The following is a 111667-nucleotide window of genomic DNA, read 5'->3' as shown; positions in this document are numbered from 1 at the left end:
GTGCTCGTGGCAGCGCGTGCACTCCATCGACTCGAAGAGCGCACGGCCCCGCGCGGCATCTCCTCGGATCGCCCAGCGCGAGGCGATCGCGACCGGGGCCGGGGCCGGCTCGGCGGTGCAGCCCGCTGCGAGGACGAGCGCGCACGCGAGCGCGCGCCTCATCGCACCGCGACGAGCCGCGGACAGATCGCGTCGGCGAGCGCGCCCGCCCGCGCGTGACACGTCGTGATCGAGCGATCGCGCCGCGGGTGATCGCCGATGCGGTCGCTCAGCTCGGCGAGCACGCGGTAGCCCCATGCGTCGGGCATCAGATCGCGATCGGCGAGCTCGATCAGGATGCGGCGCGCCTCCTCGCGGTGCGCGTCGAAGCGCGCGAGCGCCTCGGCATGGCTCGCTCGGGCGCGCGGCTCGTCGCCTCGATCCTGATCCGCCAAGACCTCGAGCGCCCAGGTCAGGTTCTCGCGGCGCGCCTCCTCCGAGACGCGCGAGGTCGGGACCCACCGACGTCGGTCGACGCGGCCCTCGCGCCGCACGACCGCGAGCGCGAGCACGCGGGTGGCGCGCGCGCGCAGCGTGCGGGCGCGTCGCTCGGCCGTCGGTCCGTCGAGGACGAGCTCGTACTCCGGGTCGCTCCCCCGCAGGACGCGCAGGGACCACGCTGCACCACGCATCGACTCGCGCGTCGTGCCCGCGAGGAGCGTCTGCTCGGCCTCGTCGACGCGGCGCGCGACGCGGTCCACCTCGATCACGGTGACGTTGTGGCAGGCGACCGCGTCCGCCGGAGCGAGCACGAGCGCAGCGAGGACGACGATCGAGGTACGCACGGTCGGCATCGACAACCGCGCGCGCTCGGAGTTCCCGCACGCTCCGCCGACCGGCATGCCGTGCCAGGTGCGTGCGATGCCGACTTCGCGTGGTTCGAGGCTGCGGCCACCCGCGACAACGAGGAGCACGGCCGCGTGACTCGCTGCTTCCCGAAGGACGGTCGTCCCCCGATGAGATGCGGGACGAGCTCGGACCGCGTTCGCGATCCGAGCTCGTTCGGTCGACGCGAGGTCTCTCCGATCAGCGCCGCCGCCTCGACCAGAGCGCCCCGAGGACCAGGCCGACGAGGAGCACCTCGAGGCCGCCGCGCGCGGTGCCGGCTACGCCGCAGCCGCAGCCGCTGCTCGGCGCCCGCGCGCTCCGCACCGTCACGTCGAACGTGCAGGTCGCGGTGTTCCCCGCGGCGTCGGTCGCGGTGGCCTCGACGGTCGTCGTGCCGAGCGGGAACGTGCTCCCCGACTCCGCGGAGTACGTGAGCGTCGCGCCGTCGGCGGTCGCGGGCGGCCACGTGACCGCCGCGCCGGTCGAGCCCGTCGCCTCGGCGTCGACGTCCGCGGGACACGTCACGGCCGGCGCGGTGTCGTCGCGCACCGTCACGTCGAACGTACAGGTCGCGGTGTTCCCCGCGCCGTCGCTCGCGGTGACGGTCACGGTCGTCGTGCCGAGCGGGAACGTGCTTCCCGGCTCCGCGGAGGAGACGATCGCCGGCGACGTCGTGACGTCGTCGCTCGCGGTCGGCGCGGGCCAGGTCGCGGAGGCGCTCGCGCCGTCGGTCACGACCGCGACGTCGGCGGGGCAGGTGACGCTCGGCGCCGTGGCATCGACCACCGCGATCTCGATCGTCGCCTCGTTGCCGTCGAGGCCGCAGTCGCGCGCGCGGAACACGAAGGTGTCGGCGCCGACGAAGCCCGGCTCGGGCGAGTAGGTCACGCGGCCGGACTCGATGGTGCCGAGCGTCCCGTGCTCCGGCGGGGTGACGATCGTGAGGGTCAGCTCGTCCCCCTCGACGTCGGTCGCACCGAGCGTGATCTCGACGGGCACGCCGTACGGGGTGGTGACCGCGCCGTCGTCGGCGGCCGGCGGCGTGTTGTCGACGACGGTCGCCATCGCGCCGCCGGGGATCGCGTTGGCGTAGACCGTGAGCACGTAGGGGCCGGGCGGGACGTCGGGCGGCACGTCGATCGTCACGCCGGTGTCCGACCCGTCGCGGCTCGCGAGGGGCCACGTCCGGCCGCCCTCCGCGGCGGTCAGACGCACCACCGGGTAGTTGGTCGGCGAGCTCATGGTGCTGCCGTAGCTCGCCTGGGAGATCCCGCGGAGCCCGGTGCCGCGGATCGCGCTCGGGCAGCCGCGGGTCAGCGTCGTGGACGTCACGACCGGACGCCACGCCGGCTGCGCGCCCGTCGGCTCGAAGAGCTCGGCGCTCGCCAACCAAGCGCCGCCGGCGCCCTGGCCGCCGACGGCGAGCACCTCGCCCGACGGCAGCACCTCGAGGCCCAGGCGCAGGCGCTGCGCCGCGAGGCCGCTGACCGGCTCCCAGCGACGGGTGGCGGGATCGAAGATCTCGGCGGTCGCGAGCACGGCGCCGCCGGGACCCTGGCCGCCCGCGACGAGGACGATGCCCGACGGCAGGGTCACGGCCGCGTGCCTGGCGCGCGGCCCGGTGAGCGTGCCCGCCGGCGACCACACGTTCGCGACGGCATCGTAGAGCTCTGCCGAGGCGAGCTCGGTGGCCAGGGTCGTCCCGCCGGCGGCGAGCACGCCGCCCGAGGGGAGCAGGACGAGCGTGAACGACGCGCGCGCCTGGCTCAGCGACGCGGCGGGCGACCACGCATTCGTCACCGGGTCGTAGAGCTCGGCGGACGCCAGGGGCACGCCACCTTGCTCGCCACCGACGACCAGCACGCGACCGTCGGGGAGCCGCACGCTCGCGTGGTTCGTGCGGTCGGTCGCCATCCGCGCGCCGTTGGACCAGGTGCCGGTGGCGGGATCGTAGAGCTCGGCGGTGGCGTCCCCGCCACCTGCGATGAGCACGCTGCCCGACGCGAGGAGCGTCGCGGTGTGACCGTCGCGCGGAGACGTCATCGCGCCGGCCGGTTGCCAGACGTCGGCAGCGTGATCGAAGCGCTCGGCCGTCGCCAACGGCCCGGCCCCGTTGGAGCCGCCGACGATGAGCGCCTCGCCCGACCGGAGCACGGTGAGGGTCGCCCGCTCGCGCGCCGCGGCGAGCGGTGCCGCGGGTGCCCAGGTGTTCGAGCTGCGCGTGTAGATCTCGGTGGTGGACGAGACGCCAGCCACCCCGCGGCCGCCGGCGAGGAGCACGCGGCCGGTGGGCAGGAGCGCGGTCGCCGGCGCGCGCCCCTGGGCGAGGTTCCCGGCGGGCACCCAGCGCTCGTCGCCCGGATCGTAGAGATCCGCGCGCTCGTAGAAGGTCGTCGCGGGGGAGAGCGAGAAGCCGCCGGCGACGAGCACGCGGCCGGTCGGCAGGAGCGTGGCGGTGTGGTTCTCGCTCGGGATCGCCAGGTTGGTCGTCGCAGTCCAGGTGCCGGTCGCCGGGTCGTAGCGCTCGGAGAGCGCGACGGGGTTTCGCGCGCCGTCGGCGCCGGCGAGGGCGAGCACCTCGCCCGAGGGCAGCAGCGTCGCGCTGTGGCCGTTGCGCGCGCGGGAGAGCGCTCCGGTCGCGGTCCAAGTGTTGGCGACGGGGTCGTAGAGCTCGGCGTGGTTGGTCACGCCGGCGGAGCTGAAACCGCCCGCGAGCAGCACGCGCCCGTCGGGGAGGAGCGTCGCGGTGGCGTAGTGGCGCGGGACGAGCGGCGGGGCCGCAGCCGTCCACGTGCCGGCCGCAGGGTCGTAGAGCGCCGCGCTCGGGACCTCGCTCCCGGAGGAGTTGAACCCGCTGACCACGAGCACCCGGCCGTCGCGGAGGAGCGCGGCGGTCGCGGCCCGTCGCGCGATCTCCATCGAGCCCGTCGGGGTGACCGCGTCCGTCGCGGGGTCGTAGAGGACGGCCGACGCCTCGTTGCTGCCGCCGGCGATCAGGACCTGGCCGCTTCGCAGCAGGGTGAACGTCGCCAAGGTGCGCCCGGGGATCGCAGGGCCGGCGGACCACGCGCCGGTCGCCGGCTCGTAGAGGGCCGTGTCGCCGCTGTCGGCGTGGAAGAAGACCTCGCCGCTCGGCAGGACCAGCCCCGCCGTGACGTTTCCCTGGATTCCCGGGCTCCCGGCGCTCGACCAAGTGCCGGCGGCGGGATCGAAGACCTCGGCGGCCGTGACGAAGCCGAGGCGGTTGACGCCGCCGACGACGAGCACGCGGCCGTCGCGGAGCAGCGCCGCGGCGTGCTGTCCTCGCGGCGCCGCGAGCTGTGGGAGCGGGCTCCACCCGACGAGCTCTCCAGCGACGACGCCAGCAGCCGGCGGCGCGCTCGGCTCGCACGCGGCGAGCATCATCAAGAGGCTCGTCCAGACACCGACGCGGAGGGAGGTCCGAGGTTCGCTCATGCCGGCGCTAGGGTGACCGCTAGTCCCGGTTTGGTCACGGTGCGGCCGCGGCGTGATGGAGCGCGTCACGCTGCTGACAGAACGGTGGCAGCAGGCCTCCGCTATCTCCACCTCGTCGGGCGCGAGGGCCCGACCGAAGAAGGAGGAGCGTCATGATCGTCGCGCTGTCGCAGGTGAATTGGCTCGCAGTGGTGCTCGCGAGCGTCGCGCACTTCGTGCTGGGCGGAGTGTGGTTCATGGGCCTCTTCGGCAAGCAGTACGCGGTGGCGCTCGGCATCGCCGACCGTCCGCCCGAGAAGCCGAGCGCGATCTTCCTCGTGGGTCCGTTCGTCTGCAGCGCGGCCACGATCGTCACGAGCGCGGTGCTCATGCGAGCGCTCGGGATCACCACGTTCGCCGACGCGCTCGGGCTCGGGCTCGTGGTGGGCGTCGGGTACCTCGTCGCGATGACGGTGAACATCGCGATCAACCCGCTCTTCCCGCGGCCGCTCCACTACGCCGCGATCAACGCGCCGATGTTCGTGCTCGGGAGCCTGATGTCGTGCGTTATCCTCGTCGGCCTGGGGTAGTCCTCCCATGCGTCGGGCCGACCGACTGTTCGAGATCATCCAGGTGCTGAGGCGCGCGACGCGCCCGATGACCGCAGACGCGATCGCCGCCGAGCTCGAGACCAGCAAGCGGACGATCTACCGCGACGTCGGCGCGCTCGTCGCACAGCGAGTGCCCATCCGAGGCGAGGCGGGCGTCGGCTACGTGCTCGATCGCGGGTTCGACCTGCCGCCGCTGATGCTGACGGCCGACGAGATCGAAGCGGTCGCGCTCGGCTGTCAGTGGGTTGTCGCGCATGCGGACGAAGACCTCGTGCGCGCGGCGCTCGACGTGCGCGCGAAGGTGGCCGCGATCGTCCCGGAGAGCCTTCGCCCGTTGATCGACGATCCGGTGGTCGGCACGCCGCCGCGCCGGCGAGCGAGCCCGAGCGAGCCCGACGTGCCGCGTCTGCGCGAGTGGTGTCGCGCGGGCCGCAAGCTCGCGATCCAGTACGCCGACGCCGACGAAGCGACGAGCGAGCGCGTGATCCACCCGTTCCTCGTCGGCTACGTGACGAGGGTGCGGGTGGTGATCGCGTGGTGCGAGCTGCGCGACGACTTCCGCATCTTCCGCGTCGATCGCATCCGCCGCATCGAGTTCCTCCGCACGCGCTACGCCGAGGGGCCCGCCGCGCTCCGGCGGCGCTGGCGTGCATCGTCGGGGTAGGAACCCGACGAGCTCGCGCACGGGCAGGTCACGCGCATCAACGTGCACGGCCTCTCGTTCCTCCCGGGGCGTGGGCGAGCGCGTGTGTGAAGCACGTCAACTCGCGCGGCATCACGTGCGGCCCGGATGCCGTGCTCGCGAGCGCCGATCAGGGCGCGTACTGGTGCCGTTCGAGGGCGTTGGAGTGCTAGCGTGGGCGTTCTTTTCGAGCCGCGGCGATCGCGGCCCCGGAGCCTCGACATGCGCACCATCCACGCCCTCGCGGCCGCTCTCTTCGCGATCTCGTTCGGTGCCGCTGCGACCGCGCGCGCTCAACGGGTGGCGATCGTGACCATCGAGGACGGCGCCGTCACCTACGGGCCCGAGGTCGCGCGGATCGGGACGACGCTCACCGCTGCGGGCGCGACGGTGAGCACGTTCCACGTGACGACGACGAGCGCGCCGCTGCCCTCGCTCGACACGTTCCAGCAGATCTGGTGGATCGACCTCACGGCCGGGGCCGACACCGCCACGCCGATCGTCGCCGCGGCGACGCGCGTCGGGCAGTGGTACGTCGACCGCGGACGACCCCACGCGATCCTCGACGCGCGCATCCTGTCGTCGGTGTGGACCACCGGGACGCCTCCCGCAGGCGAGCTGGCGCTCCTCCGGAACTACCTCCGCGCGCTGCAGGAGCGTGGCGGCGGACTGCTCGTCGGGACCGCCTGGTCCATGTTCGCGAACGCGGCGAACCGCCTCCTCGCGCAGATCGGGATGAACCCGATCGGAGGGAGGTACTACGCGGTTCCGCTACACGCCTCGGTCGATCCCGCGCACGCGCTCTGGTCGTACCCCGAGGTCGCTTGGCGCCCGTGCGACGCGAGCTGCGGAGGGCCGACCGGCGGCGCGTGGATCTACGACAACTCGAGCACGGGGTACCCGCCGACCGGCATCCAGCCGAGCGGCGTCGAGCTCTACCCGGTCGCCTGGCACGGCGGGAACACGTCGGCGACGGCCGTCTCGGTGACGTTCCTCTCGCCGGCGCCGCTCGTCGCGCGGATCACCGCGCCGGCCGACGCGGCCCAGCACGTCGCGTTCAGCGCCGGCCCGATCACGCTCACCGGCACCGCGACCGGCGGCGTCGGGCCGTACACGTACGCGTGGTCGAGCTCGGCTTCGGGATCGCTCGGCACCGGCGCGACGCGACCGCTGCCGAGCACCTCGCCGTCGCCGCAGACGATCACGCTCCGCGTCACCGACGCGGGCGGGCGCACCGCGACCGACACGATCGTGATCTACTCGGGGTTCTGCACGGCCGCCGCGCACTGCCCCGGCGCGCGCACGTGCGTGGACGGCGTGTGCTGCAACGACGCGTGCGGCGGCGGCGCTGTTGACTGCCGGGCGTGCAGCGTGGCGAGCGGAGGCGCGACCGACGGCACGTGCGGACCGCTCCGCGCCGCGGTCGCGAGCACGACCACGTGTCGAGCGTCCGCGGGCGCGTGCGACCCCGTCGAGACCTGCTCTCCGACCAGCACCGCGTGCCCCGCGAACGTGCTCGCGGCGCCGGGCACGACCTGCCGCGTGGCCGCGGGCGGGTGCGACGTCGCGGAGACCTGCACCGGCACGGCAGCCTGTCCTGCCGACGCGCTCGCCGCGCCGGGCACGACGTGCCGCGCGGCCGTGGGCGCGTGCGACGTGGCGGAGACGTGCACCGGCACCGCGAGCTGTCCCGCCGACGCGCTCGTCGCGGCGGGGACGATCTGCCGGAGCGCCGCGGGGATCTGCGACGCGGCGGAGGCGTGCACCGGCGCCGCGACGGCGTGCCCGACCGACGTCTCGGTGGCCGACGGATCTCCGTGCGCGGATGCGATCGCGTGCGACGGCGCCGAGGTCTGCCAGGCGGGCGCGTGCACGAGCGGCGCTCCGATCGACTGCGACGACGGAGACCTCTGCACCTCCGAGGCGTGCACCGAGCCCGGCGGCGCGTGCGAGCACACGCCGATCGCCGGCTGCTGCAACCTCGACTCGGACTGCGATGACGGCGAGGTGTGCACCGCGGACGCGTGCAGCGGCCCGGGCGGGACCTGCAGCCACACCGCGGTGCCCGAGTGCTGCCACGCGAGCTCGGAGTGCGACGACGGAGACCCGTGCACCGACGACGCGTGCGAGGCGGATGCGTGCACTCATACGGACGCGTGCACCGACGCCGGCGTCGATGGGTCGGTGAGCGACGATGCGTCGGTGCGCGACGATGCTTCGGTGCGCGGCGATGCTTCGGCCGGCGGCGACGCCGGGCGTCTCGACGCGGGCGATGCGATGGCCGGGTCGAGCGGCGGGTGCGCGTGCCGCGCGGGCGCCGGATCGCAGCCCGTGGCCGCGGCGTGGCTCGTGCTCGCCGCCTTCGGGCTCGCGATCGCGCGGCGCCGCGCCCGACCCCGAGCGAGACGGGGCGAGCTCGCGCGAGAGCGCTCGCGCGGTGGCTCGTCGACGTTCCGCACGGAGATCGAAGACCTCGCCGGGCAGCTCGCGACGCGGGACTTCGCGGGTCGCTCGGCCGGCGAAGAGCCGCCGCGTGAGCTCCCAGGTGCGCGCGATGCGCGCCTGGATCGACGTGCCCTCGTGCAGCGCGACGTCGGGCGCGCCAGCAGCGATGACGTCGGCAGGTGCCGCGAGCGAGACGGTGACGCGCGGGGCTCGGCCGTACGACGACCGGCCTCCGTTCTGCGCCAGGTCTGGCGCGACCTGGGTGCGGTAGCGCCTCGTCGCACGCGCTCGGCGCGCACGTGACCGCGCACACTGCCGGGGATCGCTCAGCGGAGGCGCACCAGGACACCGCTGCTCGGCTCCTCGCACGCGTCGAGCTCGAGCGGGGTCCACGTCCAGCGCGACGCGAGCTCGACGACCGTGCGTTCGTTCGGCAGCCGCTCCGAGAGCGCGTCCTGCTCGTCGTCCGGCGCGTTCCGCGCGGCGTCGTGGAAGACGAGCCCGAGCTCCTGCTCGTCGCGCGTCGGCGCGCCGACGTCGTACAGCGTCGTTCCATCGGAGTGGCCATAGGCACGCTTCGTCCGGCCATCCTCCACGGCCACCCAGTCGACATAGTCGACGCCGCGATGGGAGCCGAAGTACCAGAGCGGCCGCGCGAGAGAGGTGCTCAGCTGCTCGAGCGCGCGCAGCGCGGCCTGCGCGTCTCCGCGAGTCGAGGTCGCCGGGTGCGCCTGCGGCGTGTAGCCGACGACGAAGACCCATCCGGCGACCGAGGGCGTCACGAACGCATCGCGCGACATCGGCGCACCGAACACGCGCGCGAAGCCGTGCTCCCAGTTGCACGGTGTCGCGTCTCGAAAGCGCGGATCGGTCGCGCGCAGCACCGAAACGACCTCCCGCGGATCGTCCGAGCGCAGCGCGAGCCACGTCGACTTGTAACCGAACGAGCGTGGGCGATCGGGCTCGGCGCGGAGCCCGACGCGCGTGAGCGGACCGCGCAGCCGACGCCACACCGCGAGCGCGAGGATGGCCGTGACCGTCAGGGAGAAGACCAACGCGAGGGCGTCACGCACGGGCGATCCCTCGCATGCGCGTGACGCTGGCGCACCGACCATCGTAAGCCGCGGTGAACGAGCGGTGCGTCGCGACATCGGGGGCGGCGGTCATCGTGGGCCGCGGCGCGGGCGCGCTCGGCGGGACGCAGTCGGCCGGTCGCGGATGCGGAGCCCGCGGAGATCCCGACGTCGTTCGACGGGCTGCGACGAACGATCGACAGGCGGTAGAGTGGGTCCGCGATGGGACCCCGTGCGACCTTCCGACCCGTCCGAGGCCTGGCCGTCGATCTGGTGCTGACGCACGTCGAGAGCGCACCGCGGCGGCGGGACGCGCTCACGCATGGGCTCGCGGTCGGTCCGCTCGGTGACCCGGACCGGCACGTGCCCTGGGACGACTTCGTCGAGCTCGTCGAGCGCATCGAAGCGGACCTCGGCGGGCCCGACGCGCTCGTGGCGTATGCAGAGCGCTTCACGGCGATGTCGCCGCTCGCCCGTGGGCTCGCGAGCGGCGTCGCCAACGAGCGCGAGCGGCTCCGGGTGATGTCCGACGTCGCGATGACGAGCTTCGCGTCGCACGTCTCGTGTCGCCTCGAAGACCGCGGGAGCGAGCTCCTGTTGACCTACGAGCACGCCGACTCGTACCGCTCGAGCGCCGCGTTCTGGCGCATCGTGCTCGGCGGCACGCGCGCCGCGATCCCGCCGCGTTTCCCGCAGGCGATCCGCTGCGAGCACGAGATCGACGGCGCGACGCTGCGCGTGCGGGCGTTTCCGCGCCCCGCGCACCGTCCGCCCACGCCCGAAGTGGCGCTGCGCGCGCTGGTCACCGAGCTCCTCGCGCGCTCGAGGGACGCCGCTCGGCCGGCGGGCGGCGAGGACCACGAGGCGCGGGCCGCGCGCGCCGCGAGCGCCTGGGGTCTGACCCCGAGAGAGAGCGAGGCGCTCGCGCTGATCGCAGCGGGCGCCTCCAACAAGGACATCGCGGCGCGGTGGGGGCGCTCGATCTCGGTGGTCGAGCTCCACGTCTCGTCGGTTCTGCGGAAGGCGGGCGCACCGTCCCGGACCGCGCTGATCGCTCAGCTGCTCCGGATGTGAGCGGGGAGCCGCTCGACGGGCCACCGCGACCCGAGCCTCAGATCGACCAGTGCCGACGCAGCCAGCTCGTCGCCATCCCGAGCTCGGTCGTCGCGTCGTCCGGATCGCCCTCGAGCGCGTGATCGAAGACGACGATCTCGTGCACGTCGCCCTCGAACCGGGTGTCGGCGCTGCCGCCGAAGCCCCGCCCGATCCGGCCGTCGATCGGCCCCTCGTCGAGGAAGGGCGCGAACGAGGTGCCGACCGCGCCCGTTCCGGCGTGGTCCACCAGGAGCGAGCGCTGATGACCCGCCCCCAGGAACCCGGAACGCACGCGGCCGGTGAGGATCTGCGGATCACCCGTCGGCCACGCGACGGCGTGGGTCGCCTCGCACCCGTTCGTGATCGTCGCCCACACGACGTCGGTCCAGCCCATCGCGAACGCCTCGCGGCACTGCGCGGCGCCGGTCCCGCTGCCGAGCACGAGCGTATGCGCGTCGTTCGTGAGGACGTCCGAGCGCGTCGCCACGATCATCACGGTCGTGTCGGCGGACTCGGCGAGCGCCGAGAGATCGACCGCGAGGACGCCGACGTCCTCGGTGGCGGCGGACCACTCGCCCGTCCTCGCGAAGCGGAGCGCATGGCGCGGCGCGAGCCAGCTCGGGGTGATGGCGACGGGCCCGGTACCATCGACGATGACGTCGGCGTGGGAGGCGTTTCCGGACTGGTCCCCCCAGCGCACGACGCGTCCACCCCGCGTCGTCTGCACTCCGCGGTCCGCACGCAGCCAGAGCTCGACGCCGCCGACGAACATCGGCGTCGGCGTGCACCCCCCGGACACCATCTCCATGCGCGGCGGGCACGTGGGCAGCGGCGGCGGCGGCGGCAGCGAAACGAGCGACTCGGCTTCGATCGCCGCGGGCGCGGTGGCACCCACCTCCGCCACGCACGCCTGCAGCAGCAGCGTGCACCCCAGGAGCGTGCTTCCCCAACCGAATCGACTCGACATCGCGCGATCCCTCCTCGTGCCTCGCGCTCGAGAGCGAGGCCGAGGGAACGATGCGCGACGCCCCGCGGCGTCGTGCACTGAGGGGATCCTCAGGCCCGAGCGCGAGCGTCGTTCGCGCGCCGGGGTGCCGAGAGAGCGAGCGCGCGCGGCGCTCCGGCGATCGCGCTGTGGATCAGCGCGACGCCGGCGTCGCTCGCGCAGGAGCCGACGCGCTCGGGGCGGCGATCTCGGGGTAGTACCGGGCGCGCATCCGATCCCCGTACGCGACGAGGTTCTCGAGGCCTCGCGCGTGCGCGCGCAACGGCGTGTCCATGTCGACGTCGAGCACGCTCGCGACGAACGCATGCGCGATCGCGTCGTACGAGCGCGGCTCGTCCCCCAGGAGGAAGGAGCGCTCGCCGAGCGTCGCGGAGAGCGCGTCGAGGTCCGCCCGACCGAGCGCGAACATCTCGTCCTCGTGGTGCCGGCCGATGCCGTGGGCGCGCAGGGTCCGGCGCATCGCGACGCGCGCGACCTCGCCGACGGCGCGAGCGACCGGTCGGGGCAGGTGCCCGAGGAACACCTCGCGCATCCGCGGCCAGTGCGGGCCGTGGAACCACCGCGAGTAGACCACGACCCAGTAGAAGTGCTCCTCGAGCATCCGACGGACCGCGTGGCCGGTCGCGTGCTCCGCGGGGGAGAGCCCCGCGTCGAGCGAGTGACCGCGCGTGCGCGCGAGGTGCTCGAGGATGAGCCCCGAGTCGCCGAGGCGGACGGAGCCGTCCTCGATGTACGGCACCTTCCCCTTGGGGCCGCGCTGCGCGTCGACGACGTGCACGCAGCGGTACGGCGTGCCGGTCATCCGCAGGTAGGTCTCGACCTTCATCGAGAAGGGGCTGAGGCTCGGCGCCCGATCGAGCGGCGGCAGGCAGTAGAGCGTGATCATCGACGGGCGGAGCGTACCCGAGCGCGCCCACGCGACGCGACGGGCGACGCGCCCGTCGCGACTGATCGAGGGCGCGGATCCGCGCCGCCGAGCGTCCTTGCCGGCGTCGAAGACGCGCTGGCACACTCGCGCGCGATGCGCGAGCAGCGCCGGGTGAACGCCCGGTTCACCGTGATCCAGACCGCCGGGCGCGGAGGCTTCGGAACGGTCCATCGGGCGGTGGACACCACGACCGGGCGCGACGTCGCGCTCAAGGTGTTCGAGTCGCTCACGCCCGATCTCGTGCGGTTCGAGCGCGAGGCCGAGGTGCTCGCGATGGTGCGCCACCCGAACGTGGTCTCGTACGTCGCGCACGGGCTGACCGAGGACGGCGCGCCGTACCTCGCGATGGAGTGGCTCGCGGGCGAGGACCTCGCCGACCGCCTCGAGCGCGGCGCGCTGCCGATGCGCGACGCGCTGCACGTCGTGCTGCGCGCGGCCGAGGGCCTCGCCGCGGCGCACGCGCTCGGGATCGTCCATCGGGACGTCAAGCCCAGCAACCTGTTCCTCGTCGGCGGTGCGCCCGAGGACGTGCGCGTGATCGACTTCGGCATCGCGCGCGCGAGCCTCGCTCCCGCCAAGCTGACGGCGACGGGCGCGGTGCTCGGCACGCCGGCGTACATGGCGCCCGAGCAGGCGCGCGGAGTCCGAGGGCTGACGCCACGCGCCGACGTGTTCGGCCTCGGGTGCGCGCTCTACGAGTGCCTCACCGGCGCGCCTGCGTTCGAGGGGCCGAGCGCCCCCGCGATCCTCGCGAAGGTGCTGCAAGGCGAGCTGCCGAAGCTCTCGTCGCGCCGCCCGGATCTGCCGCCGGTCCTCGACGCGCTCCTCGCGCGCATGCTCGCGCACGACCCTGCCGACCGCCTGGCCGACGGCGCCGCCGTCGCGCTCGCGGTCTCGGGCGTGCTCAGCGACACGTCGCACGCACCGCACGCGCTGCTCGAGGGCGCGGCGGTCGGCTCCGGTGTCGCGCAGCGCTGCAGCGTCGTGCTCGTGCGCGGCGCGCGGGACGACGTGCGCGCCGTCCTCCTCGCGGACATCGAGGTCGTGGCGGGGGCGCTCGGGGGCGAGGCCCACGCGCACGAGGGCGGTGCGGTGAGCGTCACGTTCGCGCACGGCCGCGCGGCCGAGGCCGCGCGGCGCGCGGCCCGATGCGCGCTCGCGCTGCGCGAGCGTCACCCCGGCCTCCGCTTCTCGATCACCACGGCGCGCGACGGCGCGACGCCCGCGACGCTCGACGTCGACGCGCGGGACGTCGCGGAGGGCGCGGACCGCGCGCCGCTCGGCTCCGAGCGATACGTCGCGATCGACGCGGCGACCGCGGCCCACCTCGGCTCCGAGTTCGACGTGCAGGCGCGCGACGAGGGCGCGCTGCTGCGCGGCGCTGCACGTGCCGGCGCCGCACCCCACGCGGACCGCACCGTCGGCGAGCTCCCGCTGCTCGGGCGCGCGCGCGAGCTCGCGATGCTCGAGGGCGTCCACGCCGCCGTGGCGGAGGAGCGAGCGCTCCGGGTCGCGCTCGTGCTGGGTGACGCCGGCATGGGCAAGTCGCGCCTGATCGAGACGTTCCTGCGCAAGCTCGTCGCGGCCGAGGACCTGCCGCGCGTCCTGCGTGCGCACGCGGACCGGCCGACGAGCGCGTCGCCCTACGCGCTCGTCGCGCAGCTCGTGCGCGATCGCCTGGGCGCGCCGCCTGGAGCCCCGCGCGAGGAGCTCCGCGGGGGGACGAGCGCAGCGCAAGCGCGCGCCGAGCTCGAGCGCGACGGGCTCCGTGGCGTCGATGCCGAGTTCCTCCTCGAGCTCGCGGGGCTCCGCGGCGCCGACGATTCCGCGCGAGGGCTCTCGCCCCTGCAGCGCGATCCGTTGCTCACCGCCGACGCGTACGCTGCGGCGTGGCTCTCGTTCGTCGAGGTGTCGGCGCGCGCGGGTGGGCGTCTCGTGATCGTCGTCGAGGACCTCCACTTCGCCGATCCCGCGTCGCTGCGGCTGCTCGACGCGGCGGCGAGCCAGCTCACCGAGCTCCCCGTGCTGCTGGTGGCCTCGGCACGGCCCGACGAGGCGAGCGCGGCGCTGGACATGCTCGCGGCGCGAGAGCCCGATCGCGTGGAGCTCCGCGCGCTGCGTCCCTCGATCGCCGCGGAGCTCGCGCGCGCCGTCCTGTCCGATGCGAGCACCGCCGACGTCGATCGGGTGGTGCGTCGCGCGGCGGGCAACCCACTGCGCGTGATCGAGCTCGCGCGCCTCGGACCGGGGCGCCGGACGTCGAAGCCGACGCCTCGCTGCTCGGCGCGGTCGAGGCACGGCTCGCGCGCACCGATGCGTTCGTGCGACGCGCGCTCCGCGCGGCGAGCGTGTTCGGGATGCGCTTCACCGCGGCGGGGGTCGCGGCGCTGCTCGACACCGGCGACGGGTCACGCCTCGAGCAGGTCGCCTTCGCGCTGCGCGCTGCGGAGGACGCCCAGCTGGTCGCGTGCGACGACGACGCGGGCACGCCTGGAGAGCGGAGCTTCGGCTTCGCGCACGCGTGTGTGCAGGAGGCCGCGTACGCCTCGCTCCCCGACGCCGACCGCCGCGCCGCGCATCGCGCTGCGGGACGGTGGCTGGCCGCGCAGGGCGGCACGGACGCGTCCGTGCTCGCTTGGCACTTCGAGCGCGCAGGCGAGTCGCAGGAGGCCGTCGGGTTCTACCGTCGAGCGGCGCGCGCGGCGCTCGCCGGGCGCGACGTGGAGCGGGCCGCGCGTCTGTGCGAGAAGGCGCTCGCGTGCGCGCCGGAGGGCGAGGATGTCGCTGCGCTCTGGCTCTTGCGCGCGGAAGCTGCGTTCATGCGCGGGGAGATCGCGGACGGCAAGGACTCCGCCGTGCGCGCGCTCGAGCTCGCGCAGCCCGGGAGCCTCACGTGGGTCCGAGCCGCGGGCCTGCGGATCACCTCGGCCGGCCAGCGCGGCGACAACGCCGAGGTCGCGGCGGTCGCAGAGCAGGTGCGCGCGCAGGCGGCGGAGCCGGACGCAGCGGGCCCGCGCGCGGCGTCTCTCGCCCGCGCCGCGCTCCAGCTCTGTGCGGCCGGGCAGCGTGATGCCGCGCGGACGCTCGGGGCGGAGGCCGAGCAGGGCGCTGGCGCACAGGAGCCCGACGCGCGCGCGTGGCTCGGCCGACTGCGAGGGCACTTCCACCTGCTGGATCACGACTACGAGCGCGCGATCGACACCTTCGGCGAGGTCATCGCGGACCACACGGCGGCGGGCGACGTGCGCAGCGCGTGTCAGGCGAGGATCCATCGCGCCTCGCTCCGGGTCTTCGCCGCGGACTTCGACGCCGCGCTCGGCGATCTCGACGTGGCGGACGCGATGGCGCGCCGCACGGGCGCGGACTACTTCGTCGCGTGGGCAGGCTACGCGCGCGGCAAGGTGCTGGTGCACACCGCCGACCCCGAGGCCGTGCGCGCGCACTTCGACACGGTGCGCCGCGCGCTCGCGGCCAACCCGCGCATCATCGCCGGCATCCACGTCCACCTCGCGCTGGCGGCGCTGCGCGCCGGCGACGCCGCGCGGGCGGAGAGCGACGCGCTCGCCGCGCTCGCCGCACACGACGTCGCTGGCGTGCGCGCTCCTGCGCTCGGCGCGCTCGCGATCGCGCGGGTGCGCCTGGGCCGCGTCGACGACGCGCGCGAGGCGGCGCGGGACTCCGCCGCGGCGCTGCGCTCGGTCGGGAGCCTCGAGGAGAACGAAGCGGTGGTGCACCTCGCGCAGGTGGAGGCGGCGCTCGCCGCGGGGGACGAGGACGAGGCGCGGGAGGCCGCGAGGGCGGCATCGGCGCGGCTGGTCTCGATCGCTCGACGTCTCGCGACGCCGGTGCGTCGCGAGCGGTTCCTGCACGCCGTCGAGGTCCACGCGCGCACACTTCGTCTCGCGCATCGACTCGAGGTCGCACCGGCGCGCGACGACTGAGTCGAAGGTGGTCGGCTCGCCACGCGCGAGAGGACGCGGCGCGAGCCCGGGTGCCCCGGGCCGCGCGCGCGCGCGCTCAGGGCGCGTACTGGTACGGCGTCGTCGCGAGCTGTGTCGTGCCGGTCAGGTACGCATCGACCGCTCGCGCGGCCTGACGGCCTTCCCAGATCGCCCACACCACCAGCGACTGCCCGCGGCGCGCATCGCCGCACGCGAAGACGCCGGGCACGCTCGTCACGAAGCTCTCGACGTCCGCGCGCACGTTGCCGCGCGGATCCTGCGCGACCGGCATGCCGTGCCAGGTGCGGTCCTCGGGACCGACGAAGCCCATCGCGAGCAGCACGAGATCGCACTCGATCTCGAACGCGCTGCCCTCGACCTCCTTCATCGTGCGGCGATCCGCCGACCACTCGACGCGCACGACCTCGATCGCGCGCACCTTGCCGTCCGCGCCCGCGACGAAGCGCTTCGTCATCACCGCGAACTCGCGCTCGCCGCCCTCTTCCTGGCTGCTCGACGTGCGCATCTTCCACGGCCAGAGCGGCCACGGCTGCTCGTCGGTGCGGCCCTCGGGCGGACGCGGCAGGAGCTCGATCTGCGTGACGCTCTCCGCGCCCTGACGCAGCGAGGTGCCGAGGCAGTCGCTGCCGGTGTCGCCACCGCCCAGCACGACGACCTTCTTGCCCGCCGCGTGGAGCTGGTTCGCGACCGTGTCGCCCGCGACGACGCGGTTCGACTGCTCGAGGAATTCCATCGCGAAGTGCACGCCACCGAGCTCGCGGCCGGGGATCGGCAGGTCACGCGGACGCGTCGCGCCGGTCGCGATCACCACCGCGTCGTGCATCGCGCGAAGGCCCTCGAGCGAGACGTCGGTACCGACGCCGACGCCGGTCCGGAACACCACGCCCTCCGCCTTCATCTGCTCGATGCGCGCGTCGATGTGGTGCTTCTCCATCTTGAAGTCGGGGATGCCGTAGCGGAGCAGACCGCCGAGGCGATCACTTCGCTCGAGCACCGTCACGTCGTGGCCCGCGCGCGCGAGCTGCTGCGCCGCCGCGAGGCCCGCGGGGCCCGAGCCGACCACCGCGACGCGACGCCCGCTGCGCGTCTCCGCGAGCTTCGGCCGCAGCCCGCCGCCCATCTCGATCGCACGATCCGCGATCGAGCGCTCGATCGCTTTGATCGAGACCGGCTCCTCCGGGATGTTCAGCACGCACGCCTCTTCGCAGGGCGCGGGGCAGATCCGGCCGGTGATCTCGGGGAAGTTGTTGGTCGCGTGCAGCGCGATGCTCGCGCGCTCCCAGCGATCCTTGTAGACGTGATCGTTCCAGTCGGGGATGCGGTTCCCCAGCGGACATCCCGTGTGACAGAACGGAATGCCGCAGTTCATGCACCGCGCGCCCTGATCACGCGCCTCGAGCACCGGTAGACGCCGCTCGAATTCGCGCCAGTGACGCACGCGCTCCTGCACCGGCTCCTTCTCCGGCTCGGCGCGCTCCAGCTCGAGGAATCCCGTCGGCTTTCCCATGGTCGTCAGTCCTCCTCGGGCTCAAGCAATCCGAACCGAAGCGCCGCGCTTGGCGTCGAGCACCTTGCGGTACTCGACCGGCATCACCTTCACGAAGCGGCGGCTCCACTGCTTCCAGCCGCTGAGCACCTTCCACGCGTGCGCGCTCATCGTGCGCTGGTAGTGGCGATGCACGAGCGAGCGGATGCGCTGCAGGTCCTCCGCGTCGAGCGTCTCGAGCTCGACCATGCCCTTGTTGACGCGCGTCTCGAAGAGGCCGTCCGCGTCGAGCACGTAGGCGATGCCGCCGCTCATGCCCGCCGCGAAGTTGCGGCCCGTGGGCCCGAGCACGACGACGAGGCCGCCCGTCATGTACTCGCAGCCGTGATCGCCGCAGCCCTCGACGACCGCGGTCGCGCCGCTGTTGCGCACCGCGAAGCGCTCGCCCGCCATGCCGCGCACGAAGAGCTCGCCGCTGGTCGCGCCGTAGAGCGCGACGTTGCCGATGGCGATGTTCTCCTCGGGCACGAAGCCCGCGCCCTCCGGCGGATGCACCACGATGCGCCCGCCGCTGAGGCCCTTGCCGCAGCCGTCGTTCGCGTCGCCCTCGAGCGTCACGTCGATGCCGCGCGCGAGGAACGCGCCGAAGCTCTGGCCCGCCGAGCCCGTGAAGTGGATGCGGATCGTGCCGTCGGGCATGCCCTCGACGCCGTACCGCTTCGCGACCTCGTGGCTGAGCATCGTGCACGCGGTGCGGTGCACGTTGCGGATCGGCATGCGGATCTCGACCGCGTCGCCGCGCTCGAGGGCAGGGCGCGCCTGCTCGAGCAGCACCGTGTCCATCGCGAGCTCGAGCTCGTGATCCTGCTCCGCGACGCGACGGCGCGGACCGGCGATCGGCGGCGCCCAGAGCAAGCGCGACAGATCGAGCTTCTGCGCCTTGCCGTGCTTCACGTCTTCGCGCTGACGAAGGCGATCGACGCGGCCGATCATCTCGTCGAAGGTGCGGAAGCCGAGCTGCGCCATCAGCTCGCGCACTTCCTCCGCGACGAACGAGAAGAAGTTGATCACGTGCTCGGGCTGGCCCGAGAAGCGCGCGCGGAGGCGCGGGTCCTGCGTCGCCACGCCCACCGGACAGGTGTTGAGGTGGCAGACGCGCATCATCACGCAGCCCATCGTGATCAGCGAGATCGTCCCGAAGCCGACCTCTTCCGCGCCGAGCAGCGCGGCGATCACCACGTCGCGCCCGGTCTTCATCTGACCGTCGGTCTCGACCCTGACTCGACCGCGCAGGCCGTTGAGCACGAGCACCTGCTGCGTCTCCGCGAGGCCGATCTCCCACGCGAGGCCCGCGTGCTTGATCGACGTGAGCGGCGAGGCACCGGTGCCGCCCGAGTCACCGCTGATGAGGATGAGGTCCGCCTTCGCCTTCGCGACGCCCGCCGCGACGGTGCCCACGCCCGCCTCGCTCACGAGCTTCACGCTCACGCGCGCGCCGGGGTTCGCGTTCTTCAGGTCGTAGACCAGCTGCGCGAGATCTTCGATCGAGTAGATGTCGTGGTGCGGCGGGGGCGAGATGAGCCCGACGCCTTCCGTCGAGTGGCGCGTCTTCGCGATGTGCGCGTCGACCTTGTGGCCGGGGAGCTGACCGCCCTCGCCGGGCTTCGCGCCCTGCGCGATCTTGATCTGCAGCTCGTCGGCGTTCGTGAGGTACTCGATCGTCACGCCGAAGCGCCCGCTCGCGACCTGCTTGATCGACGAGCGACGCAGATCGCCGTTCTCGTCGGGCGTCCAGCGCTCGGGATCCTCGCCGCCCTCACCGGTGTTCGACTTCGCGCCGATCCGGTTCATCGCGATCGCGAGCGTCTCGTGCGCCTCCTTCGAGATCGATCCGAAGGACATCGCGCCGGTCTTGAAGCGCTTCACGATCTCGTGCGCGGGCTCGACCTCGTCGATCGAGATCGGCTCGGCGGGAACGAAGTCGAGGAGGCCGCGGATCGCGCCTTCCGCGCGCGTCTCGTCGTCGACGCGCTTCGTCCACGCCTTGAACTTGTCGTAGTACCCGCCGCGCACCGCGTGCTGCAGCATCGCGATCGTCCCGGGGTTCCACGCGTGGCGCTCGCCGCCGCGGCGGAACTGATAGCTGCCGCCGGGATCGAGCTCGCTCTCCAGCACGTCGAGCTTCGGCTTCGCCCACGCCGCGGCGTGCCGCGCGAGCGTCTCGCGCTCGATGTCGGCGATGTCGATGCCCTCGACGTGCGTCGGCGTGCCCGGGAAGAAGCGCTCGATCAGCGCCTTCGAGAGCCCGAGCGCCTCGAAGATCTGCGCACCGCGGTACGACTGGATCGTCGAGATGCCCATCTTGCTCATGACCTTGAGCAAGCCCTTCTCGATCGACTTGCGGTACTTCGCGAGCACCTTGTGGAGCGGCAGCTGCTCGCTCGCGCTCGGCGCGCCGAGCAGACCCTCCGCGTGCATCGCCGCGATCGAGTCGTAGGCCATCCACGGGCACACCGCGCCCGCGCCGTAGCCGATCAACAGGCAGACGTGCATGACCTCGCGCGGCTCGCCGCTCTCGACGATCAGGCCGCAGCGCTGGCGAAGGCCCTGCGCGATGAGGTGGCGGCTGATCGCGCAGAGCGCGAGCAGGCTCGGCACCGGCGCGCGATCCTTCGTCGCGCCGCGGTCGCTGAGGATCAGCAGCGTGCTGCCCTGGCGGACCGCTTCCTCGGCCTCGTGGCACATCTCGAGGAGCGCGCGCTCGATGCCCTGCTTGGGATCGAAGAGCGTCCCGATCGTGTGCGCGAGCAGGCCCGGCTGATCGAGCGCGCGGATCTTCTCGAGGTCTTCCTCGCTGAGGATCGGGCTCTCGATCTGGAGCTTGCGCGAGTGCTGCGGGCTCTCGACGAAGAGGTTGCTCTCCGGGCCGAGGCACTGCACGAGCGACATCACGAGCTGCTCGCGGATCGGATCGATCGGCGGGTTGGTGACCTGCGCGAAGAGCTGCCGGAAGTACGAGAAGAGCAGCTGCGGGCGATCGCTCAGCACCGCGGGCGGCGTGTCGTTGCCCATCGAGCCGATCGCTTCTTCGCCGAGCGCGGCCATCGGCGCGAGCACGATGCGCAGCTCTTCCTCGGTGTAGCCCCACGCCTGCTGGAGGCGACGGCGCGTGAGCGCGTCGACCGGCGGCGGGACCGAGCCGCGCTGCTCCGCGAGCTCGCCCAGACGGATCATGTGATCGCCGACCCAGCGCCCGTAAGGACGGCGCGACGCGACCTGCGACTTGATCTCCGCGTCGTCGACGATGCGCCCTTCCTTCGTGTCGACGAGGAGCATGCGCCCGGGCTGCAGGCGGTTCTTCGCGGCGACGTTCTCGGGCTCGACGTCGAGCACGCCGACCTCGGACGCCATCACGATCATCCCGTCCTTCGTCACGACGTAGCGCGCGGGACGAAGGCCGTTGCGATCGAGCGTCGCGCCGATGAAGCGACCGTCGGTGAACGCGATGCAGGCCGGGCCGTCCCACGGCTCCATCACGCACGAGTGGTACTCGTAGAAGGCGCGGCGCACCGGATCCATCGAGGTGTGCTGCTGCCACGCCTCGGGGATCATCATCATCATCGCGTGCGGCAGCGAGCGACCGGTGTGCACGAGCAGCTCGAGCACGTCGTCGAACATCGCCGAGTCGCTGCCGTTCTCGTCGATGATCGGCAGGAGCTTCTGGACGTCCTCGCCGAACACCGGCGCCTGGAGCACCGGCTCGCGCGCCTTCATCCAGTTCACGTTGCCGCGCAGCGTGTTGATCTCGCCGTTGTGCGCGATCCGGCGGTACGGATGCGCGCGCGACCAGCTCGGGAACGTGTTCGTCGAGAAGCGCTGGTGCACCAGCGCGAGCGCGGTCGTGGTGCGCGCGTCCGCGAGGTCGACGTAATAACGCGGCAGCTGCTCGGGCGTGAGCAGGCCCTTGTAGACGACGGTGCGCGTCGAGAGCGACGCGAAGTACGGGTACTCCTCTTCGCGCAGGCCGAGGCGGCGCGACTCGCTCTCCACGCGCTTGCGGATGACGTAGAGCTTGCGGTCGAGCGCGGCGTCGTCGCTCGGGAGCGTGCCCGGGCCGATCAGGATCTGCGCGACGTGCGGCATCGTCTTCTGCGCCGCCGGGCCCGCCTTGTCGGTCTGGACCGGGACCTCGCGCCAGCCGAGGACCACCTGCTCCTCGCCCTCGACGATGCGCTCGATCAGCGCGATCACTTCCGCGCGAAGGGCCTCGTCGCGCGGCAGGAAGAGCATGCCGAGCCCGTACGTGCCGGGCGCGCCGAGCGGGATGTCGAGCTTCGCGCACTCCTGCGCGAGCAGCTCGTGCGGGATCTGGATGAGGATGCCGGCGCCGTCGCCGGTGAGCGGATCGCTCGCGGCCGCGCCGCGGTGCTCGAGGTTCTCGAGGACCGTGAGCGCGTTCGTGACGATCGCGTGGGTGCGATCGCCGCGTAGGGTCGCGACGAAGCCGACGCCGCACGCGTCGGACTCCTTCTCCGGTCGGTAGAGGCCCTCGGCAGCGGCGAGACGACGCACCTCGGGCGATGCGGGCTCGACCCCCTCGTCCTGATGATCCCGGCTCTCGTTCATGGCGACCCTCTCCCCTGCGAACGGTCTCGTCGCGCCCGGCAAGCGACCGGTGCGCGCGAGCGACTCATCACCAAGCGATCGGAACGGAACGGCGCGCGACGCCTGAGCGAGTCAGGCCTCGGGCACTTCACTGCGCGTGTGGCGCGCGCGACGACGCGGCGTTGGCGTGTCCTCCTCGGACACCGCCGGCAGCACGAGGCGCTGGCGCTCGAGCTGCGTCTCCAGCACGACCATCGTCTCGGTCCGCGCCACACCGGGGAGCTCGCGCAGCAGGCTGATCAGCCGGTGCAGCGACTCGGTGTTCTGCGTGCGGACCTTGATCATCAAGGTGTGGCGCCCGGTGACGTGATGGCACTCGAGCACCTCGGGGATCGCCAGCACCGCTTCCTCGAACCCGGGGATCGAGCGCGGATGGTCGATGCCGATGCCGATGAACGCGCCGACGTCGAAGCCCGCGACGCGCGGATCGATCACCGCGTGGTAGCCGGTGATCAGCCCCGATTGCTCGAGCTTGCGCACGCGCTCGAGCACGGAGGGCGCGGACAAGCCGACGCGCTCGCCGAGCTTCGCGAGGGGCTGCTTGCAGTCGTCCTGGAGCGCATCGAGGAGCGCTCGGTCGATCGCGTCGAGCAGGGGCGCCGCGGAGCGTGACATCGAGGCAACGGTGTACGTGCCCTGACGCGGCGTGTCAACAACGTATTTCGGCCGCCATCGGCTTTTTCGTACAGCCATTCCGGCACCGACCAAAACTGCCGAATGGCGTTTGGCTGGATTCGTGATCTCGACGCGACGCGCCAAACATTCTTCGGCTGTGTGACGCTCGTCACGCGATCCCTTTCGGGGACGTGCCAAACGCGATCGCGAGCGGCCGCGCGATTGTCCCGCGCGGAATGCTGGAATGTCACCCGAGGTCGCGTACCGGGACACCGATCGCGGCGGCGATGCGTGACGCGCGATCGCGCGCGACCGCGTGGGGGATCTCGTCGCGGAGCAGGACGACGCCCATCGGGAGCGCGAGCACGCGGAGCACGGTCGTCGACTCGCGATAGGCCTTCTCGCCGCTGTGCTTCCAGACGTACTGCGTGATCACCTGCTGGCGCGCGACGGCGATCGACTCGATGCCGTCGAACGCGAGCTCGAGCGCGGTCGGCGCGCGATAGCCGGGCGCGTCGGGATCGGCGGGGCGCGCGCCCTCGATGCCCGCGGTGCGCAGGATGAGCATCGCGCGGCGCGCGACGTCGAGCTCGACCGCGCCATCGGGCCCGCGCAGCAGACGATCGGCGGCGGCGTACGCGCATCCGATCGCGACCGCGAGCGACGCGAGCGGCAAAAGGATCGCGAACATCGGGACGCGGACGGAGGGGCGCATCAGCCCCTCGACGACATCGACGCCGAGGACCACCGCGAGCGCGAGCGCGCCGATGGCGATCGCGATCGACCACCACGGGCGGCCTTGATCGCCGAACGAGACGAAGCGAAGCGGCGCGCCCTGCGGGCGCCAGTGCGCGGGGGTCCGATGGAGCCTCATGCGCCGAGGCTGATCGCGGCGCGCAACACGGGCCCGCGCATGGAACGGACGGAGGGACGCGCGGCGCGTTCGGTGTCAGCGCGCTCAGCGCGACTCGAGGCGCACCGCGTGCGGCGTCTTCCCGCACCACCTCGTGAACGCGCGCTCGAACGCGGTGCGCGAGCTGTAGCCGAGGCGCTCGGCGATCACGTCGATCGGGATCTGCTCGTCGCGCAGGAGCTGGACCGCACGGCGATGGAGGATCTCGCTGCGCCGCTGCGCGAAGCTCGAGCCCATCGAGGTCAAGCGACGCTGCAGCGTGCGCGCGCCGACGCCCAGCGCTGCGGCGGTGGTCTCGAGGCTCGCCTCGCCGCGCGCGTGCGCGGCCCAGAACGCGCGCTCGAGCTCCTGATCGAACGAGACGCTCTCGCTCTTCGTGAGGAGCCGCGGCGCGTGCTCGGAGAGCAGCGCGGCGAGCTCGGGCGCGGCGCCGCGGAAGGGCAGGGCGAGATCGGCGCGCGCGAAGAGCAGGTAGCTCGTCGGGCGATCCCAGCGCGGTCGCACGCCGAAGAAGCGCTCGTACTCCGCTTCGCCGCAGCGGGGCATCTGGTGCTCGAGCGCGATCGGGACGACGTGCGTCGCGGTGCAGTGGCGCACGAGCGCGGTCGTCGCGGCGAAGATCGTGTCCGCGCCCTGTCGCGTGCGCAGCGTGGGCATGCGGTACTCGATGCCGGCACCGTCGTCGGTGTCCACGCGCGCGATGTGCGCGTTGCGCACGAAGATCTTCATGATGCGCACGAGCGCGTCGATCGCGGCGTCGAGGTGCGTGCAGTGCGCGAGCGCGGGACCGACGACGCCCATCTGATCGAGCGTGAAGCGCGCGCCGGCGTGGAGGCCGACGACGGGATCGTCGGTGAGCGCCTCGAGCGCGCGCCAGAGCGCGAGCGTCTCTTCGTACGAGAGCTCGGCGCCGCTCTCGAGCTGCGCGAGTGGGATGTCCGAGGCGCGCGCGACCTCCTCGAGGGACAGCCCGAGGAGGCGCGGCCAGGTGAGGACGAAGGACGAGACGCGGATCGCGCCTCCGTCGATGCTTGCGTCCGCACGGTTCACGGGCCGCAGCGTACCGAAGACGCCGCCGCGACCACAAATCGCGCCATCCGCGCGCGCCCGGCTCAGTCGACGAAGAGCACGCGGCCGCGGAGGCGCGAGGCCGGCACCGGGCCGAAGAAGCGGCTGTCGTTGCTGCGGTCGCGATGGTCGCCGACGACGAACAGGTGGCCCTCGGGGACGTCGACCGCCGGGAGATCCTCGAGGTCGAACGCCGATCGGCTGATGTGCCAGTGTCGCGGCTCCGCGGTGTCGAGCGTCTCCTCGTAGACGCGGCAGCCGGGATCGGGATCGAGCTGGCGCGCCGGGTCGCACTCCCCGACCTCGCGCTGCGTGATGGCGACGCCGTTGCGGTGGATGACCCCGTCGCGGATCTCGATCACGTCACCCGCGACACCGATCACGCGCTTCACGAGATCGAGCCCGTCGCGCGGGCTCTGCACGATCACGACGTCGCCGGCCTGCGGCGTGCCCCAGCGCACCAGCGCCTCGTCGACGAAGGGCAGCGAGAGCCCGTACGCACAGCGCGCGACGAAGAGCCGCTCGGACTGGAACATCGTCGGCTCCATCGAAGGGCCGTCCACCTCGTACGCCTGCGCGATCCCGATGCGGACACCGAACGCGAGCACGATCGCGAGGAGGATCGTCTTCGCATGACCGCGCCACCCTTCGTTGCGCTCGTGCGCCATCGTGCTGCTTCCTCCCACCCCGTGCGGAGTCGACCCCGGCCGCGGCGAACCGTCGCGCCGCTGGCGTCATTCCTCGAGCCTTGCATGATGGTCTCGTGACGTCGCGTGCGCTCCACGATCCCAACGCCGAGCTCGTGCCCGGCAGCCTCGTCGGCGAGAGGTACGTCGTCGAGTCGGTGATCGGCCACGGCACGACGTCGATCGTCTACCGCGCGCGTGCGCTCGAGGGCGGCGGCGCGGTCGCGCTGAAGGTGCTGCGCGCGTCGCTCGCGCGGGGGACGATCTCCGCGACGCGGCTCGAGCGGGAGGCGGAGATCGTCGCGCGGCTCGATCATCCTTCGATCGTGCGTCTCTTCGCGACCGGGTGGATCGAGACGGGGCAGATCTGGATCGCGCTCGAGCTGCTGGAGGGCGAGACGCTCGAGGCGCTGCTGCAGCGCGAGGCGCCGCTCGGGCTCGAGCGCACGGTGCGGCTCCTCGACGACGTGCTCGCGGGGCTCGGGGCCGCGCACGACGCGCAGATCCTGCATCGTGATCTGAAGCCCGCGAACCTCGTCGTGGTGCGCGATGCGTCGGGCGACGAGCGCGCGAAGCTGCTCGACTTCGGGGTGGGGCGCGACCTGCGCGACACCGGTCCGCGCCTGACCGCGCCGCAGGCGCTGGTGGGCACGCTCGCGTACCTCGCGCCGGAGCAGCTCACGCCGGGCATGGATCCCGATGCGCGCGCGGATCTCTGGGCGCTCGCGGTGGTCGCGTACCGCGCGCTGACCGGGCGCGCGCCGTTCGGGCTGCGCGGCGCGCGCATGGTCGCGACCATCGTGCGGAGCGACCCTTCGTCGCCGAGCGCGCTGGTGCCCGCGCTCGGCGCGAGCGTCGATGCGTTCTTCGCGCGCGCGCTCGCGAAGGACCGCGACGCGCGATGGCAGACCGCGCACGCGATGCGCGACGCGCTGCGCGCGCTCGTGCGGTGATCGCGCCGCGGCTGGACCATCACGCGCGATGGCACTAGTCCTGCGCGCGATGTCGAGCGCCGCTTCTTCCTCGCGCGAGGGCTCGGACCGCGCGTTCTACCTGGCCAACGCCGCGATCTCGCTGGCGGCGGTCGCGCTGCTCGGGTGGATCCTCGTGCTGCGCGAGCCCACGGGCGACACGGGCGCGCTCGCGTTCATGCCCGCCGTGAACGCGACGATGAACGGCATCGCCGCGAGCTGTCTCGCCGCGGGATGGATCGCGATCCAGCGCGGCAAGCGCGACCTCCACCGCGCGCTGATGCTCTCGGCGTTCGGCGCGTCGGCGCTCTTCCTCGTCGGCTATCTCGTCTACCACTGGGTGCACGGCGACACGCGGTATCCCGAGGGCGCACCGCTGCGCGGGCTCTACCTCGTGGTGCTCGCGTCGCACGTGGTGCTGTCGATCGTGGTGTTCCCGATGATCCTCGGGACGTTCTGGTTCGCGCTGCGCAACCGCTTCGCGACGCATCGCAAGCTCGCGCGCTGGACGCTGCCGATCTGGCTCTACGTGTCGGTGACCGGCGTCGCGGTGTTCCTGATGCTGCGGCTCGCGATCGGCTGATGCGATCGCGTGGCGCGATGCCACGCGATCGCTGCGGCACGCGTCACTCCTCGCGCGGCGAGAACGCCCCGAGGCGCAGCAGGAAGTAGAGCAGCGTCAGGATCCCGGTGATCGCGGCGCCGACGTAGGTCATCGCGGCGGCGGTGAGCACCTTCGAGACGCCGGGCTTTTCGCTGGGCGAGACGATCGCGAGTCGATCGAGCTCCAGCTTCGCGCGGCGCGACGCGTCGAGCTCGACGGGCAGCGTCACGACCTGGAACGCGACGGTCGCGGTGAAGAGGATCACGCCCGCCCAGATCATCTGCGCGAACGAGAGCAGGAAGCCGATCATGATCAGGAACCAGCCGAGGTTGGAGCCGAGGCTGGCGACCGGCACCGCGAGGTTGCGCAGCTGCATGGGGAGGTAGCGCTGCTGGTGCTGGATGGCGTGGCCGACCTCGTGCGCCGCGACCGCGAGCGACGAGATCGAGCTGCCGTAGTAGACGTCCTCCGACAGCCGGACGACCCGGTGGATCGGGTCGTAGTGATCGCTGAGCATGCCGCGCGCAGGCTGGATCTGGACGTCGGTCAGCCCGTTGCGATCGAGGATGTAACGCGCCGCCTGTGCGCCGCTCACGTGGCGCCGGTTCGGCACCTGCGACCAGCGCTGGAAGCGCGAGCGCGTGGCGAACGCGGCCCATGCGGAGAGCAGCATGGCGGGGGCGAGCAGGACGAAGTAGAGCGGGTCGAGGATCATCTCGGGTGGCCTCCGGTGGAAGCTGAGGCACGAGTAACCACCGCGAATTCGTCGAGCAAGAAGCACGCCCCTGCGCGGACGGAGAGTGGCGCTTGAGACTGCTGGCCATCGGGGACGTGCACGTGGAGCATCGAGCCAACCGCGATGCGCTCGTCGCGCTTCCGCCGCACCCCGACGACTGGCTCGTGCTCGCGGGCGACGTGAGCGAGTCGATCGCGAGCGTCGAGCACGCGCTCGACGTGCTGCGCCCGAAGTTCGCGCAGGTCGTCTGGGTGCCGGGCAACCACGAGCTCTGGACGGTGCCGCGCAGCGGGGAGCGCGAGCGCGGCGAGGCGCGCTACGACGCGATGGTCGCGGCGTGTCGCGCGCGCGGCGTGCTCACGCCGGAGGACGAGTACGTCGAGTGGCCGGGCGATCGATCGCTGCGCATCGCGCCGCTCTTCGTGCTCTACGACTACTCGTTCGCGCCGGATGGGATCGTGGGCGCGGACGCGGCGCGCGCGTGGGCGGCGGAGGACGGGATCGTCGCGGCCGACGAGGCGCTGCTGCATCCGGATCCGCATCCGTCGATCGACGGGTGGTGCCGCGCGCGCATCGCGCGCACCGTGCCGCGGCTCGAAGAGGCGTCGCGCACGCATAGGCTCGTGCTCGTGAACCACTGGCCGCTGCGGCGCGACCTCGTGCGCATCCCGCGGGTGCCGCGCTACGTTCCGTGGTGCGGGACGCGCGTCACCGAGGACTGGCACGTGCGGTATCGCGCGGAGGTGGTGGTGAGCGGGCACCTGCACGTGCGGGCGACCGATCACCGCGACGGAGTGCGCTTCGAGGAGGTGAGCCTCGGGTATCCGCGCGACTGGGACGCGAAGCTCGGCGCGGGCACGTACCTGAGGCGCATCCTCTGAGGCGAATTCGTGAGCCGTTCGTGCGGGCCGGCGGACCTGTGGCGGCATGAACGAAAGAGCTTGGTCTTCTTGCTTCTTGGTCTCGCTGGCGCTCGTGGGGTGCGCGATCAGCAGGACGCCGCTCGACCCGATCGACGCGTCGAACGACGGCTACGACGCGGGATCCTCGGACTCGGGGCGCGCCGACTCCGGGATGATCTCGAGTGACTCGGGCACGTCGCAGAACGATGCCGGCGGGACGTTCGATCCGCGCGACTGCGCGACGCCGGCGACGATCCTCGAGGTCGCGACGGCGGAGTCCGGCGCCGACGGGCTCACGGTGGCGGCAGACACTGCCGGAAACCTCTACGTCGGCGGTGCGTTCAGCGACCGGCTGACGGTGCGCACGGCGACCACGCTCGACGCGACGGGCGCCAATCGGCGCGACGGATTCCTCGTGTCGCTCACGGCGAGCGGTGCGGTCCGTTGGGCGCGTGTGTTCGGCGACGCGCTCGACGGCGACCACACCGTCTCCGCGGCGCTCGTGGTGGGCGATCTGGTGATCGTCTCCGGCACGTTCGACCGCGAGCTCGATCTGCACGTGCCGGGCACGTCGGGAGATCTCCCGCCGCTCGTCACGTCCTCGTGGCCGATGAGCACCGGGTTCGTGGCGGCGCTGCGCGTCTCGGACGGCGCGCCAGTGTTCGCGCAGGTCTACGACGGCAAGCTCGCCGCGGCGGGCGCGAGCGAGATCCTCGCGGCGGGAGGCCAGTATCCCGGCTGCGGCGCGACGACGGGCGACGTGCAGATCGCGCGTCTCGACGTCGCCGCGCTCATGACCGATCCCGTGACCGGCGCGCGGTCGCCCACGTGTCGACGTGCGGTGGGCTTCTCGGGCGCGACGATCTCGCGCGTGACCATCGCGACCGGTGGCGACGTGCTCGTCGCCGGCGCGTCGGCCGCGGACACCTTCGGCACCGAGTCGATCGTCCGGCCCGCGGCATCGACGGGCTCCATGCCGGCAGGGCTGGTCGCGCGGCTGTCACCCGATCTCGCCGTGCGATGGGCGCGCGGGTACCGGACGCTGCCTCACCCGGTGCACCCGCACCCGTCGCACGTGCACGTGACCGAGGTCCGCGAGCGGGACGGCACGCTCATCATCGCGGGACGCGTGCTCGGCGCGGCGGATCTCGGGAACGGGCCGCTGATCGGCTTCACGAGCGGATCCGACTGGGACCTCGTGATCGCGAGCCTCGACGCCGCGACCGGCGAGACGCAGTGGAGCGAGATCTTCGCCAACGAAGGCGTCGATTCGCTCGCCGGCATCGAGGTCGATCGCGCGAGCCAGATGCACGTCGCCGGGCGCTTCACCGGACCGGCGCTGGACCTGAGCGGCGGCGTCGCACCCTTGGCGGGCCAGGGACAGCTCTTCGCGGCGACGTTCGGCGAGACGGGCGCCCACCAGTGCAGCCGCGCGAGCACCGGCGGCCCGGGCTCGACGAACGCTTCTTCGACGGCGACGAGCCCCGACGGCCACGAATGGTTCGTGACCGGCACCGCCGTCGGGAGCCTCGACTTCGGGTCCGGTGCCATCGGGGACGCGAGCTCGTCTCGCCTGCGCGTGTACGTCCAACGTTTTTCGCTCGTCCAGTGAGCCGTTCCTCCGACTCCGAAGCCCAACTGGTCGAGCCCATGCCCGAGCCGAGCTCCTCTCGCGCGCGACGGATCGCAGCCCCCGACGACGTCGGATCGGTCGCGACACGTCGCGCGCTGTTCGACGGTGGTCACTCCGACGCGGTGCTCGTCGTGCGCGCGCGCGAAGGAGATCGATGGGCGCAAGAGGTGCTCTTCCGGCGCTACATGACGCCGCTCGCGGGGAGGGTCACGCACATCGTCGGGAACGTCGCCGACGCGGACGACGTGCTGCAGGACACGTTCGCCGACGTGCTGCGTGACCTCGCTCGGCTTCGCGAGCCCGAGGCGTTCCGCGGGTGGCTCTACCGCATCGCGATGAACCGGGCGCGCAAGGTGCTGCGCAAGCGGAGGCTATTGCGGTTCCTCGGGATCGATGGCTCGGTCGACGACGCGACGCTCGCGATCGAGGCGACGCCCGCGACGAGCCCCGAGGTGCTCGCGGAGCTGACGATGCTCGACGAAGCGCTGCGGCGGGTGCCCGCCGACGAGCGCATCGCGTGGATGCTTCGTCACGTGCACGGTGAGGCGCTCGAGGAGATCGCGTCGTGGATCGGGTGCTCGCTCGCGACGGCGAAGCGACGCATCGCGGCGGCGCAGGCGCGCATCGACGCGCACGTCGCGGGGAGGGTGCGATGAAGCGCTCGCTGCCGAACCTTCCGGAGCGGATCGCGGACACGCTCGATCTCGCGGTCGAGGAGGCGCGCGTGCAGCGCACGTGGCGTGGTGCTCGGCGACGCGCGGGGACGCCGGCCCGGCGGACGGCCGGAGGGGTCGCGGTGGTCGTGATCGCGGCGGCGGCGGTGGTCGCGCTCGTGGTGCTCGCGCGGCGCGAGGAGCCGGTCGCGCGGGAGCGCGGCGTGCTGCTGCTCGAGGGGGGTGGATCGCCGGTCGTGCGCGAGGTGCGCGAGGGCGCCGCGCCCGAGACGCTGCGCTTCGCGGAGGCGAGCGAGATCACGCTCTGGCCGAGCGCGAGGCTCGTGCCGCTGCACAACGACGGCGCGCGCTTCGAGACCGAGCTCGAGCGTGGGCGCGTGCGCTTCTCGGTGACCCCGGGGCTCGGGCGTGCGTGGCGCGTCGTCGCGGGCGACGTGCAGGTCGAGGTCGTCGGCACGGTGTTCGAGGTGGAGCGCTCGGTCGCGCGCACGAGCGTGTCGGTGGAGCGCGGCGTCGTGCGCGTGTCGGGACCTCGCGTGCCGGGCGGCGCGGTGACGCTGCGCGCCGGCGAGGACGTGATCGTCGAGCGCGACACGCCGATGCCGATCGAGCCCGTCGTGGTGACGAGCGTCGAGCCGCTCGAGGAGGAGGTGCTCGCGCCCGCACCGCGCGCGCCGGTCGTGCGATCGGTCGAGTGGCGCGAGCTCGCGACGCGAGGACGCCACGACGAAGCGTACGAAGCGCTGCGCGGCCGCGGGATCGTGCGCGAGGCCGAGCGCGCGACGCCCGAGCAGCTGCTCTTGCTGGCCGACGTCGCGCGCCTGTCGGGGCATCCCGTGGAGGCCGTCGCGCCGCTCGAGCGCCTGCTCGCCGAGCATCCGCGCGACGAGTCGGCCGCCCTCGCGGCGGTGACGCTCGGGCGGCTCCTCATGGACGCGCTCGATCGCCCCGACGATGCGCGCCGCGCGCTGGAGCGAGCGCGCGAGCTCGGTGTGCCCGCGGCGCTGCGCGCGGACGTCGAGCGCCGGCTGCTCGCGCTCGATGCGAGCGAGGTCGAGTCGACGCCTTGAGGTGGGGCGCGGTCGTGGCGGCTCTCGTCGTCGCGGTGGGCCACACCGCGCAGGCGCAGCCGCGCGCGCTCGGGCTCGAGGTGCCGGCGTGCGAGGTGGAGTGGGCGAGCTTCGAGCAGCTCGCGCCGTTGGTCCGGGTGGAGCTGCGCGCGCTCGGGATCGAGCTCGACGTGGTGCGCGCCACCGACGCGAACGCGAGGCTCGTCGTGCGCGCCGAGTGCGACGAGGGCGTGCCCGACGCGTCGTCGATCGTGCTCGAGGCGCACGACGCGGACGGAGCGCCGCGTGCGCGGGTGATCGACCTGCTCGACGTCAGCGGCTGGAACCGCGCGCGCACTCTCGCGATCGCGCTCGTCGATCTGCATCGCGAGGGCGCGCCGCCCGAGGTCGTCGTGCCCGAGCCCGACGAGCTGATCGCGGAGGGCGAGGTGATCGCGGATCCGGTCGCGCCGTCGGCGCAGCGCGCGGTCGATCCGCGCGCACGCGCGCTCGACGTGCCGGGCGCGCCGGTGATCGAAGGAGGAGACGCGCTGCGCATCGAAGGGCTCGAGCTCGCGCTCGGCGGCGCTCTCGCCATCGAAGCGCGCGCGGCGGACGTGCTCGCGGGAGGGCAGGTCGAGGGCTCGATCGCGCTCGCCTCGAGCGTGCTGCGCGCGCACGCCGGGCTCGCGCTCTCGCTACGTCACGCGGCGCGCGACGTGTCGCACGGCACGCTGCGCCTCTCGCTCGCCGGTGCCGCGCTCTTCGCCGACGTGGCGGTGGTGCTCGGCGCGCTCGATCTCGGGGCGCGGCTGGAGCTCACGCCCGGGCTCGCGGTGAGCAGCGGCAGCGCGACGGAAGACGACGTGGTCGAGCGCGAGGCGATCGACGCGACGTTCGAGGCGTCGCTGCTCCTCCAGGCGCGGTGGACGATCGTCGACCGCTTCTTCGTGCGCGTCGAAGGCGGCGCGACGTTCGTGGGCCGCGGCATCCAGCTCGTGTTCGCGCGCGAGCGCGCGCTCGGCTGGACCGGCTGGGCGTTCCCGATCCGCGTGGTGCTCGGGATCGTGATCTGACCGCGATCAGGTCGTCGCGGGCAGGCGGTGGAACACGAACGCGCCGTCCTTCGCGTCGATCTCGATCGTGTCGCCGGGCTGGTAGCCGCCGCGCAGGATCTCCTCCGCGAGCGGGTCCTGCAGGTTCTTCAGGATCACGCGCTTGAGCGGGCGCGCGCCGAACGCGGGCTCGTGGCCGAGCTCGGTCAGGCGATCCTTCGCGGCGTCGGTCACGTTCAGCGTGAGCCGGCGATCCTGGACGAGCTTCTGCAGTCCGCGCAGCTGGATCTCGACGATGCCGCGCAGCTCGTGCTTGCCGAGCGGATCGAAGATCACGACGTCGTCGATGCGGTTCAGGAACTCGGGGCGGAAGTGCTTGCGCAGCTGCGCGTCGAGCGTCTCGCGGATCGCCTCGCGCGTGACGCCCTCGCCGTGATCGAGGATCGCCTGCGAGCCCACGTTGCTCGTCATGATGATCACGGTGTCCGCGAAGTACGCGAGCCGACCGCGCGAGTCCGTGAGGCGACCGTCGTCGAGCACCTGCAGCAGGATGTTGAAGACGTCGGGGTGCGCCTTCTCCATCTCGTCGAAGAGGATCACGGAGTAGGGCCGCTTGCGCACCGCCTCGGTGAGGAAGCCGCCCTCTTCGCTGTCGACGTAGCCGGGCGGCGAGCCGAGCAGGCGCGCCACCATGTGCTTCTCCATGAACTCGCTCATGTCGAGGCGCGTGAGCGAGAGCTCGTCGTCGAAGAGGAACTCGGCGAGCGCCTTCGCGAGCTCGGTCTTGCCGACGCCGGTCGGACCGAGGAACAAGAAGCTGCCGATCGGGCGCTTGGGATCGCGCAGCCCGACGCGACCACGACGCACCGCCTTCGCGACCGCGGCGACCGCGGGATCCTGGCCGACCACGCGCTCGCGGAGCTTGTCCTCCATGCTGAGCAGCTTGACGGTCTCGGCCTCGAGCATCCGCGACACCGGCACGCCGGTCCACGCCGCGACCACGTCGGCCACGTCCGCCTCGACGACCTGATCGCGCACCCGCGGCTCGTTGTCGCCGCCGCCCGCGATCGCACCGGCGCGTGCGCGCGCGTCCTCGAGCTTCTTCTCGAGCAGCGGGAGCGTGCCGAAGCGCAGCTCGCCCGCCTTCGCGTGATCGCCCGAGCTCTTCGCGTCCTCGTACTGCTTGCGCGTCGCCTCGAGCTCCTGCTCGATGCCGCGCACCTCCTTCGTGCGCGCGAGCGCGGCGGCCCAGCGCGCGCGCCCGTCGCTCGCCTTCGGGCGCAGCTGCGCGATCTCCGCGTCGATGCGCGCCTTGTGGCGCTTGCTCTCGTCGTCGACGTCGTCCTCGAGCGAGTGCGCCTGCATCTCGAGCGCCTCGAGCCGACGCTCGAGCGCGTCGAGCTCCGCAGGCACGCCGTCGATCTCCACGCGCACGCGCGCCGCGGCCTCGTCGATCAGATCGATCGCGGCCTTCGGAAGCTGCGCGCCCGGCACGTAGCGACGCGCGAGGCGCACCGCGGTGAGCAGCGCGGGATCGGCGATGCGCACGCCGTGCGCCTGCTCGTAGCGCGGCACCACGCCGCGAAGGATCGCGATGGTCTCGTCGGCGGTCGGCGGATCGATCGCGATCGCGACGAAGCGTCGCGAGAGCGTGGGGTCCGCCTCGAACGCCTTGCGCATCCCGTCGGTCGTCGCGAGCCCGATCACCTTCAGCTCGCCGCGCCCGAGCGCGGTCGAGAGCAGCTGGCCCGCGCCGCTCGGCGCGCGATCGCCCGCGAGCGCGCCGAGATCCGGGATGAACAGGATGATCTCGCCCGCGCGATCGCGGATCGCGGCGAGCAGCGCCTTCATCCGCTCCTCGGCCTCGCCGCGCAGCTTCGCGCCCGCGAGCAGCGCGCCGGTCTCCAGCGCGATCAGGCGCTTGCCCTGCAGCGTCGCGGGCACGTCTCCGCGCACGATGCGCATCGCGAGCGCGTTCACGATCGCGCTCTTGCCGATGCCCGCCTCGCCGACGAGCAGCGGGTTGTTCTCGTGGCGCCGCGCGAGCACCTGCAGGATGCGTCGCAGCTCTCCGTCGCGGCCGATCACGGGATCGAACTTGCCTTCGCGCGCGAGCCGCGTGAGGTCGCGCCCGTACTGCTCGAGCGGGTCGCCCTTGCCGCCGCTCGACGCGGGTCGCGACGCGCCGCTCTGGCCGTTGGTCGCGGTCGCCGGCTGCAGCGTCTCGCCCGACGCGGTCGCGCGCAGCACCGGCCCCGAGAGCCCGCACGCCTTGAGCACGCCGCTCACCGCCGCGGTGGTGTCCTGCGAGCACGCGATCAGCAGGTGCATCACGTCGACCGGCACGCCGCCGCCGCGCGCCGCTTCGCCCTCGGCGCGCCCGAGCAGCTCGAGCATGCGCGGAGAGAGGTACGCGACCGCGCCCTCGACCTTCGTGAGCCGGCGGAGCTGCGCCTCGCTCTCGACCAGCACGTCGACCGGGTCGACCCCGGCGCGACGAATGGCCTGCTGCACGGGCTCGCTGCGCTCGATCAGCCGATAGAGCAGGTGGAGCGGCTCCACCTCGGGGTTCTTGCGCTCGTCGGCGAGGCCTTGCGCGGCGGCGATGACGGCACGCGCATCACGGTCGTAGGCCTCGAGGCGGAGGGTGAGCGTCGACATGAGGGCGAGAGCATACAACGGCCCTCGCGGCTCTGTTCCTCAGCGTCCGCGGTGCTTCGCCAGGTAGCGCTCGCGGAGATCCGCGATGACGTGGGCGAGCATCCGATCTTCCTCGCCGCTGAGGTTTCCCTCGGTCTTGCGGTCGAGCATCTGCAGGATCTCGATCGTGTGCCGCGCCGACTCGAGGTCGATCGCGGTGCGACCCTCGGGGTCGCGGATCTCACCGAGCTGGATCATGCACGACGTGCTCATCGACAGGATGAACGTCGTGAAGTCGATCGGCGCCGTGGCCTCGGCGCCCGGGAGCGGGGCGAGGCCGGTCTCGTCGATGTCGCGATCGTCGTCGTTCGACATGGTTCCCCCGGCCTCGCGCGTGCGCGCTCCTCAGCCCTCTTCGTCCTCGTCGTCCTCACCCTCGTCGATGTCGTCGACGTCGGTGAGCTCGTCCTCGACGGCCGCGGTCGCGGCGTTGTCGGCGCGGTCGGGCAGCGACGTGAGCAGCTTGTCGTACTGCTTCGCGTCGACGAGCCCCTTGTCGATGTTCCGCTGGAGGATGCGCTTGTCGATCAGGAAGTCCTTGTACGCCATCGGGGCTTTTTCCTCTCGGGCCGCCGAGTCTAGGGACCGTGCCGCGCGTGTCAAACACCGGGCCATCCGCGGAACGTGGCACTCTCGCGGCGATGTCCTGGCTCCGCGAGCCGCTGCTGCACTTCGTCGTGCTCGGGATGGCGCTGCTCGCGCTCGATCGCGCGCTGGCGGGCGGGGCCGCGGAGGACACGCGCGAGCGCTCGATCGTGGTCGACGAGGGCGTGCGCGCCGAGCTCGCCGACGCGTGGGAGCACGCGCACGGCGCGCCTCCCTCGCAGGCCGAGCTCGAGGCGCTCGTGGCGCGCTGGATCGACGACGAGATCCTCTACCGCGAGGCGCTCGAGCGCGGCCTCGATCGCGACGATCCGCAGGTCCGCTCACGGCTCGCGTCGAGCATGGGATACGTGCTCGACGCTCAGGCGCTCGCGAGCGAGCCCACCGAGGACGAGCTGCGCGCGCACTTCGCCGCGCATCGCGAGCAGTGGGCGCACGAGGCGCGCATCGACTTCACGCAGGTGTTCGTCTCGAGCGAGCACGAGGACGCGCGGGCGCGCGCCGAGGCGCTGCTCGCGCAGGTGATCGCGGGCGCGTCGCCGAGCGGGCTCGGCGACACGTTCTCCGGTGGGCGCCGCTATCGTGGGCGCACGATCGCGCAGCTCGAGGAGATCTTCGGCGCGGAGCTCGCGCGTGGGGTCGAATCGATGGAGCAGGGCGCGTGGGCGCTCCTGCCGTCGCGCTTCGGGTGGCACGTCGTGCGCGTCGACGCGCGGAGCGCGGCGAGCGAGGCGGACTTCGAGGCGGCGCGCGAGGACGTGCTCCACGATCTGCGCGAGCAGCGCACGATCGAGGCGCGCGCGCGCGAGCTCGCACGGCTGCGCGAGCGCTGGGACGTGGTGGTGCGATGACGGTGCGCGCGTGGTGCGTCGCGGCGATCGTGATCGCGATCACGGCGCGCGCTCGTGCGCACGACTCGAGCCCCGGCGTGCTCGCGATCGCCGAGCGCGCGCCCGGTGACTTCGCGGTCGCGTGGACGGCACCGGTCGACGCGCGCACACCCGACGGATCGCTGCGCGTCGTGTATCCCCCGGGGTGCGACGCGAACGGCGCGCGCCTCGCGTGCGAGCCCGGCGCGCTCGAGGCGGGCGAGATCGCGATCGAGGGCCCGCTCGATCCGCGAACGCGCGTGGTGGTCACGCTGCGCACGCACGACGGCGAGCACCTCGAGGCGATCGCGACGGGCGCCGAGCCGCGCGTGAGGCTCGCGCGGGACCCGTCGTGGTCGCGGTGGATCGCGATCGGCGTCGAGCACATCGCGTTCGGGCTCGACCACGTCGCGTTCGTGCTCGGGCTCGTGCTGCTCGTCGGCTTCGAGCGGCGCATCGTGATCACAATCACCGCGTTCACGATCGCGCACTCGATCACGCTCGCGCTCGCGGCGCTCGACGTGCTGCGCCTGCCCTCGGCGCCGGTGGAGGCGACCATCGCCGGGAGCGTCGTGCTCGTCGCGCGCGAGGCGCTGCACGATCGCGCGACGCTGTCGCGGCGCTGGCCGTGGCTCGTCGCGCTGCTCTTCGGGCTCGTGCACGGCCTCGGGTTCGCGGGCGCGCTGCGCGAGGTCGGACTGCCCGAGCGCGGCCTCGTGGGCGCGCTCGCGGCGTTCAACGTCGGCGTGGAGCTCGGGCAGCTCGCGCTGGTCGCGCTCGTCTTCCTGCTGGTCGGAATCGGCCGAACGGTCGTGCGCGACGAGCGAGTCGTCGCGCGGGCGCGTCCGCTCGCTTGCTACGCGCTGGGCGCGCTCGGCGCGATGTGGCTCGTCGATCGCACGCTCGCGATCGTGCTCACGGCGTGGTCGTGAAGCGCGAGACCGGCGTGCGCACCGTGTGATCGCAGTCGCGCACCGTCGCGTACCACTCGTACACGCGGCCGGGCTCGAGCCCTTCGATCGTCGCCGTCGCCGGAGATGCGCCGCGCTCGGCGCGCGCGACCTCTTCGAACACGCCGCCCGCGCCGCGCAGCGGGACGCGCAGCGTGAACTCGCTGTTCGCGTCGGTCTCCCAGCGGTCGAGCGTCGGCGAGTAGGTGCGCACCGTGAGCTCGCCCTCGGCGGGCGAGAACTCCCAGATGCGCATGAACCCGCTGCCGCCGTTCTCGCGCGACTGGTAGTCCGCGAGCATCGAGTCGATGCGATGCCCCTCGAACGTGTCGTTGCGACGGCTCTCCGCGCTGATGTGCCCGCACGTCATGAGGTGCAGGTTCCGCACGCTGCGGAGCGCGTTGTAGATCGCCTGGCCCTGCGGCCCGAAGTTGCCCGCGCTGTTCAGGATGTAGTGCGCGTTGACGATGCCGAAGTGATCGGGGTGCGTCTCGAGCACGCGTCGCGCCCAGGCGAGCACCGCGGCGTCGGGCTCGGGATCGAACTTCATGTCGACGACGACGAAGTCCATCCCGCCCGCGGAGAACGTGAACCAGTGCTCGTCGTTCGTGCTGCCGTAGTGGCCGCCGTAGTAGGCGCGGCCTTCGAAGCGCTCGACGCCGAAGAACTCGTTGTAGCGGGTCGCAGGACCGACCTGGCTGACGACGCTGAGGTCGTGGTTCCCGACCGCGACGCCGTAGGGCATTCCGTCGGGCATCCCGGGCAGCGCGCCCTCGAGCGTCGTCATCGCGCGGTCGGCGACGCGCCACTGGAAGACCTGCGAGTCGCCGTTGTTCACGAGGTCGCCGTTGTGGATGACCGCGCGGATGTCGTACGCGTCGTGGTTGTCCACGATCCACTGCGTCTGGTCGTAGAAGAAGCGCTCGAGGTTGCGATCGTCGACCGTGTAGTACTGCGTGTCGGGCAGCACGACGACGGTGAACCCGTCCTCTTCGCCGAGCGCGCGCAGGTGGAACGTCACGTCGAGCGCGTCGCCCTCGGGATCGGTCGCGCCGACGCTGAGCTCGACGCTGTTCCCGGTGACCGCGAGATCGTCGCTCGGGATCGTGCCGGTGATCGTCGGAGGAAGGCCGCGATCGAGCACCGGGCCGGTCTCGACGAACGTCGCGCCGGTGATCGTCGCGTCGAGATCGCCGATCGCGTCGGCGGCGTCGCCGTCGAGCGCCCATCGTCCGACGAGGCCCTCGCCCGTCGCGACGCGCTCGAAGCGCGCGCTCGCGATCTCCTCCGCGGTGCGCGCGCGATCCCACACCCGCAGCTCGCTCACCGCGCCGTGCAGGCGGCCCGCGGCGCGGCCCATCGAGTCGAGCGCGGTGCCGATCCCGAAGTGCTGGATGCTGTCGGCGCGCGGGGTCGCGTTCGCGCGCGCCGAGCCGTCGAGCGCGCCGTCGAGGTAGAGGCGCCACGTGGTGCCGTCGTACGTGACCGCGACGTGGTGCCACTCGCCCGGCGTGACGCGCGTCCGCCCGACGACCGGATGGTTCGCGCCCGTCGCCATGTCCTCGAAGTCCGCGCCGAGCACGTCGCCGACGAAGCCGAACGCGTAGTTGCAGTCGACGTTGCTGCCGTCGTCCTCGCCGCGTCCCTTGCCCGCGATCGGCACGACCTGCACGCCGCCGACGCCGGTGCCCGCCGCGACGCCCGGACCGTCGCGGCGCACCCACGCCTCGACGGTGAAGCGCGCGAGCCCGAGCGGACGCGCGACGCCCATCGACGCGGCGTCGTCGGTGCCGTCGAACGCGAGCGCGCGTGCCGGAGGCGCTGCCTCGCAGCCCGGCGTGCCGGCGTCGTCGTCCTGGGTGGGCGTTCCGCCGTCGCTCACCGACGCGTCGCGCGCCGGGATCGCGCCGTCGCCGCCGCGTGGGTTGTCGACGTCACCGCCGCACGCGCCGAGCGCGAGCGCCGAGAGGATGCAGAGGAAGCGAGCACGCACGAGCGCGTCGTCGAGCAAGCGATGCGCCACGAGGAACGCCGCAGAACGCGCCGAGAAAGGCCGTTCTGCGGCGTCCATGGAGCGATCGCTCCGCGCGGGGGCGCGCATCGCGATCAGGATCTGGTCACCCCGCGAGCAGCTCGCCGTACGCCGTCGTCGCGCGGCCCGGGCTGAACACGCTCGAGCCGTTGTACGTGTAGCTCTCGTCGACGCCGAACGACTCCGCCGGGATGCCCGCGCCGCGCAGCGCGGTGAGCACGGCGATGCTCGTGCTCTCGCGATCCACGCGGTGGTGCACGTTCCCGCGCAGCGCGCCGCCGCCGCGGCCGCACACGAGGATCGGGAACTCGCGGTTGCTGTGGGTCCAGCCCTCGCTGAGCTCGCTCGTCGCGAGGATCGAGCAGTTGTCGAGCACGTTGCTCCCGGCCGCGTCGGGCGTGTCGCGCAGCCGCGCGAGGAAGTACCCGAGCTGCTCCATCGTGAACACCGTCGCGGCGTGCACCGTGTCGTGCGGCGGTCCTTCGTCGTGGTTGATCTGGTGCAGGCCGTTGCTCGCGCCGACCGGCCACATGATCACGCCCGAGCCCGCGGTGCTGAAGAACATCGAGAACGATCGGGTGAGATCGCACGCCAGCGCGAGCGCGCAGAGATCGCTCATCGCGCGGTTCTGATCGGCGATCGGCTCGCGACCTCCGACGTCCGGGAAATCGCCCGGATTCTCGGGCGGCGTGCACGTCGACGCGCCCGCGGCGAGGCGCATCTCCAGCGCGCGCACGCTGTCGAAGTGCTGCTCGAGGCGCACGCGATCCGCGCGCGACACGCGCGGCTGGAGCGCGCGGATCTGCTGGCCCACCGCGTCGAGCACGCTCTGTCGCGCGAGATCGATCTGCGCGTCGACCGGCGCGCCGAAGAGCCGCGCGTACATGCGCGACGGCGAGTACTCGCTCGGGTTCGGGTTGTTCGGCCCGTTGTGCGAGAGGTGCTGGAAGCTCGTGCCCTCGTCGGTGCCGCGGAAGCGCGTGATGCCGAACTCCAGCGAGCGGAACGGCGCCATGCCCTCGAAGTGCGCGGCCGCGATCTGATCGACCGAGGGATACGCGAACGTCGAGACGATCGTGTCGCGCGTGTTGCCGTTCTGGTGGAAGTGCGCGCCGGTCATGATGCCGGCCATGCCCGAGTGGTGCGGGTGCGTCGCGGTCTTGATCTCGCAGCCCGTCACCACGCTCACCCACGGCTTCACGCCGGCGGTCGCGAGCGGCGCGAGCTCCTCGCTCGGCGTCCAGTCGACGGCGCCGCTCGGCGTCCAGCGCTCGGGCCGCACCCCGTTGCCCCAGAACCACACGCCGAAGCGAACGGGCAGCGGCTCGCCGCCCGCGAACGCGACGCCGTTCTCGTCGAGCATCGTGTCGAGGATCGGCACGCCGACGCTCACCGCCGCGCCGGTCGCGAGCACGCCGCGCAGGAACGTGCGGCGCTTCATCGCGGTCTTCGAGAGAGACTTGGTCTTCTTCATCGCGCTCTCTCCCTTCACCGCACGCACGCGACCTGGAGATCGTCGCCGCCGTTCTCGAGCGGCCCGTATCCGCTCACCGCGCCGCGCGAGCCGCAGAAGCGATGGATCGCCGCGTTGCAGTCGCGGCCGATGCGCGACGTCGCGTTGCACCCCGCGTGGATCGCGGAGAGCGCCGAGTACGTCGTGCCGACCGTCTCCGCGCCCGGCGTGCACGCGACCGTCACGCTGCTGCCCGCGACGCGCACCGGGCCGTAGCCGGTCGTGAGCCCGGCGCTCGCGCAGTAGCGATGGATCGCGGCGTTGCACTGCATGCCGAGCCGCTCGCTCGCGCCGTCGCAGCCCGCGTGGTGCGACGCGAGCTCGGCGAAGGTCGTGGTGCGCAGCGTCGCGCTCACGCACGCGACGTGCGCGACGTCGCCGCTGTTCTCGACCGGACCGAAGCCGCTCGATCCGCAGGTGCCCGCGGCCGATCCGCAGAGCCCGTGGATCGCCTCGTTGCACTCGAGGCCGCTGCGCTGGGTCGCGCCGTCGCAGATCGGATGGTGCTCGCGCAGCGCGGTGAACGTGCTCGAGACCGACTGCGGCGCGAAGCCCTCGTCGATGCGTCCGTCGCAGTCGTCGTCGGCGTGGCTGCAGCTCTCGGTCGTCGGGGTGCGCGCGCTGCACGCGGTGAACGACCCCGCGACGCACGTCTCGACGCCCGCGCCGCACTCGGTCGTGCACGCGCGCGCGACGCCCTCGTCGGTCGTGCCGTCGCAGTCGTCGTCGACCGCGTTGCAGGTCTCGGTGGTCCCGCTCGGTGCGCTGCACGCCGTCCACGCGCCGCGCTCGCACGCTTGCGTGCCCGCGCCGCACGCGTTGGTGCAGTCGCGCGTCTCGCCGTCCTCGCAGTCGCCGGGCGCGTAGCTCGCGTAGCGGAAGCCGGGCGAGAGCACGACGAGCTCGATCAGCGCGCTCATGCGGTGCCCCGCGCTCGCGAACTCGCGCGCGAGGCGCTCGATCTCGACCTGCTCGCCGCGCGTCTCGAGGTGGCCCGAGGCCCAGCGATAGAACCGACGCGTGAAGCACGCTCCGACGCGCTCGCTCTGCGCGAGGTGGGCGCCGAGCTCGTCCGCGCCGTCGACCGCGACTCCGTCGACGTCACCGCTCGCGTCGATGGGCAAGCCGTTGTCGAGATCGCGGAAGCGACCGACCGGATCGAAGTGCTCGAACGTGAACCCGAGCGGATCCATCAGCGTGTGGCACCCCGCGCAGACCGGATCGGTGCGGTGGCGATCGAGCCGCTGCCGCAGCGTCTCGGGCTCGCCGCTGCCCTCGGGCAGCTCGGTCGAGATGCCCGGCGGCGGCGGCGGGATGTCCTGACAGAGCAGGTTCGCGCGCACGAATTTGCCGCGGAACGTGGGCGAGGTGAGCGTCGCGTGGGCCCACATCGAGAGCACGCCGGCGCGGCCCATCACGCCACCGCGGTGCTGATCGGCGGGCAGCGTGGCGCGCATGCGCTCGGAGCCGGTCGGCGCGGGGAGCCCGTAGTGCGCGGCCAGCTCGGCGTCGACGAACGTCACGTCGGTCGAGAACACCTCGCGCACGTCGGCGTCGCGCTCGTAGACGTCGGCGAAGATCCCGTCGATCTCCGCGCGCATCGACGCGCGCAGCGACGGCGTGAACGTCGGGAAGAGCTCGGGGTCCTTGCTCACCGTGTCGAGCCGCTCGAGCTGCATGAACTCGCCCCAGAAGCGCGTCATCGCAGCGGTCGCGCGCGGATCGCGCGTCATGCGCGTCACCTGCGCGCGCAGGCCTTCTTCGGTCACGAGCTCGCCCGCCGCGGCGGCGCGAAGCAGCTCTTCGTCCGGCGTGCTGCCCCACAGGAAGTACGAGAGTCGGCTCGCCATCTCGGAGCCCGTGTAGCGGAGCCGCGTGCGCTCGGCGGGATCCGGCTCGCCGCGCTCGACGCGGAAGAGGAAGTGCGGCGACTGAAGGATCGCCGTCAGCGCGAAGCCCGCGCCGCGCCACGCATCGCGCAGCATCGCGCCGGTGTCGGTCGCGATCGCGATCAGCGCGTCGACCTCGCTCGGCTCGAGCGCGCGACGCCACGCGAGCCGACCGAAGCGCACGACGAACGCGCGCAGGCAGGGCTCGCCCTCGCTCGCCACGTCGCAGCCGAAGAACGCCGTGCGCCGCGCGGGATCGGCGAGCATCTGCGTCGCGAGCGAGCTCGCCGCGGACTCGTACTGCTCGACCTCGAGCGGCGGGATGGTGAGCTCCGACGCGCCGACGGTGCTGAAGCCGTGCAGCAGCGTGTCGTTCGGCAGATCGCCGGGCACGGTCGTGCCCGCGGGGAAGAGATCGCGGATCGTCTGCTCGTACTCGGCGCGCGTGAGCCGATGCAGCATCGCGGGCGCGGGCGTCAGCACCGTCGGATTCGGCGTGTCGGGGCGCGAGCTGCCGCGTGGACCGCTCGGGCCGTCGAACAGGTTGCCCTCGCACCCGGCGAGCGCGCAGCCGAGCGCGAGCGTCCAGGATGCGATCGCGTGTGCGCGTCGTGGTGGCGCGACGTTGCGGCGTCTCGCGTGCGGGCTCGAGCGAACGGCCATCCTCGTCCTCCGCGATGCGCAGAGCGCGCGCCGCTCCGCGGGCGAGAGCAGCGGACGTGCCACGCATCGCGGCTCGGAAAACACGCGTGTAGGTGCATCGCGCTGGGGTCACGCGACCCTCTCCGCGGCGCATTTCGGGCTCCTGCGACCGACGCGAGCCCATCGGCGCGCCGGGACGCGCATGCGCCCTCGACATCTCGTCTCTTCGATGGCGGGGAGGCCGTTCGCGGGCGGAATTCCATCGAACCGATGAGCGGGAGGGCCGTCCGCGGGTGGGATTTCATCGAATCGATGAGCGGGAGGCCGTGCGCGGGTCGAATTTCATCAAGTCGATGAGCGGGAGGCCGTCGGCGGGTCGGATTTCATCAAATCGATGAGCGGGAGGCCGTCCGCGGGCGGGATTCCATCGAATCGATGAACGGGAGGCCGTCCGCGCACTTCCGATCCGAGCGAACGACCGAGCGCGGGCACGAGCACGTCCGACGAGGACGAGAACGCGTACGGGGCGGCGTCGCGATCGTGGGCCGAGTCAGAACAGACCGATCGAGAAGTGCAGCGAGCCGAACGGCTCGCCGAGATCTTCGCGTCGATCGAGGTTGAACCCGTAGTCGAGCGCGATCGGTCCGACCGGCGTCGCGAAGCGCATCCCGAGCCCCGCGCTCCAACGCACCGCGAGCTCGTCGACGTTCGACACGACCGCCCACACGTTGCCGACGTCGAGGAAGATGCCGCCCTGCAGCGCGTCGACGATCGGGAAGCGCAGCTCGGTTCGGAACAGGTAGAAGAGATCGCCGGTGCGCGTGATGTCGACGGGATCGATCCCGCTCTCGCGCACGAGGCGCGCCTGATCCTCGGGGATCACCTGGTCCTGCAGGAAGCCGCGCAGCGTGTCGACGCCGCCCATGTAGAACGCGCGGTTCGGGTACGTCTGCGAGCCCGTCTCGAGGTGCGCGACGATGCCGCCGCGCGCCTGCAGCGCGAGCACCCAGCCCTCGGCGATCGGGACGTAGCCCGAGAGGCCCGCGGTGAGCTTCAGGAAGTTCGAGAAGAACGGCGGCTGCGGCGGCAGACCCTCCTGCGGCGGGAGCTGCTCGCTCGCGATGCTGTGCACGAGCTCCATCCCGCCCGCCGCGAAGATGCCCGACGTCGGCGTGAACGGGTTGTCGCGCAGATCGAGCGAGCCCGTGAGGCGCGTGCTGCCGATCGCGGTGTTGCCCTGGGGGACGCGCAAGAGGCGCTGGGCGCGCACGTCACCGCGCTCGATCGCGTCCTCGAGCAGCTCCTGGAGCGAGCGCTGATCGAAGAGCTGGATCCCGTTGTGCTCGATCTCGCCCGAGAGCGTGAGCGCGAAGACGCGCTCCGGCACCCACGTGAACGAGAGCGTGACGCCGTTCTTGTCGTATCCGAAGTCGCGCTCGTTGTCGCGGATGTGCGCGAGGTCGAGCGCGCCGCGCACGTTGGGCAGCCCGGGGATCCAGGGAACTCCGAAGCCGACCGTCACGCGGCGCTCGAGGCGGTTCAGCGCGCTGAGCTCCGTGATCGACTCGCGCAGCTCGTCGTCCTGGAAGAAGAGCTGGTACGCGAGCTGGATGCGCAGCGTGAGCGTGAGCGCGAGGCCGAGCAGGTTGCGGTACTGGTACTCGAACGTGCCACGCGCGCCCTCGCCGGTCGCGAAGCCCGCGCTGAGCCCGACGACCTGGGGATCGCGCTCGGTCACCGTGATGACGACGGGCTTCACGCGCTCCGGCAGATCGGGATCCGCGGGCGCGACGTTCACGCTCGCGAAGACGCCGAGCGTGCGCAGGCGCTCCTCGCTGTCGCGCGCCTGCGAAGGACGATAGAGGTCGCCGCTGCGCAGCGCGATCACGTCGCGAACGAGCCCGAGGTCGGTCGTGGTCGCGCCCTCGACGCGGATGTCGCCGACGTGCACCGGGAATCGCTCGACGATCTCGAGGACGATCTCCGCGCGCTCTCCGTCGGGCGAGAAGCGCACCTGGGGATCGACGCGCGCGAAGAGATGACCGCGCTCTGCGTAGAGGTCGCGCACGCGCCGCCGCGCTTGCTCGAGCGGCAGGTAGCCGAACGCGTCGCCGCGCGCGATCTGCGCGGCCTCGAGCAGCTCGCGGGTGCCGGCGATCTCGTTGCCGTGCACGCGCACGTCGTAGACGAGCGTGCGTGGGCCCTCGAACACCGGCACCACGACGACCGCGCGATCGTCCTCGAGCTCGCGCAGCTCGGGCGTGCCCACGCGCGCCGCGAGGAAGCCCGCCGCTTGGTAGAGCTCCTGGATGTGCGACGCGGCCTCGGCGTAGGTCGGCTCGAACCAGATGCGCGCGGGCACGACCTCGACGTCCGCGGGCACCTGACGCCGCGCGCGCGCGCGCTGGCCGCTCAGCCCGATGCGATCGACGACCTCGGAGTCGACCGGCCAGAAGAGCTCGGGCGCGGGGAGATCCTCCTCGAGGTAGCTGTCGATCTGATCGCGCAGGAAGTCGGTCTCGAAGTGCGACGCGCCCGGGAACGAGACGCCGATCACCTGGAGCTGCATGCCGGGCGTGACGTCGATCGAGAGCAGCGCGGCGAGCGGCTGATCGATGCGCTCGGGATCGCGCGTGCGCCGGATCTCGACGCTCGCGTGATGGAAGCCGTGACGTCGATAGAGCTCGACGATGCGCTCGCGCACCGCGCTGATCACCGGCGGCGCGAGCGCCTCGTCCGCGAGGTGCAGCACCTCGTTCACGGTGTCCTCGTCGACCGGCGCGTGGCCGTGCAGCTCGACGCGGTAGTGACGCCCGAGCACGAGCGGCACGTGGATCACCACGCCCTGCGCAGCGGGCTGGAGCGCGGGCTCGCCGAGCCTCGCCTCGAGCCAGCCGTGCTCGCGAAGGCGCGTCTCGACGCGGCGCACGCCTTCTTCGAGCCGCCGGCGATCGAGCACGTCGCCGTCGTGCAGCCCGAGCTCGTCCCACGCGCGCTCGGTGGGCGGCGCGTCCTCCGCACCGTCCCACACCACGCCGCGCACGCGCACCGGCTCGCCCTCGACGACGTCGGCGAGCAGCACCTTGCGCGCGGGATCGTCGGTGTCGCGCAGTCGCAGCGTCACGTCGGCGCGCACGAAGCCGCGCGCGCCGTAGAGCTCCTGCGCGGCCTCGGCCATCGCGGGCAATTCGCCCGGCTCGAGCTCGCCGCCCTCGCGCACGCGCAGCGCCGCGCGCAGCTCGTCGTCGTCGATCGCCGAGTTCCCGTGCAGCTCGATGCGCGTGATCACGATGCGCGGCGTGAGGCGCACCGAGACGGCCACGCCTCGGTCGGTGCGCGTCGCGTCGATCTGCACGTCGGCCCAGCGGCCCGACGCGAGCAGCCGCGCGATCACGTCGCGGATGCGCCGCCGGTCGAGCCGCTCGCCGCGCGTGAGGCCCGCGGCGGCGAGCTCGCTCTCGGTCGCGCCGCCCTCGACCGTCAGCTCGGCGATCGGCTGTCCCGCGAGGCTCGAAGGCACGTCGGCGCGCGCCGGCGCGACGAGCACCGACGCGAGCAACACGCAGGCGAGGAGCGACCAGCGAACGATCACCACGGCGTCGTACCGCGCTGAGCTTCCGGAGGAGTCTTGGAAGATCCCTCCACCCGACCCGCGGAGCCGGCACCGCGAACGCTGCGCGCGGGGCCCCACCTCCGCTCGCTCCCGTTCGCGCAGGTTCCGATCGACCGACGGCCTCTCACTCGAATTCCAGACGCCATCGGAGGTCGCACCCGACGTTGCCGAACGACGTCGCGCTGCCCTGCGTGAAGTTGTCGTAGCTGCACTGGACGCCGGTGGTGTCGTCCAGCTGCACGTCGACGAGCGCACGGAAGTCGCGCGCATCGCCCGCGCCGACGCCGGTCGTCGCGCTGAGCCGCACGCGATCCGCGATGCGCTTGCCGACCGAGATCTGCGGCTCGGTGCGCCCGCTCCGCAGCGAGTACGCGCTCGTGATGCGGAAGTCGTCGATCAGCGGCACCGCGCGCCGCACCTCGCGGTCGACGCCGGTGATCTGCGTGAGCGCCTCGAGCGCGACGGTGCTCGTCACGTCGCCGGTCTGGAGCTGCTCGAACTCGCCGCGCGTCATGCCGACCGCGAGCAGCATCAGGATGTCCTCCTGCGGCAGATCGGGGTCGCTGCTGGTCGCGATCTCGAACGAGCCCATCGAGCCGCGCGCGTCGAGCAGGATGCGCCATCGCGCCGCGGTCAGGTCGCCGCTGCGCCGCACCTCGGTGACCGCGCCGAGCTGGAACGTCGGATCGATCTGCGTCTCGTCGTCGAACGAGAGATACCCAGCGCGCAGATCGAACACCGCGTTGCGGAAGAAGATCCGACCGCGCGTGAACTGCATGCTCCCGAGCACGCCGAAGCGCTGATCGGTGCCGACGATGCGGAACGGGCGCTGCGTGTCGTCGATCGCGAGCTCCGCCTCGACGAGGTTGTTGCGCACGACGAACGGCTGCTCGTCGACGATGCGCAGATCGAGCGCGACGCGATCGGCGTCGGGATCGTAGCGCTCCGTCTCCGCGCGCTGCGTGCGCGAGAGCTCGCCGAGCGTGGTGCCGAGATCGATGTTGCGCGTGAACGCGAGGCGTCCGACGCGCAGCTCGCCGCGCGCCGTGGGCAGTCGCTCGCCGCGCGTCCAGCCGACCTCGACGTCCGCCGAGAGCGCGAGATCCATGCCCTCGGCGGGCGCGAGCTCGAGCCCTTCGCCGTGCACCCGCACGTTCCAGCGCGAGAGCCGACCGTCCGCGAGCTGCGCCTCGCCGTTGCCGCGGATCGTCCCGCCCGCGAGCCGCGCGCGCAGCTCGTCGATCTGGATGCTGCGCGCGCTGAACGTGACGTGCGCGTCGAGCCCCTCGACCGGCGTGGGCAGCGCCGCGGCGCGCAGCGAGCCGTCCTCGAGCCGCGCGTCGCCGTAGATCTCGGGATCCGAGATCGGCCCGCTGATCGCGAGGCGCGCGACGATGTCTCCGTCGGCCTCGGTCACCGCGGGCGTGACGCGCGCGAGCAGCCCGAGATCGACCCGCGCGTCCATCTGCAGCGCGAGCCCACCGTCGTCGCCCGGCACCGGCAGCGCGTACTGACCGCGCACCCGGATGCGCGAGTCGGGCCCGACGAGGCGCGCGCGATCGACGCTCGCGACGCCGTTCTTGAGCGAGAAGAGCAGGGGCCCGCGGTTCGTGAACGCGACGTCGCCGCGCGCGAGCTCGAGATCGCTCACCTCGAGCTGCCCCGCGAGCGTCGACAGATCGCGCAGCCCGCCGTCCTCGAGGACCAGCTCCGCGCTGATCTTGCCGCGCGACGCAGGCGCGCCCGGCGAGGGCGCCGGCATGAACGCCGCGAGGTCGAGCCCGTCGAGCGCGATGCGCCCGCGCAGCGGGTACTGCTGCGTCCGGCCCACCGCGAGGTCGACCGTCAGACGTCCGTCGAGCGCGGTCCCGCAGATCACGAACGCGCTCGCGCGCGAGAGGCGCGGCTGGAGACCGTCGACCGTGCGCAGCGGCGGATCGTTCGGCCAATTCGCGCGCGCCAGGCCCGTGCGCGCGAGCGCGCAGTCCTCGTGCTCCGGCGGCCGTCCCTCCCACGCGAGCGCGTCCTGGATCCACGCGTCGTCCTGGTGCGTCTGCCGCACGTACGCGCGTGCATCCCCGATCGCGCGCCCCGCGTAGACGACGTTCGTCAGCCCGACGTCGAGATCGATCCGCATCGCGTCCGGCGTGCCGCCCACCTGCGCGGTCGCGCTCGCGACTCCGTCGAGCCCCGGGAAGCGATCGCCGATGCCCTCGATCTCGCTCAGCGCGAGCGCGTCGGCGGCCGCGGTCATCCGCAGCGCGCCGCCGACGTCCATCGTGCCCTGCAGCGCGACCGTGCCCTCGCCCTTGTGGAGGCTCGCGTGATCGATCAGCAGCTCGGCGCCGCTGATCCCGCGCGACCAGTCGAGCCAGCGGAAGCGGCCCTCGAGCTGCCCGCGGTCGAAGCGATACTCGTCGACCGTCATCGACGAGAGCGCGAGGCGCATGCCGACGTGGAGCGTCCCGCTCGGCGAGTCGCCGGGGTAGCCGTTCGTGTAGTCGATCTCCGCTTCGCCGTGCGCGACGCCCTGGTACGGCGTGAAGCGCTCGTCCGCCTCGAACCCGAACACGTGATAGAAGTCCGCGAGCTCCATCCGCTCGAGCGCGAGCCGGCCCGACATGCGGAACGCGTCGCGATGGAAATCGAGATAGACGTCGTGCCCTTCGTAGCGGCTCTCGTTCTTCACCGCGACGATGTGCGGGAACGTGACGCCCATGCCGTCGGAGTCGAGCACCGCGTCGCTGTCGACGTTCCCGAGGCGGAACGAGTCGAACACGAAGTCCTGGATCCGCACGTGACCGGTCACGCGCGGCGCCTGGTAGAAGCCGTCGATCTCGCACGTCGCGGTGCCGATGCCCGCGAGCTGGAAGCGCGTGAGCGGTGAGACGTCGCGCAGGTCCGCGGGATCGGCGCGCGCGCTCACGCGGAGCTCGTTGCGGAAGCCGAGCAGCACGTCGGCGTAGAGCCGGCTGTGCGGGAGATCGGCGACGAGATCGGTGAACCGGATCGCGTCGTCGCGGATCGACCACTCGCCGCGGAAGTGCCCGCGCGGGATGGCGATCACCGTGCGCAGCGGGCGCTCGTGGTACGCGTTCGCGCTCACCGTGAAGTCGTGGGTGCGCAGATCGACGGGCCCCGAGAGGTCGAGGTCGCGCAGCGATCCGCGCAGCACCATCGAGCCCTCGAAGATCCACTCGACGATGGAATTCTGCGAGACCGAGAGCTGATCCATCAGGTGCGCGAACGAGAACGCGTGGAGCTCCGCGGTCACGTCGAGCGGGAGCTCTTCGGTGAGGCCCAGCGTGCCGCCGAGCGTGAGCGTCCCGCCGCCTCCGACGACCTGCACCTCGCCGCTCGTGATGCGCACCTGCTGCGGCGTCGCCTCGAACGCGATCTGCGCGACGTCGCCGATGCCGAACTCGGTGATGCGCCCGTGATCGAGCCGCACGGTGCCCGTCGCGCGCTGGCCGTGCGCGCCGTCGTGCGAGAGCCGCGCGCGGATCGCGGCGTGGCCCCACATCGCGGGCAGCGTGATCGGCAGCGCGAGCGACGCGAGGTGCTCGAGCTCGTAGTCGACCGCGATCTGGCCCACGTACCCGCGCGCGCCCTCGACGCGCGGATCGGGCGGCGGCAGCGGCACGTAGCCCTCGCCGATCTCCGCGCGCAGCGGGCCGAGCGCGACGGCGAGCTCCTGCACGCGCAGCGCGTCGGACGCGATCTCGACGTGACCTTCGAGCCGCTCGAGCGCGTGCTCCGTGCCCTCGCGCGTGATCGATCCGGTGCCGTCGACGACGGTCACGTCGATCACGCCGCCGCGCTCGCCGCGCACCGTGATCTCGTCGACGTGCAGCGCGCCGCTCGCGATCGGCTCCGCGTCGACGGTGAGCGCGGCGTCGCGGATCACCAGCTCGCCGAACGGCAGCGTCATCTCGCCGCCGCCCCCGCCGCCTTCGATGCGCGGCAGGTTGCGCAGCTGTCCGTCGCGGATGACGAGGTGCACGCTCGCGCCGTCGAGCTCGATCGCCTCGAGGTCGACCTGCCCGCGCAGCAGCGCGCCGACCGACGGCCGCACCGCGATGCGCGCCGCATCGGCGACGCGCCCGTACACGGGATCCGCGAGCGAGATGTCGCGCGCCACGATCGCGAACGGCGAGAGCTGGAGCTGCACCGGCCCGAGCGACGCGCTCATCCCGAGCTCCTGCCGGATCGTGTCGATCAGCAGCGCGCGCAGCCGCGTGTGCGCCTCGGACGAGCGAATCGTGAGCGCAGCCGTGACCGGGATCCCGATCGCGAAGACCGCGAGGACCACCGCCCACTTGCGCCACCGGCGAAACGCGATCCCACGGCCCACGCGAATAGTCCCGGAAGGACGGTCGAGGCTAGCACGAGGTCCTCGCGTGGCGCGCGTAACCGGCACGAGATGTGCGACGCGTGCGCGCGCCTCTCTGTTCACCCGCGATGTGCGCGACGGCTGGGCGCGACGCGCGCGAGGGACTACACACGGAGCGATGGACCCGAACGCGCTGCTCGCCGGCCGCACGCGCGAGACGAAGATCCGACGCGACGCCCGCGGCCGCTGGTTCGACGGGCTCGACCCGATCGATCACGTGCTGCTGACGCAGGCGTTCGACGCGTGGATCGACCGCGCGGAGGATGGTCGCTACTGCCTCAAGAACGACATCAACTGGGCGTACGTCACGATCGAGGGCGCGCCGGTCTTCGTGCGCTCGATCGAGCGCGAGGGCGACGTCGTGTGGCTGCAGCTGTCGGACGGCCGTCGCGAGGCGCTCGATGCGTCGACGCTGCGCGAGGATCGCGAGGGCGCGCTCCACTGTCAGGTGCGCGGCGGCGCGCTCGCGGCGCGCTTCGACGTGCACGCGGCGATGCAGCTCGAGCCGCTGGTCGCGGAGGACGAGCGCGGCGCGCACCTCGTGATCGCGGGGCGCGTGGTGCGCCCGCCCGTGGTCGACGATCCGATCGCCTGGCCGCGCTGAGCGCGGGCTACAGGAAGCTCTCGATCGCGTCGACCGCGATCGCGCTCGACCACTCGCGCGGTCCGTCGACCCGCAGCCGGATCACGCCGTCGCGATCGATCACCCAGGTCTCGGGGTAGAGCCGCGTCCCGAAGCGATCGCGCACCACCGCCTTGTCGGGATCGAGCAGCACCGTGAGCGGCGACGTCGGTGCGACCACCGTCGAGACCTGATCCCAGGTGCGATCGGTCGAGATCGTCACGAGCTCGATGTCGTCGCGCTCGGCGACGATGCGCGCGAGCTCCTCGAGCGTCGGCATCTCCTCGACGCACGGCTGGCAGGTGATCGTCCAGAAGTTCAGGACGATCACCTGCCCGCGATGATCCGAGAGGCGCCACGGACGCCCCTCGCGATCCTGCAGCGTGAAGTCGGGCGCGAGCCGATCGTTGCCGAGATAGTGCTGATCGCTCTGCTCGCCGCGCGCGAGCGCTTCGAACGCGTCGCTGCCGAGGATCCCGCGGAGCGGTGCTTCCTGGCGCCGCACCTCGCCGTCGGCGAGCGCGCTCGCGAACATGAACGCGAGCGGAGCTCCGATCAGGAGCACGGCGAGGCCGGCGAGGATCTCTGCGCGCCGCATGGGCAGCCGGACTGTGCGGTGCCCGCGCGGAACCGGCAAGCCACTCGGCGCGCGACGGAGCAAGCGGGCTGGTGCCCCGCGCGCAGCGTTCGCGTCGGGGGGTCGTCCAAGACCCCTCCCCGGAAGCTCAGTCGCTCACCAGCGGGCCGAAGAGGAACCAGCCGCAGACGCCGACCACCAGGTCGTACGCGCCGAGGATCCGCAGCCACGCCAGCGTCTCCTCGAGCGGATCGCCGCCGAGGATCCCGCGCGTCGCGACCACGCCGGCCAGCAGCGCCGGCGTCACCAGCGGGAACAGCACCACGCTCAGCATCAGATCGCGCGATCGCGTGCGCACCGTCATCGCGCCGAAGAGCGTCCCGGTCAGCACGAACCCGAACGAGCCCAGCAGCAGCGTCGGGATCATCAGCGGCAGCGCAGGGACGAGGTCGAGGTGGAAGAGCACCGCGACCAGCGGCACCAGCATCATCTCGATCGCGATCAGGAACGCGAACGTCCCCACCGCCTTGCCCGCGAAGATCGCGGGGCGCGGGATCGGCGACAGCAAGAGCCCGCGCATCGCGTCGTTCTCGCGCTCCCGGCCCCAGGTGCGCCCGATCGCGAGCACCCCCGCGAACGCGATCGCGATCCACAGCACGCCCGGCGCGATGCGCCGCGCGATCACGTCGTCCACGTAGAACGAGAGCGACGTGAGCACCACGACGAGCACCGCGAAGAGCCCCGTGCTCACCGTGATCTCGCGCGTCCGCAGCTCGATGCGCAGATCCTTCCCGGCGAGCAGCGCCGCCGCGCGCAGCACGCTCACGTCGTCGCTCCCGCGAGAGGCTCGTCCTGCTCCACGCGCCCGCGCGACAGGCGCACCCGGCGATCCCCGATCGCCTCCGCGAGCGGCACGTCGTGCGTGACCAGGACCACGATCGCGCCCCGCGCGCGCTCGACGCGCACCGCCGCGATCAGCCGATCGACCGACGCGGGATCGAGCCCGGTCGAGGGCTCGTCGAGCAGCAGCAGCCGCGGCTCGTGGATCAGCGCGCGCGCGAGCGCGATGCGCTGCAGCTGACCGCGCGAGTACGTGCGCGTCGGTCGCTCGCCGAACGGCCCGATCTCGAAGCGCTCGCGCAGCGCGGCGATGCGGCGATCGGCATCGCGCACGCCGTGCAGCTTCGCCGCGAGCGCGAGGCTCTCCGCGCCCGTGAGATCGGGATAGACCATCGCCGCGTGCGCGAGCACGCCGATGGTCGCGCGCAGCGCGTCGGCGCTCGCGAGCGCGTCGTGCGATCCGAAGCGGACCGTGCCGCGCGTCGGTCGCACCAGCAGCGAGAGGATGCCGAGCAGCGTCGTCTTGCCGGATCCGTTCGGCCCTTCGATCACCGTGACCAACCCGGCGCGCAGCGCGACGTCCACGCCCGCCAGCGCGCGGGTCGGCCCGAAGGTCTTCACCAGCCCGCGCGCGTCCACGCGCTCGAAGTCGATCGTCACGCGGGCCGCAGCTTAGCAGCCCGCAGATCGGAGCCGCGACGAAGCGTCCGGGCTACAGCAGCTCGCTCGCGATCCGCGCGAACGCGGGCGCTGCGACGGTCCCGCCGGTGTAGCCCTCCGCGACCGTCTCGACGCCGACCACGATCACGAAGCGCGGCGCCTCGAGCGGCGCGACACCGACGAACGCCGCGTACGACGCGCCGTCCTCGAGACGCGCCGTGCCCGTCTTGCCCGCGACGCGCCGACCCTCGACGCGCGCCCCGCGCCCCGTGCCGTCCTCGCGCACGATCGACTGCTCGAGCAGCGCGACCATCGTCGCCGACGTCGCTTCGCTCAGCACGCGCTCGCCGCTCGACGCGGGCTCGCCCTCTCGCCACGGCGCGCGATACGTCCCGCCGTTCACCACGGCCGCGAACGACGCCGCGACCTCGACCGGCGTCGGCGCGAGGCCCGCGCCGATCGCCGCGCGGATGGCCTCTCCATCGTCGCTCCGCGCGCTCTCCGGCACGCGATGATCGAGGTGCAGCCGCGCCATCCCCTCGAGCCACGCGTCGCGGCCCATGCGCTCCATCACGCGCGCCGTGCCGACGTTCGACGAGAACGCGACGACGTCCTCGAGCGACATCGCGCCGTGCGGCGACGCGTCATGGATCTCGATCGCGCCGATCTGCGCGCGACCGCCGCCACCGTCGACCGAGTCCGCGGTCGTGATCACACCGCGCTCGAGCGCGAGCGCGATCGTGAACGTCTTGCCCACCGAGCCGTGCACCACCGCATCGCGCGCGGGGATCTCGGGATCGACGCGGTCGCCGCGCCGTCCGCTCGTCGCGACGACGCGCCCGGTCGCGGGATCGAGCACGACGATCGACATCGCGCGCGTCGTGGGCTCGGCGAACGCGCGCGCGATCTCGCCGTCGATCACCTCGCGCGCCCGCGCGTCGATCGATGGCGTCGCGTCGGACGTGGCCGTGGAGGTCGTGGCAGGGGAGGTCGGAGCCGCGTGCCCGCACGACGAGAGCGCGACGAGCACGAAGAAGAGTGCATATCGAGACATGAGGCGCGCGCGCAGAACAATGCCCGTGCCGGCGCGCTCGCGCCTCGCATTTTCACGCCGTTCACGCCGAAGCCGCGTCCCGACTGCAACGCATGCGCGTCGCGCCGGACACGTCGTGCTCAGAAGAGGTCGGTCACGATCGCGTCGAGCGCGAGCCACGACGCGTGGGGCACGCGCATCCGCGCGCCTTCCATCACCAGCTCACCGCGTCCCACGCGCCGCTCGATCGCGCGCTCGCGCCCGACGCGCGCGTCGACGCCGGTGCGCGCCTCCAGCGCGTCGAGGTCCACGCCCTCGCGCGTCCGCAGCCCGAGCATCAGCGCCTCGCGCACGCGATCCTCGGCGCTCAGCGACTCCTCCCACGACTCGACGCGCGCGAGCTCGCCGCTCGACTCGAGGTACTTCGCGGGCAGCGCCTCGTCGCGCCACCGCCGCGCGCCGCCGCGCCCATCGCCGAGGCACCCCACCGCGCCCGCGCCGAGCCCGACGTAGTCGCCGCCGCGCCAGTAGTGCAGGTTGTGACGCGCCTCCTGCCCCGGCCGCGCGTAGTTCGAGACCTCGTAGTGCTCGAGCCCGCGCGACGCGAACATCGACTCGGCCGCGAGGAACGTCTCGGCGTAGTCGTCGTCGGGCGCGACCGGCAGTCGACCCTTCTTGTGCAGCTCGCCGAACTGCGTCCCCGGCTCGATCGTCAGCGCGTACGCCGACACGTGATCGACGCCTGTCTCGAGCACGCGATCGAGCTCCGCCTCGAAGTCCTGCGCCTTCTGCCCGGGCATCCCGAACATCAGGTCCGCGCTCACCCGCGTGATCTCGCGGCGTGCCTCGCGCACCGCGCTCAGCGCCATCGGCGCATCGTGCAAGCGCCCGAGGAACTTCAGCCGCGACGCGTCGAGCGACTGCACGCCGATCGAGATCCGATTCACGCCGGCCTCGCGCATCGCCGCGGCGCGCGCCCGATCGAGCGAGGTCGGGTTGCACTCGACCGTCACCTCGACGTCGTCGACGCGCGCGCCGAACGCGCCCTCGATGCCCGCGAGCACGCGCCCGAGCGCGCGCGGATCCCACAGCGACGGAGTCCCACCGCCGACGAAGATCGACACCAGCGTGCGGCCCTCGAGCTGCGCGCGACGCGCGTCCAGCTCGCGCAGCACCGCGTCCGCGTACGCGTCGTGCGGCACGTCGTCGCGCGCGGTCCCGTACGAGTTGAAGTCGCAGTACGGGCACTTCTTGAGGCACCACGGGAAGTGCACGTAGACGCTGGTCGCGGTCATCGAGGGCCGCGGATCGTGGGGCTCGGCCCGCGCAAGTCAACGCGGGCGGGCGCGCCATCGAGATCGCTGGCGCTGGAACAGCCGTGCACGAGCACGTGACACGTGCACGTGGACGATTCACGGCGTGGTTCGAGCGGCTGGTCCGGCCGAGCTCCGCATCACCCGAGGCGCTGGAAGCGGAGACGCGGCGCTCGCGATGTCGCGGCGCCGCGTCGTGACTCGTACACGTGCACGTGCCACGTGCTCGTGCACGGTCGTTTCGGCGGTCAGCCCTGCTTGATCAGCGACACCTCGATCGCGATCGAGATCTCGTCACCGACCAGCACGCCGCCCGCCTCGAGCGCGGAGTTCCACGTCATCCCGAAGTCCGAGCGGCGCACCTTCGTGCGCGCCGACGCGCCGATGCGGCGGTTGCCCCACGGATCCGCGTGCTCGGCCGTCACGTCCTCGACCGTCAGCGTCACCTCGCGCGTCGTGCCGCGGATCGTGAGGTCGCCGACCACCTCGTAGCCGTCGCCCGCGCGGCGCACGCGCTTCGACTCGAACGTGATCGTCGGGTGCTTCTCCGCGTCGAAGAAGTCCGCGCTGCGCAGGTGCCCGTCGCGCTTCTCCTCGCGCGTGTTGATCGACGCCACGTCGATCGTCGCGGTCACCTTCGACGCCTCGGGCGTCGCGGGATCGAACACCGCCTCGCCGGACACCTTCTGGAACTCTCCGCGCACGTTCGTGATCATCATGTGGCGCACGCTGAAGCCGACGCTCGAGTGCGAGGCGTCGAGGGTCCAGCGGCTCGGCTGCGCGGTGGTCTGGGTGGCTGCGGTCGTCATGGTCGTCTTCCTTGTTCCGTTCGAGATGGCCACACGATGGATCGTTGCTCCCGTGCGCACTAGAGTCGTTCCAGCGAACGCTTCGTTCGCGGATCTCGAACGATGGATCTCCACCGCGCCGCCATCTTCGTGAAGGTCGTCGACGAGCGTGGCTTCACCGCCGCCGCGCGCGCGCTCGATCTCCCCAAGTCCTCGGTGAGCCGCGCGGTCGCGCTGCTCGAGCAGGAGCTCGGCGCGCGCCTGCTTCGCCGCTCCACCCGCAGCGTCGCGCTCACCGAGGCCGGCGCCGCGTTCTACGAGCGCGCCTCGCGCGGCCTCGCCGCGCTCTCCGAGGCGCGCGAGGCGGTCGTCGATCTCGAGGCCACGCTCCGTGGCCCGATCCGCGTCACCACCGCGGTCGACGCGGGCGTCTGGCTGCTCGCGCCGGTGGTCGGCGCGTTCGTCGCGCAGCACCCCGACGTGCTCGTCGACGTCGTGCTCACCGGTCGCGTCGTCGATCTCGGCGAAGAGGGCATCGATCTCGCGCTGCGCGCCGGCCCGATCCGCGACGACACGCTGGTCGCGCGCCGCCTGCCGCGCGTCGACTTCGCGCTCGTCGCGTCGCGCGCGTACCTCGACGCGAACGGCACGCCGAAGCGCGTCGCCGAGCTCGCGCAGCATCGCTGCGTGCTCTTCCGCGGCGTGCGCGGCCGCGCGACGTGGACCCTCACCGGACCGCGCGGAGAGGAGAGCGTCGAGGTCCGCGGCGTGGTGAACGCCGACGACTTCTCGTTCGCGCACCAGGCGGTCGCGGCGGGCGCGGGCATCGGCCTCTTGCCCGCGTTCGACGGCATCACCGGCGCCGACGTCGTGCGCGTCCTACCGCGCTACGGCGCGCCCGGTGCGCCGTTCCACCTCGTGTATCCGAGCGCGCGCTACGTCCCGCGACGTGTCGCGGTCTTCCGCGACTTCCTGCTCGAGACGCTCAGCGCGCGTCGTTAGCCCGCGGCGCGCGGCTGCGCGCGACGATCGTGCCCACCGAGATCACGAACAGCGGCACGCAGAGCCACTGGTAGTACGTCAGCCCGCCGAGCACCTCCGGGTTGTCGCGCCAGCGCTCGAGCACGAACCGCAGCACCGCGAGCGCCGCGAGATAGACCGCGAGCCGTCGTCCCGGGAGCCACTGCGCGCGCGCCGCGAGCACCAGCGCGAGCGCGGCGCCCGCGTGGAAGTACGCCTCCACGAGCGTCGCCGGGAAGCGCGGCGGATCTGCATGCACGATCGACAGCGCCGCCCACGGCGAGCCGGGCTCGATCGCGCGTCCCGGGCAGCACCCGGTCGTCACGCAGCCCAGCCGTCCGAACGCCAGCGCGATCGCGAGCGGCGCCGCGAACCGATCGCCCGTCGCGCCGCGGAACCCGACGCTCGCCTTCGCGAGCTCCACGCCCGCCCATCCGCCGAGGATCCCGCCGAGCACCGTGCGCCCGAGCACCGGCGAGCCCTCGTGCCCGGGCACCGGCGCCGCCCACCCGAAGAGGTCCGCCGGCAGCTCGAAGAGGTGCGCGCCGATCACCGCGCCGATCAGCGCGCACGCCTTCACGCGCTTCGCGACCGGCGCGGGGATGCCGTCGGGCGGTGCGTGCCTCGTCGCCGCGAGCCCCGCGACGATCCCCAGCGCGACGAAGGCGCCGTAGAGCATCGTCGCGTCAGACCGTCCGCAGCGCGTGCTTGCGCGCGCTCGGCACGCCCTGTCCGCCGACGGCAGCGCGCAGCGGCGCGAGCACCTCGGCCTCGAGGTGATCGCGATAGAGCACGTTGTACGTGTCGAACGGCATCACGCGCGTTCCATCGGGATGCGCGATGTGGACGCAGCTCTTGCGCACGCTCCGCAGGTCCATCGAGTGCCGATCGAGGAACTGCATGATGATCACGCGGAACACGCGGTCGTAGCCGAGCGAAGGCAGCGCCTCGACGCGCGGCAGGCAGCAGAGCAGGTCGTGCAGCGACCCCGCCGCCGACTCCGGCCCGTGCGCCGTGCTGAACGTCGAGAAGATCGCGCGCGTCAGGTCGCGATCGCCCTCGTACACGATCGTGTTCCTGCCCGCGTCGAGCAGGACGCGCGGATCGACGTAGCGCGTCAGCGGCGTGATGCGCGTGCCGTCCTCGCTCTTGATCCCGTACGCCATCGCGAGGCACTCGGGGTGACACGGCACCGGCAGCAGATCCTCGGGCGCGAAGAGATCGCACTGCTCGGTGATGCGCCGCCGCACCTCGGAGAGCGTGAGCCGGTGCTCGCCGGGATCGAACGTCTCGTTGCGCCCCGCGTCCTGCACCGGCTGGAACGTCACGCCGCGCACCGCGCGGTGCTGCGACGCGAAGCGCAGCAGATCGCCGAGCTCGTCGTCGTTGACGCCGCGCTTCACCGTGCAGACGAGCGTGGTCGAGAGGTTCAGCGCGTCGAGCTTTTCCAGCGCGCGCTCGCGGATCGCGCGCAGGTCCGCGCCGCGCAGATCGAGGTGCGCGCTCCTGCGCAGCGAGTCGAGCTGCAGGTACACCTCGAAGCGCGGCGCGTAGCTCGCGAGCCGCTCCGCGAACCCGTCCTCCTTCGCGATCCGGATGCCGTTCGTGTTCAGCATCAGGTGCCGCACGGGCCGCCTGCGGCACGCGTCGAGCACCGCGAAGAAGTCGGGGTGCGTCGTCGGCTCGCCGCCCGAGACCTGCAGCACGTCGGGCTCGGTCTCGTTCGCGACGATGCGGTCGAGCATCCGCTCGATCACGTCGAGCGGACGATGCGCGAGCCGCTCCGGACCGCTGCTCGCGTAGCACGTCGGACAGCGCAGGTTGCAGTGATCGGTGATCTCGAGGATCGAGACGCACCCGTGCTGCTCGTGATCGGGGCAGATGCCGCAGTCGTACGGGCAGCCGTGCTCGTGCGGGGTGTTGTAGCGAGCCACCTGCTCGGGCGGCTTCAGGAACACCTCGCGCCCGCGCCGGAAGTACGCGGCGTCGTCCGAGAGCAGCACGCGCTGGATGCCGTGCTCCGGGCACCGCTTCCAGAGCCACACGCGGTCGCCCTCGATGAGCTCCTTCGCGTCGACCACGCGCAGGCACGTCCCGCAGAGCGCGCGCGTCGCGGAGTAGAAGAGGTAGTCGCGGGCTCGGTGCGCCACGTGATCACCCGACGAAGAGCGTCGCGTAGCACGCGCCGATGCCGAGCCCGACGAGCGTCAGCAAGATCGCGATCACGCGGAACAGCGTCGGTTTGACCCCGTCGGTGTGGCGCGCCTGCGAGAACAGGTACACCGCGAGCGCGAGCGAGACGATCGCGATGCCCGCGGGCGCGAGGACCAGCATCATCAGGAACGCGCTCTCGCTCATCGACGTGGCCTCTACCCGAGCGGCTCGCGGAGGGCAATTGCCCGATCGCCTTGACGCCCGCACCTCGTGCCGCGTAAACGGCGCCCGCGATGGCGCTCCAAGACCTCGTTCGCTGGCTGATCCCTCGCGAGCAGCACTTCTTCGAGTTCCTCGAGCGGCAGGCCGCCGCCGCGCACAAGGGCGCTCGCGCCCTCGGCGAGTTCGCGAACGGCAAACGCATCGAGGACGTCCAATCCGCCGTGCAGATCTGCGAGCACGAGGGCGACAAGGTCGTCCACGAGCTCGAGGAAGCGCTGGAACGCACGTTCGTCACGCCGATCGATCGCGAGGATCTGCAGCACCTCTCGTCGGAGCTCGACGACGTGCTCGATCTCACGAACAGCGCGACCCGCGCGTGCCTGCTCTTCGGCGTGTCCACGCCGACCGAGCCGATGAAGAAGCTGATCGCGGTGCTCATCCAGTGCACCGAGGTGCTCGAGACCGCGCTGCCGCGCCTCGGCAAGCACGACTACGCGGCGCTGATGACGGCGAGCCGCACCATCCGCCAGCTCGAGAAGGACGCCGACCGCATCTTCCGCCAGGAGCTCTCGCGCCTCTTCCACGACGAGGGCGTCGACGCGAAGGAGATCCTCCGCGAGAAGGAGGTGCTCGAGGATCTCGAGCACGCGATCGATCGCTGCGAGCGCGTCGCGCACACGCTCGCGAACCTCGCCGTCAAACATGGTTAGCGAGCATGGTTAGCCTGCTGATCGCGGTCGTCGTCGCGGCCGTCGTCTTCGACTACATCAACGGCTTCCACGACGCCGCGAACGCGATCGCGACGGTCGTCTCGACCGGCGTGCTCCCGCTCCGCACCGCGGTGATCATCGCGGCGATCTTCAACTTCGTCGGCGCGACCACCGGCACCGCGGTCGCGACCACGATCGCGACCGGCTTCGCCGACGCCGAGATCGTCGATCAGACCGTCGTGCTCAGCGCGCTGCTCGGCGCGTCGGCGTGGAACCTGATCACGTGGTGGTACGGCATCCCGTCGTCGAGCTCGCACGCGCTGATCGGCGGGCTCGCGGGCGCGGTCGTCGCGCACGCGGGCGCCGGCGCGTTCCACTGGGCGACGCTGGTGAAGAAGGTGCTCGTCCCACTGGTCGTCTCGCCGACGCTCGGGTTCGTCGCCGCGTTCTTCCTGATGGTCGCGCTGCTCTGGGTCGTGCGGCGCGCGCGGCCGGGCACGGTGCACCGCGCGTCGCGGCGCCTGCAGCTCGTGAGCGCGTGCATGATGGCGTTCTCGCACGGCTCGAACGACGCGCAGAAGGCGATGGGCATCATCACGCTCGCGCTCGTCGCGTTCGTCGCGAACGGCGGCGCCGGCGTGCCCGAGTGGATGATGCCGGTGGGCGACGAGGTGCCGCGCTGGGTGATCTACACGTGCGCGACCGCGATCGCGCTCGGCACCGCCGCGGGCGGGCGCCGCATCATCAAGACGATGGGCACGAAGATCATCCGCATCTCGCCGCTGCAGGGCTTCGCGGCGGAGACGGCGGGCGCGGCGACGATCCTCGTCGCGAGCCACGCGGGCGTGCCGGTCTCGACCACGCACGTGATCAACGCGTGCATCATGGGCGTCGGCGCGAGCAACCGGATCAGCGCGGTGCGCTGGGGCGTCGCGACGAACATCGTGATCGCGTGGGTGCTGACGCTCCCGCTGAGCGCGGCGATGGCGTTCGTGATCGAGCTGGTGATCTCGCGGCTGCTGGCGTAGCGGAGCACGGGACGAGCTCGATCGAGGCGCACGCGTCGTGTGTCGCTCGTCCCGCCCGTGTCAGCTCGGCCCGCTGCGATCGCCCTGGTGGCGCTCGCTGAACAGCGCGTCGAAGCGCTCGAACGCCTCGGCGACCTCGGGATCGCCGTCGCCGATGGCGTGCGCGATCTTGCGCACCTTGTAGAGCACGCTCAGCGCCTCGTGGCCCGCGCGCATGCGCGCATCGCGGAGCGGCGCGAGCTTCGCGAGCAGCTTCGTCTCGAGCGCGACCTCCTTCGCACGCGCCTGCGCGGCGCGCCGTCCGACCGCTGCGAGCGACGCGGGCGTGACGCCCGGGACCTTCACCTTGCGCGACACCGCGCGCCACGCGGTCTCGAGCTCGCTGATCATGTCGTCGAGATCGTCGCCGGCCTTCAGCATCCGCTGCTTCTCGTCGGCGGAGAGCCGAACAACGGGCTCGCGCTTGCGGGTCGCGCGCTTCTTCGATGTCTTCTTCGCGCTCTTCTTGCTCGATTTCTTCGTCGCCATGCTCGTTCGAGCCTCCTCGAAACGCGATTCTGCCCAGCTTTTCCGGGCGTTTGCGACATCCGCGAACGGGGTTAGTCGATCGCTGACCCCCCACTCACCGATCGCCATACCCCGGGGTCAGGCACTCGCTGGGTCGAGGTCAGCAGGTCGCTGGGTCGAGGTCAGCAGGTCGCTGGGTCGAGGTCAGCAGGTCGCTGGGTCGAGGTCAGGAGGTCGCTGGGTCGACGTCAGCAGGTCGCTGGGTCGTGGCCCGGGGCGGCGCTCTTCGGCCGGCTGCTTCCTGCTCCGCTCTGCTTCCGCGTACGCTCGTCGCATGCCGTCTCGTGCGCTCGCTTGCTTCGCGCTCCTCCTCGCCGCCTGCAGCACCAGTCGGCTCACCGAGCCCGACGCGTCTTCCTTCGATGCCGGCGTCGACGCCGCCGCCCCCGCCGTCGATGCGGGCACCGACGCGACCGTCGACGCGAGCACGCCGCCCGACACCGGCCCCGAGGGCGCCGACATCGGCGAGCCGTGCGTCGACGACGACGCGTGCCGCTACCCCGACGACCTCGGCGACGAGCTCCCCGAGTGCCTCGGCGGACCGACGCCGTTCAACAACGGCAACGCGTGGACCAACGGCTACTGCGTGACGCCCTGCGCGCCTCCGCCCGCGATCGTCGACGGCGCCGCGCTCGAGCAGGGCGACTGCCCCGACGGCGCGCTCTGTGTGCCGTTCCGCGAGGAGTACGGCCTCTGCCTCCGCGGCTGCGAGTCCGACGACGACTGCCGCACCGAGGACGGCTACTACTGCCGTCGCGCGTTCGGCGGCGGGATCAACGAGGACCCGTCGACGTCGAACGGCGTCTGCATGGCGTCGCACTGCCAGTCGCGCGGCTGCCCGCGAAGCGCCGTCTGCGCCTGCTGACGCGCGTGTCGAATTCGCCGGCTCCAGCTGGGCTGACGGCGCACATCGGCTCGCCGGCTCCGGTCCCTTCCGTCCGCGTGCTCCGCACGCTCCCGTGCGGGCCCTCCGGCGGCGAGCACTCCAGCTGGGCTGACCGCGCGTCCACTCACAGCGCGCGGCGTGTCCCCTTGTCGCCGGGGCACCCCCCGAGCAACAACCCACGCATGCTCGACCTCCTCGCGCTCCGCGCGCCGGGCTCGCTGCCCGCGCTTCCTCCGGCACCGCTCGGCTTCGGTCGCGTGCTCGGCCCGTTCGCGCTGGTCGCGGATCACGATCCCGAGCGCGGGTTCCACGGCGCGCGCATCGTCCGGCGCGAGGAGGCGACGACGGTCGCGTCGGCGGCGAGCGTGCAGTACGCGCTCTCGGTGTTCGAGGGGCTCAAGGCGCTGCGCGGACCGAGCGGCGCGCTGCACCTCTGGCGCCCCGAGCCCCACGCGCGCCGCTTCGCGAAGAGCAGCGAGCGCCTGACGATGCCGGTGCTGCCCGAGGCCGCGTTCCTCGATGCGTGCCGCGCGATCGTGAAGGCGCACGAGGGGTGGGTCCCGGCGCACGGCAAGGGCTCGCTCTACCTGCGCCCGACGCTCTACGCGACCGAGGAGTTCCTCGGTGTGCGTCCGTCGCGCACGCACCAGCTCGCGATCGTGGTGAGCGCGGTCGACGCGTTCTACAGCTCGCCGCTGCGCCTCTGGGCCGAGACCGAGCACGTGCGCGCGGCGCCCGGTGGGCTCGGCGACGCGAAGACCGGCGCGAACTACGCGGCGTCGCTGCACGCGGCGGAGCGCGCCAAGAAGCGCGGCTTCGATCAGGTGCTGTGGCTCGACGCGCACGATCACGATCGGCTCGCCGAGGCGGGCACGATGAACGTGTTCGTGGTGATCGACGGAGCGGTGCGCACGCCCGAGCTCGACGGGACGATCCTGCCCGGTGTGACGCGCGACGCGTGCCTCGCGCTGCTGCGCGCGCGCGGCGTGAAGTGCGAGGAGGCGCCGATCTCGCTGCGCGAGGTGCACGAGGCGGCGAAGCGCGGCGCGCTGACCGAGGCGTTCGGGACGGGCACCGCGGCGATCGTCGCGCCGATCGCGGCGATCGGGAGCGCAGCGGGCGTGATCGAGCTGCGCGCGCCGGGCGAGGTCGCGACCACGCTGCGCGCGGGCCTCGAGGCGATCCAGCAGGGCGTCGCGGACGATCCGTTCGGCTGGCGCGTGCCGGTGTGATGCGCTCGGTGCTCGCGATCGCGCTGGTCGCGAGCGCGTGTGGCAGTCGCGTCGAGCACGAGCCCGCGTGCGCGGCGCCGGACGGATGGGTCGCGACGCTCGACATCGAGCACGCGCCGGGCGCGCTGACGACGCCCGACGTGATCACGTCGGACCAAGCGCGACCGATGCCGCCCGAGGTCGCGTTCGAGGTGCGCGGGACGCCCGAGGTGCACGACGGCGTGGTGACGCTGCGCGCGGCGCTGGTGAACCGGAGCGCGAGCGCGCAGCACGTCGACGTGCTGACCGGCGGTGTGTCGGGGCTCTCGTCGAACCCGCTCGCGCTGCGGCCGCTGCCCGAGCCGGCGTGGCGCGTCGGGCGCGAGCCGTCGACGTTCCAGGCGCCGGAGGTGTACCCATCGCCGTCGCGGTGGGTGATCGCGCCGGGCGCGGAGGTGCGGCTCGTCACGCGCTACTGCCTCGCGCGTCACGAGGTCGCGTCGGGCGCGCGCGTGCGCTTCGAGCGATCGTTCGAGGCGTGGCACGAGCCGAAGCCGCGCGGTGACTTCGAGATCGTGGTGCCCTGACGCCGGACGCGTCGTGATGTGATCGAGGCCTTATGTCGTCGTCGTCACCGGGGGGGCGACGATGAACGAGGCACCGACGATCTTCCATCGCGACGACGTGCTCTGCGTGGCGGCGTGGCGCGACGTGATGCTCGAGCTGTGGTCGGCGGAGGGGACGATCGAGCACTTCCGCGTGGTGCGCGCGGTCTCGCGGCGCATCGTGGATCGCGCGCCGGGCAACCGGGTGTGCCTCGTGTCGAGCGTGCAGGTGCCCGCGCTGAAGACGGTGCCGCAGGACGTGCGGAGCGAGATGGTCGCGCGGGATCGCGAGCTCGCGCCGAACCTGGTCGCGGCCGCGCTCGTGGTGTCGAGCAAGGGGTTCGTCGCGTCGATCGTGCGGAGCATGCTCGCGGGGCTGCAGATGACGTCGGCGACGCGCGCGCCCTCGCGGGTGTTCGATGACGAGCTGACCGCGATGGCGTGGCTCGCGCCGCACGTGTCGTCGATCGGCACGCGCGCGTGCACGCCGGGGGACCTGAGGAACGCGATCGCGGCGGCGCGAGGCGCACCGCCGACGCGCGCGCTGCACGCGCTCTGAGCGCGTCAGTCCCAGCGGTTCGTCATCGCGTCGAGCGACACGCGGTGCCACACGAACACGCCGCGATCGCGGTAGCGCTGGTGCTGCTCGCCCGCGCACATGACGTAGCCCTGCAGCGGGTCGCAGTGCGGCGCGCCGAAGAGGTGCCCCGTCTCGTGCACGAGGATGATCTGCGCGCGGTCGCGCGAGAGATCGAAGTCGAAGAGCCCGCTCACCTGCACGTCGAGCCAGCCGCACGCCGCGCCGCCGCCCATCTCCTGGGTGAGCCCGACGAGCATGTCGAAGCCGTGGTGATCGGGATCGGTGCGGCCGGGACGGCGCTCGTCGACGTCCCAGTCGCGCGTGAGGCCGAGCTGGGCGCGCGCGTAGGCGCCGACCTGCTCGCAGTAGCCGCCGCCCGCGTCGTTCGCCGCGAGGCCGGGCAGCACGTGGAAGAGCTGCCGCACGTTCATCATCTCGTCGAAGCCGCCGGGGAACGACTGGTACGTGCCCGCGCTCGAGCCGGGGCTCGAGGGATCGAACACCTCGGTCTCGCGGGTGAACGCGTCGCGCAGGAACGCCTCGGGCGTGCCGGAGTACCCGAGGCGATCGAAGTAGACGGGGTCGTACACGACCGCGACGAACATGGCGTTGCTCGCGGCCATCGAGAGCGCGCCGCCGGTGTGCTCGGTGTCGCTCGCGCCGTTCACGTCGACGCGCGAGACCGTGTAGTCGCCACGGCCGAGCGCGAAGCGATCGCCGCGTGCCGCGTCGTGGAGGAAGGGACCGACCTCGAGGGTCGCGTCGGCGCGAGCGCGCGCGCCGAGATCGATCTCGACGGTGCCGAGCGGCACGTCGGTGAAGTCGGCGAAGCGCGCGCTGGTGAGGTGCGGCACGAGCGCGACGCGGCCCGCGACGTCGCCGTGGTTCTCGACCGTGAGGGTCACGCGCAGCGTGTCGCCCTTCGCCGGCGCGCCGCCGGCGGCATTCGTGATCTGGATCGCGACGACGTCGGGGCGGAGCTCGTCGATGCGCTCGCCCGCGTCGTCCGGGTCGGTCGCGGCATCGTCGGCGGGGATCGCGGCGTCGGTGGATGGGCCGCCGTCGCGCGTGGGCACCGCGGCGTCGCGGGCCTCGTCGGGATCGCTGAGCTCACCCTCGCATCCGACGACGAGCGCGGTGATCAGGGTCGCGATGACCGTCGCGCGAGCGCGATCGTGCGGCGTGGTGGAATCCATCGGGTCACGCAGTGTCGAGCGGGGCGGTGATCGGGTCACGCGGCCCGAGCCGCTCGTCGCGCGACTCCGATCGTTCCCACGTCGGCTCTATACGAGACGAGGTGCGGACAGGATGAAGCTGCACATCGCGATGAGCGCTGCGACCGACGTCGATCGGGCCGCGCGCGAGGCCGTGCGAGAGGCGCGGTCGCAGGCGAGCTCGCCGGCGTTCGCGCTCGCGTTCTGCACCGACGCGTACGACGCGGACGCGCTCGCGAGCGCGGTCACGCGTGAGCTCGTCGAGGTGCCGTGGGCGGGCTGCTGCAGCGCGGGCGTGTTCGCCGGGACGAAGCTCGTCCGGCAGGGCGTCGTGGTCGGGGTGCTCGAGGGCGACGACGTGTCGTTCGCGGTCGGCGTGGGCGGGCCGATCAGCGCGGATCCGCGCGCGGCGGGGATCGCGGCCGTGCACGACGCGCTCGCCGCGGCGCGCCGAGGGAACGGGCGGGCGCACCGCAGCTTCCTGCTCTTCCCGGACGCGCTCACCGGGAACGCCGCCGAGGTGATCCGGGGCGCAGTGCAACAGTCGGGCGCGGGCGCGGCGTGGGCGGGCGGAGGCGCGGGCGACAACCTGCGCTTCGTGCGCACCGCGCAGTTCGCGCGCGGTCGTGCGTGGCACGACAGCGTCGTCGCCGTCGTGATCGAGAGCGCGGAGCCGATCGCGGTGGGGAGCCGGCACGGGTGGAAGCCCTACGGACCGCCGACGACGGTCACCAGCGCGCGCGGCGTCACGGTCGTCGAGCTCGAGTACCAGAGCGCGTTCGAGATCTACCGGCGGACCGCCGCGGAGAACGGCGACGAGGTCGACGAGCAGCGGTTCGCGGCGTTCGCGATGACGCATCCGCTCGGGATCCCGCAGGCCGACGGAGACCACGTCATCCGCGATCCGCTCGAGGTGCGTCCCGACGGGAGCCTGCGCTGCGTGGGTGAGGTGCCCGAGGGCGCGATGGTGCGCGTGATGCACGGGGATCGCCACGACCTGCTCGCGGCCGCGCACGAAGCGGCGACCGCGGCGCGCGGCCCGGGACGCACCCCGGCCGGCGCGCTGGTGTTCGACTGCGTGTCTCGCGCACTGATCCTCGGCAGCGCGATGGAGCGTGAGCTCGAAGCGATCCAAGAGGGCATCGGGCGAGGAATCCCGATGATGGGCTGCCTCACGCTGGGCGAGGTCGGCGCGCTCGGTGCGACGACCACGCCGCAGTTCCAGAACAAGACGGCGGTCGTGATGGCGCTGCCGCGAGCCGGCGCATGGACGTGAGCGAAGGGCGCGCCGCCGGCCCCCGGGGTGGCGCGGGGCTGGCGCTCGCGAGCGTGCTCCAGGAGCTCACGGTCGCGGCGCTCGAGCTGTTCGATCCGAGCCGCTCGGCAGACGTGTTCCTCGATCGTCTCGTGGAGCGGCTCGGGGGCTACGCGGCGCTGCTCTTCGAGGTGCGGCTGCCCGGTCGCGCGCTCGTCGCGGGCGCGAGCGGGATCGGCGCGAGCTCGCGCGCGCTGCCGATCTCCGAGGCCACGCTGGACGCGATCGCGGCCGGCGCGAGCGAGCCGGAGCTGCCGTACGACGAGCTCTCGCGAGCCGACCTCGTGGCGTGGCGCTTCCCGATCGACGTGTCGCCCGTGGGCAATCGTGCGTGCCTGCTCGTCTACTTCGACGGCGCGGCGCGGATGCCGGTGCAGTACCGCGGGATGGTGGATCGGCTGTGCCGGATCCTCTCGACGGTGCTGATGCACCGCGAGCTCTTCGCGCGGACGATCGCGAGCGAGCGCCGCCTCGACGAGCGATCCGCGCTGCTCGAGCGCATCGGCGACGCGTCGAACGTGGGCATCGTGGTGTTCGGCGCGAACGGCGAGCTGCTCTTCTGGAACCAGCGGCTCCTCGACATGTGGGGGCTCGACGCGTCGATCGCGAGCCACTCGCGCGACGGAGTGGTCGAGGCGATCGCGGGGCAGCTGCGCGAGCCCGAGGTGCTGCTGCGCTCGGTCCGGGAGAACGAGCGCAACGTGGAGTCGGAGGTGCGGCTCGAGCTGCACCTCGTCGACGAGCGCGTGATCGACGTGCGCTGCGTGCCGGTGCGGAGCCGCGGCGGAGTGCACTACGGGCGCGGCGTGTACTTCGTCGACGTGACGGAGCGGAAGCGCGCCGAGGCGGAGCGCGAGCGCTTGTTCTACACCGAGCGCGCCGCGCGCGAGGCCGCGGAGGACGCGATCCGCGCGCGCGACGAGTTCCTGTCGGTCGCGTCGCACGAGCTGCGCACGCCGCTGACGTCGATGCAGCTCGTGGTGCAGGCGCTGCGATCCGCGCACGACCGCGGGGTCGAGATGCCGCCGCAGCGCGCGCTGCAGCTGCTCGAGAACGTCGAGCGTCAGACGCGGCGGCTCGCGCGGTTGGTGGACGAGCTGCTCGACGTCTCGCGCATCCAGGCGGGCCCGCTGCAGCTCGAGCGAGAGGACGTCGATCTGGTCGTCGTGTGCCAGGACGTGATCGCGCGGTTCGCCGAGGAGCGTGCGCGCTCGGGCTCCGAGATCGCGCTGCACGCCCGAGGTGCGGTGATCGGGCGCTGGGACCGATCGCGGATCGATCAGGTCGTCACGAACGTGCTGTCGAACGCGCTGAAGTTCGGGCGCGGACGGCCGGTCGACGTGCTGGTCGATCTGACCGACGAGGGCGCGTCGGCGCTCCTCGAGGTGAAGGATCGCGGGATGGGGATCCCGCCGGAGCGCATGGGACGGCTCTTCCAGCGCTTCGAGCGCGCGGTGTCGTCGCGGCACTACGGCGGGCTGGGTCTCGGTCTCTACATCGCGCGGTACATCGTCGAGATGCACGGCGGGCGCATCGGGATCTCGAGCGAGCCCGGCGTGGGATCGACGGTGACGTTGGTGCTCCCGCTCAGCGATGACCGTCCCGACGCGAGCGGCGGATGACCGGCCCTCGAACGCGTGGGCGCAGAAAGCTCGAAGGCCGGTCAGCGATTCGCCGACCGGCCTTCATTCATGCTCGAGAGCGGGACAAGGGATTCGAACCCTCGACTTCAACCTTGGCAAGTCTGCGACCGTTCCGCGCAGGCACGAACCGACCTGATTCCCGCGGCGCCCGGCGGGGGAGGCAATCCGATTCGTCACCTGACAGCACGCGCCGTCAGGCGTAGCCGGGGATCGAGCCGGGGATCCCCGGCTCGCCTTCGCACGCCGGCGCGCGCTCGAGGTCGCGGCGGCCGTCCTCGAGGCAACGGCGGGGCGGCGAGCGACAGCAGACCCACGCGACGGACGGCGCGACGTCGCGAGTGACGGTATAAGTGCACGATGTCGATGGAAAGCGACGCTGCGCAGGCCCACATCCGCGTCGAGATCGCGCCGGGTGAAATCCGCTGGAAGGGGCGTCCGAAGCCGGCTGGTCCTGAAATCGAGCAGCTGCGGTTATACGCGCGCCGGACCAGCTCCGAGCTTGCCGAGATCGTGGACGCGCACGCCAACGCTAAGACGCCACCGTTGGATCTCGGCGACGGCTGGGTAGCGTGGCCACGGGCCCACCCCGGATCGGAGGGCGCATCCCTCTGGCTGAGCTTGCGCAACTTCGCACTGCGTCTGGGGACGCTCGAACGGTCCGAGTTCGCGGAACGCGGAGAGGTGCTTGACGGGCCCCGTCGGCTGCACGTGCGTGGTGTCGCACAGATGTGCACTACGGCCGCGCGCTCCGCCCCGATGTCGTCCGTGACGCATGTTCATCGCGGCGGTCTTCACAATCAGATCGCCCAAGTCGACGGGGTCATCGAGAACTGGCTCAAAATCGCGATGAGTGATTCAGCGGCGCTCGCGAAGGCGCAGCGACATCAGGACTCGTTCCGCAACGGACTCGAACATGTCGCCCAGGCGCTCGCGCCGCTGATGTCGTGGTCAGCACTTCACGCCATCGCTGAGCCTCACAACTCAATCGTAAAGGGCTACAGCGAGACGATCGCTGCGACGCTCGATGACGCTCGCGCAAAGCTCTCCGCCGAGCAGGCAGCAGCTGGGGCAGCGCGCTCCGCGATCGCCGAGCTAGAGCAGAAGGTCCAGGCGCTGCTCAAGGAGCTGCAGGTCACGGCCGGCGCTACAGCCGTCCGCGATTATCAGGAGACCTTCGGGCAGTCGGCTCGCCACCACGGACGGACCGCGGCGATCTGGATCACGGCAGCCGCGATCTTCGGCGCCCTGGCAGCGTGCGCGGCGGGCTACTTCGCGTTCTTCCAGACGAACGCGCCCGAAGCATGGCCGGCGCTCGTGCATGCGCTCGGGCCCAGAATCCTAATCATCGCCATCCCGCTAACGTGTGCAATCTGGTCAGCACGCATGTCTACGATGCATCGGCGCGCGCAGATTGCGGATACGCATCGCGTAAATGCACTCTCGACATACGTGCGGCTGAGCGAGAGCGCTCCCAGCGAGGAAGGGCGAACGGCGGTGCTTGCTGCCGTCACGTCCTGCGTATTCGGCCGCACCGCGTCGATCGATCACGGACCGGACCCAGGGCTTGCTGTGTTCAGCGATCTCGCGCGGGCGGCGAAGAACGCACGCGAGTGATCGCCTACGTAGAAACGCAAGCGGCGCGGCGCCCGTCAGTCCACCCAGCCGACGGACGTCGCTCGCGGACGACCGAGCCGATTCCATCCCTCGCCGATGAGACCGAAGGCCGCACGGCCGGTCCGAGCTTGGATGCGACGCCGACACATTCGCGGGCGACGAGGACAAGGTGACTTCGTGAGCGCAGAGTCCGTTTCGACCCATCCGCTCGCGGCGCTGATGGAGGCCGAGCAGATCGCGAACGAGATCATGAGCGCGCCTACGACGCCGCATGGGTGCGCCTACGAGTTCAACGCCGCCATCCGCGGGACCTGGGCCCGATTCGTGTTGGCGCAGGCGTCAGGGTACGCGCTGCATCACCCGTATCAGGTGCAGATCGTGCGCGAGCTTCTGCCGCGCGTGTTCGTCCCAGCCCCGATGGTGATCTCGGACGCGCTCGTCTCCGCCTTCCTATTTGGGGCGTGGTCGACGATCGAAACTCTGATCTACGCCGCGAACGCGTTGGGGTTCGCGCTCGACGCGAAGGGCTTCCGTGACGTCCGGAGTTCGGACAGCCTCCGCGACATCTCCATCGGTGACGTCCTTGGTGGCAAACCTCCATCGAAGAAGCAACCGAGGCCGGGTTACGCGCAGTGCTTTCCGCGCTTCACACGGGCGCTCGTCGCTGACGCGAATGACGTGTGGTTCCTGAAGGCGCAGACAGATTTATCGAAGCACCGCCGCGCCGTCGCCGTCGGAGGCACGTTCGACGTCTCGTGGACGAATCAGCTGCACGAGAGCATTCGTGAACGCGCCGTTGATTTCGCGCTGCGGCACGTTCCGATGACGAACGTTACGCTTGACCACGACCCATCGGCCTCCCTTCCAGAGCACATGCCCGCACGCGGCGTGCCCCTCGAGGATGTTGAGCGGTCGTGGCGGCGCATCGTCCATGCCGCTAGCGCTGGCCTCCGCGATGACCTCCGGGCCACGCACTATCGAGCCGATCCTTGAGCCGCTAGGCGGCCCCGCTCGGCACGACGCCGATCACCTCGCCCGTCTCGAGCACCCAGACGAGCCATGCGCGCCCACCTGGCTCGAGGAACACCTCGGCCTCGAGCGCGCACCCGCGCGGCGTCACGCGGCTGTCGAGCTCGACGCGCCATCCATGCCGCTCGTCCGGCGGCCACACAGTCCAGGTGTCCATGCTGGCGTGTCGGCCGAGTCCGCAGGCTGTTGCGCGAAGCCGCATCAGTCTTCGATGACGCGTCGAAAACGTCGCGATTCGTCAGGCCCCTCCGGGCGTCGCGGTCTCGGCTTCGACCGCTCCTGATGCTGCCGCTCTTCGCGCACGAGCTCTGCGAACGTCATTGCGAGCGGACGCCAGGAGCGGACGCGATCCGTGTCAGGCACGCGTAGCCACTGGGCTCGAACGGCGAAGATCTCACTCTTCAGCTTCACGCGCGATCCGACGCGACGGGTACTGATGAGGTGAGAGCGGCCATCGTCGGCGACGTATCGGCACGTCTCTACGCGCGCGCTCGCTTCCGGCCGCAGCTCCCAGGGCAGCGCATCGATGTGCTTCGCCGACGATTCGCGTTGGTAGAAGAGAGCCCGCTCCGCGAATGTCACCTGCAGGCTGTTGATCTGCTTCACGAGTCGCGCGTCGCGAACCGGCACGACGTCAGCGCGATCCGAACCTACACGATAGACGCGATCATCGTAGAGCAGCGCCACGTGACGCGGCGACAGCGGCAGGAAGACCTGCAGCCCGGAGCAGGCCATCCCGATCGTCCCATGGTGCTCGTCGAGGTGCTGCGCCCAGGTGTTGTGGAGAGCCGCGGGCGCATCGCTCGTGATGAAGTCCGTCGCGGTTTCGTTTCGCAGCAGCTTGAGCTTCAGATCCAGGAAGCAACCTGCGTAGTGCAGCGCGTTCGTGAGCGTCCACTGCACCGCGTCGGCGCTCGTGACGCGAACGCCCTTCAAGTACTGCTTCACGTCATCGTCGGCAGCCGGATGCGACCGCACCGTTGCGCGCATGAGCTGCGTCGCCTGCTCTTCGAACACGGCTGCGGCCGTCGGCGTGCGTCCGAGCTGGAGCGAGACGAAGGTCGCAAAGAAACCGGCAGGCTCGGTGTCGCGCGCCGGAACGCGTTCGCCCTCGATCATTCCGCGTACGATCGGCGCGACGACGTTCTCGACGTTCCCGAGACCCTGCTCGTGCACGCCGTCCTTGCCATACAGGTACGGTGCGTAGCATTGGCCGGAGACTGCGGCGGCAGGGATGTGTCGCCGACGGTCGATGAGGTAGAGCCGGACGCGGTCCTCACCCGCGATGGCGAAGTTGCGTAGGTAGAACTTCGGAACGAAGTGGTGATCCTTCCGTGCAGGCACACCCGCACTGTAGCGCCCACGCGGCGGGGGCTCGCCGCCGCGACCACCCGGCTTGCGAGTCCGGCTACCTGCGCCACCCGAGCTCGCGCATCCGTGCGTCGAGTCCCTCGATCGCCTTCTGCGACGCGGCGAGCAGCTCGAGCGCGCCGTCGGGCCACCGGCGCTCCGCCGCGCGCAGCGCGATCCCGACCGCGTCGATGACCGCGATCGCGCGCGTGAGCTTCCGACGCAGCGAGCGCAGCCGCCGGATCTCGTGCGACAGCGGGAACGCGCGCGACTCCCACGGCGCGCACCGCTCGTGGAATGGCTGCGTCTCGATGCACCACCACGGGCCCAGGCCGAGGGGCTCACCGCAGCCCGCGCAGCGCTCGGCGCGATTCGGGTTGAGGTCGCTCGCGAGCGGCACGGGGCGCGACGTCGGCGCGGTCGGCGAGCGACTGACGCGCGCCGACCTTCTTGACTCGCGCCGTGCCGACGTCAGGTTGTCGAGCCCTGTCTCAAGCAGCCTCACGCAGTTTTATGGGTCTCTGAAAGCAGGAGAAGCCATGGAACGAGACAGCATCGTGGAGATCTGGGTGAGCAACGAGGACGATGTGCAGCGGCGACGAGAGCGCCTCCACCGGAGGCTGGATCCCATCGGGATGGGACACCTCGTCGAGCACATCATCCGGAACTGGAACACCCACCGGCCGCGCTGAAGCTCAGCGGCAGGACTGCTCGTAGGGGCCCCGCCCGGTGCACGCCGGGCGGGGCCCTGCTCTTTGCGCGCGACTGACGACGCGTGAGCGCCCGGGCCCGCGAGGGGCGAGGGCGGCATCGTCGGTCGTCTCGCGCGCGGTGAGCCGCGACGCACGTCGGGCAGGCGACGCAGCTCGTGCGCGGGCGGGAAGGCGCGCGACTCCCAAGACGCGCGCATGTCTCGGCTCACCGCATCCTGCACAGCGTTCGCGCGCTGTTGCAGGTCGCTGGCGCCGGCGCGGACCCGTCGCCGGGCCAAGCTGCTGGCGACTGACGGCGCGGTTGTGCAGTGGGTGGGTTTGGCCGTTAGTTGGTGCGCGCGTGGCGTCGCTCGCCGCGCAGGAGTTCCGCGAGGTCCGCCATGCTGCTCGCGCCAGTCTTCTGGAGGACCCGGCGGATCAGAGTCTTGACCGTATTGACCGACTTACCAAGATGTTGCGGGATCTCGTCCCGCCGCGCACCGTTCATGATGAGCTCGGCGATTTGACGCTCGGCAGGCGTCAACTGCCATCTGGGCGAGATCGCTCCGGTGTCGGATTCGCGGGAGATCAGTGTGGCGTCAGCCCGCCCAGGGGATGCCCGCTCCGGGAGTTCCGCGCTCAGAAGCGCGGCGCTACCTGAGCCAAGGAGCGCACGAATGGTCGTCGCTTCACGAACGAGGATCATCGCGGCGACCCCTTTCACGTGGTCCATGAGTCGCGGCGCTAGCGCGTCCTGGAGCTTCTCGGGGTCGGCGAGTGCCTCCCGGATCCGCACACTATCCAGAAGTGCATTGAGTTCATGGCCGAGCTGCACCGCATCGACGCCCTTCAGGTGCTCCATCGTCTCCATCGTCCCTCGAAGGATGAGACGTGCGAGCAACACATGAACGACGCGCGCCGAACTGTCGCCCTCGGGGCCGAAAACCGAAAGCGCCTCCTGGATCCGCTCCATCGACGTCCGCTCTTTCCAGTCAGCAGTCTAGCACCCGCGTTCCGTTCGGGACGAGAGGCGCGCCCGCCACGATTCGCATTCGCTCGCGGTCGAACCGGAACGACGCGTAGGACACCAGCGCGCTTGAGGTCGCATCGATCGTCCCGCGAAAGACCTCCTTCATCGGAGTGATCACGATGACGGGACCGGGGAGTCGCAGCCCGTGGAAGCCCCACGACCCGTCTTCCAGCGCGAAGCGGACGGCTTCCCAGTGGGTCGGAGAACCTCGCGCGATCACATTCGCGAGGTTTTCGACGCAGTCTGCCATGTCATGGTGCGTGACGGTCGCGACGGCTGCGCGCCGGAGCGTCGTGCAGAGGACACCGCGTAAGAGCTCACCGGCGGAATCGTGGGGGCATGTTCGGCCTGTCGCTGCGACCATGCGCGCCATCGTATCGAAGATGTGCGCGCATGGACACCCACCGCCGACTCCGTTCTCGTTAGTATTGGACGCCCGCGCCGCCGCCCCAGGCTTCCGGGATCGGCCGCCCCTCGCCGCTCGACTTGCTCACCCACGTGCGGTCGGGCTCGACTCGCAGACCGAGCCGCGCGACGGCGTGCTCGAGCGCGACGGCGCGCCAGAGACCTTCGCCGGGATCGCTGCGTCGCGCGCCGCTCGCCTGCCGGTGCGCGCGCACGTAGCGCAGCTCGATGCCCTCGGCGGCCGCGAGCTCGACGATGCGCGTGAGGAGCGCGCGCGCGGTCTCGACGACGAGCTCGGTCAGCTCGAGCGGTGGCCGGCCCCACGTCGTGCGCAGGTCCTCGCGCGGCGCGGTCGTCGGGTCGTCCTGGAGCCCCGCGTAGAGCCCTTCGATCTCGAGGCCGATCGACGTCGCGTTGAGCGCGTTCGCGTGAATGCCCTGCCACCGCAGCGGCATCGCGAGCACGCCGACGCCCTCGCGAAACGCGGTGGCGTGCGCGCCGATCTTCATCGCGCGCGCGAGCCGCTTCTCGCGATCGCTCGCGGGCCCGAACACGCACGCGGTCTGGTGCAGCGTGACGCTGTCGACGTCGCGCGGGTCGCGCTCGAGCACGCGGCCGCGGTGCTGCGAGACCTTCGTGCCGTCGTGGCGCGCGCGCCAGTCGACGATCTCGACGCGCGAACCGGTAAGCGTTGCTGATGAGTTCACGGCGCCAGCGCCTCCCACGCCGCGCGCGCGATCAGCCACGCGCCGACCACGCCCGCGAAGACCCACGGCAGCAGGCCGCCGATCACGACGAGCCACAGGCCGATCGCGCGCGGCTTCATCGCTGCACCCGCGGATGCTCCGCGCCGCAACGCTCGCACCACATCACGAGCAGCGGCCGCAGTTGGCCGAGCCGCCCGCGCAGGTGCGGCCGATGCCGCGCCGGACGCTCGACGTCGAGCACGCGCTGCAGTTGCGGATGCGACGCGCTCCACGGCGCCGGCCGCTCGCCTTGCCCCCGGCGCCGGCTCCTCACGCGACGCGCTCCATCGTCTCGGCCAGCCGCTCGAGCGTCATCGTGCGGCGCAGCCCGCCCGCCTCGACGGTCACCCGCGGCGTGCCGTCCGCGTGCGTCGCAGCGACGCGCCAGGTCGCGCCGTGACCGTCGCGGTACCGCGTGCCCACCGCGGGCAGCGCGGGCGTTCCTGCGCGCTCCGCGCGCCGCTCTCGACGTGCACGGCTCATCGGTGCACCTCGCAGGGGTTCGTGCCGTCGCGGCAGAGGCGGCCGTCGCAGTCGCAGCCGGGCGGGCAGCACGCCCGCGGGATGGTCTGCGAGCTCCGCCGCACGCGCTCGCGCTGGACCTCGATGCGTGCGACGGCGGTGGTCGCGTGCGAGACGGCGCGCGATGCGGCTGCTGGCGCCGAGCTCGCCGCCTCCATCGCGGTCGCGCTCTCGCGCAGCGCGCGGATCGCCTCGGTCGGGACCGCGTCGGCGTCCTCGCTGCGCGGGTCGCGGCTCGACACGACAACCTCTTCGCGCGCGACTGGCGCACGCGGCGGACCGAGCGCGACCACCTCGAGGGCGTCGCGGTCGATCTGCGGCGAGTGCGTGAGGATGCGGCGCAGGTGCCGCAGCGCGTCCTCGTAGGTCACGGCTCGCGCTCGCTCTTCGGCCTGCGCGCGTCGACGATCATCGCGCGCACCTTGGGGAGCACTGGCGTGAGGTCGGGCTGCGCGGCGAGACGCTCGAGCGCCTTGCGCGTCGCCTCTTCCTCGCTCGCTCCGCCCTCGATCAGCTCGGCGATCATCTTCGCGAGCGGCGTCGCGACCGCGAGACCGATCTCGAATCCACGAGCTACGACGTCGGGGCTCATCGCGCACCTCCAGGGAACGGGACCGATGGAACGGGAACGCCGAGCGCGCGGAGCGCTTCGAGCACTGGGTCGAGATCGCGCGCGACCGACGAGGCGATCACGTCGAGGTAGTCGACGAGACCGGGCGTCTCTTCGCCGCCGCTCGCCAGGACGGCGTCGCGGTACGCGTGCGCCGGCGCGATGAGCGCGTCGCGCGCGGCCGAGACCGGCACCATCGCCCGCTCGACGTCGTCGATGCACTGCGTGCGCGCGTCGCCGTCGTCGCCGGGGCAGCGCTCGAGCATCGTGCGCGTCGCGCCTTCGATCGCGACGTCGGCGCCCGCGAGCGTGGCCATCGTCATGCGCGCGGCGATCGCGTGCTGTCGCAGGGGCGACGCCCCGCACCCGCTCACCACGCCGCCGAGCGCGATCGCGCCGAGCAGCATCAGCAGGGGCGCTGCGGGAGGCGCCCCGCCGTCCCCGCCGCCCGAGCGGAGCGCGATGCCGATCAGCGTCGCGATGAGGCCGTTCGCGCCGAGCAGCAGCGTGCGCGACTCGGGCGGCGCGAAGATCGCGATCAGCGTGAAGAGCACGCCGCCGCCGAGCACCAGCGTCACCGCCTGCCACGTGAGCAGGGCCTTGATCTTGTCCATCTCGATCACTCCTCGCCGGGCATCGCCGGCACCAGCTCGATCGCCTCCGGCATCTCCGGCGGCGTCATCCCGCGGCGGCGCATCTCGTTGAACACGCGCTGCGCCCACTGACGCAGCGCGCGCGCCTCCGCCTCCGCGCGCTCGGCGCGCAGCTCGGCCGCCTTGAGTCGGTCCTCGTAGCGCTTGAAGAGCTCGACGTTCGTCTGCTCGCGCGCGATCTCGAGCTGCACCTCGTCGCGCTCGGTCTGCGCCTCGATGCGCCGTGCTTCCGCGCGCGCGAGCTGCGCGGCGGAGCGCTTCTCCCACGCCACAGCGAGCGCGTCGGAGATGCGCTTGATCGCGCCGGGGAGCACGCGCAGCAGCGCGGCGAGGCCGAGCGCGAGCGCGCCCGATCCCCCGAGCACGGGGGCGAGGTCAGCGACTTCCATCTCGAGTCCGTTCTGCGCGCCGCGCGCGCCGTGGATCAGCGCGTCAGACCAGCACCGGGATGATCGCGGCCGCGAGCGCAGCGGCCATGAGGTCGTATCCAGTCGGCCCGTCGATCGGGTGCACGTTGTCGGAGCGCACCGGGTCGCCGACGTCGACGAACGTCACGCCCTGCGCCGTGCAGAGGTCAGGCAGACCCGCGTTCGCGATGTCGATCTGCGCGTTGTAGGCGGTCGCCGGGATCGCGTTGCGCAGGATCTTCTGCACGAAGATCGCGGCGTTCGGCGCGCCCGCTTGCGCCTGATCGATGCGCGTCTCGAGCATCGAGAGGATGGTCGCGCCGCTTGCGCCGCCGTTCGCTGCGTCGTTGATGCCCCAGCCGATGATGATCACGTCGGGCGCGTAGCCCGCGCACCACGCCTGCCAGTTCGTGGTGAGCGTCCCGCTGCTGCCGCTCTCGTTCGCGAGGCCGCGGTGCGAACCCGTCGCATCCGAGAAGAGGCCGCACCACTCGATCGGCTTGCCCGCCGCGAGCGCGAGCACGCCGAGCGGCCTGCGCCAGCCGCCCGTGAGCCCGTCGTTGCCGACGGTGATGCTGTCGCCGCCGGGAAGGACGCGATTGCGGCCGGAGATCCAGCGCGCCATCACGTCACCTCGACGAGCGTGATCGAGCCCTGTCGCGTCAGCGTGCAGTTGTCGCCGTCGCGGTCGTGCCAGTCCGCCGAGCCGACGAGGTCCTTCGCCTCGAAGTGCATGTCCTGCCCCGGCATCGACGGGAACTCGAGGCGCGACGAGCGCGACATGATCGCGGCGGCATCAGCCGCGACCTGTTCCGCCGTGAGCTCCGTGGGTGACGCCGAGAGCGCAATCACGCCGATGTTCGGGTTCGCGAAGCCGTTGCTGTAGAAGCGCCCGATGCGCAGCACGTCGCTGCCCCCGGCCGACACCATCGCGCCGCTCGTCGCCGTGCCGCTGCCGATCTGCTCGCCCGCGATGTACGTGCGCGCGAAGCCGGCGCCCACGGTGACCGTGAAGTGCGCGACGAAGACCTTGCCAATGTCGCCCGCGCTGAACGTGAACGGCGGCGTCCGGAGCGACCCGAGCCCGGCGATCGCCATGTTCAGGCTGCCGGTCGGCCCGTTCAGACCCGTGCCGATCGACCAGCCGCGCGAGCCTCCGCCCGCGTCGCTCCGCACCGCGAGCATGCGCGTGCCGGCCGTGATGGACAGGAGGTAGCCGACGAGGCGCAGCGTGCCGAGCTGCCCGCGCCCGAGCCCCGCGGTGCCGAGGAAGTAGTTCGTGTCGCTCCAGCCCGCGGCGTAGTGCGTACCGAGCTCGCGCGTGCCGCCGCCGACCCCGCGCGCCCCGCGCATCCGATTGAGTCCGAGTCGCCGCGACATCGACGTGCCCTCTCAGAGCGCGACCCAGGTGATCGTCGCGTCGGCCGTGTCGCCGCGGATCGCGCGGAAGTGCGTGATGCCCGAGAGCAGGTCGAGCACGTAGTCCTGGTCGGCCGTGAGGTATTGGTCGTTCGGCGTCGCGGCGCCGACGCTCGAGTCGCCGAAGCGGATGTGCGCTTTCGCGGTGGCCTTGAGCCAGAGCTTCGTCGCGCCCGACGGGATCGCGTTCGCGGCCGACGAAGCCGCACCCGCGGTCACCGGCGTCTGCCCGGGGCCGGGCGCGTTGATGCGCAGGAGCGCTGCCGTGCTCATCGAATCACCTCGTGTGGAAGGGGAGGAATCAGGCGAAGGCGGGCGCGAGGAACGAGATCGACTGCACCTCGATCGTCGATCCGACTGCGCCCTCGATCGCGACACTCAGCCCATCGAACGCGGCGCCGCGCAGGCCGTCGCTCGTGCTCATGTCGTCGGCGTCGATCGTGACGTCGACGGGCGTGGTCCAGCCGAGCGTCGTCCCGCTGACGTTGATGACGGTCGTCGCGCCGCCCTTGGTGCGCGTGAGCCGGATGTGCCCCGTCCCGGCAGCGCTCATGCGCGCGTACGCGGTCACGCGGACCGTCGCGGTGGTCGCGCCCTCACGGACAACCTGCCCGAGCAGCGGGAGCGGGAGAGGCGTCAGCGTCGTGTAGCCGGTGCCGCTCTTCGACGGGTTGCCGGCGTCGCCGTAGAGCAGGTGCGCGAGACCTGCGCGGCGTGCGTCGATCGACATCGCCGTGATCCCGCCGACGCTCGCGCCGGCGATGCCGCTCGCGATCGGCTGGCCGCTGCGAAGGGACGCGGTATCGACGCCTTCACCCCCCGCGGCGTCGAGCTCGGGGCGATCCTGCTCGTAGACAGTCAGGCCTCGAGGCGAGAGGGCGCCGCTCTCGCCCGCGATGAGCTGCAGCGTGAGCTCGGTGAGCCCGCTGCCAGGGCTCGAGACGTCCTCGACGATCACGTTCAAGCCCGATGCCCCGGACCTGGTCGCGCCGCCGTTCACGCGCAGCTGGAACGGGGGGATTCCGGCGTCGACCGACGCGTGCGCCTCGATCAGCCACACCCGCTGAAGCGCTGTCGCGCGCGTGTCGACGCGCATGCGGTAGGTGATCGTGTCGGTGTCGGCGAGCCCTGGGTTGTTGAGCCGCGAGTAGGGCACGAGCACGGCGCCCTTCGCCGCGAGCCAGTTCGCGAGCGCGCCCATGTTCGCCCACTCGCGCGTCGCGACGGGCGCCCCCATCACCATCGGGAGTTTGCCGGGCCACGGCCGCGTGCGAGGAAGCGTCGCGGTCATTCGACGTCCCCCTGCCACTCAGCCGCGGACACGCCGTCGATCGAGAGGGTGCCGGCGGTTCCGCTCGCGTAGAGGTGGAGCGCGACGAGGCACTGCTCGACGGCCGCGGGGTCGCCGTCGTGGTCGATGGTTGCGGTCGTGGCGATGCACTCGCGCGCCTGCCCGGCGCTCATCCGAAGCAAGCGCGCGTCGGCGATCCACGCGGCACTCGTGGCGGTCTCGCCCGTCCACGAATCCGCAGCACCGCCGAGCGCGGTGAAGCTACTCAGAGTGCGCTCGGGGCGCGGCCGACCGAGGAACGCATACACGTCGACCGCGCCCGCATCCACGTGGAGAGCGATCCCGACGCGGATTGCGAACGGGCGCCCGTCGTGCCGCAGCGGCGCGGGCCACGGCCCAAACGTCGCGACGTGCCGAATCTCGTCGTCGGGCGCGAACGTGATCGGCTGAAGGCCGAGCGTCGCGTTCGCCGACCAGCACACGCGGACCTGTCCGTAGCTGTCCGCGGCGTGACAGAGGTTGCTACGCAGGATCCGCGAGCGCATCGGGTCGAGCGCGCCATCGGCGGAGAGCGACGCTCCACGGATGAGGCCGATCCACTCGGCTGTGCTTGCGCCCAAGGTGCACCTGTTACGCTTGGCGGATGTCTCGCGTGATCACACTGTCTCTTGCGCTCGCGCTTTTGGGGTGCGCCGAACAAGAGCGCGGCCCCTTCGCCGACGACCCCTGGGTCGGCGAGTACACCGGCACGGTCGACGAAGCGGAGCGCCCGTGCGGTGGCGAGTGGACCCGGCGCACCTACGAAGCGTCGGCTTCGGTCGTTGCGACCGAGGACGACCTCGTTATCGCCGCGCCCGACTTCCTCGAGTGCGACGTTTCGCTCGCCGCCCAGGCGGCGGAATGTGAGGGCGTTGCGTACGTCGTGACGAACTCGACGAGAGACGACGCGGGCGTGACGCTTGAACTGCGAGCCGACTACAGCGCGGGCGACTGCCGCACTCGAACAATCACGTTCGTCGGGACGCGCGACTGATCACGGCGCGAACTGACGCGCCGACTCCTCGCCGTCCGAGAAGCCGATTCGTGCGTCCGAACCAGCCACGAACGCGTAGCGCTTCTGGCGTGCGCTCGGCGGCGTGGTCGCGGCACGCGTGATCAGCATCCACGTCGACGCGCCCGGCGTCCATCCGCCGGGTAGGTCGACTGTGACGACGTACCCCGTCGCGCTCACTACCTCGCCGTCGACGACGGTGGGGCTCGCGTCGTCGAACTCCTGGACGAACACGACGTCGCCGGCGACGAAGTGGTCGGCGGCGTCTTCGCCCGACGCGAACGTGCGCGCGTCGAGCGTGATCGCCCACGTCGTGCCGGCCGTGTTCGTCTGCCCGGTGACGAGACCCGCGGGCGCGTAGCCCGCGATGCGGCGCGCGTCGACAAGCACAGTCAGCTGGATCTTCGCGCCGTACCAGTCGATCTCGCGCGCAAGTACGAGACCGATCTGACCGTCCATCCCACGCGCGCCGCTCTCGTTCGGCAGATGCCGCGTTGAGAAGGAGACGGTGCTGCCGAGCAGCGCGTCGATTGCGGTGAGCGGGACCTCGCACGTGACGTAGGCGTAGGGGCCCGAGAAGATCCCAAGGACCGTCTGCGCCACTTCCATGACGTCATCGGGCGTGATCGGAGGCCCGATGTACGCAGAGCGCGGCTCGATCTTGAGGATGCGCGCGGCGGGCGCGCGCCCGTAGCTGCCTGCGTCGCGCACGGTGAACGGCTGCCCGACGGCCTCGCCTTCGCGCGCGTCGTACCCGCCGACGAGCGCGAGCGTGTTGGTTTGCCCGAGCGGAGATCGCTCGTAGGTGGGCCAGCCGATCAGCGTGTCGCGGTCGATGACGAACGTCGCGGCCTCAGTCGCCGACGCGAGCCGCAGCCGCTTGATCGTGAGACGTCCCTGCGAATCGAACGCGAGGAAGTGCGAGACGAGCTGAAGGTCCGGCGTGAGCAGGTCCGCGAGCGCGATCGCCTCGAACGTCGTGTACCGGCGTTGCGTCGCGAGCGCGCTCGCGCCCGCGTACGCCGCCTCCCACTCGGCAGCGTTCCAGTCGCCGGGCTGGATCATCGGCTGCGCGCCGAGGTTCACCTGCTCGGGCGCTTCATCCTCGAGCGCCTGCATCAACGTGAACGTGCCGAGCCCCGAGCTCGTGGACGTCGCACCGTAGGAGCGGCCGAAGCGGATCGAGACCGGGAGCTCGGGCGTGAAGAAGTGGAACCCGGGATCATCGGGCGACGACCCGCGCTCGAGATCGACTGCCCGGCGCGCCGGATCCGAGCCGACCACGCGGTAGCTCTTCTCGGTGTCCGTGTCGGACCACTCGACGAGCGCTGTCGAGCCCGCGGGCGGCGCGGCGACCGCGCCTCCGAGGAAGATGCGGTACGCGGGCGAGTCGGCCTCGAGCGCGGTGTGGGTGCGAGCGATCTCGGGCGTGCCGAAGATGCCGCGCGGCACCTGCCCGCCGCCTCGAACGCTTCCGTGCAAGTACGCGTAGTAGTCGGTCCCTGCGACGATGGTCGTCTCGGGGAGGCCTTCCGGCGCCGTGTCGCTCGTGTAGAGCGCGGGGATGAGAAGGCCGTCGCACGCGGGACCGCGCGGCGATCCGAACGTGTTCCCGCTCGAGCTCAGGATGATCGCCACGCCGTCGGGGCTGCCACCGCTGTACACGCGAAAGCGGAACGCATTGCCGTACGGCTCGATGAAGACCGCCGTGTTCCATCCGGCTGTCGCTGCGTCGATCTCGGACTGCACCGTCGCCAGGAATTCGTCCTGGCTTTCGAAGAAGCCGTCGTGCGACGCGCTCGGGAACTCGATCAGCGGGCGCTCGGAGCCGACGCCCCAGATCCACGCGGCGCTGCCGTGGTCGGTGTACTCGACGTCTGGATTCCCTGGCTTGCGCTGCAGGCTGAGCCGGAACGGCTCCGCCGCCGAGTACCTGATCCCGCGCGCGCCCGTCTGCTGGTCGAGCCCGACCCCGAGCTCGGCGTCGAGGATGCTCGAGATCGGGTCGAGCATGATCGACCACTGCGGCCCGCTCATGCGCGGCGAGCCGCTCACGACGCCGAGCCAGCGCTGCGTCCCGTCACCCTGCGGATCGTCGCCGCGCTCGTAGAGGTGCAGCCGCACGCGGCGGCCCTGCAGGACCGTGACGCTCGACGTGACCTCGGGATAGCGCAGCGTGCTCCCGATGCCGACGTAGTGATGCTGCGCGATCGTGTCCCAGATGCCGCGCGTGCACCCCGTGAACGTGCCGTAGGTGGCGCTGCCGATCGTCGTGGTGCCGAGGCCGGTGTATCGGATCGCCTCGGTGTCGATGTGGAGCACGCCCGACGTGGGCCAGCCCGCAGTGCTCGCGACGACGATCGCCGTATCGTCGTGGTCGACGGTCTGCGTCAGCCACGTCGTGTGCTCGGGCTCGGCCGCGAGCGCGCGCGTGACCTTGCCCCCGACGTCAGCGAGCTTGATCGTCGCACCCTTGGCCTCGAGCGTTGAGCGCTGCAGGTGTGCTCGCTCAGTCGTCTTGAAGCCGTCGAGCTTGAGCGACTCAACGCGCACACGACCGTCGGCCGCTGTGCCCGCCATCTCGGGGCGCGTGACGAACTCCACGCCGAGGCCCTCGATCGACGCGCGCGCGGACAGCGTCCCGCGGCCGGTCGCCTTGAGCATCGCGAGGTTCGTCATGCTGCCTGGATGAAGCGCGTCAGGAAGGTGATGTCCCAGCGGTCACGCCAGTCCGCGACGACAGGTGCGCGCGTGCGCAGCGAGAAGGTCGCGCCCTCGGCGCGGAGCATGTAGACGCCGAGCGAGTCGCCCGCCGCGAGGTCCTCGTACACCTTGAAGCGGTGCGTGCCGCGGACGTGGCGGAAGAAGTGATGCCAGGTCCACGGTGCCGACGAGCTCGCCGCGCTCTCGAACGTCAGCGCGTACGGTTCCATCGGCTGCGTCCAGTCGGACCAGAGTTCGGTCGTGTCGCGCGCGACTGCGTACGGAATGCCGCCGTCCGAGACGGCTTCCTGCACCACGTCCTCGTCGGGCTCGTAGGGCTCCGACACCTTGCTCCACCCGTCGAGGTTCGACTCGATCAGGTAGTAGGGGAGCACGTCGCTCACGTGCTCGTCCGCGGCGCCGAGGTCCCCGCTGAAGCCGAGCGCGCGACGAAGCGCGAGCCCCGCCTCGCCCGTGAACGTGAGCGAGAACGCCGACGAGGCCGAGACCTCGTACTGCTTCAGCGTCGCGTCGAACCCCACCGTGAACGACGCGTCGAGCTCGGCCTGTAGCTGCGCCTGCAGCTCCTCCGCGAGCCGCATCGCGCCGTCGCCCTCCCAGCCGCTCGTGCCCGCGGGCGCGTGCGACATCGGCCCTTCGGAGAGCGTCACCGTGCCCGAGACGAAGCCCCCGACGACGACGCTCATCGGCGTCTCGCGCGTATCCCACGCGGTGAGGTAGACGTAGCCCATCAGGACCACCGCGCATCGGCTTCGCGCACCATCGAGCGGAGGTCGCGCCCGAGCTCGGCGCGCGTGCTCGCGGTCACGACCGGCGAGTTGAAGTTGATGACGGTGTCGCCGCCGCGTCCCTCGCTCTCGGCGCGCTCCTCGGGGCCGCTGGGCTTGTCCTGCGAGCTCGCGCTCGGCTGCGACAGCACGGCCGCGCCCGCACCCGCCGCGACGGCGACGGCGCCGTAGGCCAGCGCCGCTGCGATGTGCTGCGCGCCGCCCGCGTAGTCCTGCGTCGCGAACGACTCGATCGCCGCCGCCGCCTCATATGCCGCCTTGAGCGCAGCCTGCTCGCTGATGAACTCGAGGAAGCTCGCGAGGAGCCCTTTGAAGGCGTCGCCCGCGGACTTCTCGCCAGCGATGATCGCGGTGAGGGCGTCGGTGAGCCCGCCGACGATGACGCCGGTGACGGTCTCGTACGACGCGATCCGCTCTTCGGTCGCGGCCTGCGCGCGCCGCGAGGCCTCGTCCTGCTGCTGGACGAAGTCGTCGAGGCGCTCGAGCTGGGCGGCGATGGCCTCCCGCTCGATGCGCTCGTCGTCGAGAGCCTTCTGGTGCTCTCGCTCGGCGACCGTCCGGTAGTACTCCTCTGCCGCTTCGCGTCGCTCGTCCTCGGCGCGCTTCTGCTCCTCGATGACGCGGAGCACCTCCTCGCGCGCCTGCCGCTCGCGCTCGAGGAACGCGATGACGTTCTCCTGCTCGATCTCTGCGCGGGTCGGGCCGCTGCGGCGCTCCGGCCTGGGATCGCGGTCGCGATCCTCCTGCTCCTGCAGAAACGAGATCGCCTCGCGCGCACGCTCGGCCGACTCGGTGAGGTTCTCGATCTGCGCCTCGATGAAGAGGCGATTCCCGCCGCTCGTTTCGAGCTGCTCGATGCGCTGGTCGATCAGCTCGAGCGCGGTGCGCGCCTCGTCGAGCGTCTCGAACGAACGAGCGTTGAGCAGTCGGTTGACGAGCTGCCCCTCATCCTGGAGCCCGACCGACGCGCGCGCGCGCGCGAGCGCCTGCGCGTTGAACGCGCGCATCTGCTCCGCGGCCTCTTCCGCCTCCTCGGAGAGGCGTTGCATCTCCTCGGCGTGCGCAGCGGCAGCTTCTGCAGCCTCTTCCTGCGCGCGCGCCGTGAGCCCGAGGCGATCGCCGATCGCGACGAACGCGGGGATCGCGGCGCCGATGATCCCGCCGACGAGCGCGCCGCTCGGACCGAAGGCGTTGCCGAGCTGCGCGGTCGCGGCGGCGGTCTGCGCCATCTTCGCGAGCAGCCCGACCCCGCCGCCCTCCGCGCCGAACTCCGCGGCGAGCGACTGCACCGCCGACGCGGCGCTCGCGAGCTTCGTCGTGAAGTCGATCGCCTGCGTCGCGGCCGCGCGAGAGGCGCGCTCCATCTCTTCGAAGGAGTCGGCGACCTTGCCCGCTTTGCGCGCAGCATCGTCGGCGCCGTCGAAGCGGATCTCGACGGCGATCTGCTCCGCGGCCATCGGGCCCTCACTTCGGTGGAGGTGGTTTCTTCGGGCGGCGCAGTCGCGCTTCTTCGGCGCGCGTCGCGAGCAGGGCCATGCGGTAGACGCCGAGCGCGTCGACGAGGACCGCTGGGCTGTCGTCGCTGACGAGGGCCGGGAGGTTCCCGTCCTCGATCGCCCACGCGAGCTGCATCACCTCGGAGACGAGGGCGTCGTAGAACGCGCGCCAAGGGCACGTGTGCGGGCGGTAGCCGGTGACGCGCTCGATGGCCTCGAGGTGCCCGTGCTCCGGCGCGTGCTGCGGCTGCTGGCGGTGTTCGCCGTCGCAGTCGCATCCCCAAGCGTCGCGGAGCTTCCCGAGCTTCAGCGGCTTTCCGGCGCGGGTTCCCTGGCTGCTGCGCTGGCGTCGGGTGAGCTCGACGAGCCGGTCGTCCGCGCCGCACGGCGGCGCTGCGATGCGAGCGCCGCTGCCGTCATGGCGTCCCGACAGGTAGCCAGCAGCGGCACATAGAGCGGCCTGTCGGGGGCGCAAAAACTGGCGGCGACGATCACCTGACCGACGTGCTGGATGTCGTCCTCGGAGAAGACCTCGAGCTCACGGTCGCCGAGCGGACGCGGCTTCGCGCCCTCGCTCGGGCGCACCCACGTCGAGTGCCCGCCGTGCTCGTCGGCGAGGTGCTCGACGCGCGTCACGCAGAGCGCGAACGCGCGCTCGTGCCGATCGGCCTCGGCACGTCCGCGCACGTCACGGCGCTCCGCCTGCGAGAGCGGGCGGCAGTGGAACACGGTCGTCTTCTCGCCAGGGAAGACGGCGCCATCGAGCAGCGCGACATCGCGCTCTTGGATGAACTGGATCCAGCGCTCCTGAGGGATCGCATCCGGATCGAGCGCCGGATCGTAGGTGCGGACCACCTTGAAGGCGCCGCTTCCGCTGCCTCGTCGCATCCCATCCTCCTCTTGACCGCACCGCGTCAGACGACGTGGATGCGGAGCGGCGAGCGCGCGAGCTCGGTCGTCGCGCCGCCGACGTCGGTGTCTCGCCGGGCCTGCCACTGCACCGCCTGCGCGGCCTCACCAGCGGCGCCCGCGACGCGCTGCGGCGCGATGATCTGCACCGTGGGCGCGTCGTAGACGATCGTCGCGCCGGCGTCGTGGCCCTGCGCGTACCAGATCGCGTAGTCGTCGCGGTTCTTCCGCGCGTTGAACCACTTCGTGTCCTCGAAGGGCTCGGTGAACGAGCCCGTCGCGGGCGGCCCGGCGCGACCCGGCACCCATCGATCACCGGTGGGCGACGTGCGCTTCGTGAACACGAGCGACGGCTGGAACTCGATCGCGCTCGCGTCGACCTCGTCGCTGCTCGCGTGCGCCGACGTGCCCACGACCCACGCGCGCATCTCACCGCCGCAGCCGACGATCGGGTTGTAGGCCGAGTACGACGCGTCGCCGATGTCGCCGGTGATCGTGCCCTCGAGCACCTCGTCGCTCGCGATCCAGTTGATGAACTCGAAGGTCCACGCGATCGTCGGCAGGTCGCCGCCGCTGGGATCGAGCGAGAGCTGCGCGCCGGTGCACTGCCCGTTGAGCAGTAGCCAGCGATCGTCGCTCTCGCGCCCGGCGACGAGGAACTGCAGCGTCGAGGACGGGTTCTCGGTGAAGTAGTACGTCGCCCCGCTGAAGAGCGGCTCCGTGTCCAGCGGCGCAGCGCTGAAGGCCTTCTTGAGCGTGACGACGTTGCCGCTGACGCTCTCGATCGGCCGCCACTCGGGCACGCCGTCGCTGTTGATCCGGCCCATGATGCCGCCCGCCGCCCATCGCGACCCGTTCGCGACGTTGATCGCGGTGGCCGTCGAACCCGAGGCGGCGGTGTCGCCTTGCCCGAGTCGCTCGCCACCCATCGTGGCCTTGAGCAGCAGCCCGAGCGCGCTCGTCACGGCGGGCGTTGCGGCATCCGCGGTGGTGCCCGTCGGCGCGATGTTCGTCGTGAACGTGAGCGTCGCCGTGCGCTTGCACGGGATCTGCTCGCGCCACTCGACGCGGGACTGCACCTGCGTCTGCGGGTCGACCTCCGTCATCTGGAGCTCGACGGTCGCCGTGCCCTCGCGCAGCGGAACGTCGGTGTAGTCGGTGAGGTCGCCGGTCCCGTCGGCGCCAGGCGACGACTCGACCAGCGCACGCACGCGCTGCAGGACGTGAAGCTCGACGGACATGGGGCCTCGTCAGGTGGAGATCGCCGGCCGCGAGATGAGGCGGCCGAGGAAGGTGATCGTCGTCTCGACGGGCTGAGCGCCGTCGTTGATCGCGCCGCGCGGCTCGGTCTGCGAGTCCTGCAGGACGAGCACGCCGGACATGATGTCCGTCGGCGTACCGCCCTCAGTCGCGCTGAGGTTGCCGGGGTACCCGAGCGCCTGCGCGATCACGTCCACGTCCTCGGCGCAGAGCGCGAAGAGAGCGTCCCGATCGTCGTCGCTGAGCTGCTCGATCGGCGTCACGACGCGCGTCACGCGCACCACGAAGACGACGTCGTAGAAGCGGATGTTGCCGCCGACTGGCGGCGACGCAGGTGACGGGCGCTGCGTCGTGATGCGAGCCTCCACGCGAGGCCGCACGAGCGCGCGCGTGAGGATGGCCTCGTCGCCCAGTCCGCCGGGCGCATCGCCGTCGAAGCGGTCGGGCGGCGTGGTGCGCAGGGTGCCGGCGCTGTCCTCGATCACCTCGCGCACGCGCTGAAGCGCCGCGGCCGTGTGCACGTAGGCCATCGCGACCTCGTCAGGTGATGCGGCCGGTGATGATGTATTCGCGGATCTGCTCCGCGACGGCGCGCCAGTGGTCGCCGGCGGGCCCGCTCATCTCCAGGACGGGCGCGGCCGGGTCGCCGGCGAACGGAAGGAACGGACGCGCCGGCACGCGCTTGCTGCCGTACTGGTGCGTCGCGCCGTACACGACATTCGTGCCGACCGAGAGGAGGTTGCCCGCGGCGCTGGCCGAGACGCTGTTCCGCAGGCGCCCCGTGTCGACGAGCGGCTTGCTCGATCCCTTCCGCCGGCGCGCCTTGGTCGCCGGCGCGAGCGGCGCGAAGGGGGCACCCGACGGCGATCGCGACTGGTCGAAGGAGTCGTCGACGAGGGTCTTCGTGTCCTCGGCGATCACGCGCAGGATCGGGCTCAGGTCGCGCGCGCGCTCCGCTGCACTGCGCACCGTCCGAATCGCGTCGTCGATGCCGGTCACGCGGAGCTGCGTCATCGCGTCACCAGCTGTCGAGGTTGTCGATCCCGAGGTGCAGCGGCTTGCTGCCCTCGACGCTCGCGTCGCTCTCGCTCGCGGTGATCCCGCCGATCGCCTCCTCGAGGTCCGCGGCGAGCTCGGGGATCGCGACCGCGCCGGAGCGGATGCCCTCTGCGAGGTTGACCTCGACGCGCCACTGCTCGGGGACCGCGATGCGCTTGCGGCCGTGCGCCTTGAGCACGTACTGCCCGAACGTCGCGAGCTTCACGACCTCGGGGATCGTGCCCGAGAGCGGCACGCTCACCTCGAGTGCGAAGCTGATCGCCGAGTCGACGACGGCCTGCGCTGCCGCGAGCACGACCGCGTCGGCCGCCGCGTTGTACACGCCGTCGTCGGTGAAGAGCCTTTCGCGCACGGCCTGCCCGCCGATGAACGCATCGATGTAGCTGGTCTCGATGTACGCGGGCATCGGCGGGCTCCTCGCGCGTTCGAGCGCGGCGCGCTCAGCTCTTCTTCGTCGTCGCCTTCGACGCGGGCTCGTCGACGGGGGCGCTCGGCTGCTTCAGCAGCGAGACGAGCTGCGCGAGCACGCCGTTCGTCATCCGCTGCTCGGGCGTGAGCGGCGGCGCGATCCCTTCCTCGACCACCTCGCAGGCGGTGAGCACCGGCACCGAGCGCTGCGTGATCTTGTAGAACTCGGCCTCGACCGAGCCGCCGTACGTGCTGTCCGAGAGGCCCTTCTCGGCCCACGCCTTGAGCCCGCGCTCGTGGCTCGCACGCGCGAGATCGAGGATCCTCCGATCCTCCTCCGTCTCGACGAGCGCGCGCACCGCGACGACGCGCGACGCGGGCACGTCCACGAGGTGCGTGCCGTGCGGGACGAGCGCGCCCTCGATCGCCTGGTTCGTCGGACGCACCGTCACGCGCAGTCGCGTGCGGGTCTCGTACGCGCTGGTGTCGCGCTGCGTGCCGGCCTGCTGGATCACCGTCTCCATCGTCATCCCTCCGCTCCGAGCTCGATCGACGTCGAGCGCGGAGCGCAGAGGGCGGACCTCTCGCGAGGCCCGCCGTGCGCGTGGATCACGACGGCTTGCCGTAGATCGTCGGCCAGAGGCCGGCGCCGAGCGCGAAGTCCGCCTCGACCGAGCCCACCCACTCGTCGCGGTAGAACCGCGAGTAGGTCTTCTCGTCGTCGAGCGGGATCGGGGTCGGCGCACGCGCCTCGCCGAGCACGAGCGGGCGCAGGCCCGGCTTGCTGAGGTCCATCAGGTACCAGCAGCCGGAGCGCACGCGCGGCGACACGACGACCGTCACGCGGCCCTCGTACACGTTGCGGATGGTGACCGCCGCGACGCGCGTGCCCGAGTCGAGCGAGCCGTCGCCGGCGACGCCGACCGGCTTGTCGATGCCGGCGATCTCGAGCGCGATCGCCTCGTTGTCGACGCCGACGACGAGGTGCGTCGGGCTCATCTCGAGCGGCTCGCCGTTGCCCATCGTCCACGACTGCATCGCCTGGATCCCGGCGCGGAAGCTGGAGTGCGAGAGCGCGTTCGAGGTCGTGTTGCTCTGCGTCGCGCCCGCCGCCCCGTAGGGGTGCGAGCCCGAGATGAGCGCCACGCCGTCGAAGCCCGAGGGGTTCGAGTAGAGCATGTCGAACACGGGCTTCTCGAAGTAGCCCGCGACGGCGCCGCCCATCTCGCGCGCGATCGCGCGGCCGATCGCACCGGTCGTGTCGTGCCGCACCTGGAGCGCCGGCAGGCGGATGCTCTTCTCGTACGGCTTGACCGGATAGCTCTTGCCGTGTGCGCGCAGGTCCTCGAAGCGCTTGCTTCCGACCCACTCCCGTACCGTGCTGCCGCTGCCGAGGAAGGGTGCCTCGAGGGTCATCCCGCTGACCGGGACCTTCTCGCAGATGAGGTCCGAGAGGACCTGGCCCGGGCGTCCGAAGAGCGCCTCGAACGACGCGATGAACGCCGTGTTCGCCGCGGCGTACTTCGACGAGTAGTCGACGATGTCCGTCATGTTCCTGTGTCTCCCGTGAGCGAGTGAGTGCCGTTGGGTTCAGCGCGTCAGTCGCTCAGGTCGCGAGCGAGCCGCGGAAGACGCACACGTGCACGTACGCCTTGCTGTTGCGGTAGGCGACGATGCGCCCCACCGGAACGTCGTTCGTCCCCTCGGTCGCGCCGGCGACGGTCTCGTCGTCGATCAGGACCGCGTCCTTGCCGACGTCGGTGATCGCGAGGTTGGGCGCGGTGAAGCCCTCGACCTGGCCGTGGCGGAGCTTGATGTCGACCGCGCCGTTCGCGCCGCCGGTGTTGTTGCCGCCGCCGTCCGCGACGCCGACCACCTCGACGCTCGCCGCGTCCGTCCCGACCGCGCCGTAGCCCGACGAGTTCCGGACGATGATCGAGCCGTTGTACCAGACCGCGTTCGCCGCCGCGGGGATGGACTCGGGGCGGCCGTCCTCGCCGTAGACGTCACGCACCTTGTTCGCGCTGAGAGCCATGTCGTGTCTCCGTTGTTCGTGTGATCAGCGGAGCGCGATCACGCGCTCTCGCGGGCCTTGGCGACCGCGGCGCGCGCCTTGTCGGCGACGACCGCGCGATCGGTGAAGAGGCCGGTGCCCCAGAGAGCCTCGGCGTGCGTGCGCTCCTCGGCGTCGAGCGACGCCCACGCGTTGCCGCTCGCCGCGACCTTCGGGTTGCCCTTCGGGCCCTTCGGGTCGAGCGGCGTGACGCGCGTGGTGGGGACCGCGGGCGGGAGGCTGTCGGCGAGAGCGACCGCGCGCGTCGGGTTCTCGAGGTGCAGCGCGCGCATGTGCTCGCGCGTCACGTCGTGGATCTTCCCGCTCGTCACGAGCTCGTCGGCGAAGCGGTCCGCGGCGGTGATCTTGTCGGCCTCGGCCTTCGCCTTCTCGTCGGCGTCGATCTTCGCGAGGCGCGTACGCGCCTCGGTGAGCTCGCGCGTCGTTGCGCCGAGCTGGGCGAGGACCGCGCGCATGGAGCGGTCGCTCATCGCCGCGCCGCCGGCATCGGCCTGCGTGCCGTCGGCGGGCTGCGCGCTGGCCATGCCCGCGAGCTCGTCCTTGTGCGTGTCGATGAACGCGAGCGCGCTCGCGACATCGGGGACGCCGAGCGCCGCGATGAGCGCCTGCGTGACCGCGATGCCGTCCTCGGGCGAGACCTCGGCCGCCTGCACCTGCGTCGCGGGAGCGTCCGGTGCGGGGGCACCGCGGGCGGCGCGCCGGCGGGGGCGCTGAGAGCCGGCGGGGGCTCGCTCGCGGCGGCCGGCTCGCTCGGCGGGGGCTCGCTGGAGCCTCCGCCGTCCTGCGCCTCGGCCATCTTCGCGACCGACTCGATCAGCGCGGCGAGCTGCTCGCGCGTGAAGTCGTCGCCCTCGATCTGCTCGAGCGCGGTGAGCAGCTGCTCGCGCGTGATCTTCGTGCCCTCGGAGAGGGCGAGCCGCAGCACGTCGTTGCGGCGGATGCGACGGTCGGAGAGCGCCGGGCCCTCGGTGCTCGTCGCGAGCATGTCCTCGACCTTCGCGGCCTGCTGGAGCGCGCCGAGCGCGTCCATGACCTTGAAGTACACGTCGTCGCCGTCGGCGAGCGTGATCTTCAGCAGCGTCGCGATCTGGTCGAGCAGCGCCTTCGCGCCGGACGAGAGCTGCACGCGGGTCTTCTTCGGCTGCGGCTTGGTCTTCGCGCCCATCTGAGTCGCTCCGTTGCTGGAAGTTCGCGGGCGCGCGGACAGCCGGATCGGCTCCTGCCCGTCGATGAAAGGAATGTTCGTGAGCGCGACGCTCAGGAGGCGCGCGTCGATCTCTTCGTCGGTCTTTCGATCGCGCGCAGCGAAGTCGACGACGACGCTGCAGAACCGGTACTCGCCCGCCTCGATCAGCGAGGCCGCGCGCGCGGTCCACTCGACGTACGCGAAGAGCGAGTCGCCCTCGACGGCGAGCGCGTGAATCCAACCGGCGGCCGGCACGGGCTCGCCGCTCGGCATCATCTCGGTGGCGTGCTCGTAGTCGAAGACGAGCTCGTTCGCCTGCGCGTCGAAGTTGCGGAGGATCTCCGCGAAGCGGTCGCCGTCGAACGTGAACGTGCCGGCGCGGTGGCCCTCCCAGGTGCCCTCGTACACGAGGTGCACCCACGAGCGCTTCGAGTCCTCCGCGACCATCGCGCGCCGGACCTCGGGCACGAACGCGGGCCCGGGGCGCGCGTCCATCACGAGGCGCGCAACGAGGCGCACGCCGCGCGAGGCAGACTCGCGCGGGACGTCGTAGGCGTGCATCGGTCGTCAGAGCTCCGGTGCGGGCGGTGCGTCGAACCCGTCGTCGGCCCGCTCCGGCGGGTCGTCGATCACGCGGCGCGCGTCGACGTCGCGCGCGCGGCGCAGGACCATCGAGCATCGGCAGTTGAATCCGTTGGGCGGCGCGATGCGCTCCCACGCGGCCGAGTCGACGCGGTACACGGTGCGGTCGAGCGCGACGTGCGCGGGCCTCACGCGGTTGTCGCCGGCCGTGCGGTACTCGACGTAGGGCCGAGCGGCCGCGAGGTCGGGGTCGCTCGCGATCGCTTTGATCTGCCGGTAGCGGCCGGCGCCGTACGCGCCCTGGATGTTCGTGCGGAAGACGGTCTCCAGGTAGCCGGTCGAGCCCGGTCCCGCGACGACCTCTCCCGCGCCGAGCGCGCGCGCGAAGTCGCGCAGCGTGCCGCCCTGCTCGAGCGCGGCGACGAGCGCGTCGTAGGCGCGCCGCACGAGCTCTTCGGTGAGCAGCCGCGACGCGGTGAACGCGCGCGTCCGATACGCGTCGGAGAGCGCGTAGAACTCCTCGGGCGTGAGGATGCCGAGGCCGCCGCCCTCGATCGTGCCGCGCCGGATGAACTCCTCGATCGCCTCGAGGAAGGGCATCCGGAGGAACGGCGGGAGGTCGCCGTCGGCGAGCGCGCGCGTCGGCGCGTCGCCTTCGAGCTCGACCTCGACGACGAAGAGCCGGCCCGCGAGGTCAGCCTGCAGGGCGGGTTGGTAGATGCGCTCGACGAGCGCGGGGTCCTGCTCGTGCTCGACGGCCCACCGCTGCCACAGCTCGAGCGCGCCTTCCGCGGTGCCCGCCTCTTCGGCGAGCGTGGCGAGCTGCTCTCGCGCGGGAGCGAGCCCGCGCAGCGCCTCGAGGACCGACTGCGCGACTAGCTCTTCGGGCCGTCCGATCCGCCGAGCAGCGCCCGCGCGAGCGGGCTCATCTGCGAGCGCGAGGACGTCGGCGTAGTCGGGGAGCGCGGCGCGCTGGTCGTCCGAGAGGACAGGGCGCGCGAGGCTCTCGCCCGACTCGCGAGAGATGGCGTACCGGAGCCGCGCGGCGTCGAGCCGCTCGCTCCGAAAGGGGGCGGCGCCGCCCCTCCCGCGGGCGCCTGCTGCACGGGCTCGCCGTCGGGCGTGACGCTGCCCTCCTCGACGGGGCCGAGGATCTCCAGCGCCTTCTCGCGCGGGATGGTCGGGAACGCGACGACGATCAGCTCGATGCCGGTCTCGCGCGGGATGAGACCCGATGCGACGTCCGCGACGATGCCCTTGAGGGCGTCGATCTGCGCGCCGTTCAGCGCCGCGTCGGCGACCTTCTCGCCGCCCTCCGGAACGCCAGACGGCGCGCCAGGAGTGGGGAGCGCAGGGAGCGCGGAGGCGCTTCCGCTCACGGCCGGGATGCGCTTGTCGCCGCCCTTGCCGGGCCCCCACGCGGGCAGGCCGTCGCGTTCGCGCGCCTCGTCGTAGGTCGCGCCGCCGATGTCGATCAGCTTGTCGCTGACCGTCGCAGTGTCGCCCTCGGGCTGGAGCTTCAGGGTCGGCACCGGCGGCATCACGCCGTCGAAGAGGTGCCGGTTGTGGAAGCAGAGCCAGTAGAGGACGTCGCGCCGCCACGAGCCCGCGAGGAACCGCGCGTCGCCCTGCGAGCGCTCGAGCCGGACCTTGCCGTGCTCGGTGCCGAGGGCGCGCGAGCCGCTGTCGCCGACGTCGACGGTGAGCGTCGCGCCGAGTAGCGCCTTCGCGTAGCCGCGCTCGAAGCGAGCGCACAGCGTGTCGAACACATCGGCGCCCGTCATCGCCGACTCGAGCATCTCGATGAAGGTGCCCTCGTCGACGACGGCGACGCCGTCGTTGCGCATGCGCTCGAGGATCGCCTTCCCCTCGCGCTTCACGTCGCCGCGCGTCGAGGCGGGGACGCGCATGTAGAGGAACGGGCCGCCGTGCCGCTCGCCGGTGGCGAGCCAGTACTTGATCACCCAGCGGTGGAAGAGCCAGTACCACGCGATCGTGCGGAACTCGCCGCTGCGCACCGGGTAGCTCGCGCGCGAGCGCGGCACGTGCACGAGGAACTTGCCGGGCGGGAGCTCGAGGCCCTCGGAGCCGTGCTCGCCCATGTCGTACAGGCGGAGCTTCCACGTCTCGTCGAAGCGCAGGCGCGCGGCGCGCACCCACTCCGCGTCCGAGACGACCCACGCGCCGTGGTCGCGCTTCCAGATGAGCTCGGCTGCCGACCAGCCGACTCCGATCGCGTCGAGCGCGTCGAGCCACGTGCGCTCGAGGTCAGCCATCTCGAGCATCGCTCGGCGGCAGAACTCGGCCGCGCGCGCGGCGTACCGCTGCGCGATCGGATCTGGCGAGTAGCCCGGTTCGAGATCCCAGGGCGCGCCTGCGACCGCGTTGCGGCGGGTGTGATAGATGCCGAAGAGGTCGGCGTCTTCGACGAGGTACTCGCAGAAGTTCGCCCAGTCCTCGGTGCGGCCGTCGTCGGCGCTCTTGAGGATCGACGCGAGGCGCTCGGGCGTGATCGCTCCGAAGCGCGGCGTCGTCCACCGCGAGCGCAGCTCGGGCCCGACGATGCGCGTGCCCTGCGCCGGGCGCGACTCGGGCGCCGCGGCCGGCGTTGCTGCGTCGGTCGTCGCCATGATCGCTCGTCGGCGTTGGCGACGTGGCGCGAGCGCCTACGTGCCGGAGAGGGTCGGCGCGCGCCGTCGGGGATGGGGACGACGGGCGCGCCGGTGAAGTCTCGCGAACCTGCCAGCCCGCGAGACCTCGGACTCTAGCGTTCTGCCCGTCCCGAACCCCGCCGACAACATCAGTCGTGCGGCGAGAGCGGCGAGAGCGGCGGAATCGACGGCCGAGCGCCGTCAGCGGCGGGCGAGCCACGCGCCGAGCCACGCACCGACGTCGACGTCGCAGACGATGATGACGACGACCATCAGCACGAGGGTGAACGCGCTGAACGTCGCCACCAGCTTGAGCAGCTCGACCATCACGCGAAGCGCCACCGCGCCGTCGACGGTGACGCTGTGCTTGCCGACCTTGATGCGGATCGTGTTGGGGATGCGGGCGGGAGTCCGACTGCGATTCGTCATGTCCGCGCGATTCCGGGTGCGAGCGCGCGCTATTTCGGAGCGACCGCCGCTCAGTCCCGCAGCGAACCCGCGGAGAAGCGCCGCGTCTCTGCGCTCCAGTGCGCAGCGCGTCGCGCTCCACCACGACGTCGTCGTCACCCACGCGTTCCCGCTCTCGACGTGGCTGTGCACGTCGTTCGAGAGACGGGAGCTCTGCCGTCACGTTCGCCTTGATCTTGTCGGCGGTGACGTCGGCCGCAGCGACTCGTCCAGCGGAGGCTGCTCACCGCGTCACGGTCGTCGATCCGCCGCGCAGCTTGAGCAGCGCACGCTCGACCCACTCGGCGCTGACCTTCCACGTGCGGCCGACGCGCACCGCTGGGATGCGCCCCGCCTCGCACTGCCGACGGATCGTGTCATCGGAGTAGCCGAGCTTCGCCGCCGCCTGCGTCGTCGAGATCGTCCGCATCGCCCGCCTCCCTCAGCGAAGTCGTACCAGCTCCGTCGACCCGTCGGAGAACTCGACGCGGCATGTCCACGCGGGCAGGTCGTCGCCCTCCGCTGCGGTCTCGATCGGCAGATGTGCGGCGATCGGAGGGCCGCTGGTCCACGCGATCTCGCCGCGCTTGATCGCGCGCTCGAGCGCGCCAAGCACCTCCGCCGGTGCGACGATCCGGACGGGCACGGGGCCGATCGCGCGGATGGCGTCGACCGCATCCGCGAGGTGGCGCTCGACGTTCTCGTTCGTCAGCGGCGGCGCGCTCGACACCGTCTGCATCACGGGCGGCGTTGGGTCGAAGAGGAACGCTCCATCGACCATCCCCACGCCCGCGGGGATGCGCGGGTCGGCGAACACACGCACAGCCCGCGCGGGATCGATTCCGACGTAGTCGGGCCTGAGCTCTCGCTTCGTCATGCGCCCCCCAGAACTTCCCACGTCCACGGTCCGCGCGTCCGCTCCATCCACGTGCGCAGCTCCGCCTCGTGCGTCCAGTGCGTCACGCGCCCGCGGCGGAACGCGCGCCGGGTCGGCGCGCTGTCGACGTAGCGCGCGGCTGTCGCGGGCGTGACTCCGAGCACGCTCGCGATCTCGGCGAGGCCGACGAGCGCGTCGAACGGGATGCGGTCGCCGCGCATCTCGCGCACCTCGCCCGCGTCGACGAGGCGCTGGTAGACCGCCTCGCGCCCGGCGCCCTCGACGAGCTGCACGTGGCGCGCGGTGACGCGCATGCCGGTCTCGCGCTCGAGCGCGGCGGCGAGCTCTTCGTGCGTCACGCCGACGCGGCGGCGGATCTTGCCCTTGCGCCCCGGCGCCGTCGCCTGGTCCACGGGACGCCCGACCATGCGCCACTCGAGGATCTGCCGCTGCACCTCGACGCTCAGCACCAGGTCGCCGAAGACGCGCTGCGTGTCGTACGCGGCGTCGATTGCGCGCATCACGGCGAGCACGTCCTCGCGCCCGGTGGTCGCGCTCGCGGTCCCGCCGCTCGACTGCACGGGTGCCTCGGCGCGGAACGAGGAGCGCACGGGCGCGCCGTCGTCGAGCACCCGGAAGAGGTGCTCGACGGCCCGGTCGATCGACGACCACCGGGGCTCCTGCTCGACGTTGACGTCGTCGCCGCGATCGAGGGCGTCGAGGCGCTCGACGATCGCGACGCTCGCGGGCTCGAGCTCGGCCGTGCCCGGCGTGGTGTAGGGGAGCGGATCGAGGTGCTCGGGCCCGACGATAGCGAGTGCGGTCTCGCGGTCGATCGCGAGCGCCAGCGCTTTCGCGCGGCGCTGGCAGAGGCGGCACGTGACCGCCGCCGCGTCACGGGAGAGGTTGCCGCCCGGGATGCCGCAGAGCGCCTGCGGGAGCCCGCCCTCGGGCGTGCCGTCGAGGTGCACGCGGCGGCTCACGGCCGCCCCTTCCGCTTCGCCTCGTCGGCGCGCCGCGCAGCCTCGATCCCGCGGACGCCCTCGCGCAGCAGGTCGCCGAGCGTGCCGAGCGCCGCGCTCGGTCGACGCGCCGCGCTCAGCGCGATCATCGCGGCGCGGACCGCGCTCTCGACCGCGTCGGCGCGCGCGTGCCGCTCGGCGTCGCTCATCACAGGCCGCGTCTTGCCCGCGAGCCCGCGCAGGTCGACGCGCCCCGCGTGCTCCTCGAGGAAGCCGCGCGCGAGGAGCCACGCGACGGTGAGCCGCTGATCGCCCTGGGCCTCGATGTGCCACGCTTCGAGCGCGACGCGCGTCAGCGGTCCGTGCAGCGCGACGGCGCGCATGAGCTGCACAGCCATCTCGCCGGGCGGGCTCGGGATCGCGTTCTCGACGAGCCTCGCCATCGGCACGAACGCGGGCCGCTCCTCGTCGACGCGCTCCGGCCCGCGTGCCACGGTCTGCTCGTGGGGGAGCCCGACGGCTACGTCTGCGACGCGTGCGGTGTCGGCGTCCGCGCCGAGCCGGGCGTCGTTCCCCTCCGGTGCGGGAGCTGCGGGAGCGACCGACTCACCGCCGTCCGCGTCGAAGTCGACGTTGCGCTCGAGCTCGGTGCGGACGGCGGGATCGTGGTGCGCGCGAGTCTCGACGAAGTGCGCCGACGCGTGAGGAAACGGGAGCGGTAGACCGAGGGCGCGCATGCGCGTCTCCACGAACGACGCCGCATCGTCCACCGTCGCGGCGCGGCAGCGGTGCACATCACGGCGCGTGTACGCCTGGATGCCGTCGTTGTCCTCCTCCGCTGCCGCGGCGCTCGTCGTCGCCCACGTGCGTAGGTGGTTCGCGATGCCGGCGAGCGTGAGCTGCAGCTGTCGCACCTCGGCGACGAGCTCGATGGCCGCGTCGCGCATCGCGCTTCCCTCGTGCCTGCGCCCTTCGTACTCGCGCGCCTGCCACTCGATCTCGCTCAGCCGCTTCTCGTCCATGCCCATCCTCCGCTCACCAGTAGCCCTGCAGCGACGACGTCTCGCGAGTCGCACCCGTCTCGACCGTCCCGGCCTCGTCGCTCGCGCGCTGGCGCACCTGCCAGCCGATCGCCTTCGCGACCCACGCGTCGTCCTTCGCGCCGCCCGCGGTGCCCTTGCCGCGCGCGACGGGCTTGCCGTCGACCTTCACCAACGTGCGGGCCTCGGCCGCGGTGCGCGCGTCCGGCGTGAGCCAGCACCGCTCCTCGATCGCGCGGCGCGAGTCGTCGAAGAGGACGGGCCGCGTCGCGGGCGTGGTCGGCCAGCCGAGGCGCCCGTCGTCGTGCGTGTAGATGCGCGGGTAGGGCGTGACCGAGCTCTCCTCGCGCGTGAGCACGCGGAGCACGGCGGCGCCGTCCTTGTTGCGCTCGGGCGCGACGAGCGCGCCGTTGTACTTCGTGGCGACCCACGCGAGCGCGAGCCCGTGATCGCCCGCTTCGATCGTGTCGCTCGCGAACGTCGCGACCGTGCGCCCCGTGCGCCACTCGCTCACGTCGATCGTGCTCGCGTCCTTGCCGATGCCCTCGGCGACGTCCGCGGCCGCGATGTAGCTGCCGCCCGGCACGGGCTGCTCGTAGACGACGAGCTCGCCGAGCTTGCGGCTCGCGCCGCCCGACGTGACCTCGATCGTCTCGAGGGCGAGCGGCTTCCGCACCTGCTCGCCGAGCCAGTCGGCGCACTCGGTCGGGAGGTACGCGCCTCCCGGCGAGCGGAAGCACGACTGCGGATCGACGGGGTACTCCTGCAGCACGCGCTCGAGCCCGCCGCGCGCGGGGTTGTCGACGAGCGAGCGCCACCACGCGATCTGCTCGTCGTCGCACCCCGCCGCGCGCAGGCGCTCTTCCCACCGGTCGCGCGGTCGCAGATCGAAGTCCGCCGGCACCGCGCGCCGATAGGTCGGGTGCATGTGCCACGGGTAGAAGTGGAGCTTGTACTCACCGCCGCCCGCGAGGGCCGTGGTGCACAGCTCGTAGAAGAGCCCCTGCGACCCGTTCGCGGTCGACTCGATCACGACCTCGCCGCTCTCGGGCACGGCAGCGAGGAGCGCCGTCATCGTGTTCTGCGCCGCGCCCCAGAACGCGACCTCGGTGGCGTGCAGTCGGTTGATGGTCCCCGACCGCCCCTTGTTGTCGGCGCTCTTCTCCGTGCTGCCCGCCTCGACAACGCGGATCGCCGAGTGGTTGTCGGAGAACACGATCTCGCGGCGCGTCGAGTACTTCGGCTTCGGGCAGAGCCCGAGCTCGACGAGCCCGCGCACCATCAGGTGCGCCGCCTGGAAGAGCACCTCGGCGAGCTCGGCGTCCTGCGAGACGATGAGCACCTGCACGCCCTCGTGCGTGCGGGCGTACTGCACGTCGCGGCCGAGCTCCTCGGTGGTGAAGCCGACCTGGCGCGCCTTGAGGATCACGTCGCGCCCGGTGCGGTCGCGCTGGAACGCGCGCTGCTCGGGGTGCCACTTCGAGTAGTCGAACGTGACGATGCCGTTCGCCTTGGTCTTGATGCGCAAGAGCGAGCCGAGCCGGCGCAGGTCGCGCAGGACCTTCGCGGCGTCGCGCGCGACCGCGCGCGGATCGGCTCGCTCCGCCGAGCTCACGTCTCGTCGACGTCCTGCGCGAGCGCGCGGTTCAGGTGGTCGGTGAGGAGCGACAGCGCATCGCCGCCGTGCTCGAGCACGTTGACCTTCGGCAGCCCTGCGCGGTCGAGCACCGCGAGCGCCGCCTGCAGCCGCACCTTCGCGACGCGGGAGTCGGCGCGCGCGAACTCGCTCGGCTTCACGTCGCCCTCGTTGACGTCGAGCGCGTCGGCCGCGGTGTAGTGCATCACGTCGATCACGGTCTGCACCGCGTCGCCGACCTCCTTCGCGAGCTTCGTCCGCGCCTCCTCGAGGACGCGGAGCCGCGCCTGCTCCTCGGTCTCGACCTCGGCCTTCACCTGCTCGCCGAGCTTCGCGGCGGCCTGCCAGCGCTTCACGGTCGTGACGCTGACGCCGAGCTTCTCGGCGACGTGCTTCACGCGCGAGCCCTCACGGAGCATGCGGAGGCCGCGGGCGCGCCGAGCGGCCACGCTCGGCGACGATCCGGGAGCGTTTCGGCCCCTTTCGGCACGGCTCTTGTTCTGCCCGGTCGGCTTCGGCATGGTCACCTCCGCTGCCCTCGGGCAGTCGGGACGCGATCCCCAGCGGTGGCCGGCGGCAAGTCACGGGCGGATGCCAAGGACGGCCGGTCACCGCGATGTCCGGTCCCCGCGGCGCTCGAATAGGGCGGCTCCGGGGGAGAGCCCGGTCGGACCCTCGACGTGGTAGCCCCCCGAGGAGAGCCGGAAGCGGTCGACGGCCGCGCTGCAGGGACGCGGTCCGTTCGCTCACGCGTGTTCGTGGGGGAACGGGGGTCAGCTGCGCTCGCTCCGCTCCGCTCCGACTCGCTTCGCTTCGGTGCGAACGGGAGCAGCTCGAGTACTCCCCAGGGTCCGCCGTCGTCTCCCGCGAGGAAGCGCTCCTCGGCCTCCGGCCGCGTCGCGATCCCGAACGAGTCGATGCGCCCCTCCGCTCTCGCGACGCGCAGCCGGCGCGCGATGCAGTCGAGGCATCGCTCGTACTCGAGCGCGAACACGCAGAGCTTCGCCGGGCAGTCGTTGCAGGTCACGTGCGGGTGCCGCTCCGCGCGGCACGTGTCGAGCGACACGCAGGTCACGGCGCGCTCCTGCGCGGCGCGGCCGCGTCGTAGTCGGGACGCCGCAGCGACTCGCCGTCGAGCTTCGCGAACGCGCCGTCGCGACGCAGGCGGTCCCACGTCCGCGGGTCGTAGATGCCCGCCGTGAACCGCGCGACGACGTCCGCCTCGGCGAGGTTCGAGAGCACGATGGTGAGGTGCCGCCGGCGCGCGCATCGCGCGTCGACGAGCCACGACAGCGCCGTGCGGGCGAGCACCGCGTCGGCCTCGGTCCCGAGCTCGTCGAGGACCAGGAGCCCCGGCGCGGCGTACCGCTCGCGCTCGAGCTCCGCCGCGCGGTCGCGCGACACGTCGCGCAGGTACCGTGCGTAGTCGAGCAGGAACGTCTCCATCGTCACGAAGCGGCCGCCCTGGCGCGTGAGCGCCCACGCTGCCGCGACGGTCTTTCCCAGGCCGGTGCCGCCCGTGACGAACAGGAAGTTGGGTCCGGGGTTCGGCGTGCGCGTCGCCGCCGCGAGCCAGCGCTTCACGTCGCGCAGCGCCTGCGTCGGGTAGAGCTCGTCGTTCATCAGCGCCTTGCGGTCGTCCGGCCGCAGCCGGATCCCCGAGCGCGCGAGTCGCTCGCGCCGGGCCTCGCGCTGCGAGCGCTGCTCGAGCGCTGCGAGGTCCTGCTCGTCGGCGGGCTCCGCCCGCTCGAAGATGGCCCGCAGCTCCGGGCGCATCGTGGTCGGCGCTCGCTCAGCCATGTGCCCTCCGCCCGCGCTCGACGCGCGCCAGGTCCTCGTCGCTCACGTCTCCGAGCGTCCGGTTGAAGTCCGCCTCGTTCGTCGTCCCGTAGGAGCCCGGAGCGCGCGGCGGCGCCCAGCCGCCCGCGACACCTCCGCCGCGTGCCGCGCGCTCGACGCACCACTCGGCCCACCACTCGACGCGCAGGCGCTGCGAGCGGCGCGTCGCGACCCACTCGTCGAACCACGACTCGAGCACCGTGCGCAGCGGCGCGTCGCCGCGGCACCGCTGCGCCGCTTCCGCGATCGACCGGAAGTGCGTCGCGTCGCCCGAGCGCATCACGTGGGCCCCGCCTCGCGCTCCGATGCGCTGCGCCCACACCTGCTCGGCGAGTCCCGCGATCGTCGGCCCACCCTCGAACACCAGCTCGGGGCCGTCCGTGGGTGCGCGCGCGGATCCCGAGCGCAGCGAGGGATCCGGATCGGTATGGGATCGGGATCGGTAATTGGTCGGTGGGACTCCGCTCGGTGTCCCGTCGGGCGTCCCGGCCGAATGTCCCGGACTTGTCCCGGACATGGGCGGGACAGGGTCGGTGTCTGTCCCGTTCGTGTCCGGGACATTCGCGCCCTTGCGCTGCTCGCGCTTCCGGGACCGCTCGTACTCCCGACGCGCTTCGACGTTCTCCTTGAGCGCGTACTCCTGCTGCTTCTCGTAGTCGTGGATGCGGTAGACGTCGCCGTCGTCGTGCCACAGGCCGCTGTTCGAGCCGGGCACGCGCACGTCGCAGAGGCGGCGCGCGAGCTTCGTCAGCTTCGCCATGCTCCACGAGCCGTCGGGGTAGAGCGACGGCAGGAGCGACTTCATGATCAGCCCGTTCGTCGTGTGCCGGTTCGCGTGCGCGAGGCCGCAGACCCACAGCCACGCGGCCTCGGGCCCGACCGCGAGCAGCTTCGGATGCAGCGTCGCTTCCGCGTCGATCCGAACGAACGCGTAGCTCACGCGGCGCCTCCGCTGGACGGTGCGCGTCGCTTCCGCGCCACTGCTGCCTCGGGGGTCAGCCCGAGGACGTAGAGCCGGTAGCGCATCGTCGGCTGCGTCACGCCGGCAGCGCGCGCGAGCTCCTCGATGCCGACCTCGCGACCATCGAACGGCCACGTTCGCTTCGGCAGGTGCCGGGTGTCTCGGCCGCGCGCGACTGCTTCCTCGGCGGACAGGCCGAGTTGTTCGATGCGGTGCTTGAGCGCGCCCCGGTGAATCCCGGTGAGCCGTGCGAGCTCGCTGAGCGAGACGGTGCGCCCGTCGTACGCGATCGAGCGTGCGTTCGCGGGGCCGCGTCGCGGCTGGGTGGCGACCGCGTTCGAGACTGCAGCGCGGCGCGCGCGTTGCGCTCTCGTCTGCCGCTGGAACGTCGTTGCACGCGACGCATTCGGCACGGGCGGAGGCGCGGGCCGGTCGACCTCGCGAACGTCGAGCTCGATGGGCGCGCCGTCGGGCCACGTGGTCGGCAGCTCGCCGCGCGCGTGCTGCGCGCCCACCGCGCACGTCGCGCAGAGGGGCTTCCGCGTCTCGCTGCGGTCGCCGCAGCTCTCGCGCGTGAGCCAGCACGAGAGCGGCGCGCATCGGAAGACCTCGAGGCGGATCACGAGTCGCCCCCGAAGTCGAGCACGGCCGTCCTCCGCTTCTCCGTGTGCGGCTTCCACATCGGAACCTGCTGCGCCGCGCGCGTGAGGCGCTCGACGGTCTTGGGATGCACGTCGAGCTCGATGCCGACGGCGCGACGTCCCTCCTGCATCGCGGCGGCGAGCGTCGTCGCGCTGCCGGCGAACATGTCGAGCAGAAGCTCGTTCTCGTCGGTGAAGTCGCGGACGAGCCGCGCGATGAGCCCGAGCGGCTTCGGCGTCGTGTGCCAGTCGATCGACCGCTCGACGTTGTGCGTCCACACCGCGCGCTCGCCGCCGCCGTTCCAGCGCATCGGCTCGTGCGTGTGGAGGATGGCGATCGACTCGTGCCCGTTCGCGGGGTGCTTGCCGTTCATCTGCGGCGCGCAGTCCGGCTTGATCCACACGCCGGTGCGCACGTGTCGCATGCCCTCGGGAGGCGAGAGCTGGAGCAGCGTCGCGTGCACGTGATCGACGGACGCGACCGTCCAGCGCTGCGGGCGCGCAGCGGCGAAAACCTCGCGCACGAAGTCGATCTCCGCGTTTGCGAAATCGATCAGTTCCTTCGGGTCGCCACCGCCGCGCAGCGTGCGCGCGCCCTCGTGCGTGCGCTTCGTGTACGGCGGGTCGGTGAAGACATGCGCGGGGCGCCCGTGACGCTCGAGCACCAGGGGCAGCAGCTCGCGGCAGTCGCCCTGGTAGAGCGTCACGCGCCCGTCGTCGTATGCGGGGGCGGGGAGCATCACAGCGCAGCCCTTGCGAAGAGGTCGAGCTGCTTGGTGCAGTCGCGCAGCTCGCGAACCGCGCGCGCGAAGTACGAGCCCTTGAGCTCGATCCCGATGGCGCGCCGGCCGAGCTTCACCGCGCTGCGCGGCTCGCTGCCGATGCCGGCGAACGGCGAGAGGACGACGTCTCCCGGGTTCGACCAGAGTCGAATGCAGCGCTCGATGAGGTCGAGCTGCAGCGGGCACATGTGCTTCTCGTCGCCGTCCTCGCGCGCGACTGCGGCGTTGAGCACGTTCGTCTGGTCGATATCCATCCAGACGGGCGAGGCCCACTGCTGCCACTGGTCGAGCGGGAAGCTCTCTTCGGTGTGCGTGACCGGACTGACCTCCTCGCCTTCCTCCGCCCAGCGGCGGAATCCGAGGACGTACTCCGCGAGGCCCTGACGCGAGAAAGTCGAGTCGGTGCGGAGCTGCTTGTAGAGCAGTCCGTGCGCCTTCGTTCTCTGCATTTCGGTGACGGGGCATTTCCAGATCGTCACGCGAGAGTGGTATTTCCAGCCGGCCGCCTCGTGGATGCGGATCAGCTCGCCGGGGAAGTCGCGCAGTCCCGCGCGGCCGTCGCGGCCCTTGTAGTCGACGAGGTCTTTGCAGTGCACGAGGCAGAGCCGGCCGGGGCGCGTGACGCGCAGGAGCTCCCGCACGAGGAACGCGTAGTGCTCGAGGAACTCGGCGTCATCGACGCTGTTCCCCATGTCGCGCTCCGAGTCGCTGTAGGTGTAGAGGTTGGAGAACGGCGGCGAGTAGACGCTCAGTCCAATCGACGCGTCGGGGATGCCGCGCACGACTTCGACGCAGTCTCCCTGGTACAGAGTCCAGTTCTCGCCCTCGGCCTGATCGAGCACGTGAGTCATGCAGCCTCCGATCGGAGCCAGTTGGGGAGTCGCATCGGCGTCGTTGCGCGATAGCGCTGGACCGCCGCCTCGCGCGCCTGCGCGCGGCGCATCGCCGCGCTCATCTGCACGCGCATCTCGTCGTGCCCGTCGCTCTTCGCAGTGAGCAGCTTCCACACGCTCGCCTCGGTCGAGGCCATCGCGACGTGCACGTGGACGGGGCGCCGCTGGCCGAAGCGCCAGCACCGGCGGATCGCCTGGTAGAACCCCTCGTACGAGAACGTCGCGCCGGTGAACGCGACGCGCGCGCAGCGCTGGAAGTTCAGCCCCCACCCGAAGATCGACGGCTTGCTGATCAGCACGCGCGTGCGCCCGTCGGCGAAGTCGATCGCGACGCGCTCCTTCCGCTCGAGCGCGTGCGAGCCGCGCACGTCGACCGCTTCGGGAATCACCTCGCGGAGCGCGTCGGCCTCGTAGTCGGTCTCGCACCAGACCAGCCACTGCTCGTCGTAGTCGCGCGCGACGAGCTCGCCGATCTTCGCGGCGCGCGCGGTCGCGGTGCGGCGCCGCTCCTTGTGGATGGCGGTCGCGCTCATGTCGGGCATCCGGAAGAGCCGGTCGCCGCGGTCCGCGACGAGATCGACGTCGAGGACGTGCGGCGTGATCGTCAGCTCGGGCAGCGCGTATCCGTCGTCCGGATACCCGAGGTCCGACGGTCGCCCGACGCACATCGCCCAGCTCGCGACCCAATCCCAGAAGGGCGCGACGGCGTGGCCCTTGAGGCGGTAGGTGCCGAAGGTGCTCGTGTCGTTGATGAACCAGCGCGCGATCATCTCGTGCGAAGCCATCACCCCGAGGAACTCGGCGTGGTTGCCGAGCTCGAGGTGATCGTTGGGCGCGGGCGTCGCGGTGCACGCGAGGCGGTAGGGGACGCTCGCGCACGCATCGATCAGCGCGCGCTTCGTCTTGCCCATGAAGCTCTTGAGGATCGAGCTCTCGTCGAGGACGACACCCGCGAAGACGCCTGCGCGCAGCGCGGCAGCGAAGCGGTCGAGGCGCTCGTAGTTCGTGATGACGATCGGCGCGGCGCCCGCCTCGTCCATGTCGCGCGCGTAAGCGACGGGCACGTCGATGTTCGCGCCCTCGCGGATGGTCTGCTGAGCGACGGCGAGCGGCGCGAAGATGAGCACGCGCCCCGCGTGCGCGGCGACGTGGCGCGCCCACTCGAGCTGCTGCCGCGTCTTGCCGAGACCGCAGTCCTCGAAGAGCGCGGCGCGGCCGCGCTCGAGTGCCCATCGCACGCAGTCGCGCTGGAAGTGGAAGAGCCGCGCGTCGAGGTCGCCGTGCGGCACGGGAGAGCGCGGTGCCTCGACGTGCTTGCCGGCGAGGAAGCGCTCGTACTCCGAGGCGTTCTGCCCCTCTTGCTCCGTGGCGCGATCGCGGCGATGCGCGTGCCCAGGGGCGGGCGCGGGCGGGCTCATGCCTGCACCTCAGAACGCGCGACCCACTCCTCGCAGCTCGCGCAGATGCCGTCGCCGACGATCGGCGCGCGGCATACGCATTCGCCGATCACAACGACCGACTCGTCGCACGTCGCGAAGTCGAGCTCTTCGACCTCCGCGCGCTCGGTGCGGTCGAGCCATGCGTTCCAGTCCTCGAGGAGCGTGCCGACGTGCGCGAGCGTGTCGGCGGCGATGAAGCACAGCGCGCGCGTGACCGCGAGCGCGACGCGAAGCCGCATCATCGCGACTTCCTCCGCGACCCGACGGCGCCGCCGCGCTCGGCGAGCAGGCGACGCAGGTGCGCCACGCGCGAGGCGCGCACGCGTTCGACGTCGTCCCACTCGCGCAGTTCTCGCTCGATGTCGTCGACACTGAGGTGGCCGTCGCGCTCGCCCTCGCTCGCCGCGCGCTGCACGTCGCCGAGCTCGACGACGACGTCGTGCAGCGAGCGCGGGTGCGCGTCCTCGTCGGCGACGGGGCGCAGCTCGAGCCCGTGCGCGGCGGCGCGCTCTTCGATGAAGAGCCTCTCGACCGTGGCGGGCAGGAGCTCCAGCCACGCGAGGCGGAAGTGCTCGGTGCCGCGGAACGCTGCGTACAGCTTGTTGTCGCGAAGCCCGAGCGCGCGGGCGACGTCCACGACGCGCGTGCCGGAGCGATGCACGAGCGCCTCGATGCGCTCTCCGATCGTGATCTCCGCCTGCTTCCGGGCGGCCTCGGGAACGAGACTGAACGGCTGCTCGGGGATGCTCACGACGCGCGACCTCCCTGACGCGCGCTCGCGGCGCGCTTCACGTTGCGAGGCGTGGCGACCTCGCGGATCCCAGAGCTCGATACGGACGCG

Annotated in this window: 110 protein-coding genes and 1 pseudogene (2 of these 111 cut by a window edge); 30 read left to right on the top strand and 81 right to left on the bottom strand. The window is 72.1% G+C overall.

The window, feature by feature from the left end; translation table 11 throughout:
• The 3 genes from DB32_RS29920 to DB32_RS29910 form a co-directional block, all read right to left on the bottom strand.
• A protein-coding gene (locus tag DB32_RS29920; RefSeq protein WP_083458584.1) for a c-type cytochrome crosses the window boundary here: on the bottom strand, positions 1-162 show its beginning. It extends 990 nt beyond the left edge of the window; the window shows 162 of its 1152 coding nt (coding positions 1-162); its start codon is at positions 160-162; the stop codon falls past the left edge of the window.
• Entirely contained in the window at positions 159-833 is a 675-nt protein-coding gene (locus DB32_RS29915; RefSeq protein ID WP_157069548.1) for a hypothetical protein, read from the bottom strand. The genes DB32_RS29920 and DB32_RS29915 overlap by 4 nt, the downstream gene beginning before the upstream one ends.
• A gap of 232 nt (positions 834-1065) precedes the next feature.
• Positions 1066-4392, bottom strand: a complete 3327-nt coding sequence (locus tag DB32_RS29910) for an HYR domain-containing protein (RefSeq protein ID WP_157069547.1) — start codon at positions 4390-4392, stop codon at positions 1066-1068.
• 83 nt (positions 4393-4475) lie between these two features.
• Here DB32_RS29910 and DB32_RS29905 point away from each other — a divergent pair, with 83 nt between their 5' ends.
• The 3 genes from DB32_RS29905 to DB32_RS29895 all read left to right on the top strand — a co-directional run bounded on the left by DB32_RS29905 (position 4476) and on the right by DB32_RS29895 (position 8343).
• Positions 4476-4892: a DUF1761 domain-containing protein gene (locus tag DB32_RS29905; RefSeq protein ID WP_053236060.1), complete on the top strand. Its 417-nt coding sequence runs from the start codon at positions 4476-4478 to the stop codon at positions 4890-4892.
• Between the two features lie 7 nt (positions 4893-4899).
• Positions 4900-5577, top strand: coding sequence for a helix-turn-helix transcriptional regulator (locus DB32_RS29900; RefSeq protein ID WP_053236059.1), 678 nt, complete (start codon positions 4900-4902; stop codon positions 5575-5577).
• Between the two features lie 240 nt (positions 5578-5817).
• Complete coding sequence (locus tag DB32_RS29895) at positions 5818-8343, top strand: hypothetical protein (RefSeq protein WP_053236058.1); 2526 nt, start codon at positions 5818-5820, stop codon at positions 8341-8343.
• A gap of 23 nt (positions 8344-8366) precedes the next feature.
• On the opposite strand, the gene DB32_RS29890 is transcribed toward DB32_RS29895, so the two are convergent.
• Positions 8367-9113 carry a hypothetical protein gene (locus tag DB32_RS29890; protein WP_157069546.1) on the bottom strand — a complete coding sequence of 249 codons (747 nt, stop codon included), beginning with the start codon at positions 9111-9113 and terminating at the stop codon, positions 8367-8369.
• 222 nt (positions 9114-9335) lie between these two features.
• On the opposite strand from DB32_RS29890, the gene DB32_RS29885 reads away from it, so the two are divergent.
• Entirely contained in the window at positions 9336-10187 is an 852-nt protein-coding gene (locus DB32_RS29885; RefSeq protein ID WP_083457931.1) for a helix-turn-helix transcriptional regulator, read from the top strand.
• Positions 10188-10224: 37 nt separating this feature from the next.
• On the opposite strand, the gene DB32_RS29880 is transcribed toward DB32_RS29885, so the two are convergent.
• Together DB32_RS29880 and DB32_RS47280 are read right to left on the bottom strand one after the other, a co-directional pair.
• Entirely contained in the window at positions 10225-11175 is a 951-nt protein-coding gene (locus tag DB32_RS29880) for a hypothetical protein (protein WP_053236055.1), read from the bottom strand.
• A gap of 172 nt (positions 11176-11347) precedes the next feature.
• Positions 11348-12100, bottom strand: coding sequence for a glutathione S-transferase family protein (locus DB32_RS47280; protein WP_075098060.1), 753 nt, complete (start codon positions 12098-12100; stop codon positions 11348-11350).
• Between the two features lie 135 nt (positions 12101-12235).
• On the opposite strand from DB32_RS47280, the pseudogene DB32_RS50305 reads away from it, so the two are divergent.
• Positions 12236-14164: pseudogene (locus DB32_RS50305) on the top strand (serine/threonine-protein kinase); the annotation flags it as partial.
• A gap of 299 nt (positions 14165-14463) precedes the next feature.
• A complete protein-coding gene (locus tag DB32_RS29870; RefSeq protein WP_053236053.1) occupies positions 14464-16083 on the top strand; it encodes an ATP-binding protein in 1620 nt (539 codons plus the stop codon).
• A 76-nt stretch (positions 16084-16159) separates the two neighbouring features.
• Here the strand turns inward: DB32_RS29870 and DB32_RS29865 are convergent, their stop codons facing one another.
• The 6 genes from DB32_RS29865 to lepB form a co-directional block, all read right to left on the bottom strand.
• Positions 16160-17611: a glutamate synthase subunit beta gene (locus DB32_RS29865; protein ID WP_053236052.1), complete on the bottom strand. Its 1452-nt coding sequence runs from the start codon at positions 17609-17611 to the stop codon at positions 16160-16162.
• A gap of 21 nt (positions 17612-17632) precedes the next feature.
• Positions 17633-22216 (bottom strand): glutamate synthase large subunit, encoded by a 4584-nt coding sequence (gene gltB / locus DB32_RS29860; RefSeq protein ID WP_083457930.1) that lies wholly within the window; start codon positions 22214-22216, stop codon positions 17633-17635.
• A gap of 111 nt (positions 22217-22327) precedes the next feature.
• Positions 22328-23014 (bottom strand): Lrp/AsnC family transcriptional regulator, encoded by a 687-nt coding sequence (locus tag DB32_RS29855; protein ID WP_157069544.1) that lies wholly within the window; start codon positions 23012-23014, stop codon positions 22328-22330.
• 103 nt (positions 23015-23117) lie between these two features.
• Complete coding sequence (locus tag DB32_RS29850; protein WP_053236050.1) at positions 23118-23744, bottom strand: hypothetical protein; 627 nt, start codon at positions 23742-23744, stop codon at positions 23118-23120.
• Positions 23745-23828: 84 nt separating this feature from the next.
• Positions 23829-24833, bottom strand: a complete 1005-nt coding sequence (locus DB32_RS29845) for an AraC family transcriptional regulator (RefSeq protein WP_053236049.1) — start codon at positions 24831-24833, stop codon at positions 23829-23831.
• Between the two features lie 62 nt (positions 24834-24895).
• Positions 24896-25519, bottom strand: a complete 624-nt coding sequence (lepB, locus tag DB32_RS29840) for a signal peptidase I (protein WP_053236048.1) — start codon at positions 25517-25519, stop codon at positions 24896-24898.
• Positions 25520-25614: 95 nt separating this feature from the next.
• Here lepB and DB32_RS29835 point away from each other — a divergent pair, with 95 nt between their 5' ends.
• Both DB32_RS29835 and DB32_RS29830 read left to right on the top strand, forming a co-directional pair.
• Entirely contained in the window at positions 25615-26490 is an 876-nt protein-coding gene (locus DB32_RS29835; protein WP_053236047.1) for a serine/threonine-protein kinase, read from the top strand.
• 49 nt (positions 26491-26539) lie between these two features.
• The gene (locus tag DB32_RS29830) at positions 26540-27091 is read left to right on the top strand and encodes a DUF420 domain-containing protein (RefSeq protein ID WP_053236046.1); all 552 of its coding nucleotides are present in this window, start codon (positions 26540-26542) and stop codon (positions 27089-27091) included.
• Between the two features lie 43 nt (positions 27092-27134).
• Here DB32_RS29830 and DB32_RS29825 read toward each other — a convergent pair whose 3' ends face one another.
• Positions 27135-27827 (bottom strand): zinc metallopeptidase, encoded by a 693-nt coding sequence (locus DB32_RS29825; protein WP_053236045.1) that lies wholly within the window; start codon positions 27825-27827, stop codon positions 27135-27137.
• Between the two features lie 92 nt (positions 27828-27919).
• Here DB32_RS29825 and DB32_RS29820 point away from each other — a divergent pair, with 92 nt between their 5' ends.
• The 5 genes from DB32_RS29820 to DB32_RS29800 are packed head-to-tail and all read left to right on the top strand — an operon-like array spanning position 27920 to position 33182.
• The gene (locus DB32_RS29820; RefSeq protein WP_053236044.1) at positions 27920-28729 is read left to right on the top strand and encodes a metallophosphoesterase family protein; all 810 of its coding nucleotides are present in this window, start codon (positions 27920-27922) and stop codon (positions 28727-28729) included.
• 46 nt (positions 28730-28775) lie between these two features.
• Entirely contained in the window at positions 28776-30362 is a 1587-nt protein-coding gene (locus tag DB32_RS48640; RefSeq protein WP_169791604.1) for a hypothetical protein, read from the top strand.
• 38 nt (positions 30363-30400) lie between these two features.
• Entirely contained in the window at positions 30401-31039 is a 639-nt protein-coding gene (locus DB32_RS48635; RefSeq protein ID WP_053236042.1) for an RNA polymerase sigma factor, read from the top strand.
• Positions 31036-32127 (top strand): FecR domain-containing protein, encoded by a 1092-nt coding sequence (locus tag DB32_RS29805; RefSeq protein WP_157069543.1) that lies wholly within the window; start codon positions 31036-31038, stop codon positions 32125-32127. The genes DB32_RS48635 and DB32_RS29805 overlap by 4 nt, the downstream gene beginning before the upstream one ends.
• Before the next feature lie 14 nt (positions 32128-32141).
• On the top strand, positions 32142-33182 hold the full coding sequence (locus tag DB32_RS29800) for a hypothetical protein (RefSeq protein ID WP_053236040.1): 1041 nt from the start codon (positions 32142-32144) through the stop codon (positions 33180-33182).
• Positions 33183-33188: 6 nt separating this feature from the next.
• On the opposite strand, the gene DB32_RS29795 is transcribed toward DB32_RS29800, so the two are convergent.
• The 3 genes from DB32_RS29795 to DB32_RS29785 are packed head-to-tail and all read right to left on the bottom strand — an operon-like array spanning position 33189 to position 36410.
• On the bottom strand, positions 33189-35822 hold the full coding sequence (locus DB32_RS29795) for an ATP-dependent Clp protease ATP-binding subunit (RefSeq protein ID WP_053236039.1): 2634 nt from the start codon (positions 35820-35822) through the stop codon (positions 33189-33191).
• A 39-nt stretch (positions 35823-35861) separates the two neighbouring features.
• Complete coding sequence (locus tag DB32_RS29790) at positions 35862-36176, bottom strand: DUF1844 domain-containing protein (RefSeq protein WP_053236038.1); 315 nt, start codon at positions 36174-36176, stop codon at positions 35862-35864.
• A gap of 30 nt (positions 36177-36206) precedes the next feature.
• Entirely contained in the window at positions 36207-36410 is a 204-nt protein-coding gene (locus tag DB32_RS29785) for a hypothetical protein (protein WP_053236037.1), read from the bottom strand.
• Positions 36411-36502: 92 nt separating this feature from the next.
• Between DB32_RS29785 and DB32_RS29780 the strand changes: the two genes are divergently transcribed.
• Entirely contained in the window at positions 36503-37315 is an 813-nt protein-coding gene (locus DB32_RS29780; protein ID WP_053236036.1) for a peptidyl-prolyl cis-trans isomerase, read from the top strand.
• Positions 37312-38265, top strand: coding sequence for a HupE/UreJ family protein (locus tag DB32_RS29775; protein WP_053236035.1), 954 nt, complete (start codon positions 37312-37314; stop codon positions 38263-38265). Before DB32_RS29780 ends, DB32_RS29775 begins: the two co-directional genes overlap by 4 nt.
• Here the strand turns inward: DB32_RS29775 and DB32_RS29770 are convergent.
• The 5 genes from DB32_RS29770 to DB32_RS29750 form a co-directional block, all read right to left on the bottom strand.
• Positions 38249-40354 carry a laminin G domain-containing metallophosphoesterase family protein gene (locus DB32_RS29770; RefSeq protein WP_157069542.1) on the bottom strand — a complete coding sequence of 702 codons (2106 nt, stop codon included), beginning with the start codon at positions 40352-40354 and terminating at the stop codon, positions 38249-38251. The two genes, DB32_RS29775 and DB32_RS29770, sit on opposite strands and share 17 nt — an antisense overlap.
• Positions 40355-40400: 46 nt before the next feature.
• Positions 40401-41789 carry a DUF1552 domain-containing protein gene (locus DB32_RS29765; RefSeq protein WP_157069541.1) on the bottom strand — a complete coding sequence of 463 codons (1389 nt, stop codon included), beginning with the start codon at positions 41787-41789 and terminating at the stop codon, positions 40401-40403.
• Positions 41790-41803: 14 nt separating this feature from the next.
• A complete protein-coding gene (locus DB32_RS29760) occupies positions 41804-44380 on the bottom strand; it encodes a DUF1592 domain-containing protein (protein WP_053236032.1) in 2577 nt (858 codons plus the stop codon).
• Positions 44381-44909: 529 nt separating this feature from the next.
• The gene (locus DB32_RS29755) at positions 44910-47951 is read right to left on the bottom strand and encodes a POTRA domain-containing protein (RefSeq protein WP_169791603.1); all 3042 of its coding nucleotides are present in this window, start codon (positions 47949-47951) and stop codon (positions 44910-44912) included.
• 145 nt (positions 47952-48096) lie between these two features.
• Complete coding sequence (locus DB32_RS29750; RefSeq protein ID WP_053236030.1) at positions 48097-52326, bottom strand: translocation/assembly module TamB domain-containing protein; 4230 nt, start codon at positions 52324-52326, stop codon at positions 48097-48099.
• A 157-nt stretch (positions 52327-52483) separates the two neighbouring features.
• On the opposite strand from DB32_RS29750, the gene DB32_RS29745 reads away from it, so the two are divergent.
• The gene (locus DB32_RS29745; RefSeq protein WP_053236029.1) at positions 52484-52969 is read left to right on the top strand and encodes a hypothetical protein; all 486 of its coding nucleotides are present in this window, start codon (positions 52484-52486) and stop codon (positions 52967-52969) included.
• Positions 52970-52976: 7 nt separating this feature from the next.
• Here DB32_RS29745 and DB32_RS29740 read toward each other — a convergent pair whose 3' ends face one another.
• The 6 genes from DB32_RS29740 to DB32_RS29715 all read right to left on the bottom strand — a co-directional run bounded on the left by DB32_RS29740 (position 52977) and on the right by DB32_RS29715 (position 58219).
• Entirely contained in the window at positions 52977-53585 is a 609-nt protein-coding gene (locus tag DB32_RS29740; protein ID WP_053236028.1) for a TlpA family protein disulfide reductase, read from the bottom strand.
• A 127-nt stretch (positions 53586-53712) separates the two neighbouring features.
• Positions 53713-54390, bottom strand: a complete 678-nt coding sequence (locus DB32_RS29735) for a heme exporter protein CcmB (RefSeq protein WP_240481267.1) — start codon at positions 54388-54390, stop codon at positions 53713-53715.
• Entirely contained in the window at positions 54387-55064 is a 678-nt protein-coding gene (locus tag DB32_RS29730; RefSeq protein ID WP_157069539.1) for an ABC transporter ATP-binding protein, read from the bottom strand. The genes DB32_RS29735 and DB32_RS29730 overlap by 4 nt, the downstream gene beginning before the upstream one ends.
• Positions 55065-55116: 52 nt before the next feature.
• Positions 55117-56118, bottom strand: coding sequence for a penicillin-binding transpeptidase domain-containing protein (locus tag DB32_RS29725; protein WP_053236027.1), 1002 nt, complete (start codon positions 56116-56118; stop codon positions 55117-55119).
• A 119-nt stretch (positions 56119-56237) separates the two neighbouring features.
• The gene (gene hemW / locus DB32_RS29720) at positions 56238-57392 is read right to left on the bottom strand and encodes a radical SAM family heme chaperone HemW (protein WP_053236026.1); all 1155 of its coding nucleotides are present in this window, start codon (positions 57390-57392) and stop codon (positions 56238-56240) included.
• 266 nt (positions 57393-57658) lie between these two features.
• Positions 57659-58219 carry a YceI family protein gene (locus tag DB32_RS29715; RefSeq protein ID WP_053236025.1) on the bottom strand — a complete coding sequence of 187 codons (561 nt, stop codon included), beginning with the start codon at positions 58217-58219 and terminating at the stop codon, positions 57659-57661.
• 102 nt (positions 58220-58321) lie between these two features.
• Between DB32_RS29715 and DB32_RS29710 the strand changes: the two genes are divergently transcribed.
• Complete coding sequence (locus tag DB32_RS29710; RefSeq protein ID WP_053236024.1) at positions 58322-59200, top strand: LysR family transcriptional regulator; 879 nt, start codon at positions 58322-58324, stop codon at positions 59198-59200.
• Here the strand turns inward: DB32_RS29710 and DB32_RS29705 are convergent.
• Genes DB32_RS29705 through DB32_RS29695 form a run of 3 tightly spaced genes read right to left on the bottom strand, consistent with a single transcriptional unit; the run spans position 59184 to position 61576 of the window.
• Positions 59184-59897: a prolipoprotein diacylglyceryl transferase gene (locus tag DB32_RS29705; protein ID WP_053236023.1), complete on the bottom strand. Its 714-nt coding sequence runs from the start codon at positions 59895-59897 to the stop codon at positions 59184-59186. The two genes, DB32_RS29710 and DB32_RS29705, sit on opposite strands and share 17 nt — an antisense overlap.
• A gap of 7 nt (positions 59898-59904) precedes the next feature.
• Entirely contained in the window at positions 59905-61368 is a 1464-nt protein-coding gene (locus DB32_RS29700) for a radical SAM protein (protein WP_053236022.1), read from the bottom strand.
• Between the two features lie 4 nt (positions 61369-61372).
• Positions 61373-61576: a hypothetical protein gene (locus DB32_RS29695; protein WP_053236021.1), complete on the bottom strand. Its 204-nt coding sequence runs from the start codon at positions 61574-61576 to the stop codon at positions 61373-61375.
• An 89-nt stretch (positions 61577-61665) separates the two neighbouring features.
• On the opposite strand from DB32_RS29695, the gene DB32_RS29690 reads away from it, so the two are divergent.
• Both DB32_RS29690 and DB32_RS29685 read left to right on the top strand, forming a co-directional pair.
• Positions 61666-62304, top strand: coding sequence for a DUF47 domain-containing protein (locus DB32_RS29690; protein ID WP_053236020.1), 639 nt, complete (start codon positions 61666-61668; stop codon positions 62302-62304).
• Between the two features lie 5 nt (positions 62305-62309).
• A complete protein-coding gene (locus DB32_RS29685; protein WP_053236019.1) occupies positions 62310-63332 on the top strand; it encodes an inorganic phosphate transporter in 1023 nt (340 codons plus the stop codon).
• Between the two features lie 60 nt (positions 63333-63392).
• Here DB32_RS29685 and DB32_RS29680 read toward each other — a convergent pair whose 3' ends face one another.
• The gene (locus DB32_RS29680) at positions 63393-63968 is read right to left on the bottom strand and encodes a hypothetical protein (RefSeq protein WP_157069538.1); all 576 of its coding nucleotides are present in this window, start codon (positions 63966-63968) and stop codon (positions 63393-63395) included.
• Between the two features lie 205 nt (positions 63969-64173).
• Between DB32_RS29680 and DB32_RS29675 the strand changes: the two genes are divergently transcribed.
• The 4 genes from DB32_RS29675 (at position 64174) to DB32_RS29660 (ending at position 67160) form a co-directional block, all read left to right on the top strand.
• The gene (locus tag DB32_RS29675; RefSeq protein WP_053236017.1) at positions 64174-64764 is read left to right on the top strand and encodes a hypothetical protein; all 591 of its coding nucleotides are present in this window, start codon (positions 64174-64176) and stop codon (positions 64762-64764) included.
• A gap of 203 nt (positions 64765-64967) precedes the next feature.
• Entirely contained in the window at positions 64968-66017 is a 1050-nt protein-coding gene (locus DB32_RS29670) for a branched-chain amino acid aminotransferase (protein WP_053236016.1), read from the top strand.
• The gene (locus DB32_RS29665) at positions 66017-66583 is read left to right on the top strand and encodes a hypothetical protein (RefSeq protein WP_053236015.1); all 567 of its coding nucleotides are present in this window, start codon (positions 66017-66019) and stop codon (positions 66581-66583) included. The genes DB32_RS29670 and DB32_RS29665 overlap by 1 nt, the downstream gene beginning before the upstream one ends.
• Positions 66584-66644: 61 nt before the next feature.
• Positions 66645-67160: a hypothetical protein gene (locus tag DB32_RS29660; protein ID WP_053236014.1), complete on the top strand. Its 516-nt coding sequence runs from the start codon at positions 66645-66647 to the stop codon at positions 67158-67160.
• Positions 67161-67165: 5 nt separating this feature from the next.
• Here the strand turns inward: DB32_RS29660 and DB32_RS29655 are convergent, their stop codons facing one another.
• Positions 67166-68377: a hypothetical protein gene (locus DB32_RS29655; protein WP_053236013.1), complete on the bottom strand. Its 1212-nt coding sequence runs from the start codon at positions 68375-68377 to the stop codon at positions 67166-67168.
• A 112-nt stretch (positions 68378-68489) separates the two neighbouring features.
• On the opposite strand from DB32_RS29655, the gene DB32_RS29650 reads away from it, so the two are divergent.
• The 4 genes from DB32_RS29650 (at position 68490) to DB32_RS29635 (ending at position 73960) form a co-directional block, all read left to right on the top strand.
• Positions 68490-69671 (top strand): FIST signal transduction protein, encoded by a 1182-nt coding sequence (locus DB32_RS29650; RefSeq protein WP_053236012.1) that lies wholly within the window; start codon positions 68490-68492, stop codon positions 69669-69671.
• The gene (locus DB32_RS29645; protein WP_053236011.1) at positions 69662-71332 is read left to right on the top strand and encodes a sensor histidine kinase; all 1671 of its coding nucleotides are present in this window, start codon (positions 69662-69664) and stop codon (positions 71330-71332) included. The genes DB32_RS29650 and DB32_RS29645 overlap by 10 nt, the downstream gene beginning before the upstream one ends.
• 378 nt (positions 71333-71710) lie before the next feature.
• The gene (locus tag DB32_RS29640) at positions 71711-72967 is read left to right on the top strand and encodes a hypothetical protein (protein ID WP_053236010.1); all 1257 of its coding nucleotides are present in this window, start codon (positions 71711-71713) and stop codon (positions 72965-72967) included.
• 177 nt (positions 72968-73144) lie between these two features.
• Positions 73145-73960: a hypothetical protein gene (locus tag DB32_RS29635; protein WP_053236009.1), complete on the top strand. Its 816-nt coding sequence runs from the start codon at positions 73145-73147 to the stop codon at positions 73958-73960.
• A 4-nt stretch (positions 73961-73964) separates the two neighbouring features.
• Here the strand turns inward: DB32_RS29635 and DB32_RS29630 are convergent, their stop codons facing one another.
• From DB32_RS29630 to DB32_RS48630, 3 genes are all read right to left on the bottom strand, one after another.
• The gene (locus DB32_RS29630) at positions 73965-74153 is read right to left on the bottom strand and encodes a hypothetical protein (RefSeq protein WP_053236008.1); all 189 of its coding nucleotides are present in this window, start codon (positions 74151-74153) and stop codon (positions 73965-73967) included.
• 44 nt (positions 74154-74197) lie between these two features.
• Entirely contained in the window at positions 74198-75340 is a 1143-nt protein-coding gene (locus tag DB32_RS29625) for a DUF4238 domain-containing protein (protein ID WP_053236007.1), read from the bottom strand.
• Positions 75341-75404: 64 nt separating this feature from the next.
• On the bottom strand, positions 75405-75746 hold the full coding sequence (locus tag DB32_RS48630; protein ID WP_053236006.1) for a hypothetical protein: 342 nt from the start codon (positions 75744-75746) through the stop codon (positions 75405-75407).
• Positions 75747-75885: 139 nt separating this feature from the next.
• Here DB32_RS48630 and DB32_RS47265 point away from each other — a divergent pair, with 139 nt between their 5' ends.
• Complete coding sequence (locus DB32_RS47265) at positions 75886-76038, top strand: hypothetical protein (protein ID WP_157069537.1); 153 nt, start codon at positions 75886-75888, stop codon at positions 76036-76038.
• A 346-nt stretch (positions 76039-76384) separates the two neighbouring features.
• Here DB32_RS47265 and DB32_RS29610 read toward each other — a convergent pair whose 3' ends face one another.
• The 14 genes from DB32_RS29610 to DB32_RS47260 all read right to left on the bottom strand — a co-directional run bounded on the left by DB32_RS29610 (position 76385) and on the right by DB32_RS47260 (position 83450).
• The gene (locus DB32_RS29610) at positions 76385-77011 is read right to left on the bottom strand and encodes a helix-turn-helix transcriptional regulator (protein ID WP_053236004.1); all 627 of its coding nucleotides are present in this window, start codon (positions 77009-77011) and stop codon (positions 76385-76387) included.
• A 19-nt stretch (positions 77012-77030) separates the two neighbouring features.
• A complete protein-coding gene (locus DB32_RS29605) occupies positions 77031-77432 on the bottom strand; it encodes a hypothetical protein (protein ID WP_157069536.1) in 402 nt (133 codons plus the stop codon).
• Between the two features lie 58 nt (positions 77433-77490).
• Positions 77491-78180 carry a peptidoglycan recognition protein family protein gene (locus DB32_RS29600; RefSeq protein ID WP_053236002.1) on the bottom strand — a complete coding sequence of 230 codons (690 nt, stop codon included), beginning with the start codon at positions 78178-78180 and terminating at the stop codon, positions 77491-77493.
• Complete coding sequence (locus DB32_RS50055) at positions 78177-78299, bottom strand: hypothetical protein (RefSeq protein ID WP_275935499.1); 123 nt, start codon at positions 78297-78299, stop codon at positions 78177-78179. The genes DB32_RS29600 and DB32_RS50055 overlap by 4 nt, the downstream gene beginning before the upstream one ends.
• Positions 78300-78489: 190 nt before the next feature.
• Positions 78490-78702, bottom strand: a complete 213-nt coding sequence (locus DB32_RS29595; protein ID WP_053236001.1) for a hypothetical protein — start codon at positions 78700-78702, stop codon at positions 78490-78492.
• A complete protein-coding gene (locus DB32_RS29590) occupies positions 78699-79112 on the bottom strand; it encodes a hypothetical protein (protein ID WP_053236000.1) in 414 nt (137 codons plus the stop codon). The genes DB32_RS29595 and DB32_RS29590 overlap by 4 nt, the downstream gene beginning before the upstream one ends.
• Positions 79109-79333, bottom strand: coding sequence for a hypothetical protein (locus DB32_RS29585; RefSeq protein WP_053235999.1), 225 nt, complete (start codon positions 79331-79333; stop codon positions 79109-79111). Before DB32_RS29585 ends, DB32_RS29590 begins: the two co-directional genes overlap by 4 nt.
• Positions 79330-79965 carry a hypothetical protein gene (locus DB32_RS29580; protein ID WP_157069535.1) on the bottom strand — a complete coding sequence of 212 codons (636 nt, stop codon included), beginning with the start codon at positions 79963-79965 and terminating at the stop codon, positions 79330-79332. The genes DB32_RS29585 and DB32_RS29580 overlap by 4 nt, the downstream gene beginning before the upstream one ends.
• Before the next feature lie 5 nt (positions 79966-79970).
• On the bottom strand, positions 79971-80393 hold the full coding sequence (locus tag DB32_RS29575; RefSeq protein ID WP_053235997.1) for a hypothetical protein: 423 nt from the start codon (positions 80391-80393) through the stop codon (positions 79971-79973).
• A 43-nt stretch (positions 80394-80436) separates the two neighbouring features.
• Complete coding sequence (locus DB32_RS29570; protein ID WP_053235996.1) at positions 80437-81036, bottom strand: SGNH/GDSL hydrolase family protein; 600 nt, start codon at positions 81034-81036, stop codon at positions 80437-80439.
• On the bottom strand, positions 81036-81764 hold the full coding sequence (locus DB32_RS29565) for a hypothetical protein (protein WP_053235995.1): 729 nt from the start codon (positions 81762-81764) through the stop codon (positions 81036-81038). The genes DB32_RS29570 and DB32_RS29565 overlap by 1 nt, the downstream gene beginning before the upstream one ends.
• A 39-nt stretch (positions 81765-81803) precedes the next feature.
• Positions 81804-82103, bottom strand: a complete 300-nt coding sequence (locus DB32_RS29560; RefSeq protein ID WP_053235994.1) for a hypothetical protein — start codon at positions 82101-82103, stop codon at positions 81804-81806.
• A gap of 28 nt (positions 82104-82131) precedes the next feature.
• Positions 82132-83067 (bottom strand): hypothetical protein, encoded by a 936-nt coding sequence (locus DB32_RS29555; RefSeq protein ID WP_157069534.1) that lies wholly within the window; start codon positions 83065-83067, stop codon positions 82132-82134.
• A gap of 50 nt (positions 83068-83117) precedes the next feature.
• Entirely contained in the window at positions 83118-83450 is a 333-nt protein-coding gene (locus tag DB32_RS47260) for a hypothetical protein (RefSeq protein WP_157069533.1), read from the bottom strand.
• 314 nt (positions 83451-83764) lie between these two features.
• Here DB32_RS47260 and DB32_RS29545 point away from each other — a divergent pair, with 314 nt between their 5' ends.
• A complete protein-coding gene (locus DB32_RS29545) occupies positions 83765-84154 on the top strand; it encodes a hypothetical protein (protein WP_053235991.1) in 390 nt (129 codons plus the stop codon).
• Here the strand turns inward: DB32_RS29545 and DB32_RS29540 are convergent, their stop codons facing one another.
• The 15 genes from DB32_RS29540 to DB32_RS29480 form a co-directional block, all read right to left on the bottom strand.
• Positions 84155-86851 carry a hypothetical protein gene (locus DB32_RS29540; RefSeq protein WP_053235990.1) on the bottom strand — a complete coding sequence of 899 codons (2697 nt, stop codon included), beginning with the start codon at positions 86849-86851 and terminating at the stop codon, positions 84155-84157.
• Positions 86848-87627 carry a hypothetical protein gene (locus DB32_RS29535; protein ID WP_053235989.1) on the bottom strand — a complete coding sequence of 260 codons (780 nt, stop codon included), beginning with the start codon at positions 87625-87627 and terminating at the stop codon, positions 86848-86850. The genes DB32_RS29540 and DB32_RS29535 overlap by 4 nt, the downstream gene beginning before the upstream one ends.
• Positions 87627-89141 (bottom strand): hypothetical protein, encoded by a 1515-nt coding sequence (locus tag DB32_RS29530; RefSeq protein WP_053235988.1) that lies wholly within the window; start codon positions 89139-89141, stop codon positions 87627-87629. Before DB32_RS29530 ends, DB32_RS29535 begins: the two co-directional genes overlap by 1 nt.
• A gap of 7 nt (positions 89142-89148) precedes the next feature.
• Positions 89149-89316 (bottom strand): hypothetical protein, encoded by a 168-nt coding sequence (locus tag DB32_RS47255; protein ID WP_157069532.1) that lies wholly within the window; start codon positions 89314-89316, stop codon positions 89149-89151.
• Between the two features lie 170 nt (positions 89317-89486).
• A complete protein-coding gene (locus DB32_RS29525; RefSeq protein ID WP_053235987.1) occupies positions 89487-90068 on the bottom strand; it encodes a hypothetical protein in 582 nt (193 codons plus the stop codon).
• 26 nt (positions 90069-90094) lie between these two features.
• Positions 90095-91330 (bottom strand): hypothetical protein, encoded by a 1236-nt coding sequence (locus DB32_RS29520; RefSeq protein WP_053235986.1) that lies wholly within the window; start codon positions 91328-91330, stop codon positions 90095-90097.
• A 9-nt stretch (positions 91331-91339) separates the two neighbouring features.
• Positions 91340-91879 carry a hypothetical protein gene (locus DB32_RS29515; protein WP_053235985.1) on the bottom strand — a complete coding sequence of 180 codons (540 nt, stop codon included), beginning with the start codon at positions 91877-91879 and terminating at the stop codon, positions 91340-91342.
• Positions 91880-91889: 10 nt separating this feature from the next.
• Entirely contained in the window at positions 91890-92363 is a 474-nt protein-coding gene (locus DB32_RS29510) for a phage virion morphogenesis protein (protein ID WP_053235984.1), read from the bottom strand.
• Positions 92364-92367: 4 nt separating this feature from the next.
• The gene (locus DB32_RS29505; protein ID WP_053235983.1) at positions 92368-92814 is read right to left on the bottom strand and encodes a hypothetical protein; all 447 of its coding nucleotides are present in this window, start codon (positions 92812-92814) and stop codon (positions 92368-92370) included.
• 34 nt (positions 92815-92848) lie between these two features.
• On the bottom strand, positions 92849-93340 hold the full coding sequence (locus DB32_RS29500) for a hypothetical protein (RefSeq protein WP_053235982.1): 492 nt from the start codon (positions 93338-93340) through the stop codon (positions 92849-92851).
• Between the two features lie 85 nt (positions 93341-93425).
• Positions 93426-94367, bottom strand: coding sequence for a Mu-like prophage major head subunit gpT family protein (locus DB32_RS29495; RefSeq protein WP_053235981.1), 942 nt, complete (start codon positions 94365-94367; stop codon positions 93426-93428).
• 55 nt (positions 94368-94422) lie between these two features.
• The gene (locus tag DB32_RS29490) at positions 94423-94851 is read right to left on the bottom strand and encodes a hypothetical protein (RefSeq protein ID WP_053235980.1); all 429 of its coding nucleotides are present in this window, start codon (positions 94849-94851) and stop codon (positions 94423-94425) included.
• Positions 94852-94889: 38 nt separating this feature from the next.
• Entirely contained in the window at positions 94890-95414 is a 525-nt protein-coding gene (locus tag DB32_RS47250; RefSeq protein ID WP_157069531.1) for a hypothetical protein, read from the bottom strand.
• A complete protein-coding gene (locus DB32_RS29485; protein WP_053235979.1) occupies positions 95357-96637 on the bottom strand; it encodes a phage protease in 1281 nt (426 codons plus the stop codon). Before DB32_RS29485 ends, DB32_RS47250 begins: the two co-directional genes overlap by 58 nt.
• Before the next feature lie 6 nt (positions 96638-96643).
• The gene (locus tag DB32_RS29480; RefSeq protein ID WP_053235978.1) at positions 96644-97258 is read right to left on the bottom strand and encodes a phage head morphogenesis protein; all 615 of its coding nucleotides are present in this window, start codon (positions 97256-97258) and stop codon (positions 96644-96646) included.
• A gap of 111 nt (positions 97259-97369) precedes the next feature.
• Between DB32_RS29480 and DB32_RS47245 the strand changes: the two genes are divergently transcribed.
• Entirely contained in the window at positions 97370-97537 is a 168-nt protein-coding gene (locus DB32_RS47245) for a hypothetical protein (RefSeq protein WP_157069530.1), read from the top strand.
• On the opposite strand, the gene DB32_RS29475 is transcribed toward DB32_RS47245, so the two are convergent.
• The 17 genes from DB32_RS29475 to DB32_RS29395 all read right to left on the bottom strand — a co-directional run.
• Positions 97534-99288 (bottom strand): phage portal protein family protein, encoded by a 1755-nt coding sequence (locus DB32_RS29475; protein WP_053235977.1) that lies wholly within the window; start codon positions 99286-99288, stop codon positions 97534-97536. The two genes, DB32_RS47245 and DB32_RS29475, sit on opposite strands and share 4 nt — an antisense overlap.
• A gap of 222 nt (positions 99289-99510) precedes the next feature.
• A complete protein-coding gene (locus DB32_RS29470) occupies positions 99511-99738 on the bottom strand; it encodes a hypothetical protein (RefSeq protein ID WP_053235976.1) in 228 nt (75 codons plus the stop codon).
• A gap of 262 nt (positions 99739-100000) precedes the next feature.
• Positions 100001-100186 carry an excisionase family DNA-binding protein gene (locus DB32_RS29465; protein WP_053235975.1) on the bottom strand — a complete coding sequence of 62 codons (186 nt, stop codon included), beginning with the start codon at positions 100184-100186 and terminating at the stop codon, positions 100001-100003.
• 12 nt (positions 100187-100198) lie between these two features.
• Positions 100199-100684, bottom strand: a complete 486-nt coding sequence (locus tag DB32_RS29460) for a hypothetical protein (RefSeq protein ID WP_157069529.1) — start codon at positions 100682-100684, stop codon at positions 100199-100201.
• Positions 100630-101616: a hypothetical protein gene (locus DB32_RS29455; RefSeq protein ID WP_053235973.1), complete on the bottom strand. Its 987-nt coding sequence runs from the start codon at positions 101614-101616 to the stop codon at positions 100630-100632. Before DB32_RS29455 ends, DB32_RS29460 begins: the two co-directional genes overlap by 55 nt.
• Positions 101613-102617 (bottom strand): hypothetical protein, encoded by a 1005-nt coding sequence (locus DB32_RS29450; protein ID WP_053235972.1) that lies wholly within the window; start codon positions 102615-102617, stop codon positions 101613-101615. Before DB32_RS29450 ends, DB32_RS29455 begins: the two co-directional genes overlap by 4 nt.
• Before the next feature lie 13 nt (positions 102618-102630).
• Positions 102631-104250, bottom strand: coding sequence for a terminase large subunit (locus DB32_RS29445; RefSeq protein ID WP_053235971.1), 1620 nt, complete (start codon positions 104248-104250; stop codon positions 102631-102633).
• The gene (locus tag DB32_RS29440) at positions 104247-104792 is read right to left on the bottom strand and encodes a helix-turn-helix domain-containing protein (protein WP_083457915.1); all 546 of its coding nucleotides are present in this window, start codon (positions 104790-104792) and stop codon (positions 104247-104249) included. Before DB32_RS29440 ends, DB32_RS29445 begins: the two co-directional genes overlap by 4 nt.
• 550 nt (positions 104793-105342) lie before the next feature.
• Positions 105343-106071, bottom strand: a complete 729-nt coding sequence (locus tag DB32_RS29435) for an ATP-binding protein (protein ID WP_053235969.1) — start codon at positions 106069-106071, stop codon at positions 105343-105345.
• Complete coding sequence (locus DB32_RS29430; protein WP_053235968.1) at positions 106064-107050, bottom strand: hypothetical protein; 987 nt, start codon at positions 107048-107050, stop codon at positions 106064-106066. Before DB32_RS29430 ends, DB32_RS29435 begins: the two co-directional genes overlap by 8 nt.
• On the bottom strand, positions 107047-107694 hold the full coding sequence (locus tag DB32_RS29425) for a hypothetical protein (RefSeq protein ID WP_053235967.1): 648 nt from the start codon (positions 107692-107694) through the stop codon (positions 107047-107049). Before DB32_RS29425 ends, DB32_RS29430 begins: the two co-directional genes overlap by 4 nt.
• On the bottom strand, positions 107691-108452 hold the full coding sequence (locus tag DB32_RS29420; protein WP_053235966.1) for a DNA-methyltransferase: 762 nt from the start codon (positions 108450-108452) through the stop codon (positions 107691-107693). Before DB32_RS29420 ends, DB32_RS29425 begins: the two co-directional genes overlap by 4 nt.
• The gene (locus DB32_RS29415) at positions 108452-109345 is read right to left on the bottom strand and encodes a DNA-methyltransferase (RefSeq protein ID WP_053235965.1); all 894 of its coding nucleotides are present in this window, start codon (positions 109343-109345) and stop codon (positions 108452-108454) included. Before DB32_RS29415 ends, DB32_RS29420 begins: the two co-directional genes overlap by 1 nt.
• The gene (locus DB32_RS29410) at positions 109342-110805 is read right to left on the bottom strand and encodes an SNF2-related protein (RefSeq protein WP_157069528.1); all 1464 of its coding nucleotides are present in this window, start codon (positions 110803-110805) and stop codon (positions 109342-109344) included. Before DB32_RS29410 ends, DB32_RS29415 begins: the two co-directional genes overlap by 4 nt.
• Positions 110802-111068, bottom strand: a complete 267-nt coding sequence (locus DB32_RS29405) for a hypothetical protein (RefSeq protein WP_157069527.1) — start codon at positions 111066-111068, stop codon at positions 110802-110804. Before DB32_RS29405 ends, DB32_RS29410 begins: the two co-directional genes overlap by 4 nt.
• A complete protein-coding gene (locus DB32_RS29400) occupies positions 111065-111577 on the bottom strand; it encodes a hypothetical protein (RefSeq protein ID WP_053235963.1) in 513 nt (170 codons plus the stop codon). The genes DB32_RS29405 and DB32_RS29400 overlap by 4 nt, the downstream gene beginning before the upstream one ends.
• Positions 111574-111667 carry the 3' portion of a hypothetical protein gene (locus DB32_RS29395; protein WP_053235962.1) on the bottom strand. 134 nt of this gene lie beyond the right edge of the window, so only the last 94 of its 228 coding nucleotides appear in the window; its start codon lies beyond the right edge, outside the window; its stop codon occupies positions 111574-111576. Before DB32_RS29395 ends, DB32_RS29400 begins: the two co-directional genes overlap by 4 nt.

This window comes from Sandaracinus amylolyticus (assembly GCF_000737325.1).
Taxonomy (GTDB): domain Bacteria; phylum Myxococcota_A; class Polyangia; order Polyangiales; family Sandaracinaceae; genus Sandaracinus; species Sandaracinus amylolyticus.
This window is presented reverse-complemented; position numbering and strand designations above follow the sequence as displayed.

What these genes read in the sequence shown, in the direction of transcription:
- DB32_RS29915 (WP_157069548.1), bottom strand. Translation starts at nt 833, where the DNA reads ATGCCGACCGTGCGTACCTCGATCGTCGTCCTCGCTGCGCTCGTGCTC.
- DB32_RS29905 (WP_053236060.1), top strand. Translation starts at nt 4,476, where the DNA reads ATGATCGTCGCGCTGTCGCAGGTGAATTGGCTCGCAGTGGTGCTCGCG.
- DB32_RS29900 (WP_053236059.1), top strand. Translation starts at nt 4,900, where the DNA reads ATGCGTCGGGCCGACCGACTGTTCGAGATCATCCAGGTGCTGAGGCGC.
- DB32_RS29895 (WP_053236058.1), top strand. Translation starts at nt 5,818, where the DNA reads ATGCGCACCATCCACGCCCTCGCGGCCGCTCTCTTCGCGATCTCGTTC.
- DB32_RS29885 (WP_083457931.1), top strand. Translation starts at nt 9,336, where the DNA reads ATGGGACCCCGTGCGACCTTCCGACCCGTCCGAGGCCTGGCCGTCGAT.
- DB32_RS29880 (WP_053236055.1), bottom strand. Translation starts at nt 11,175, where the DNA reads ATGTCGAGTCGATTCGGTTGGGGAAGCACGCTCCTGGGGTGCACGCTG.
- DB32_RS47280 (WP_075098060.1), bottom strand. Translation starts at nt 12,100, where the DNA reads ATGATCACGCTCTACTGCCTGCCGCCGCTCGATCGGGCGCCGAGCCTC.
- DB32_RS29865 (WP_053236052.1), bottom strand. Translation starts at nt 17,611, where the DNA reads ATGGGAAAGCCGACGGGATTCCTCGAGCTGGAGCGCGCCGAGCCGGAG.
- gltB (WP_083457930.1), bottom strand. Translation starts at nt 22,216, where the DNA reads ATGAACGAGAGCCGGGATCATCAGGACGAGGGGGTCGAGCCCGCATCG.
- DB32_RS29850 (WP_053236050.1), bottom strand. Translation starts at nt 23,744, where the DNA reads ATGAGGCTCCATCGGACCCCCGCGCACTGGCGCCCGCAGGGCGCGCCG.
- lepB (WP_053236048.1), bottom strand. Translation starts at nt 25,519, where the DNA reads ATGGCGCACGAGCGCAACGAAGGGTGGCGCGGTCATGCGAAGACGATC.
- DB32_RS29830 (WP_053236046.1), top strand. Translation starts at nt 26,540, where the DNA reads ATGTCGAGCGCCGCTTCTTCCTCGCGCGAGGGCTCGGACCGCGCGTTC.
- DB32_RS29825 (WP_053236045.1), bottom strand. Translation starts at nt 27,827, where the DNA reads ATGATCCTCGACCCGCTCTACTTCGTCCTGCTCGCCCCCGCCATGCTG.
- DB32_RS48640 (WP_169791604.1), top strand. Translation starts at nt 28,776, where the DNA reads ATGAACGAAAGAGCTTGGTCTTCTTGCTTCTTGGTCTCGCTGGCGCTC.
- DB32_RS48635 (WP_053236042.1), top strand. Translation starts at nt 30,401, where the DNA reads ATGCCCGAGCCGAGCTCCTCTCGCGCGCGACGGATCGCAGCCCCCGAC.
- DB32_RS29805 (WP_157069543.1), top strand. Translation starts at nt 31,036, where the DNA reads ATGAAGCGCTCGCTGCCGAACCTTCCGGAGCGGATCGCGGACACGCTC.
- DB32_RS29795 (WP_053236039.1), bottom strand. Translation starts at nt 35,822, where the DNA reads ATGTCGACGCTCACCCTCCGCCTCGAGGCCTACGACCGTGATGCGCGT.
- DB32_RS29790 (WP_053236038.1), bottom strand. Translation starts at nt 36,176, where the DNA reads ATGTCGAACGACGACGATCGCGACATCGACGAGACCGGCCTCGCCCCG.
- DB32_RS29785 (WP_053236037.1), bottom strand. Translation starts at nt 36,410, where the DNA reads ATGGCGTACAAGGACTTCCTGATCGACAAGCGCATCCTCCAGCGGAAC.
- DB32_RS29780 (WP_053236036.1), top strand. Translation starts at nt 36,503, where the DNA reads ATGTCCTGGCTCCGCGAGCCGCTGCTGCACTTCGTCGTGCTCGGGATG.
- DB32_RS29775 (WP_053236035.1), top strand. Translation starts at nt 37,312, where the DNA reads ATGACGGTGCGCGCGTGGTGCGTCGCGGCGATCGTGATCGCGATCACG.
- DB32_RS29770 (WP_157069542.1), bottom strand. Translation starts at nt 40,354, where the DNA reads ATGGACGCCGCAGAACGGCCTTTCTCGGCGCGTTCTGCGGCGTTCCTC.
- DB32_RS29765 (WP_157069541.1), bottom strand. Translation starts at nt 41,789, where the DNA reads ATGAAGAAGACCAAGTCTCTCTCGAAGACCGCGATGAAGCGCCGCACG.
- DB32_RS29760 (WP_053236032.1), bottom strand. Translation starts at nt 44,380, where the DNA reads ATGGCCGTTCGCTCGAGCCCGCACGCGAGACGCCGCAACGTCGCGCCA.
- DB32_RS29745 (WP_053236029.1), top strand. Translation starts at nt 52,484, where the DNA reads ATGGACCCGAACGCGCTGCTCGCCGGCCGCACGCGCGAGACGAAGATC.
- DB32_RS29740 (WP_053236028.1), bottom strand. Translation starts at nt 53,585, where the DNA reads ATGCGGCGCGCAGAGATCCTCGCCGGCCTCGCCGTGCTCCTGATCGGA.
- DB32_RS29725 (WP_053236027.1), bottom strand. Translation starts at nt 56,118, where the DNA reads ATGTCTCGATATGCACTCTTCTTCGTGCTCGTCGCGCTCTCGTCGTGC.
- hemW (WP_053236026.1), bottom strand. Translation starts at nt 57,392, where the DNA reads ATGACCGCGACCAGCGTCTACGTGCACTTCCCGTGGTGCCTCAAGAAG.
- DB32_RS29715 (WP_053236025.1), bottom strand. Translation starts at nt 58,219, where the DNA reads ATGACGACCGCAGCCACCCAGACCACCGCGCAGCCGAGCCGCTGGACC.
- DB32_RS29710 (WP_053236024.1), top strand. Translation starts at nt 58,322, where the DNA reads ATGGATCTCCACCGCGCCGCCATCTTCGTGAAGGTCGTCGACGAGCGT.
- DB32_RS29705 (WP_053236023.1), bottom strand. Translation starts at nt 59,897, where the DNA reads ATGCTCTACGGCGCCTTCGTCGCGCTGGGGATCGTCGCGGGGCTCGCG.
- DB32_RS29695 (WP_053236021.1), bottom strand. Translation starts at nt 61,576, where the DNA reads ATGAGCGAGAGCGCGTTCCTGATGATGCTGGTCCTCGCGCCCGCGGGC.
- DB32_RS29690 (WP_053236020.1), top strand. Translation starts at nt 61,666, where the DNA reads ATGGCGCTCCAAGACCTCGTTCGCTGGCTGATCCCTCGCGAGCAGCAC.
- DB32_RS29685 (WP_053236019.1), top strand. Translation starts at nt 62,310, where the DNA reads ATGGTTAGCCTGCTGATCGCGGTCGTCGTCGCGGCCGTCGTCTTCGAC.
- DB32_RS29680 (WP_157069538.1), bottom strand. Translation starts at nt 63,968, where the DNA reads ATGGCGATCGGTGAGTGGGGGGTCAGCGATCGACTAACCCCGTTCGCG.
- DB32_RS29675 (WP_053236017.1), top strand. Translation starts at nt 64,174, where the DNA reads ATGCCGTCTCGTGCGCTCGCTTGCTTCGCGCTCCTCCTCGCCGCCTGC.
- DB32_RS29670 (WP_053236016.1), top strand. Translation starts at nt 64,968, where the DNA reads ATGCTCGACCTCCTCGCGCTCCGCGCGCCGGGCTCGCTGCCCGCGCTT.
- DB32_RS29665 (WP_053236015.1), top strand. Translation starts at nt 66,017, where the DNA reads ATGCGCTCGGTGCTCGCGATCGCGCTGGTCGCGAGCGCGTGTGGCAGT.
- DB32_RS29660 (WP_053236014.1), top strand. Translation starts at nt 66,645, where the DNA reads ATGAACGAGGCACCGACGATCTTCCATCGCGACGACGTGCTCTGCGTG.
- DB32_RS29655 (WP_053236013.1), bottom strand. Translation starts at nt 68,377, where the DNA reads ATGGATTCCACCACGCCGCACGATCGCGCTCGCGCGACGGTCATCGCG.
- DB32_RS29650 (WP_053236012.1), top strand. Translation starts at nt 68,490, where the DNA reads ATGAAGCTGCACATCGCGATGAGCGCTGCGACCGACGTCGATCGGGCC.
- DB32_RS29645 (WP_053236011.1), top strand. Translation starts at nt 69,662, where the DNA reads ATGGACGTGAGCGAAGGGCGCGCCGCCGGCCCCCGGGGTGGCGCGGGG.
- DB32_RS29640 (WP_053236010.1), top strand. Translation starts at nt 71,711, where the DNA reads ATGTCGATGGAAAGCGACGCTGCGCAGGCCCACATCCGCGTCGAGATC.
- DB32_RS29630 (WP_053236008.1), bottom strand. Translation starts at nt 74,153, where the DNA reads ATGGACACCTGGACTGTGTGGCCGCCGGACGAGCGGCATGGATGGCGC.
- DB32_RS47265 (WP_157069537.1), top strand. Translation starts at nt 75,886, where the DNA reads ATGGAACGAGACAGCATCGTGGAGATCTGGGTGAGCAACGAGGACGAT.
- DB32_RS29610 (WP_053236004.1), bottom strand. Translation starts at nt 77,011, where the DNA reads ATGGAGCGGATCCAGGAGGCGCTTTCGGTTTTCGGCCCCGAGGGCGAC.
- DB32_RS29605 (WP_157069536.1), bottom strand. Translation starts at nt 77,432, where the DNA reads ATGGTCGCAGCGACAGGCCGAACATGCCCCCACGATTCCGCCGGTGAG.
- DB32_RS50055 (WP_275935499.1), bottom strand. Translation starts at nt 78,299, where the DNA reads ATGAAGCCGCGCGCGATCGGCCTGTGGCTCGTCGTGATCGGCGGCCTG.
- DB32_RS29595 (WP_053236001.1), bottom strand. Translation starts at nt 78,702, where the DNA reads ATGAGCCGTGCACGTCGAGAGCGGCGCGCGGAGCGCGCAGGAACGCCC.
- DB32_RS29585 (WP_053235999.1), bottom strand. Translation starts at nt 79,333, where the DNA reads ATGAGCCCCGACGTCGTAGCTCGTGGATTCGAGATCGGTCTCGCGGTC.
- DB32_RS29580 (WP_157069535.1), bottom strand. Translation starts at nt 79,965, where the DNA reads ATGGACAAGATCAAGGCCCTGCTCACGTGGCAGGCGGTGACGCTGGTG.
- DB32_RS29575 (WP_053235997.1), bottom strand. Translation starts at nt 80,393, where the DNA reads ATGGAAGTCGCTGACCTCGCCCCCGTGCTCGGGGGATCGGGCGCGCTC.
- DB32_RS29570 (WP_053235996.1), bottom strand. Translation starts at nt 81,036, where the DNA reads ATGGCGCGCTGGATCTCCGGCCGCAATCGCGTCCTTCCCGGCGGCGAC.
- DB32_RS29565 (WP_053235995.1), bottom strand. Translation starts at nt 81,764, where the DNA reads ATGCGCGGGGCGCGCGGGGTCGGCGGCGGCACGCGCGAGCTCGGTACG.
- DB32_RS29560 (WP_053235994.1), bottom strand. Translation starts at nt 82,103, where the DNA reads ATGAGCACGGCAGCGCTCCTGCGCATCAACGCGCCCGGCCCCGGGCAG.
- DB32_RS29555 (WP_157069534.1), bottom strand. Translation starts at nt 83,067, where the DNA reads ATGGGGGCGCCCGTCGCGACGCGCGAGTGGGCGAACATGGGCGCGCTC.
- DB32_RS29545 (WP_053235991.1), top strand. Translation starts at nt 83,765, where the DNA reads ATGTCTCGCGTGATCACACTGTCTCTTGCGCTCGCGCTTTTGGGGTGC.
- DB32_RS29540 (WP_053235990.1), bottom strand. Translation starts at nt 86,851, where the DNA reads ATGACGAACCTCGCGATGCTCAAGGCGACCGGCCGCGGGACGCTGTCC.
- DB32_RS29535 (WP_053235989.1), bottom strand. Translation starts at nt 87,627, where the DNA reads ATGGGCTACGTCTACCTCACCGCGTGGGATACGCGCGAGACGCCGATG.
- DB32_RS29530 (WP_053235988.1), bottom strand. Translation starts at nt 89,141, where the DNA reads ATGGCCGCGGAGCAGATCGCCGTCGAGATCCGCTTCGACGGCGCCGAC.
- DB32_RS47255 (WP_157069532.1), bottom strand. Translation starts at nt 89,316, where the DNA reads ATGCAGCTCGCGTGGGCGATCGAGGACGGGAACCTCCCGGCCCTCGTC.
- DB32_RS29525 (WP_053235987.1), bottom strand. Translation starts at nt 90,068, where the DNA reads ATGCGACGAGGCAGCGGAAGCGGCGCCTTCAAGGTGGTCCGCACCTAC.
- DB32_RS29520 (WP_053235986.1), bottom strand. Translation starts at nt 91,330, where the DNA reads ATGTCCGTCGAGCTTCACGTCCTGCAGCGCGTGCGTGCGCTGGTCGAG.
- DB32_RS29515 (WP_053235985.1), bottom strand. Translation starts at nt 91,879, where the DNA reads ATGGCCTACGTGCACACGGCCGCGGCGCTTCAGCGCGTGCGCGAGGTG.
- DB32_RS29510 (WP_053235984.1), bottom strand. Translation starts at nt 92,363, where the DNA reads ATGACGCAGCTCCGCGTGACCGGCATCGACGACGCGATTCGGACGGTG.
- DB32_RS29505 (WP_053235983.1), bottom strand. Translation starts at nt 92,814, where the DNA reads ATGCCCGCGTACATCGAGACCAGCTACATCGATGCGTTCATCGGCGGG.
- DB32_RS29500 (WP_053235982.1), bottom strand. Translation starts at nt 93,340, where the DNA reads ATGGAGACGGTGATCCAGCAGGCCGGCACGCAGCGCGACACCAGCGCG.
- DB32_RS29495 (WP_053235981.1), bottom strand. Translation starts at nt 94,367, where the DNA reads ATGACGGACATCGTCGACTACTCGTCGAAGTACGCCGCGGCGAACACG.
- DB32_RS29490 (WP_053235980.1), bottom strand. Translation starts at nt 94,851, where the DNA reads ATGGCTCTCAGCGCGAACAAGGTGCGTGACGTCTACGGCGAGGACGGC.
- DB32_RS47250 (WP_157069531.1), bottom strand. Translation starts at nt 95,414, where the DNA reads ATGGCCAGCGCGCAGCCCGCCGACGGCACGCAGGCCGATGCCGGCGGC.
- DB32_RS29485 (WP_053235979.1), bottom strand. Translation starts at nt 96,637, where the DNA reads ATGCACGCCTACGACGTCCCGCGCGAGTCTGCCTCGCGCGGCGTGCGC.
- DB32_RS29480 (WP_053235978.1), bottom strand. Translation starts at nt 97,258, where the DNA reads ATGCCCTTCCTCGAGGCGATCGAGGAGTTCATCCGGCGCGGCACGATC.
- DB32_RS29475 (WP_053235977.1), bottom strand. Translation starts at nt 99,288, where the DNA reads ATGGCGACGACCGACGCAGCAACGCCGGCCGCGGCGCCCGAGTCGCGC.
- DB32_RS29470 (WP_053235976.1), bottom strand. Translation starts at nt 99,738, where the DNA reads ATGACGAATCGCAGTCGGACTCCCGCCCGCATCCCCAACACGATCCGC.
- DB32_RS29465 (WP_053235975.1), bottom strand. Translation starts at nt 100,186, where the DNA reads ATGCGGACGATCTCGACGACGCAGGCGGCGGCGAAGCTCGGCTACTCC.
- DB32_RS29450 (WP_053235972.1), bottom strand. Translation starts at nt 102,617, where the DNA reads ATGGACGAGAAGCGGCTGAGCGAGATCGAGTGGCAGGCGCGCGAGTAC.
- DB32_RS29440 (WP_083457915.1), bottom strand. Translation starts at nt 104,792, where the DNA reads ATGCCGAAGCCGACCGGGCAGAACAAGAGCCGTGCCGAAAGGGGCCGA.
- DB32_RS29435 (WP_053235969.1), bottom strand. Translation starts at nt 106,071, where the DNA reads ATGGCTGAGCGAGCGCCGACCACGATGCGCCCGGAGCTGCGGGCCATC.
- DB32_RS29420 (WP_053235966.1), bottom strand. Translation starts at nt 108,452, where the DNA reads ATGCTCCCCGCCCCCGCATACGACGACGGGCGCGTGACGCTCTACCAG.
- DB32_RS29415 (WP_053235965.1), bottom strand. Translation starts at nt 109,345, where the DNA reads ATGACTCACGTGCTCGATCAGGCCGAGGGCGAGAACTGGACTCTGTAC.
- DB32_RS29410 (WP_157069528.1), bottom strand. Translation starts at nt 110,805, where the DNA reads ATGAGCCCGCCCGCGCCCGCCCCTGGGCACGCGCATCGCCGCGATCGC.
- DB32_RS29405 (WP_157069527.1), bottom strand. Translation starts at nt 111,068, where the DNA reads ATGATGCGGCTTCGCGTCGCGCTCGCGGTCACGCGCGCGCTGTGCTTC.